Below are 115,343 nucleotides of genomic sequence, written 5' to 3' on the forward strand. Positions count from 1 at the left end.
GATGACGACCTGGGAGGTGCCGTCGGGGTTGAGGGTCGCCTCGACCCGGGGCCAGGGTCCGGTAGGGGTGGTAGGCACTGTTCCTCCTTGACGTCAGAACACGGAGACGTGGATGTGGTCATAGTGACCACCGGTGCAGTCACTAGGGTTGTAGAGTCCACCTGCGCCGTCGTAGGGCTCCCACTTGCCGGTGGAGGCATACCAGATCCGACCGTCCCAGATGACGTAGTGGACCCCGTAGGTGCTGGCGTTGGCCACCATCCAGTTTGCCGCAGCGTTACCTGCCGCGAGTCCGGTAAGGGGGTCAGCAGACCTGTCAGGATTGGCGCTGCACCCGTAGAACGGGATGTCACAGGCCCTACCCTTAGGGTGGTCGGAAGTGGGGTTGTAGGTGTGGGCGTCCCAGCAGTACAAGGCATCGTTAACAATTTGGGAGTAGTTGGTCATGACGTCATTGATGAGAGCGCCCATGCGCGGGGTGACACGAGCAGTCCCGTGCGCGCCGGGTGTCGGGTCTGGCTGGCTCATCATCTCAGGAGCAAAGGCACCTGCGTCCACCGGTGAGGTGTCAACGAGGTCATCAGCGGACTGCTGCGCGTCAGAGGCGGATGCGGAGGCATGAGTCACGGTGTAGGTGGGCATCGCCTCTTTGATCGTGGTGACGTAGTGCTGCGTCTCTGAGTATGGTGGGACGCCATGGTGGTTGAGGACCGCTCCCGGGCCAGCGTTGTAGGCAGCGAGCGCGAGATCGACCAGGTCACCGTCAACACCGTTCGTGAGGGCCTCACGCATACTGGCAGCTAGGGTGCACATGTAGTTGGCCTGGGAGGCGATGGCGTCGTGGCCGTTGAACGGGTCGGCTGTCCCGTCCCCATCGCCGTCAACTCCGTATGTCTCCCAGGTGTCGGGCATGAACTGGGACAGCCCCTGGGCTCCGGCACCACTGGTAGCACTTGGGTCCCAGGACGACTCCTGATCGAGCTGGGCAGCAATAACCTGGGCAGTGATGCCGTCCTGGGGGCACCGGTTACCCGCTTGGACGACATCCGCCGCCCACTCGGAGGGCACCCCGCTGATGGCAACAGCTTGGCCGGCAGCGCCAGCAGTGCCGCCACCGGTGGGAGCAACGTCGCCGAGGAGGACTACGGAAAAGAGGAGACTCAGGATGAGGAGGGGAGCAACAAGGACAAGAACAGCAATGCGGTTGGAACTAGACACAGTCCGACCGCCGTTTCGGCACTCCCGGGAAAGCAGGTCCTCGCTTCTGAGTCACATATGTCACATCTCGTCGGCCGTGCGGCCTTCCTTGTGTGCCGGCCACGGGTTTGCACCGTCGCGCAGCGTCTGCTTGAGTTCGTCGCGCACGATGAACCAGGACTTTGCGATCCTGTAACCGGGGATGGTGCCGTCGGCCAGCCAGCGGTAAACGCCGGCCTTGGTCATGCCGAGGGTCGTGGCCACCTCGGGCACAGACAGCACAGGTGGCAGGTCGGCAAAGAGCCTGTCGAGGCCGTCGTGGATCGTGGGTGACACCTAAGTGATGATACACGCTTGGCGATGCTATACGAAGACGTAGGCAGGTGCATGGCGTTGATTCAATCGGCCATAGCCTCCTGGGTTGACGCTCTTTCATAACGGTGGTTACGATCCGAGCAAGGTCACCGTGAGAAGGGGAGGACGCCCTCATGCCCACTGCCACCACCGCCACCAACCCGTGGCTGGCAGCCGAGGACACCACACCGGAAGAGGCCGCCCCTGAGCCGACGCCGCAGGCAGCACCGGCACTGACCGGTCCCGCAGCCCCTCAGGCAGGGGTTCCGGCCCCGGCCGAGGACCAGCGGCTTCCTGTCGTCACCGTCAGGGACGAGGCAAGCCTGTGGGTCGTGGGCGCGCACGGCGGGTCAGCGGAGTCGACCATCGCCGCACTGTCTGAGTCATGGCGCGCCACAAGCCACAGGTGGCCTGTTCCCGCTGCCGAGGCTCCCGTGCGGGCGGTCCTGACAGCAAGGCTGAGCGTGAGCGGCATCCAGGCAGCACAGGGGGCACTGACCCAGTGGGCCTGCGGCCTCGTGCCCGGTGTCAAGCTGCTGGGGCTCGTCCTGGTCGCCGATGCACCCGGACGGGTTCCCAGGCCCGTGCGGGACCTGGCCCAGGTAGTGGGCGGAGGCGCCCCCAGGACCTGGCAGGTCCCGTGGATCAGGACCTGGAGACTGGGCGAGCCCCCTGACCTCGGAGGCTCTCCGCGTGCGGCTCGCACGCTCGTCAAGGACCTCGTCGCCCTGTGCGACAAGGAGATCACTAACAGAGAGGATCGGGCATGAGCGCCCTTCACATCATCGAGTCCGCAGTCACCGTGGCGACCAACCTCACCTTGGAGGCACTGCCCCAGGCGGTCCCTGACCCTGACCCGGTTCAACCTCCGGGAACGGAGGGGTTCACCACGATGATGGGCTGGGCGCGGTGGGTTGCCCTGGCAGTGTGCATCCTGGGCTTGTTCGCCGCTGGCGCACTCATGGCGATCCAGTCCAGACGCGGCGAGGGCGGCGAGCACGTGGGCAAGATCGGCATGGCCCTGGGCGGGGTCATCGTCATCTCTGCCGGCGCTTCCCTAGTCGGCTTCCTCGTCTCCTAGGAGAGGGTCATGACTACGTCAGACAGCACCGGGGCGCAGGGTCGCAGCCCGTTGACACGGCCGGGCTTTATCGCCGCCACCGCGCTCGTGGTCGTGATCGCCGTGGTGGCCGCCGCCCTCGCGCTGGCCAACACCATGAGCAGCAGGGAGGGCACGGCCGCAGCCGGGGAGTCAGCCTCCACCGAGGCTACCGGCCCAGTGGAGATACCACCCCCCTCGACGGCCGGACCGGACCACGACGGCACCCAGAGCGTGTGCGGCCTTGAGGGGGAGGTCCTTGGCACCGCCGACCTGGTCGAGGCCCCCGACGTCGACAGCTGGGACTACCAGGACACCATGGCCTACCCCGTCTCCGCCGAGTACGGGCCGGGGGCCACCGCCGACGCCGGCTACCGCTACTGCTTCCAGCACTCCCCGAGGGGGCGCTCTACGCAGCCGCCAACGCCGTCGTCCAGGCGACCGAGGCCGACGAGGAGAAGATCGAGTCCTGGCTCACCTACTTCATCGCCGACACCCCTGAGCGCGATGAGTTCATCTCACAGGCACAGGCATCGGCCTCCAGCGACTCCAGCGGGACCAGTGACACCTCTGGGATCCGCCTGCAGGTAGCGGGCTTCAACCTCATGTCCTACGACGGGGCGACCGCCAGGATCGACATGGCCGTGACCGGGAGCTCGGGCGGTCAGACGGTGAACCTGTCCGCGGTCTACGAGCTGGTGTGGGAGGAAGGGGACTGGAAGCTCCTCATCACCGACCCGAGCGAGCCGGTCAGCTTTGCCCAGCTCCCCCACGTAGCCGGATACACCGTCTGGAAAGCCTGACAAATGGCAGACGACGGCTGCTCCGGATGGGACATGATTAATCCTGCGTGCTACCTGGACCAGGGTGTCAAAGCCGTTGTCGGTGACGCGATCGAGAACCTGGCGACTGCTGTGGTGGAGGCCTACGGCAGAGCAGTCGCGTCGCTAGGCACGGTGTGGGTGAATATCGGGACCCCGAACCTGACAGGATCGGGCTCGGAGACCTCCGCGATCGAGGCGGGCACGCACGCGACCGACTCGATCGGGATCACTAGGACAATTGGCTATGTCATGTGGACGAGCCTGGCTGTGGCAGTGATCTCGCTGTTCATCCTTGGCGCCCTCATCGCCTCACGAATACGCACGGGCGAGGGCGTTATGGCGGTCGGGCGCGTGGGCTTGGTGCTGGGTGCGACGGTCCTGGTCTCGGGGTCGAGCGCGCTGGTCAGCGGGCTCATGCCGACCGGGCCGAACGGCGCTGGCGGAGCCACCCTGTTTCTGCAGTCGGCACTGTGGTGGTACACGGGTGCGGCAGCGATGGTCGCGGTGATTATCGGTGGTGCGCGGATGGCCTGGGAACAGAGGGCCGAGCCGGGGCGGGAGACGGTGAGGAGTCTACTCACCCTGGTGGTCGTAGCCGGGGCCGGGGTCACGGTCGTCGGGCTGCTAGTAACGGCGGCGGACTCCTTCGCCGTGTGGCTACTCGAGGGGTCATTGAACTGTGACGTGACCGAGGACGGCACCTGCTTCGGGGAAAATATGCTGACGCTGCTGGCCCTAAGCAGCACCGGGGTGACAGGTGGTTTGGGGTCTCTCCTGACTATTATTCTGGGGCTCATAGCGGTCCTGGCGGCAGCGGTCCAGGTGGTGCTGATGGTGGCGCGTGGCGGGATGCTGGTCATTCTCACGGGCATTCTGCCCCTGTCGGCGTCGTTTACCAATACTGAGATGGGACGGAACTGGTTCAGGAAGTGCGTGGCGTGGCTGGTGGCTTTTATCCTGTACAAGCCGGCGGCGGCCGTGGTGTACGCGGCGGCCTTCCAGCTGGTCGGGACCAACGTGTTCTCCGATGACGGGACCGGTTTCCTCTCGGTCCTGACCGGTCTGATGCTGATGGTGATCGCCCTGTTCGCGATGCCGGCGCTGATGCGGTTTGTCACACCAATGGTGGGTGCCATGGCGGGCGGAGCCGCTGGTGGGGCAGCGGCAGTAGGTGCCCTGGCGGCGCTGCCGACGGGTGCCGCAGCGGTGGGGCGGCTGGCCTCCGGCAGCGGCTCGGCCTCCCAGCCCTCATCGGCTCCCTCGGGTGCCAACGGGGAGTCGGGGGCTCAGGGCGCTGCGGGTCCGTCTGGTGGTGGCCACGGTGGCGGGCAGGCAGCAGGGGCAGGTGCCCAGGACCAGTCACGCTCCTCCGGGGCGTCCCAGTCGGGCCGGTCCGGTGCCCCTGGTGCCGGGACAGGTGCTGGCACAACTCCGGGTACCGGGTCTGCTGCGGCGTCGGCTGGCAGCGGTGCCGGTAGTGGCGCTGCTGCTGGTAGCGGTGGTGCTGCCGCGGCTGGCGGTGCTGCCGGTAGTGGCGCTGCTGCTGGTAGCGGTGGTGCTGCCGCGGCTGGCGGTGCTGCCGGTGGTCCGGTCGGTGTGGCCGCAGGTGCTGCGCTAGAGGCGGGTAAGAAAGCCGGGCAGGCGGCTGCGGGAGCCGTGCGGGCCGTGGGTGAGCAGACCACGGGCCAGGCTACGGGCGAGGAAGGTGGTCCCAGTGGCAGCCGTTGAGACCAGTAGAGGAGCCCGGACCTACGGGAACTGGCGGCGTCCCTCCTCACCGGGGATCCTGGGGCTGGGGTCGGTAGGCACGGGCCTGCTGCTGGCGGGCCTGGTCCTGGTGGTCATCACGGTCATGGTCTCCGACATCCTGCGTGCCTCGGTGGTGGCTGTCCTGCTTGGTGTCGCGCTGCTGGCAGTGCTGACCAGGGACGCCCACGGGCGCAACCTGGTGAGCCGGGTGGGGGCGAGGACCAGCTGGTGGTCGGTCAGGTCGCGGGGGCTGAGCATCTACCGCTCCGGCCCGCTGGGCCGGGCGCTGTGGGGCACCTACCAGCTGCCGGGGATCGCGGCCCCCACGCGCCTGAGTGAGCACACCGACTCCTACGGGCGCCGGTTCGGCCTGCTGTACACCCCGGCTACCGGTTCCTTCTCGGTGGTCATCGGCACCGAGCCCGACGGCGCGGCGCTTGTGGACCAGGAGCAGATTGACGTGTGGGTGGCGGACTGGGGGCACTGGCTGGCCAACCTCAGTGACGAGCCCAGCGTGGAGGCGGCGTCGGTGACCATTGAGACGGCGCCGGACACCGGGACGCGGCTGCGCCGCGAGGTCTCGATGAGCACCGATCCCCAGGCCCCGGCGTTCGCCCGTGCCGTACTTGAGGAGGTCGTGGACCGCTATCCTGCCGGGTCCTCGACGGTGAGGGCCTTCGTGACGGTCACCTTCACCGCCTCGCAGCGCTCCGGGGGGCGGCGCAAGCCTGAGGAGATGGGCCGTGACCTGGCCGCGCGGCTGCCAGGCCTGACCGCCGGGCTGGCGGCCACCGGGGCGGGGGCGGCGCACCCGCTGACGGCCCAGGAGCTGTGCGAGGTGGTGCGTGTGGCCTACGACCCGGCCGCGGCGCTGCTGATCGACGAGGCCCACGCCGCCGGGCAGGTCCCTGACCTGTCGTGGACGGACGTCGGGCCGGCCGCTGCGCAGGCCTCCTGGGACGGGTACCGCCATGACAGCGCGTTCTCCTGCACGTGGTCGATGACCCAGGCCCCGCGCGGCAACGTCCAGTCCGGTGTCCTGGCCAGGCTGCTGGCCCCGCACCGTGACATCGACCGCAAGCGGGTCACGCTGGTGTACCGGCCGATCGACTCCGCGCGTGCTGCGGCGATCGTGGAGGCGGACCTGCGAGCAGCGGAGTTCCGGATGACCTCGACGAGCAAGCCCGCCGCGCGTGACAGCCTGGCGGTGCGCGCGGCGGCCGCGACGGCCAGTGAGGAGGCCTCCGGGGCTGGGCTGACCCAGTTCGGCATGCTGGTCACCGCCACGGTCACCGACCTGGACAGGCAGGCCGACGCACGGGCGGCGATCGACAACCTGTCTGCCACAGTGCGCCTGCGGCTGCGCCCGGTGTACGGGTCGCAGGACTCCGCGTTCGCCGCCGCCCTGCCCCTGGGACTGGTGCTTCCCAAGCACGTGCGGGTCCCCGCCGAGCTGAGGAACAACCTGTGAGCAGGCGACCCCCGCGCGGTCAGCGCCGCAGGCAGGAGCGGGAGCAGGCGGACCAGCAGCGCCAGGTGCGCCCGCAGCGCCCGCCCATGCGCGGGTGGCCGGGACGTGGGAGGGGACCCTCGACCTATGTGCAGGCAGCTGACGAGTGGCGCGGCACCACCGTGCAGGTGTGCGGTCTGTGGCCCTTCGCAATAGGCACCGGTACCCCGATGGTCGGCGTCCCCCTGGGTCGCCACGTCCACACCGGTGCCACGCTGTGCTGCGACCCTGTCTCGTGGTTCCAGCGCGCCAAGCTCATCTCCAACCCCAGCTGCTTCGTGCTGGGAAAGCCGGGCCTGGGCAAGTCCACGATCATCCGCCGCATGGCCACCGGCCTGGCCGGCTACGGCGTCATGCCCCTCGTGCTGGGTGACCTCAAGCCGGACTACGTCGACCTCATCGAGGCGCTCGGTGGCCAGGTCATCACCCTGGGCCGGGGCCGGGGCTACCTCAACATCCTGGACCCGGGCGAGGCCGGTGAGGCCGCAGCCCGGCTGCGCCAGGCAGGTCACACGCGTGAGGCCGCGCAGGTGCTCGCCGACGCCCACGGCCGCCGCCACACGATGGTCTCAGCGCTGCTGACGATCCTGCGGTCGAGCCCACCAAGTGACCGCGAGGAGACGATCATCGACCGGGCGCTGAAGTACCTTGACGTCCACCACGAGGGGGTGCCCGTCCTGGGCGACCTGCTACACGTCATCCAGGACGGCCCGCCAGAGGTGCGCGCCGTCGCCCTGGACCGCGGTGACGACGCCCGCTACAAGGAGATCACGGAGGACCTGGAGGCCTCCCTCATCGGCCTGACCAGCGGCGGCCGTCTCGGAGAGACCTTCGCCCACCCAACCACCAACCCGATGCGCAGGGACGCCGCGGTGGTCTACGACGTCAGCGCTATCGACGACTCCGAGATGGACCTCCAGGCAGCCACGCTGCTGGCCTGCTGGTCGGCCGGCTTCGGAGCCGTCAACGTCGCCAACGCCCTGGCGGACGCGGGCCTGGAGCCGCGTCGCCACTACTTCGTCATCCTCGACGAGCTGTGGCGCGCGCTACGGGCTGGGCGCGGCATGGTGGACCGTGTCGACGCCCTCACCCGCCTCAACCGGCAGCGCGGTGTGGGCATGGCCATGATCTCCCACACGATGAGCGACCTGCTGGCCCTGGCCAGCCAGGAGGACCGGATGAAGGCGCGCGGCTTCGTGGAGCGCTCAGGCATGGTCATCTGCGGAGGGCTGCCCTCGGCCGAGATGCCCCAGCTCACCGCCGCCGTGCCGTTCTCCCAGGCCGAGCAGGAGCTGCTGGTCGGCTGGCAGGACCCACCCGCCTGGGACCCCTCCACAGGCCGCGAGGCAGAGCCGCCGGGCCGGGGAAAGTTCCTGGTCAAGGTCGGGGGGCGCCCAGGTATCCCCGTCAACGTCCAGCTCACAGACACAGAGCTGTCAATCAACGACACCAACAGGCTCTGGCACGAGCAGTCCCGCGTGGGCAGGCTGGAGGACAGCCCATGAGCAGGCCGACCAACCGCCGCCGCGACCCAGGCGGACTCTCCGGGGAGGCGGTCCTGGTCTGGGTCGCAGTCGTGGTCACAGCTCTCGTCACCGGCACCGTCTACGCCGCGATGCACCTGGGCCACCGGCTCGCTGGTACAGGTGTGGAGGTCCCTGCCGACCCCTTCGCCGTCGTCCTCGGCCTGCTCGGCGGAGACCTGATATGGCCCGGCGCCGCTGGCTGGTGGGTGCTCAGCGGAGTCGCTGTCCTTCTTCTCGGCCTCAGCGTGCTGGTCGGCGTGGTGGTGTACCGGCTGCGGCGGCGCCGCTCCCGCGTCGACCGCGCCGCCTCCTGGATGGGGCGCGGCCGCGACATCGAGGACCTCAGCCGCAGGAGCGCTGACACCAAGGCCCGGCGCCTGGGTGTCGAGGGGGCACCCGGGGTGCTCATCGGTCGCACTGTCACCACTGGGCAGCAGCTGTGGGGCTCGTGGGAGGACATGCACATCGACATCTGGGGACCACGCACCGGCAAGACCACCAGCCGGGCGATACCCGCGATCCTGGAGGCGCCGGGAGCCGTCCTGGTCACCTCCAACAAGCGCGACGTCGTTGACGCCACCCGCGACGTGCGGGCAGCCGCTGGCCCGGTCTGGGTGTTCGACCCCCAGGAGATCGCCCTGGAGGAGCCCACCTGGTGGTGGAACCCCCTGACCTACGTCACCGACGAGGTGCGGGCCGCCCGCCTGGCCGAGCACTTCGCCGCAGGCAGCCGTGACCCCGGGGCACGCACCGACGCCTACTTCGACCCGGCCGGCCAGGACCTCCTCGCCGGCCTCCTGCTGGCCGCAGCCCTGGACCACCGGCCGATCACCGAGGTCTACACCTGGCTGACCAGGCCCACCGACGAGACCGCCATCGACATCCTGCGCGACCACGGCTACACCCTCACCGCCGACCAGGTCGCAGGCGTCGTCGCCGCCCCGGACAAGCAGCGTGGCGGCATCTTCGGCACAGCCATGCAGATGGCCTCCTGCCTGACCAACCGCCAGGCGGCCCGCTGGGTCACGCCCCAGGGCCCCGCCGACACACGCAGGCAGCTTAGTGCGCAGGACTTCGTACGCGCCGACGGCGGCACCCTCTACTCCCTGTCCAAGGAAGGCCGCGGCAGCGCCGGACCCCTGGTCACCGCACTGACCGTCGCCGTCGTCGAGGCGGCCGAGGAGCTGGCCGCACGCTCTGCCGGCGGACGCCTGGCCACCCCCCTGCTCGGGGTCCTCGACGAGGCCGCCAACGTCTGCCGCTGGCGCGACCTGCCCAACCTCTACAGCCACTACGGCAGCCGCGGCATCGTCCTCATGACGATCCTGCAGTCCTGGTCCCAGGGAGTCGAGGTGTGGGGCGAGGCCGGGATGCGCAAGCTCTGGTCCGCGTCGAACGTCAAGGTCTACGGCGGCGGCGTGGACGAGGACGCATTCCTGGAGCACCTGTCTAAGGTCATCGGCGACTACGACCGGCTGTCCTCCTCCACCTCCCACGCACGCGGCCACCGCACCGTCTCCCACCAACTCCACCGCCAGCGCATCCTCGACGTATCCGACCTCGCCGCCCTGCCCAAGGGCCGCGCCCTCGTCCTGTCATCAGGCTCACGCCCCACCCTCGTACGCACCCTCCCGTGGATGACCGGCCCCCACGCCACCGCAGTCAAGGCATCCATCACCGCCCACGACCCACAGGCTGAGCGGACGATCAACGAGGCAGCCACACAGCTGGCAGCAGTAGAGGCAACCCTGCAAGCCCATGAGACGGAGGCACACCCATGACCGACTGGGGAACAGCTGAGGCGCAGCCAAGCAGCAACGACCCTGCTGATGCTGTTGACGAGCCTGACGAACAGCTGTGGTTCGGCTCGGTCGACGAGTTCGTACGCGACTACCTGCGCAACGTCTACCGCCGACGCATCGACGGGCGCCACCGGTGCTGGGCCGGAAGATGGTGGCAGCACGAGGAGGCCGTGATCCGCCTGGAAGCACTGTGGCGGGCCTGGGAGCACCTACGCCGCGACGCGGCCACGGGGATGAGCATATGGTGGCGAGACCACGCCGACCACCACATGGCCGTCCTCATGAGCCCCGACGGCCCGTTCGCCACCGCCACAGAAGGCACAGAGAACACCTGCAGGCTAGGCGAGCCCCTCCCCTACGTCCCACCACCAGAGGGCCTGTTCCCCGACGTACGGGAACAGCCGACAGAACCTGCCCCGGGCAGCACCAGCTGAGCACAGGCTCCCACACCGCTGCCACCGCCCCCGGGCTCCCCGGAACGCAAGGGGCACAAGGGGCCAGGGACCCGCTCACCACTGTAGCCCGCTGCGCTGAACCTGGGCGGCGGTCCTGACCTCCTGCGCCCCTCAATACCGCCAGTCTCCTCAGCCCAAGCCGATCCCTCCTCACCCCTCCCTGGTCCGCTGTGACAGAGGGGCCTGCCCGACTTCACCTGCCGATCCCGTGGGGTCCTGAGCTGTAGCCACGCCCAGGTCGGCTGCTGGTCCGCTGCTGCGCAGTGCGACCCGGCTGCCTCACCGCCTCAGTCGCGGCCTGCGGGTACGACGCCCGGACCGCTGACCTCACCGAGCTCCCCGTGCTCGCCGGTGACGGGGCTGCTGCACGCAGCTGGCTGCCCCTGTCGTCGCGTCGTAGGTCATCAGTCAGCCGGGGCGTGGCCACGGCCTGGCGTGCCTCCTCAGCGGTGGTGAAGAAGCGCCGGTAGCGCGATACCTCGGGCACCTGCTCAGCCACGGCGCGCGCCGCCCGGTCGCTCCGGGAGCCCGCTCCGTCCTGGGTGTCGAACACCAGCTCGCGGAACTCGCTGGGCACCCATCGCCCACCCAGCTCGCTGCTGTAGGTCTGCTCCACCCACCGCTGGACGATCCGGTACCTGGACACCTCAGCGGGAACCTCGACGTCAACCACCTGGATGTCGTAACCAGCCCGAGCCAGCTGGGAGGCCAGACGCACGGCCTTGACCTCGTTCGCCATCACGCCATCGACCACGACGTTCTCACCACGCGCGAGAGCAGCCTGCCGCACACGCCGCGCGAGGTAGGAGGACTCCTCGTGCACCAGCGCGGCCAGCTCCATCGGCGCCAGCCGCACCCCACGACCCGCCGCCTCAGGCGGCATCATGGCGGTGATGCTGCCGTCCTCGACAGCCGCACGGACCAGCAGCACCTTGAACTCGTCAGGATCCACAACAGTGAACCGCTGCCCAGCCTCCTCCAGGACCCGGCTGCGGACCACCCCCTTGCCCGCACCAGGCGGCCCAGCCAGCACGACGGCCTGACGCCCCGTGTCACCCCGACCGTGCTCCTGGTAGAACTGCGCCAGCAGCCGCCGGTGCAACTCAAAACGGTCTGCACGCGGCACAAAACCTCCACCAGGCACCTGCCGGAACCACTCCGGGTTGCGGACAGTGGCTCCTGGCGCGTCCGGCGACAGCGGCCCGCCCTCACGAGACAGCTCACGCAGCAGCCCGGCCCGCGCGGCCAGCTCAGCGGGAACCTCAGGCATCACCGTACAGCGCGTCGAGCACCGCCTCACACATGCCCACGTCGATCAGACCATCACTAGCAGCCTGGTAGAGCTCATCAATGGTGCCCTCCGGGACAACCATGAGATCATCACCGGGACTCGTGCGCATGTCCCCGGTCGGCACCCAGGGCCAGGCAACCAGCTGCGCCACCGCCTCCTCACGGTCCAGCTCCCCCGCCGTGTACCGCTGGCACACCTCGTACGGGCTCGCGCTCCGCTGGCCCTCCCTGGGCACCGCAACACGGCGGGCCGCCCTCAGCGCCGAGGACACGCTCGACTGCGACAGACCCAGCTCGGCGGCCACCTGCCGCTGAGACGTCCTCGACACCGCCACGACCAGCTGCCGGTGGTACTCCAGCTCCGCCAGCTCCTTCCTCACCCGCGCCCGCCTGAGCGCCCTCAGCTCCTGCTCTGCGACACCCATCCCAGCCCCCTTCGGCATAGACAAACCTATCGGCCATGCGGAGCGGCCGCCAGGAGCAGCAGCTAACCACACCGCAGTACCATGCGCTACTGCTCCAGTGACACCACTACATCACGCGGCTATGGTGTCATAGTACCGTGATGCCAGTGTCGGGGGGACCAGTCCGGCCGACCACGTCCGCCGCCCCGTGCCCCGCCGGACCCGACAGCACCCGGCCCACCTGCCCGGCACCAGATCGGCGGTGCGCCCGGTCAGCCGCGGCCCGGGCTGGTCGGCACGTCGCACTGGGCCGCCTTTACCAGGGCTCTGGACACCGATAATGCTGCGACATCCAGCACCCTGGCGATGTGTGCGATGCTCTGCCCGTCAGCGCGCATGCGCACCGCCGCCCCGGTGCGCTCGGGTGTCATCACCGACGGCCGGCCACCCGTGCGTCCCTGAGCGCGGGCGTGGGCGAGTCCACGCCTGGTATTCTCACGGATCGTGGCTACACGCAGCTGCGCCAAAACGGCCATGATGCCGACGACGGCCTCGCCCATCAGAGTACTGGTGTCGACGTCGAGGAAGGGCTCGGTCAGGCTGCGCAGGCGCACACCTCGGCGACCCAGATCGCGAATCAGTTCGATGGCCACCTGCTCGGTGCCGGCAATCCGGTCGAGCGCGCGGATCACGAGCGTGTCACCCTCACGTAGGTAGTCCAAGCACGGGTTCCACTGCGGCCGGCCAGCGATCCGGTTAGACTCGCCACGGTCAACGAACACGCGCGCAACGCCCGCAGCGCGCAGCTCCGCCTCTTGGGAATCGGGGGTCTGCTCACGGGTACTTACACGGGCGTATCCAACGATGGAAGATCGGTCTCCCCGAACCGCAGAAGAAGACGCGCGCTCGCCGTCGTTCAGCGCGCAGAACCGCAGACTCACAATTAACTCATGCGGCTAAGTCGACTCCAACGAGCGACGGCCTCAGCGCAGGCAAGGGAGCAGTTGATTGACGTAGGCTCCGGATGCCACCAGGGTCGCTATGAACGCGTACCCGACAACGGTCACCTGCCGATCCCGTGGGGTCCTGACTCACGACCACGCCCGCGGCTGCTGCTGGTCCGCTGCTGCGCAGCGCGACCCGGCTGCCTCACCGCCTCAGTCGCGGCCTGCGGATACGACGCACGAAGTGCGAAGGAACTGATCTGGCTCTCAAGCGAGGGAGTCTGCTGCGACGGCTCGCAGGACAGCAGCCGCGACACGAGGTAATCGGCCAGCGGACGCGAATAGCCGACGACGGCTCGCAGGCGCAGCGCGCGTAACGTGTCCACGTCAACACGCCGCCAGTTGACGGGGTGACCAGCCCGCTCTGCGAGAACAGTCATGTAGAAACTCTGACTGCGCGTGTTCCCATCCCTGTAGGGATGGATGGCTGTCAGGTCCCCCCAGCACTCTGCGAGTCGGGTGGCGAACGTCGCCGCGTCCAGCCCGGTCAGGTAGTCCTCACGGCCGAGCCGGTCAAAGAGTTGTGACAAACTGTCCTGGATGTACTCGGGACGAGCGTAGACGACACCCGTCCCGACGGCCTGCACGTTTACGTCGCGCAGCCGCCCAGCGATACCGGGAACGATCTGCTCGAACATCCGCGTATGGATATAGCGCAGGTACTCGTAGCCAGGCTGAGACGGCACCGGCTCGATGCGCAACTCCGCCATCGCGGCCGAGGCGTAGTCGTTCATCGCGGCGTCGAGCCGCGCCATATCACGTATCCCCTTCGAGTTAACGAGGACACCCCCGCTGCCGGGATACGTATACTTGTCGTCCTCGCTCACCCGCGCGCGTACTTTTCGTCCAACTCGGCATACGCCTCAGCCGGAGTGATGTGCCCGTCAAGGATACGACGGGCACGGTCAAGAGCCTCGGCGTCCGGGAAGTGCCCAGCAAGCTGCTGAGCTTTCTCAATCAGCGCAAGCTCGCCCTCAACGTCAACGGCTGGTCGGACAGCTACGGCGCTGTGGGTCATGTCAAGCCCCCTTCGTCTTAGTCACTTCTTACTATATCAAGGCAACCGAAAACGGTCTAGGGGCAAGTTAGGTTTCGGGCAGGCAGGCGCTGGTCACTCCGACGACGACTACACAGGCACTCATGTGGGCTGGACTAACTGTCCTGATGACCGGAGGACTACCTCGGAGACACTGATACCGAGGTATCATGACACTATAGTTGCATGGACTATGGTCGGGGCTTGGCGTCAGCCTGCCTGCTGCGCGGGGCCGGGGTGAGTGGGGCCCGGGCTGGTCGGCACGTCGCGCTGGGCCGACCTCGGCCAGCGCCTCGCGACACCGGGCAGCCCGAGCAGCGGGGAGGAGAAGCCGCAGTCCCACGGGGACCAAGCCCCCTCCTCCCACGTCTGCCCCACACGTTTTGGGAGTCCTCACCGACTGGGTCCATGTTGCGGCACCCGCCGCTGGCCGACACGCGCCCCACGCGCCCTCGGCACCCGACGGGAAGTCCTCGCTCTGACCGCCTCGGTGGCAGGCCTGGCCTGACTGACGTCAGCACGCATCCTCGTGGCCACGACCTCCCGGTCGATACCCCTGGCCTCCAGATCACGTGCAGTACTGGCACGACGCTCGGCACTGTCATGCCGTGTCCACACGGAGCCGAGCGAGCACAGCCACAATGCCGAACAGCACCCGCCCCCCGCTCCGCCTCCCAGGCCCCAGGACGCTACTCACAAGTACCCACACACGCACAGATGCTCGTCATCGACTCACTCCTGGCCCGTCGTTGCCAGGCCCTCGGTGGCTCTGCCCTGGCACATGCGCGGTGGTGCGTGCCTGCGGTGTGCCTGGCGGGCTGCTCTGGGGTTGTCGCACAGCCTGGGAGGCACTCGTGGGGAACGACAGCCGGGCGCGCTCTGCGACGCGCCAGGCGGCGTCTCGCGCACCCTGCGGGGTCGCCTTGCTGACGATCTGATCGAGCATCTCACGCAGCGGAGCGAAGTCCCGCTGCTCAGACGCGGCTCGGCTGGCCTGGTCATTGGTCGCGCCGTGCACGGTGCGCCAGTCGAGCTGCCACCCGGCGTCGCGGGCGACACGGCTCCAGAACACCCGTTGCGCCCTACCGTTCCCCTCTCGGAACGGGTGCACGTAGTTGAACTGGTCGTAGTGGTACGCCAGGCGGTCGATAAACTGCTCGCGGCTCATGCCGCGCAGCTCGTTGTCGGCCCGCAGCTCCTCCGCGCAATATGCGGCGGCACGACCGATCATCGGCACCGGAAGAAAGAACTGCGCTCCCTCCATATTCTTGCGAATGTCGACAGTGCGCAGCTCTCCCGCCCAGTCGTAGACGTCCTGGAACAGATGGCGGTGGATCGCGCGCAGCTCGTCGAGGTCACCGGTCGGCCTCACTGGGCGATCCATGAGCTGCACCAGGCGGGTGAACACCAGAGCGCCCTCGGCCTTGTCGAGGGCGCTCTGTGTCGTCGCGCCGACCTTGTTGCTCAGCAGACCCGTCTCAGGATCAAGATACGGGTCGACGAGCTCAGCCGAGGCCATAACGCGCGCGAGCGCGGGCCACCAGCTCGTCAGAGTCGATGCGCCCGGCGACATACTCGTCGGCGTCCGCACGCGTCGCAGCATCGACGCGCATACCCTCCATCTCGCCGCTGTGGATCGCCTCGGCCACGCGCAGCCCGCGCTCGGCCGCAGTCGTCGCGGTGCCTGCTGTACCAGTGGCCACGACGGTACCCCTCTCGCTCGACAACAATCGACTCTAGCCGATTTCCCGAAAACGATCTAGGGGCAGTCTTGGGTCGCGAGGGTTTGGGTCCGGCTTGCCAACTTCCGTCTCCCCTCGGCCACCGTCGGCCCGTAAACGGTCGTGGGGAGAGGCTGCAATCTTGCTGCCGCGCCCCCTCCTCCCACGTCTGCCCCACACGTTTTGGGAGTCCTCACCGACTGGGTCCATGTTGCGGCACCCGCCGCTGGCCGACACGCGCCCCACGCGCCCTCGGCACCCGACGGGAAGTCCTCGCTCTGACCGCCTCGGTGGCAGGCCTGGCCTGACTGACGTCAGCACGCATCCTCGTGGCCACGACCTCCCGGTCGATACCCCTGGCCTCCAGGTCACGTGCCGTACTGGCACGGCGCTCGGCACTGTCATAGAGGGTACGCCCGTCCTCACGAGCCCTGTCGGCTGCCACCTCACGCTGCTCGGCCTCGGCCACCGCTCGGGCACGCTCCCCAGGGTCCGGCTCGTGCTCAGCCGCCACGGCTGTCTCCCCAGCCCGCTGGTCCTCCCGGTCCGCCTGAGCCAGGAGCCGCTGCGCCTCCGCACGGTCCCAGGCCGACCTGACTCCTTCCGCCCCAGCATCGGCGTACTCGTACCTGGCGCGGTCCTGCATGAGGCGGGCGCCCAGGCTCCCCGCCTCCCGGGCAGCACCGGCATTGTCAGCCTCAACACCGTAACCGTAGCGGGACCGCAACTCTCCCGGCTCCTGCCCACTGCGCGCACCTGCCCGGCGCAACGCCTCCTCCCGCTCTCGGGCGAGGCGCTCCCCTACCTGGACGGCGGCGCTCACGAGCATCCTCAGCTGGCCCTCCAGAGCCTCCTCAATACCGTCACTCTCTTCAGCCATACCGGCCTCCTTCTCTCTCCTGCCCTTCTACCCGGGCTGACGGACGGTCATACGTCTCCGGCTAGAAAATTATGACTCCCAGGTGTCGAATTCAGCCACAAGGCACCAGATGGAGGTCCATGTCAGTCTGAGCTGTACGACTACGCTCAGCAGCCCGACGCACACGACACATATCCTCCTCGCGATCAATCGCACCGCGAGCCAGACCGGTTAAGTACTCCACGTCCTCACGGTTGTGCCCCAGCCCTCGTGCCAGTCGGCCGCAAGTGACTGCACCACGGCACGGCGCTGGGTCGCGTCGAGCTGCTCGAACAGCTCAGGCCAGCGCTCCTCAACATCGAGTCTCTCCATAACGATCCTCTCGCAATAGGCGGTACGTCTGCTCTGTCCAAGTCATCCTGCTGGCCGAGAGCAACCCAGGATCCCGCCCGCACGCCAGACCGGCCGCCCCGTCAACTCAGTGGCCCTAGGTCCTCGGCTCACAGCAGCCCGGCGGCCAGGTCGAGGGGCGTGCCGAAGCGGTGCGCAGTGACCGATACCGACTGCTCGCGCAGGAAGGGCAGCAGCTCGGTGTGAGGGCAAGCGGTCACATCCCCGGTGTACAGCGCGACGTCCGGGCTGCCGCCGGTGGCGTGGCAGCCCTCCTGCCAGCGCTCCTGGGCGGGCTGCTCCCGCGGTCCCAGCAGCCGCACGCGCACCCCCAGCGCCCCGGAGCCGGCAAGGTCGCCCAACCGCCGGGTCCATGCCCGGGAGTCCTCCTGGACCACCGTGGCACCACGGTCCCGCAGCACCGTCGCCAGCGTCTCGGGCAGCGCCTCGGCCACCGACAGGCTCAGCCCGGCACCAGCCAGGCAGCCCGCCGCCATGACTCGCACCAGGTCCGCCAGCGCCGTGCCTGCCTCAGCCCGCACAAGGACCTCTGCGGGACGGTAGCGCAGCACGTTACGCTCACAAGCCAGGCCGGTGACGTCCACAGCCTGCCCGTAGGCGCTGCGCCACGCCTGGGCGTCGCGGGCCAGAGCCGTGCGCAGGAGCAGCAGGTCCTGGTCGGCGAGCTCGGAGCGCACGCTGCGGTACAGGTCGTCCAGGCCGCCCAGGGGCTCAGCCTCACCGCCCTCGCCGAGGACGTCCGCCTGCTGAGGGGTGTCCTCCACGGCACCGTCTGAGCGCACGACCTCCCCCAGGCCCAGCAGGTAGCTGGGACCACCCGCCTTCGTGGTGGAGCCGATGGCCGAGCGCTTCCACCCGCCAAAGGGCTGGCGCCTCACGATGGCGCCGGTGATCCCCCGGTTGACGTAGAGGTTGCCCGCCTGGACCGTCTCCAGCCACTGGGCCAGCTCCTCGGAGTCCAGGGTCTGCAGGCCCGAGGTGAGGCCGTAGTCAACCGCGTTGACCACCTCGACGGCCTCCTCCAGGGTGTCCACCCGCATGACGCCGAGCACCGGGGCGAAGTACTCCGTGAGGTGGAACTCGCTTCCGGGCCTCACCCCGGCGCGGATGCCCGGGCGCCACAGACCGGAGCCCAGGTGCCTGGGCCGCAGCACCCAGTGCTCCCCCTCTCCCAGAGCCGTCAGTCCCCGCACGGCCTTGGCGTCGTCAGGCACCACCACCGGCCCCACCTGGGAGTCCAGGTGGTCGGGTGCAGCCACCACCAGGGAGGCGGTGGCGTCCACCAGCTGGCGGGCGATCCTCTCCGAGCGCCCGGCTGAGCCGACCAGGACCAGCAGGGAGGCGGCCGAGCACTTCTGGCCCGCGTGGGCGAAGGCCGAGGCGACGGTGTCTCGCACAGCCAGGTCCGGGTCGGCCGAGGGCGTGACGATGATGGCGTTCTTGCCGCTGGTCTCCCCCAGCAGGCGCATGTCCGGCCTCCAGGAGCGGAACATGCGAGCGGTGTCGTAGGAGCCGGTGAGGATGACCCGGTCCACGCCGTCGTGGGTGACCAGGTGCCGGGAGACCTCACCGTCCTCCACCGGAGCCAGCATGAGGACGTCGGTGGGGACCCCGGCGTCGTGGAAGGCGCTGACCAGCTCCGCGGCACAGCGCCTGGCCGGAGGGGCCGGCTTGAGGACGACGGTGCTGCCCGTGGCCAGGGCCGCAGCCACGCCACCGGTGGGGATGGCCAGGGGGAAGTTCCACGGAGAGGCGACCACAGTCACTCTGCTGGGGACAAAGCTGCCTCCACCCAGGTAGCCGGGATCCTCCAGCGCCAGGGCGTTGCGGGCGTAAAGGTTGCAGAAGTCGATCGCCTCGCTGACCTCGGGGTCGGACTGGTCGATCGTCTTGCCGGTCTCGCTGGCGGCGACCTCGATCAGAGCGCCCCGCCGCTGCTCAAGAAGCTGTCCGGCCCGTCGGATGATCTCCGAGCGGATGCTGGCCCCCAGTTCCGCCCAGCCGGGTGCGGCCGCCTGGAGGACCTCCACGACAGCATCCACGTCCTCCTTGATGGCGAACCGGGCGGCGCCGGCCGTCACGGCCTCGACTCCCAGCCGGGAGGTGGGCACAGCCTGGGCGATCTGACGAGCCCACTGCCGGTTGCCGCCCAGGGAGGGGTCAGAGTCTGGGGTGGAGACAAAGGCCTCCTCCTGCACCGGGGCCGGTGCCGGGGCACCAGTGGGCCGCCCCTCCAGGCGGTCCTGGGTCCGCCGGGGCCCGGGCACGGGCGCCTGAGGGTCGAGGTCGGCTAGGGACGCCAGGAAGCGGTCACGCTCCCGGGTGAAGACACGGTTGTCAGAGGCGATGTCGAACACCCCGGACATAAAGTTCTGCGGTGCGGCGTTTTCCTCCAGGCGACGCACCAGGTAGGCGATGGCGACGTCGAACTCCCGGGGAGCGACCACTGGCACGTACAGCAGCAGGTGACCCACGTCGCGCCGTACGACCTCCGCCAGGGTGGTGGCCATCCCCGACAGCATCTCGAACTCGACGGCGTCAGTGCCCTCCAGCCCACGGGCCGCCCGCAGCTCGTAGGCCATGGCGATGTCAAAGATGTTCTGTCCCGCCACGCCCAGGCGCACGGCCCGGGTGCGCTGCGGCGTCATGGCCCAGTGGAGGACACGCTTGTAGCAGGTGTCGGTCTCCTGCTTGGTGGGCCATGTGGTCATCTCCCACCCGTGGATACCGGCGTCCACAGCCTCCATGGCGAGGTTGGCCCCCTTAACCACTCGCACCTTGACCGGGGCGCCTCCCCGGGCCACCCGCGCCGAAGCCCAGTCCTGGAGCCGCTGCATGGCCCCCAGGGAGTCAGGCAGGTAGGCCTGCAGAACGACCCCGGCCTCGTAGCCACGCAGCTCCTCCTGGTCCAGAAGGGCGGTGAACACGGCCAGGGTCAGGTCCAGGTCCTTGTAGTCCTCCATGTCCAGGTTAAGGAAGGTGCCATGGTCACGCGCCAGCCGGTACAGAGGGGTCAGCACCTCCACCCCGTGGGCGACTACCTCGTCAAAGCCCCAGGGGTTGTGCGGACCGGTCACGGCAGACACCTTCACCGAGACGTAGTCCACGTCCGGCCTGGTGACTAGTCTGGAGACCTCCGCCAGGCGCCGGGCAGCCTCCTGGTCACCCAGGACCGCCTCACCCAGGAGGTTGATGTTGAGCCGGTTGCCGTCCCGGCGCAGACGCCGCAGCGCTGGTCCCAGGCTGTGGTCGGTTGCATCGACGACCAGGTCGCCCACGATCTGGCGGAAGGTGCGCCGAGCAGCGGCAGCCACCACGGCCGGCGCGAGCCGTGAGGTCGCCCCGCCCAGACTGGTGGCTGCGGCCAGGGCGGGCGGGAGAAAATCCGTGCGCCCTGCGGCCAGGCGGCGCAGGGCACGCCCCGCCACCTCCAGGTCAGCCGGGCGCACGACGTCGTCGACAAAGCGGGTGGTGAAGGCCAGCCCGTCGGGGTCAGCCAGGATCCGGGAGAGCAGGGCCGCCGCCCGGGGCACGGGAAGCCGGGCCGAGGCCTCCACCCAGCCCCGCGCACGCTCCACGGCACGCAGCCCCAGCTCCCACGTCTCCTGCGGGCAGGGACTGTCCGGGGGCCTCGTCGGGACCGGGTCGGTCAAGGAGGTTGACAAGGAGGTCGAGGAGCCTGGAAGAACAGGGCAGGGCGAGGAGGCATCTGCGGTGCCCAGGGGCTCGGAGGGGGTGGACGTCATCATCCTGGTGGTCTCCTGTTCCAGTACGCACTGGTCTGGTGGCCGGTAGCGGGCAGAGTGCCCACCTCCCAGTGTGCGCTATCAGGAGCCTGCGCGCAGTCACAGCAGCAGAGGAAACAGTCCCCAGTAGGCCAGGAACATCAGCTGGACAAGGGTGCCCCCCAGGGCGGTGAGCAAAACGGCCCCCGCCGGACGGGTCAACCAGCGTCCTCCCCCGTCCCGGCGGACGTGCCCACGCATGAGCCAGGCCCTGCCGACCAGCTTGACCAGGAGCACCACCGTCATCAGCGCCGCCCCCTGCGCCACTACCCACCCCCCGTAGGAGATCCACAGGTTGGAGGTGCGGTTCAGGGCGAGCCGGGCCACGGTCAGGACGTAGGCCAGGTACAGCACCCAGGAGGCCGTCACGGACAGGCCCAACGACACCGCCCACCGCCCGAGAGGTGCCGGCAGGTCCAGGCCGTGCCCGCCTCTCAGCCTCGGGAGCTGGCCAGCCCCCCACAGCACGGCAGACAGGCCGAGCAGCCCCAGGCCCAGGAGGGCAGTCACCAGCATGAGGTCCCCGCTGGCGTACCACCGAGTCCGCTCCGGCACCTGCGCCCAGTAGACCTGCGTGGACGCCGCCCCGGCCACACGGGGCTCAGCACCGCCGGTCTCCGGCAGTCCCGTCACCCATCGGGCCAGGTCCCGCGTCACCCCAGGCACCAGAGGTCCCTCGGTACTGGTACCCAGCTTGAGGCCGTGGTTGGCCCCGGCGTAGTAGCGCACCGTGAGCTGGTCGTTGCCCGCCTCCTGCATCGACTCCCAGACCGTCTTGGGCCCCTGGAGCACAGGCATGGAGGAGTCCTCCGTACCGTAGAGCATGAGGACCGGCACCCTCAGATGCCGCTCGTAGGCGGAGACGTCGAAGTCGGCATACTTGAACCATCCGCCGGGCAGCTCCTGGGAACCCAGGATCCGGGGGATGATGTCCAGCAGGGGGTCGGGGACCCCCACCTCGCGCAGGTAGGAGTCCATGGCGAAGGCAGCCTGCTGGCGTATGGGAACCACCGGCGCCGAGGCCAGCACCAGGAAAGCGATACGGGAGTCCTGGGCAGCCAGCACCACGCCGGGGTAGCCGCCCTCCGACTCGGCGTACAGCCCCACCCTCAGCTCGTCCACCTCCTCCAGGGAGCGCAGGAACTCCACGGAGCCGGCGTAGTCCGCCGCCATGGACACGTAGTCACGCTCGGTAAGGGTGTAGTCCTTCATCGGCTTGTCCGGCACTATGGTGGTTGCCCCGGCCGAGGCCAGCGCCTCGGCCTGCTCGGCAAAGCCCTCGATCGTCTGGGTCCCGGCGCCGTGGAGGAAGACGACGCCCGCAGTGGGGGTGGGTGCCCCCACCGGCTGGCGCAGGAGCGCGGGCACCTCCTGGCCGTCGGCCTGGGGCACGCTCACCTGGATGGTCCTGACCTCGTAGGTGCCTACCGGGACGGTCTCGACCTGGCCGCCGATGCTGGTGTCACGGGTGGTCGGGGCCAACGGCGCGGTGAAGACCGCGGGCGACCAGCGCGGACCCGCCAGGGTCCCCACGAGGCTGAGCCCCAGCACTAGGACGATGCTGCCCCCCATGACGCGGTGGTCGTAGGAGACCGCCAGGACCAGCGCCCCCAGCGCAAGGGTGAGGACGATCTGCCAGATCTCGGTCAGTCCCGCCCCGAGGAGCAGCAGGAGAAGGACCAGGGCGAGGACCCCCAGGAGCAGCCTAGCCAGGCGACGGCGTCCGGCACGGCACACCTCGACAACCAGCCCGACGGCCCTGCGGGGAAAGGCGCGCGCCCAGGCCCACCCGGAGGTGATCTCGGCCTGGGATGGTCTCAGGGGCTCTGGCCGGGAGCGGGTCCGACGCGGCAGGAGGCGGGCATGACGGTGAGGGTGCATAGCAGGACAGGTCCTGCTCAGAACCCGAGCCGGGCCAGGGCCTTCGGGTCGGACTGCCAGTCCCTGGCGGTACGCACGTGCAGGTCAAGGTAGACCTTGCGTCCCAGCAGCTCCTCAATGCCCTTGCGTGCCTTGACCCCGACCTCCTTCAACCGGGCGCCGTTGCGCCCGATGACGATCCCCTTCTGGGAGTCGCGCTCCACCACCAGGCTCACCCGCACCTGGAGGCGGCGACCTGCTCCCTTGAGGTACCCCGGGTCGCGGTCCTCCTGACGCGCCCGCTCAGGGTCGATGACCTCGTCGACGACGACGGCCAGGGAGTGCGGCAGCTCCTCGCGCACCCCCTCCAGCGCGGCCTCACGGACCAGCTCGGCGATCATGGTGGTCTCGGACTCGTCAGTGACCTCGCTGGAGGGGTAGAGGGGCGGGCTGGCAGGCAGGTAGGAGACCAGGACCTCCTCCAGGACGTCAACCTGCTCCCCGCGCCTGGCCGAGACCGGGACGATCTCGGCCCAGTCCCCCAGGGAGTCCACAGCCAGGAGCCGGGCAGCCAGGTCCTGGCGCGAGACGGTGTCCGCCTTGGTAACCGCTGCCACCACGGGAGTGCGCAGCCCGGCCAGCTCCCGGGCGATGAGGCGGTCGCCCGGGCCGGTCCTCTCGTTGGCAGGCAGGCAGAAGACCACGACGTCCACCTCGGCCAGGGTGGTGCGTACCAGGTCGTTGAGGCGCCGACCCAGCAGCGTCCTGGGCCGGTGGAAGCCAGGGGTGTCCACCAGCACCAGCTGGGCGTCGGCACGGTGAACCACGGCTCTCACGTTGTGCCGGGTCGTCTGCGGCTTCCCGGAGGTAATGGCGACCTTAGTGCCGACCATCGCGTTGGTCAGGGTGGACTTGCCCGCGTTGGGACGCCCTACCACGCAGGCGAACCCGGCGCGGAAGCCCTCGGGGACCTGCGGCACTGCGACCTCGACACGCGCACCGTCCGCCCCGGCCCGCCCCGGGCCGGAGTCGTCCAGGGCAGGAAGCAGGACAGGAAAGCCGTCGCCGTCACGCACAGGCACAGCCTGGCCCTCACGCGAGCTGCTGGAGCCGCTGAAGTCAGGGGACTGGGGCATCAGAGTCCTTCCGCTCAGGCTGGTCAGGGACCTCGGGCACCCTGGTGGCAGTCAGGGTCGCCAGCTGGCGACGGCGCCCTGCCACGTCCTGCGCCACCAGACGCAGCCCCTGGACGTCCCCGCTCGCCCCGGGGAGGGGAACACGTCCGACAGCCTTGGTGAGCAGCCCCCCGGCGGTGTCAACGTCGTCGTCGTCGATCTCCAGGCCGAAGAGGCCGCCCAGCTCGTCCAGCCCGAGCCGGGCGGGGATACGGTAGGTACCAGGAGCGACCTCCTGGGGCTCGGGCAGCCGGGGGTCGTGCTCGTCGGTGAGCTCACCGACCACCTCCTCCAGCAGGTCCTCCATGGTGACCAGGCCCGCAGTGCCCCCGTACTCGTCCACTGCCAGGGCCATGTGGAAGTGGCCGGTCTGCATCTCTCGCAGCAGGTCGTCAGCCAGCTTGGTCTCCGGGACGTACTCGGCCTCGCGCACGAACCCGGACACGGCCAGGCCGTCCTGGTCGGGACGCTCCGACAGCCGACGCAGGAGGTCCTTGAGGTAGAGCACGCCGCGCACGTCGTCAGCGTCCTCCCCGATAACAGGCACCCGGGAGAACCCGGAGCGCACGAACAGCCGCATCGCGCTGGCGGCGCTCCTGTCCGACTCGATCGTCACCATGTCGGTGCGAGGCACCATGACCTCGCGCACCAGGGTCTGGCCCAGCTCGACGACGCTGCGCAGCATCTGGCGGTCCTCGTCCTCAATAGTGTCGGCCTCGCCGATCTCGTCGATCATCTCCCGCAGGTCCTCGTTGACGGCCTCCCGGGCCTGGGCGTGGGTCGGCTCGGCACGGCGGCGGGGCCATGGGCTGCCAGCGCGCGCCACGGCGCCCCCAGGGCGGTGACCCAGGCCAGGAGCCCTCCCAGCACCAGGAGGGTTCCCCCCGGGTTGCGCTGGCCCACCGACCGTGGGGAGACGCCCACCAGCACCCCAGGAGCACAATGTTGCCCAGGACGGCCAGGACCAGCACCAGCCACCACTCATCCACCAGGCCGGCGACCGCCAGGGTCACCAGGACTGCGGCGAGCATGTCCACCGCCACGCGTGCAGGCGCCACGGCGGCCAGTACCTGGTCGCGCCGCTGCGCCAGGTCACGCACCCGCACGGCCCCGCCCCGCCCGGCTTCGACCAGGTCCTCAGCGGCAGCACGGGTGAAGCGGGTCAGGGCCGCCTCCCCCGCCGACAGCGCAGCCCCCAGGCCCAGGACAAGGAGAGCGCCCAGGACGAGAAGGAGGACAGGTATCCCGCTCACGCGCCCCGCTCCGCCAGGAAGGTCAGCAGGAGCCTGCGCTGGAGCGCGAACATCTCCTTGCGCTCGTGCGGCTCGGCGTGGTCGTAGCCCAGGAGGTGCAGGATGCCGTGGGTCGTCAGCAGGAGCATCTCCTCCACCGCGGAGTGGCCGGCCTCCAGCGCCTGCTCAGCAGCCACCTGTGGGCACAGCACGATGTCACCCAGGGTCCCCGGGGGCGTGGGTGTCCCAGCCGTCCCCGGCCGCAGCTCGTCCATAGGAAAGCTCATGACGTCAGTGGGACCAGGCAGGTCCAGCCAGCGCTCGTGGAGCTCGGCCATCGGCTCGGGGTCGACGAACAGGATGGCGAGCTCGGCAGCGGGCGAGACGTGCATGGCCTGGAGCACGTGGTCAGCCAGGGCGGCGAACTCGGCCCCGTCAATCGGGACGGAGGTCTCGTTGCTGACCTCTGTCGTCACGTCTGCCTCCCCTCGTCGGCTCCGCTGGCCTCACCAGCCCTGCCAGCCCGACCAACTCTACCGGCTCCGACAGGACGCCCACGGCTGCGGGCACCGCCGGGCGCGGCACGACGACGCGGCGAACGACGCAGCGCAGGACCATGCTCGGTGGGGGCAGCCCCCGCCTGCAGGGCCGCGGCCTGGGCCTCGTAGCTGGCGTAGGCGTCAATGATGCGGCCCACGAGACGGTGGCGGACGACGTCGGCGCTACCCAGGTCGCAGAAGGCGATGCCTTCCACCCCCTCCAGGATGCTACGCACCACGACCAGGCCCGAGGGCCGCCCACCAGGCAGGTCCACCTGGGAGACGTCCCCGGTCACCACCATCGTGGAGCCGAAGCCCAGGCGGGTGAGGAACATCTTCATCTGCTCTGGGGTGGTGTTCTGGGCCTCGTCGAGGATGACGAAGGCGTCGTTGAGGGTACGTCCGCGCATGTAGGCCAGAGGGGCGACCTCGACGGTTCCCGCTGCCATGAGCCGGGGCAGGACCTCGGGCTCCAGCATGTCGTGGAGGGCGTCGTAGAGGGGACGCAGGTAGGGGTCGATCTTGTCGGTCAGGCTCCCGGGCAGGAAGCCCAGGCTCTCCCCCGCCTCCACGGCAGGACGGGTCAGGACGATCCGGGAGACCTGCCTGCGGGCCAGGGCGTCCACAGCCTTGGCCATGGCCAGGTATGTCTTGCCGGTCCCGGCCGGACCGATCCCGAAGGTGATGGTCGAGTCCTCAATAGCGTCGGTGTAGGCCTTCTGCCCCAGGGACCGGGGGGTGATGGTCCGCCCGCGCGCGCTCAGCACGCTGTCGGTGAGAACCTCGGTCGGCCGGGCCGCCTCCTCCAGCAGACCGACGGCACGCTCCACAGAGTCGGCAGTCAGCGGCGTGCCAGCGCGGGCGACGTCAACCAGCTCGGAGACCAGCACGAGGGCCGTGTCGAGGCGGTCCTGGTTCTCCCGGGCAGCGGTGGCGGTGACAGTGGTGCCACGCACGTGGACGTCTACCTCCGGGAACCCCTTCTCCACCGCGCGCAGCACCTCGTCATGGGTGCCCAGGAGGACCACCGGATCCAGGTCAGTGGGCAGGGACATGGTGCGAGTGACGGTGGGCGTGCCAGCAGGGGCGGCCGTGCGTGCCAGGGAGCCGCCACCGCCGACGGTGGCGTCAGCGGCGCCACGACTGGCAGCGGCTGCCCCAGGTGCTGTACCAGGTTCACGGAAGGCGTCGGTCATCGTGCCCCGATCCTACATACTGGGCCCCGGCTCCCACCGAGCGCGGCCCGGCTAGCCTCGGCCCTCATGAGATACACCCACGGCCACGGGGCAGCCGTCCTGGCCAGCCACTCGCAGCGCTCGGCAGCAGACTGTGCCGCCTACCTCCTCCCTCACCTCCAGGCGGGGCAGGACCTGCTGGACGTCGGCTGCGGGCCGGCGACGATCACCGCCGACCTCGCCCAGGCTGTGGCTCCAGGGCGCGTCGTCGGGCTGGACCCCGCGCGCGCGGCCCTGGAGGCGGCACGCGCCACGCTGGCTGCACGCGCGGCGCCCCCAGCAGACGACCCCGGCACCAGCAGCGCCGCAGACGGCGCGGCACCGGCCGTGGAGCTCCTCGCAGGTGACGTGCTCAGCCTGCCCTTCAGCGACGCCTCCTTCGACGTCGTCCACGCTCACCAGGTGCTCCAGCACGTGGCAGACCCGGTCACAGCCCTGCGGGAGATGGCCCGTGTGACCCGCCCCGGCGGGATCATCGCGGCCCGCGACACCGTCTACCCGGCCATGGCCTGGTTCCCCCAGCCCGGCGCCCTGGAGGAGTGGCGGCGCGTGTACACCGCGACGGCGCAGCACAACGGTGGGCACCCGGACGCAGGCGCCCGGCTCCTGTCGTGGTGCCGGGAGGCCGGACTCACCGAGGTCACCTGCTCCGCCTCCACCTGGTGCTACGCCACGCAGCCGCAGCGCCGCTGGTGGGCAGGAACGTGGGCGCAGCGGTGCCTGTCCTCCTTCGGGCCGCAGGCTGTCGGGCTGGGCCTGACCACGCCGGAGGGACTGCAGGAGATGGCTGAGGCCTGGCACGCCTGGGCCGAGGCGGGCGACGGCTGGTTCGTCGTCGTCCACGGCGAGGTGCTGGCACGCCCCGCGTGAGACCAGGACTCGCGTCGCCATCGCCTCCAGGGCCGCTGCGACCTCGCCCGTGCGGCGAAGAGCCACAGACCCAGGCCACAGCCCCTGGGCCTGCCACGAGGACAGTCGCACCGCTCACCCGAGCATGGCCAGCGTCCCGGTGACCAGCAGGCCCAGACCCGCCAGGTAGCGTCGGGAGACGCGCTCGTGAAGGACCACGACGGAGAACACCACCGTGACCAGCACGCTGAGCTTGTCAACCGGTACCACGACACTCGCAGGACCATCCTGGAGCGCGCGGTAGTAGCACAGCCAGGACGCCCAGGTGGCCAGGCCGGAGAGCACGAGGGAGACCAGGCTACGAGCACCGACCTCCCCCAGCGTACGGTGAGAGCCGACGAGGAGGACCATGCCCCGCGCCCCGGCCAGGACCACGACCGTCCTGATGGCTGTGGCCAGCGTGGGGTCCGTGGCGTGGGGTCCGTGGTGCGCACCCCCTGCTTGGCTAGGACCGCGGTCACTGCGGCGAAGAAGGCCGAGCCGCAGGCAAGGAGAAGCCACATGAGGTCAGGCTACCCTCGGTCCACGGGCGGGGCCTGTGCTGGCGGCAGTCGGTGAGAGTCGCCGCACACACGGCACCGTGGAAACGGCTGCTCACCGGGTCCGCCGAGGCACCGTCAGAGCGGCCAGGACCAGTGCCACCAGCCCGAAGCACAGCAGGTAGACAAGGTTGCGGGTGAGGTCCCCAGAGGGGTCAGCCACCGTCCTCAGCTCGTCAACGACGTCAATCCCCCAGCTCATGGGCAGCACACCCCCAACCACCTCCAGGGCGCGGGGGAGCTGGTCACGGGGTACCAGGAGCCCGCACAGGAACAGCTGGGGGATGATGACTACGGGCACGAACTGCACGGCCTGGAACTCGCTGCGGGCAAAAGCGGAGACGATCAGTCCCAGCGCTATCCCGACGAAGGCGTCAAGCAGCCCCACCAGGACCACCCACCCCCAGGCGGCCTCGACCTCCACGTCCAGGCCCCAGGCACCCACAGCGCACAGGACGAGGATCTGCACCACGGCAGTGGCGGAGAAGGCGGTGGCATAGCCGAACAGCAGGTCGGCCCGATAGGTAGGCGTGGTCCACAGCCTCTCCAGGGTGCCGCTGGTGCGCTCGCGCAGCATGGCGACACTGGTGACCAGGAACATCATCGTCATGGGCAGGATCGCCATCATGGACACGGCGACCCGGTTGAACAGGACGTCCCCACCGGCAGAGTCGACATAGACGAAGTACAGCAGGGTCAGCAGCACCGACGGGACTACGGAGATGAGCACCAGGGTGCGGCGGTCGGCACGCAGCTGGGTCAGGATCCGCGCGGTGGCGGCCAGGTAGGTACGTAGGCTCATCGCAGGTCCTCCTTGGCGCCCTCGGCACTGTGGGTGATGACGGCCAGGAAGGCCTCGTCGAGTGTCGTGGCCCCGGTATCCTCCAAGAGCTCGGGCGCGGTGGTGGAGGTCAGGAGGCGCCCCTCACGCATAAGGAGTACCTGGTCGCAGCGGAAGGCCTCGTCCATGACGTGGCTGGAGACCAGCAGAGTGGTCCCCTCCTGAGCCATGGTCCGGAAGCTCTCCCACAGCTCCTCCCGGGTCAGTGGGTCCAAGCCCACGGTCGGCTCGTCCATGACGAGCAGGTCGGGACCAGCCACCAGCGCGCAGGCCAGGCTCACTCGGCCCGCCTCCCCGCCGGAGCAGCTGGACACGGGCCTGTCTGCCAGGGCAGTCAGGCCCACCAGGTCCAGGACCTCCTGGACGTCACGGGCGCGAGCACCCGCGACCCTGGCGAAGTACCTGAGGTTCTGGCGCGCAGTGAGGTCCTTGTAGACGACCAGCCCCTGGGTGACGTAGCCGACGCGCCCGCGCACCGCTGGCGTGCCGGGGCCATGACCCAGCACGCTGACCCGGCCCCGGTAGCGCTGGACGCCCACCAGGGTACGCATGAGCGTGGTCTTGCCACATCCTGAGGGGCCGAGCAGCCCGGTCACGGTGCCGGGCGCGAGGCTGAGCCCCAAGCCGTGGAGGATCTCCTTGCGCCCGCGGGAGACGTGCAGGTCGGCTACCTCCACCGCAGCCGTGTGGCCAAGCGCTGCGCTCGCGTTGACAGCAAGGTCCTGCGGCGCCGCGAGCGCTTCGGTTCTGCTTTTCATCATGTGATGAATATAGGGTGCGACAAACCCTGTGTCAAGGCAGATTACGGTTTGGTTGAGGGCTGCTTCCTCTTAGTCGTTGAGGTCGGCGCCCTCCTGGCTCACCGCCTCCTCGGTCTCATCCTCAGCCAGCCGACCAACGGCGTAGCGATGCACAGTGGGGCCCACCAGGGCGACCAACTCCCCACCTCAAGGGCGGCGAACGGCTCCGCACGTACCACCCAGCGGACCAGCCCCATGCCGATGAGCTGGCTGGCGACGAGCTGGGTACGCAGCTGGGGCCGGTCCGGGGAGACCCGCTCCATCAGGGGGCCGATGGTCCCACCAAAGACAAACTCGGCCACCGGGGCAAGGCTGTCCTGGCTGCCCGTCGCGGCCCGGAAGACGGCGGCGAACCGGTCCGCCCCGACCTCGTCCCACAAGGAGACGAAGGACCTCACCAGGTTGGCACCAATGTCTTGCTCAGGCAGCCGGGCTATCTCGGCCGCCCTGGCGCCCAGGTCCATCTGGACCCCTGCACTCAGCGAGATGACTGCGGCCGAGAACAGGGAGGCACGGTCGGGGAAGTAGTGGTGGACCAGGGCCGGGTCCACACCTGCCTGGCGGGCGATCCCCCGCAGCGACGTCTGGTAGCCGTCGCGGGCGAAGGCTGTTCGCGCGGCGGCCAGGATCGACTCGCGGGTGTCGGGGGACCCGGCCGGGCGCCGCCCTCGCGGACTCACCTGGCCACCTCCGCCGGGAACGCGCCTGCTGGCTCCCACAGGCCCGCGTGCTGGGCCAGGACAGCCAGGCCGACCGGCCCAGCCGAGGCCGTGCGCATGACGTGAGGACCCAGGCGCACCGTCACCGCCCCCGCCTTCTCAAGGGTGGTGACCTCCTCCCCTCGATACCACCCTCAGGGCCGACGATGACGGCCAGCACCGGCCGCTGCGAGGCAGTTAACACAGCCCCAGGCCCCGCAAGGGCAGGCAGCAGGGCCGACAGGGGCGCCCTCGCCTCCTCGTGGAGGAGACCCACCACTCCCCGGCCTCCACGGTCGCACGTACCCACTGGGCCAGCTCGTCGGTGGAACGCACCTCCTCCACCCGGGGCACGACGGCACGGCGGGCCTGCTTGGCCGCCTCCCGGGCGGTGGCCTGCCAGCGTTCCTGCCCCTGGAACGCCTGGCCCCCTGCCACACAGACACACACCGCCTGGCCTGCCAGGGCAGAAGTGTCTCCGCACCGACCTCGGTGGCGGTCTCTACCGCCTGCTCGTCACGCCCCCCTTGGCCAGGGCCTGGACCAGGACGAGGCGCACCGGGGGCGCAGGCTCCACCACCCGCTCCACCACCCGCACCCCAGCCGGTCCCTGGCGCCGCCCCGGCGGAGGTCACCGTGCACACCAGCCGCAACCCTGCCCCGTCAACCAGGTCCACCCGCTCAGGCTCACGCAGGCGTCGCACGCTGACGGCGTGGTGGGCCTCAGGACCGGTCAGGACGATCTCGTCGCCGCTGTCAAGGCTGGAGAGCACCAGGCGAGTCCCAGAGCCGGGCTGAGAACCAGACGGGGAAGGGGCGGCAGATGCCTCCTGCCGGGCAGAGGAGCCAGCGGGCTCAGCCGTGCCAGGAGTGACGACAAAGACGGGCGCGCTCACGCGCCCAGGCTACGACCAGCGCAAGCCGCTTCGCAGTACCGTGTGCCGCACGGTACCGGTGTCGCATAGGTGTAGCGTCGTTGCTCATGACATCTTCTCCCGTACGCACCGGCGTCCCCGACGAGGCCGGTAACGGTACCGGCTCCGTCGGTACCGATACCGCCGCGTTGGTGGAGAGCTTCCGCCACAGGCTGGCCGCCGTGCGCGCCCGTATCGACGCCGCTGCCCACCGGGCTGGCCGCAACCCGGCGCAGGTCCGTCTCCTTCCCGTGTCCAAGACCGTGCCGGAGGAGCGGCTGAGGGCCGCCTACGCGGCGGGCGCCACCCAGATGGGCGAGAACAAGGTCCAGGAGGCGCGGCGCAAGGCGGGCAGCCTGGCTGACCTCGGGATCGCCTGGGTCCTCATCGGCCACGTCCAGACCAACAAGGCCCGCGACGCGGCAGCCCTCGCCGCTGAGCTCCAGTCGCTGGACTCCCTGCGCCTGGCCCAGGCCCTGGACCGCCGCCTCCAGGCTGCCGGGCGCAGCCTGAACGTCTACGTCCAGGTCAACTCCTCCGGCGAGACCTCGAAGTTCGGCCTGGAGCCCGCTGAGGTCCCGGACTTCCTGGCACGGCTCCAGGCCTACCCTGCCCTGAGGGTCCAGGGCCTCATGACCCTGGCGGCCCACACCACGGACCAGGCGCGTGTGCGTGAGTGCTTCCGCCTGGTGCGCCAGCTGCGTGACGATGCAGCACAGGCGGGAACTGTGGGGCCGGGGCTGCTGTCCATGGGCATGAGCGGGGACCTTGAGACGGCCGTCGAGGAGGGCTCGACCTGTGTGCGTGTGGGGCAGGCGATCTTCGGTGCCCGCCCCACTCCGCCGCAGACAGGCACGGGTGGGGTCACCGCCCGGTGAAGCGCTCCTTGAGCTTGCCCATGACGGACTCCTCCCTGGGTGGGGCGACGTCGTCCTCCCCCCGCAGGCTGGCCAGCTCGGCAAGCAGCTGGCGCTGGCGCTCGTCAAGACCGGTCGGGGTCTCCACCACCACCGTCACGTGCAGGTCCCCCCTGCCCTTGCGGCGCAGCCTGCCCACGCCCAGGCCGTCAAGGACGATCTCGTCACCGGGCTGGCTTCCCGCCTTGACAGTGACCTGACGCTCTCCGTCCAGGGTCTGAAGGGGGAACCTCGCCCCCAGGGCTGCCGCTGTCATGGGCACGCGCAGCTCGGTGTAGAGGTCGTCGCCGTCACGCTCCAGGAAGTCGTGGCGCTTCTCGTGGATCTCCAGGTAGAGGTCGCCGTTGGGTCCGCCCGCGGGGCCAGCCTCCCCGCGACCCGACATGCGGATACGGGTCCCTGTGGACACTCCCGCTGGGATCGCCACCTCCAGGTCCTGGTGGGCGTGCTTGCGACCCTCCCCGGAGCAGTCCTTGCAGGGGGTGACGATGACCGTCCCATAACCCTGGCATCCCGGGCAGGGCGAGGAGGTCATGACCTGGCCCAACAGCGTACGCGTCATGCGCTGGATAGTGCCCGTCCCGTTGCACTGGGAGCACGTCACCGGGTCCGTGCCCGGTGCGCAGCAGGAGCCCCCGCAGGTGGTGCATGCCACGTAGGTATCGATGGGGACGGTACGGGTGGCCCCGAAGGCGACGTCGGAGAGCTCGACCTCCACGGCTACCAGGGAGTCCTGACCGCGTCGGGCGCGTGAGGCAGGGCCGCGGGAGCCGGCACCACCCCGAAGAAGGACTGGAAGATCCCTCCCAGGTCACCGAAGTCGGCACCGGCGAACCCGCCCGGACCGAACCCGCCCCGTGCAGCGCCTCCTCGCCACCGAGGTCGTACATCTGACGCTTCTCGGGGTCGGAGAGGACCTCGTAGGCGGTGGAGACCGCCTTGAACTCCTCCTCGTGACCCGGTCCCGCGACGTCAGGGTGGAGCTGACGAGCCTTCCTGCGGTAGGCCTTCTTGATCTCCTCAGCGTCCGCCTCGCGGCTGACGCCCAGGACCTCGTAGTAGTTGCTCACGTCGTGCGCTTCCTTCGTGTCCGTCGTGGGATAGGTCCGTGGTCTTCGTCCCGGCAGGGCTGGCTACCAGCCCTCCTGGTCCTGCTCAGAGCGCTCCTCCCGGGGCGGGGAGAGGAAGCGGGAGAGGTAGTGGGCTACCGCCCGCACCGCAGCCATGGTGGCTGGGTAGTCCATGCGGGTGGGACCGATCACCCCCAGGTGCGCAATCGCGTCGCCCTGCGTCGGTCCGTATCCGGCGGTGACGACCGAGGCCTCGGCCAGGGCGTCGTCGTCGTTCTCCGAGCCGATCGAGACCCTCATCCCGCCCTGCTCACGACGAAGAGAGGACTCAGTGAACAGGCGCAGCAGGACCACCTGCTCCTCGACGGCGTCCAGAAGCGGGCCCAGGGAGGAGAAGTCGGGGACAGCACGGGCCAGGTTTGCGGTCCCGGCTACGGCTAGACGCTCCTCGGCATCCGGCCGTAGCGCCGAGACGAGCTCGTCAGTCACCGCCGTCAGGAGGAGCCGCTCCTCGGCAGAGACCTGCCGGGCCAGGGATGCCAGTACCGGAGCCACCTCGGCCGCCCGGCGTCCCACCAGCGCGGAGTTGAGCCGGGCACGCACCCGTTCCAAGACCGCCGGAGGCACCGGCTGTGACCGGGGCAGATCCGTGTGCTCCTCATGTGCGGGGGGTAGGGTGACGGTGCGCTGCTCCACACGGCCGGTGTCGGTGATGATGACCAGCAGGACGCGGCCGGGGGCCAGCGCCACGAGCTCCAGGTGCTGGAGGGTTGTCAGCCTCAGGCTGGGGTACTCCACCACCGCCAGCTGTCCGGTCAACTGGGCCAGTGCGCGCACGGTGCGAGCCACGACCTCCTCCAGGTCCACCCCGCCCGTCAGGAGCGCGGCGATAGCGGCCCGCTCCGGCGGCGACAGCGGCTTGACACGTGCGACCTGGTCCACGAAGAGGCGGTAGCCCTTCTCCGTCGGCACCCGGCCGGCGGAGGTGTGAGGCTGGAGGATGTAGCCCTCATCCTCCAGGCTGGCCATGTCGTTGCGGATAGTGGCCGGGGAGACCCCCAGGTGATAACGCTCCGTCAGCGCCTTGGACCCGACGGGCTCACGGGTGCGCACGTAGTCGGTGACGATGGCAGACAGGACCTTGAGGCGGCGGTCGTCTGCCATGCGCCCGTCTCCTTCCTGTGGCTACTTCCCGTGGCAACACAGCCCTACGGGCCTACGGCGCGCCGCCGGGCGGCGTGCGCCCTAGGCTCCGCCCGGCCCTGACTGGCTCCGTCTGCCCGGCGTCGGCTCCGCGCTGGATGCGCCGCTGCCTGCGGCACATCTGGCACTCACCGGGTGTGAGTGCCATCCTACGCCGCCCGACGGCGGGTCCGCCGCCTGCAGGCCGTGAGGTTCCCCTACCGTGCCGAGGGTGAACACTCCCGCTCCCTACCGCCAGCCAGTCCCCGGCTCGACTGCGGCGCGGCGCGCCGCCCTGCGTGCACGTGCTCAGGCACGCACCACCCAGGTGCCAGGTGCGGGGACGAGCCGGACGACGGCAGCGGGCCAGGCTCCTCCGGATCCGCCCTCCCCTGCGCCGACCTCATCGGCGCAGGGTCCGCTGCGGCAGCCCTCCTCCACCGACCGTTACGGCAGCGACGTGCTGTCGGCCGACCCGCACCGGGTAGGTCCGGCAGCAGTGCGCCCGCAGTCAGCCCCCCTGCGGGTCTCGCGCGGTCTGGTGGTTGAGGACCGCCAGACCGGCTTCGTGGGAGCCGTGGTCGCGGTGGAGAAGTCGGGCGGCCAGCATCTGGTGGTCCTGGAGGACCGCCACGGAACCCGCCGCGCCTTCCCCCTGGGGCCGGGGTTCTGGGTGGAGGGCCGCCCCGTACTCCTGGAGCCGCCCGCACCTGCCAGGCGCAGGCCCACCGGTCCGCGCAGCGCCTCGGGTCGCAGGCTGACCGCCTCGGGGTCCTACGCCGTAGAGGGGGAGGAGACCGGGGCAGCCAAGGTGGCACGCGCCTCACGGATCTGGGTGGAGGGCCGCCACGACGCCGAGCTGGTGGAGAAGGTCTGGGGGGACGACCTGCGCCACGAGGGGGTCGTGGTCCTCCTGCTGGAGGGCGTGGACAACCTGGCGCGGGTCATGGCTGAGTTCGCCCCCTCTCCCACCAGGCGCGCCGGGGTGCTCGTGGACCACTTGGTGGCCGGGTCCAAGGAGTCGCGCATCGCCCAGGAGGTCGCGGCAATGCCCGGGGGCAACAACATCCTCGTCCTGGGCCACCCCTACGTGGACGTGTGGCAGGCGGTCAGGCCCGAGCGCCTGGGTCTGAGGGCCTGGCCACAGGTGCCGCACGGCACCGACATCAAGCACGGGACGCTGGAGGCCCTAGGGTGGCCGCACGACTCCCAGGCGGACGTGGCCCACGCCTGGAAGCGGATCCTGGGGCGGGTCCACTCTTACAAGGACCTGGAGCCTAGCCTCCTGGGACGCATGGAGGAGCTGATCGACTTCGTCACGGCTCCCGGGACGCGCTGAGTCCGGCAACATACGGGCACGCCCACCTAAGCGCACCCGATGCGCCTACTCCTGCGGGTCAGCCAGATGCAGGCGCCGCGAGCGGGTCAGCAGCCTCACGTCACGGGCCAGGAGGGCCACGACCACCACGACCCCCAGGACCCGCCACCAGGCGCCCGGGGCGAGAAACAGCAGGACCATCGCGGTGATGACCGGAACCAGGTGCTGGAAGGAGCGCAGCATGTAGCCGCCGAAGGAGGGCATGTCCACACCGTCGGCGTCGGCCACGGACTTGACCATGAAGTTGGGGCCGTTACCGATGTAGGTGATCGCCCCGCACAGCACGGCTCCCAGGGAGATCGGCACCAGGTAGGCCTCAGGCACGCCCGCTACCGTCGCGCCGCCGGGATGGGCGACCTGCCCCGCCATCTCGAAGAAGGTCGCGTAGGTAGGGGCGTTGTCTAGCATGGAGGACAGTCCCCCGGTAAACACGAAGAAGGTCACCTCGTTGAGAGGCAGCTGCCCGGCAACCTCGTCCAGGTAGTGCAGGGCCGGGATCATGGTGAGGAAGATGCCGATGAACAGGGCCGCGACCTCGGCAATGGGTGCCCAGGTGAACTGGTTGTCAACAAAGCGGGTCTCACGGTCACCCAGCAGGAAAGAGGCGGCAGCGGCAGACAGCATGAGGATCTCACGCAGCGGAATCCACGACATCAGGGTGGCATGGCCGGACTCAACAGCCTCGACGTCCACCGAGGGCACGAAGGCAACCGCGGCGACGATCACGGCGAAGAACGCAAAGTTGAACGCCCCCTTGAGCCCCAGAGGCTCGATGTCGGTCTCGTCGGCAGCCACGGCAGCGGCAGGCTCGCGCGCGTAGTAGTAGGAGTCCAGAGCGTAGTAGCTGATGAGCAGCATGCCGTTGACGAAGAGGTACTCCGGCAGGAGGCTGAAGGTCCAGGTGAAGGGCACACCACGCAGGAAGCCCAGGAACAAGGGCGGGTCTCCCAACGGGGTGAGCAGCCCGCCACAGTTGGCCACGATAAAGATCGTGTACAGCACGGTGTGGACCCGGTAGCGCCGCTCCCTGTTGGTGGCCAGCAGGGGACGGATCAGCAGCATGGCGGCACCGGTGGTCCCCACGAAGGAGGCGATGAGCCCGCCGACGGCCAGGAAGATGGCGTTGTTGCGCGGCGTGGCCCGGATGTCCCCCTTGAGGAAGATCCCCCCGGAGACCACGAAGAGGGACAGGAGCAAGGCGATGAACTGGGCATACTCCACCACGGAGGCGAAGACGACCTGCCAGCCCCCGGCCACCCACATCCAGGCGGCTACTGGCAGTCCCAGCCCCAGCGCCACGAGCAGCTGGCTAGAGCGTCTCTCCCACCAGTGGGAGGTGGCGGGGACCAGGGGCAGGACGGCGATGCTGGCCAGCATGGCCGCAAAGGGCAGGACAGACCACCACTCCAGGTGCACGGATCACTCCTTCGTCAGCGGCTACCAGCAGGTGCTGACAGCCTCGGAGTCCGCCACGTGGCGCCCGGCTCAGGATCCGGAACGGCACCCAGGCACGTTCCGACACGTGGGCACACGAGGGCAAACGCCTGCGACTGTACTCCTGCCTGGGCGCACCTGTCACGCGGGGTCGAGGCAGCGGGGGCGCTCAGGGCTCCGGGAAGCGCCCCCGGCGCAGGCCAGCACGATCGCCAGCCGCTGCCGACACTACGATCGGCAACCATGAGGCGCACGCGGCAACAGCGCACCGACCTGCTCCTGACCCTGGTGGCGGTGGCCTACCTAGGGCTGTACTCCTGGGAGGTCGTCGCGGATCTGCCACCGAGGATCCCGGAGGCAACCAGCCTCGCGGTGAGCGCGTGCTTCCTCGGTGACTACCTGGTGCGGCTGCGTGCCGCCACCCACCGGTGGCACTGGGTCACTCACCACCTGCTCGACCTGGTGGTCGTGGTACTGCCCGTGCTCCGGCCGCTGCGGCTGCTGCGCCTTGTGATGGTGCTACGGGTGTTCCACGGCACAGTCGGCAGGGCGCTGCGCGGCAAGGTCATCGTCTACGCCGCCAGCGGGGCGGTTCTGCTCGCCTGGGTAGGGTCGCTGGCCGTCCTGGAGGCAGAGCGCTCAGTAGACGGAGCGACGATCACCAGCCTCGGTGACGCCCTGTGGTGGTCCCTGGTCACCATGACCACCGTGGGCTACGGCGACATCGCGCCGGTCACGACCACCGGGCGGCTAGTGGCCATGGTCTTCATGATCACCGGAGTTGCCCTCATCGGTGCAGTGACGGCAACACTGTCGTCCTGGATCGTGGAGCGAGCCACGGACCAGGAGCCGCAGGACCAGGTGCCCGGGGAAGGGTCGGCACCCCCGGTTCCCAGCACCCGTCCCAAGCCTCCTGCCCTCCAGCGCCCTGGGCCGCGCCGCCCCATGGTCCCCACGAACCGAGTCAGCGTGCGACGTCGTGGCCCTGGACCCGCACGTAGGCGTAGGCAGTCATGAGTGTGACAAGCGGGACGGTGACGACCCAGCCGACGACCGTGATGACACCAAGGACCAGCAGGCCGAACCCGGCCAGCGCGAAGGGGACCAGCCGTCCTGCGTTGCCAGCGAGGAGGCTCGTGGAGGCAGTTATGCCCTCAATGCCGTTCACCCCCTTGTCCGTGGTGACGTAGACGGCAAAGTACAGCAGGTAGGCAGCGATGATCCCACCGGCGCCAAGGAGGAAGAAGGTCAGGACCCCGGCCAGGACAACAGCCAGAGAGGTGAGGAGACCTGCGAGGAGTCCTCCGCCCAGGTTCGGGAAGGACACGAGGTCGCTCCAGGTCACCCGCTGCCCAGCGGCTGTCCTGAGCGCGACATTGGCCAGGGCGATGCTGCTGAGCAGACGGAGTACAAAGCTGAGCAGGCTACCCAGAAGACCCAGCCCAAGACCGTAGCTGTAGGTCTCACCGTTGACTGTCGTCTCCGCGTTGAAACCGATACTTGACAGGACCGTCCAGACGAGGATGCCGACGAAGAGCACAAGAGGGTTGGCCATGAGCCTTGACCAGGCCCAGGACAGGCCGTCACCTACCCCCATGGCGGGAATTGTCGGCGCACCGTAGCCGGGCACACCGTAGCCGGACTGGGCATAGCCCGGCTGGCCGTATCCCGGTGCCGCACCAGGCTGGCCTCCCCACTGGCCGTAGCCGGGCTGGGGCTGGGGCGCACCGGGGTACTGGTCGGAGGCACCAGGGTACTGGCTGGGGTACTGAGGGTTTGAAGGTGTTGTCATGGACCTATCATGGCGCACTTCCACGGCGCCCCCTGCCATCTGTGCCGTCGCCCTGTGTCCCCGCCCGAAAAGACCGCGACCAGGCACCTCTCTGTAGCACCTATTCCAGCACCTTGCGTCCGGCTGCCGGCACCGGACCCTGCTGCGACCGGGGCACAGGCTCTACGATGGTGCTGTGGCCGACGCTGGCAGACGAGACGACATCGAACTGCTGCTGCGGGTCTCGCGCATGTACTACGAGGAGCAGCTCACTCAGGCTGAGATCGCCCGCAGGGTGGGATACTCGCGCGCCAGTGTCTCTCGTATGCTGACCCGGGCGAGGGAGACGGGAATCGTGACGATCTCCATCTCGCACCCGCTGGAGAGGATCCTGTCTGTCGAGCGGGGACTGCGCCAGGCGCTGCCCCTTCAGGTTGTCCGGGTCACGCCGACACACGACGACAATATCCTCGACGCCATCGGACGCAGCGCCGCCGAGCTCCTCACCGACACCGTCACGGACGGCCAGGTGGTGGCCGTGGGCAACGGGCGCTCGGTGGCCGCCACGGCGCGGCATCTGCGCCCGGTCCCCCGCACAGGGTGCACGATCGTCCAGCTGCTGGGGTCAGTTCCCGGCGGCCTGCCCGCCTGGGGCCGGGACGCTCCTACAGTGTGCAGCCGTATCGCCCAGAGACTGGGAGCCAAGACCGCGCGAATGGCGGTCCCTCTCATGGTGGACGATCCGGCCCTGCTCCAGCCGCTGATGCGCGAGGAGAAGGTAGCCACCGTCCTGGCCCTGGCTGCGAGGGCCGATGTGGCGCTGGTGGGGGTTGCCGGGATCGAGGCCCACGGGGCAGGAAACATCCTGGCGGAGTACCTCACGGCGGAAGTGAGGGAGGCGATCCGAGCAGGCGGTGCCACCGGTCACATTCTTGACCACCACTTCGACGCCCGCGGGCGGCACGTGCCCACGCCGCTGACGGCGCGCACTCTCGCCCTGCCGCTGCGCGACCTCAGGAAGATCCCCCTGGTCATCGGCGTGGCGGCGGGCAGCGACAAGGTGGAGGCCATCGTCAGCGCGGTACGCGGCGGCATCCTCAACGGCCTGGTCACCGACGACGAGACCGCCTCCTCGATCCTCCAGCACGTCCACGAGATCAGGACCAGGGGCCACGACATCAGGGCCGGGGCGGCTCCCGGCCGAGGTACGCCGACCAGGGGCTAGCGTCCCGCATCGTTTATTTTTGGAGAAGTCAGCCAGGTGAGAGACTGCTAGAGTCCCTAGGAGACGGCAGCACGGTCCTTACCTTCTTCCCCGACTTCCCCGACCGGGGCGAGCTGTACACAGACATCCTGTAAGGAAGATCCAGCACATGACGACCAGCCCTGACGATCACACCGAGCTCCTGTACAACGACGACCCCTATATGACCAGGGCGACAGCAACAGTCACCGAGGTCTCAGGAGAGGATGTCGTCCTGGACCGCACGCTGTTCTACCCCGAGGGCGGCGGACAGGCCGCCGACACCGGCCGCGTCGCAGGCCACCAGGTGGCAGGCCTGCGCCGCGAGCGGGTCCGCCTCGAGCAGGTGGGGACTGGCGCCGCCGTGCCCGTCGCGGCAGTGGTTATGCATACCCTGCCCGGCCACGACCTGGACGTCGGGGACGTGGTCGACCTCGAGCTGGACTGGCAGCGCCGCTACGACAACATGAGGACCCACACCCTGGCCCACCTGCTCTACATCGCTGTCAGCGAGCACCTCCAGAGCCGTGACCTGCCGGTGGTCACCAGGGGCTGCCAGATCGAGGGCGAGGCGGCGCGCTTCGACTTCAGCGCCGACATCGGCGCGCAGTCCCTCCCCGAGATCGAGACCAGGGTGAGGCAGCTACGAGACGCGGCCCTGGACGCCCATATCGAGAGGCAGGACAGCGGGCTACGGCTGTGGCGGGCGGCAGAGTTCTCAATCCCGTGCGGCGGCACCCACGTGACCTCCACCAGCGAGATCGACGGCGACCTCCACGTCAGGCGCCGCCGCAAGGGGCGCGGGCTGACCCGCCTCTACGTCTCCCGCCACGCCTAGAACCCGGACGCGCCCCGCTCACTCCTGCCCGGTACGACCGCTACGAGCCGTCCTCCAGGCGAGGATGCCCTCGAAGATAAGCCTGCCGACCTCGGCCCCGCCGTCCAGGGCACCAACGCTGCGGTCGGCGGAGTAGGCCGCGCGTCCGTGGACGGCACGCATCTGCCGGGTTGCGGCCGAGCCCGCAGCCGCAGCCCGGGCTGCCCTGCCAAGGGCGGCAGTCACCAGATCTGCAGTCATTGGGTCTGCCGTTCGGGGCTGCCCCTCCCCCACCTCCACAGGCACCGTCTCCGCCAGCGCCCAAGGGTGCTCCTCACGCAGCAGAGGCTCTCCCGCCCGCTGCGTGTCCTCCGTGTCCTCCGCCGCCCGCGGCGGCGCCACCGCACCGACAGCCTCCTCCAGCGCCTGCACAGCGGGCAGCAGCGCGTCCAGGAGCGTCTTCTCCCCCGGGGCGCACTCCGCCCGGGCCATGATGGTCTGCGTCCCAGCCCGCAGCGCCCTCGTGGTGGTGGACAGGTCCGCCTCACTCAGTCCCCGCAGGGACCTGGCCATCCCCATGAGGCCGAAGCTGAGGATCGTCCCCAGGGAGGACGGCGCGGCCTCGTTGAGGACCCGCGCCCCTGCCGGAAGGCCTGGCCCAGGTCCGTCGGCGCGCTGCTGCCAAGAAAGCTGGCTACCGCCGCGAACCCGTCGTCCATGGAGACGCCCAGGTCGCCGTCACCGCCCACCTGGTCCAGCCTGACAAGGTAGTCGCGGTTGCTCGTCATGACAGCACTGACGGAGGTGAAGACCTGGGAAAGAGTGTCCGTGGTAAGCACAGCACGACCTCCTACCTGCTAGTACCCGCACTGGTGGCGGTGTAGAAGGGCGAGACCGCTGGCGCCTGAAGCAGACCGCGCAGCTGGTCATCCAGGCGCAGGACCGTCACCGACAGGCCCGCCATCTCCATGGAGGTGGCGTACTCCCCCACGTGGGGCATGACGATGCCGACCCCGCGGGCGCTCAGGAGGGAATGCACGCTGCGATAGACAATGAGCTGCTCCTCCAGCGGTGTAGCCCCCAGACCGTTGACCATGACGCAGACCTCCTCGCCCTCGGACAGGGGCATGTCCGCCTCAATGGTCTCCACCGCGAGCTGAGCCACCTCGTGGGCGCTCATCATGGGCCGGGTCTCGATACCCGCCTCGCCGTGGATGCCCATGCCGACCTCAATGTCGTCCTCGCCGACGCTGAAGGTAGGCTCACCGACCCGGGGCACGACACACGGGGACAGGGCGAACCCGATGGTACGGGTACGGTCCAGCGTGCGCTGTGCCACGGCAGCGACCTCCTCCAGGCCCAGACCCTCCTGCGCGGCTGCTCCCGCGGTCTTGAAGGCCAGGACCAGCCCGGCTACACCGCGCCGCCTGGAGGCCTCCTCAGGGGGCGCGCTGGCGACGTCGTCACGGGCCAGCACCTGGCGGGTCTCGATGTCGTCCAGGTCGACGTCGTCGCAGGCCATCCGGAAGTTGAACAGGTCCCCGTTGTAGTTGCCGTACAGGCACAGCACCCCGCGGCCACGGTCGCAGGCCCGGATCATGTCAGCCATCTTCTGCGCCGAGGGCGAGGCGAAGACCTCCCCGACGGCACAGCCGTCCAGCAGGCCCTGGCCCACGTAGCCCAGGAACAGGGGCAGGTGCCCGCTGCCCCCTGCGGTGACGACGCCAACCTTGTCCTGGCGGGTCGGGTACCGCGAGACCAGGACCCGGTAGTCGCCGTCGAGCAGGCCCACCCGGTCTCCGTAGGCCGCCTCAATGCCCTCCATGGTGTCACGGACAAAGGAGTCGGCGGTATTAAGCAGCTTCTTCATGGCAGTGTCCTTTCCAGTCGGTTCCAGTCGGTGTCCTTTGTGGTGTCGTGCTCACCTGGGCGCCTGGCCCTCAGGCAGGCTGATCTCCTCCGGGTAGGACCAGGCACCGAGCTCGTCGGGGGTCAGGCTGCCCGGCTCCTGCCCACCGGAGGCGACCAGGCTGTGGTGGTAGAGCTGCGCCAGCTCCTCGATGTAGGCGGCCTTGAGGTAGGCCTCGTAGATGCCGCGCGAGTCCACGGCGACGGTCCCGTGCTTCTCCAGCAGCACACAGTCCGCCTCCCGGGCCGCCTGGGCCACGGAAGCAGCCAGCCCAGGGGTGCCGGGGCGCGCGTAGGGGGCTACCGGGACCCGTCCCCGGGACAGCCCGAGGCTGGCCACCTCGTAGACGATGGCCGGAATCGGCCTGCCCAGCACGGCAAAACTCGTGGCGTACACCGAGTGCGTGTGCACCACGGCCACGACCTCGGGGCGAACCCGGTAGACCTCAAGGTGCATGAGGGCCTCGCTGGAGGGACGTAACCCGGACTCGTTCTCCACGACCCGAGCCTGGCCGTCCAAGACGACAACGTCGCGCGGGCTCATCTGGTCCCGGTCCAGCCCCGCCGGCGAGACGGCGACGAGACCGCTCTCCTGGTCACGCACGGAGAAGTTGCCCGACCTGTGCTTGCACAGGCCGTCGTGCTGGGCACGCCTGCCGATCTCGCACAGGTCCTTCTTCAACGGCTCCAGCATGGATGGTGCTCCTTTTCTTTTTATAGTCAGGTAGTAGTCAGGTACGGATGGGTGATGGAAGAGCCGGGGTCCCCAGGCGGGTCCCGGGGGTCCCTGCAGCTCAGGCCTGGACGGTGGGCGCCCCGCCTGCCGCGGCCTCGGCGCGGGCCTGGTCGCGCTCCCGCACGAGACTGCGCGAGTAGAGGACAAAGCACAGCAGCCAGGCCAGGAAGATCCCCAGGGGAGCCAGTTGCCCTCTACCACCTGCATGAGGTGGGACAGGGAGTAGGTAAAGATCGGTGCGTCGATGGAGGAGTTCGAGATGGACTGCCCCGCTGCGAGGTCGACCGCCCTGGTGGTGTTGGCCAGCTCGGTCATGAAGGGGGCGAAGGCTGTCCCGGCCCACAGAAAGACCGGTGCGAAGATCGTGCACTGGATGATCATCCGGATGATGTTGCCGCGACTGGCAAAGAAGGCCCCTACGGCCACGCAGATGTTGATAATCCCGGCGAAGGGAAGAATGCCGTTGCCTGGCAGGAAGAAGGAGTAGAGGAGGGTGACCGGGACCGTCCAGATGACGGCGATCCATATCTCGTTGGACCCGCCCAGGAAGGGCCAGTCCAGCCCCACGTAGAGCCGACGGTCCCTGAACCGCGCCCTCATGAACTCCGATATGGCCTCCGATATGGGCTCCAGCGCCTGCATGAAGTACCTGGAGATCACCGGGAAGAGCGTCAGTGCGGTGGCGGCCTGGACCGCCAGGGTGAGCGTGGCAGCCACGTCGAACCGGGCCAGCACGCCGAAGAGCAGGCCGAGGACAAAACCCAGGACATGGTTCTCGGCGAGGATGCCGATCCTGTTGCGCAGGTCGGCGGCGTTGAAGGAGCGGTCCAGCCCGGGGACCCGGCGCAGCAGGCAGTCCACGAGGTACATGGGAGCCGCGATAAAGACCATCCGGTGGGTAATGGTCACCCCCGGTATCCCGGTCATCGCCTCCACCCGGTGCTGGTGGAAGTCGCCGGCCTTGAGCTCGAACACCGTCTGGACCGCGGCCAGGACAAAGGCGAGCCCGACGTTTCCGGTGATGGAGTAGACCGCGACGGCGGTGAAGATCTTGCCCCACACGTTCCACAGGTCCGCGTTGAAGGTCTCGGTCTGTCTGGCCAGGATCAGCACGACGTTGATGCCCACGACCAGGGGGAACATGAGGAAGGCGTAGGGCCAGGACCAGGAGATGGTGGACATGGTGGTCCACCCGCCGTCAGTGATGGGAAGGTCCACGCCCACCGTGGTGGACATGGCCTGGGCCGCGGGCGTGATGGCATCGGTCATGTAGCCGATCAGCATCGTCATGCCGGAGAAGGCCACGCCCAGGGTGACTCCCGCCGACAGCGCCTCCCTGGCCCGCATACCGACCGCGAGGCCGGCGGCAATCATGATGACGGGGACGAACACGGCTGCTCCCAGAGAGAGCAGAAACTCGACTGATCCCTGAAGAATCTGCATGGTGTCACCTCCTGAGGAGTCCTGGAAGGATTTTGGAAGGACCTGCCCTCAGGTGAGGGCCGGGTCCTGGCTCGCCCGAATCGCGGCCACGAGCCTGGCCATCTCCTCGTCCTGTCCGACCCCGGTCAGGAAGGCGATCCCGTTGATCTCGGGCACGCCTGCGCCCGGAGAACCCCGGACGATAGAGATATAGGCGGCCGCGTCCCTGAGGTGGCGGTCCACGGACTTCAGGTCAACGGCCTGGACGTCGGCCTCGACGCCAACCTCCTTGAGCATCCTGCTGACCTTGCTAGCGACGGTCTGCGACGTGGCGACACCGCTGCCGCAGGCAACAACAACCTTGGTCGTCATGGGAATCTGTACCTCCGTGAGTCTGGCTGGATGTCAGGGCTACGACGAGCCGCCTGCCACGGCCTCTCGCACGGCCCCGAGGTAGTCCTCGGCGGTGCGGGCCGCCAGCATCGTCGTCGTCAGCCCCGGCTGCTGGAGAGCCTGGAGCAGCTGCTGCAGCGTCTCGAGGTGCCCGCCGTTGCCGGTGAGGCCCAGGACGAGCACGAGCCGGACGTCGTGGACGACCTGGTCGCGCCCCATCTCCCGCCAGGGCACCGGCGCGCCCAGGCGCAGTAAGGCGATGAACGGGACCACAACGTGCTCGGGGTCGCAGTGCGGGATAGCGACAGCCTCGGGGGCCAGGGGCAGTGCCGTCGGATAGGCCTCCTCACGAGCCACCAGAGCCGCCCCGAAGGAGGGACGCACGTAGCCCCTGTCCTCCAGTGCCACCGAGACACGGTTGAGGACAGCCTTCTGATCAGGCTCAGACCAGTCCAGGAAGACGAGCTCCCTTCTCAGCAGGTCCCGGTGCACAGCGCCTCCTCGGCTCCGGGCGGAACGCCAGGACCTGCCACGCGGTCCAACCCGCTGACAGCGTCACCGCGATCCACCTTGATCCAGCAACGTGCCTCCAGCTTAGGAGGTCCGGCCGCCCCTGACAATAGGCTCCGCGAACATCTGTTCATCCGACATCCGATAAGACCTCCGCTGGGCAACGGATCCACAGCCGCTTTCCCACTCCGTACCGGGCAAAAGAGGCATCGTCGCCAAGACAGCAGCCGTGGCACGGACACTAACCAGAGACAACATCTGCACCGATGTCAATAGTCTTCTCCCTGTCCCCCTGTCCTTACACCCTCCAGGACGTGCCTGCACCGACCTGGGGACGCCTCTCACCGCCTGCACCCCTACCCCATTCCCCTCAGCACACACCCTGTCCGAGGCCGCAGCCGCCGGACAGGCCGCACAGCTTCTGCAAAGTCCCCACCAGGAACCCTGCAAAGTCCCCACCAGGAACCCTGCAAAGTCCCCACCAGGCTAGGATATGGCTGTGGACACCAGCGCGGTCACCGGAGTCACCTACCTACCACGAGCCGTGGACCCGCTCGTCAGCCGCGCTCTTGGCACGGTCGGAGCGGTCATCCTGGAAGGTCCGCGCGGCTGCGGCAAGACCATGACGGGTCTCCACCACTCCTCTTCCTACATCCTGCTCGACACGCCAGAGGCGCAGGCAGCCTCCCAGATCGACCCACGGATGCTGCTGGTCGGGGACAGCCCTCGGCTCCTCGACGAGTGGCAGACTATTCCCCAGGTATGGAACCTAGCGCGCCGGGAGGTTGACTTCTCCGCCGAGCCCGGCCACTTCATCCTGACCGGCTCCGCAGTCCCCGCAACCGACCCCGCACGCCACACGGGTGCCGCCCGCTTCATCCGCGTCCGGCAGCGAACCATGACCTGGGCGGAGAAGAACGGCGACCTCGACTCCGACGGCGTCTGCCTGCACGACCTCCTTGACGGAGCCGCTCCGCAGGCCTCCTTGGCCACCGTCCCGCTCACCGAGGTGGTCGCCGGGGTCCTTCGCCCTGGTTTTCCCAGGCTCGTCTCCCTGCCACGGGACATCGTGGCGCACAGCCTGGACAGCTACATCAAGGACACCGCCACCACTGACCTCAACCGCCTGTCGAGCCTTCGCTCAGAGCCAGTCGTCATCGAGCAGCTGATCGCTGCCCTGGCCCGGTCCACCGCCACCGAGGTCTCGCAGGCGACCCTGCGCAAGGACATCGCGCGGGTCCTGCCCGCTCCCTCCGAAGGAACCATGGCCAAGCTCCTGGAGCTCCTGGAACGGGTGTTCATGATTGAGCGCGTCCAGCCCTGGGCGACCCCCCTGCGGTCCAGGGCCCGGTTGCGTCGTTCTCCCGCATACCACCTGGCGGACCCCTCCCTGGCTGCTGTGGCCCTGCGTGCTGACGCAGACGACCTGACTGCGGACCTGGAGACCCTGGGCCTCCTGTTTGAGTCCGCCGTCATCCACGACCTGCTTGTCTACACGGAGGCCTTGGGAGGTTCCGTCTCCCGCTACCGCGACTCCAACGGGTACGAGATCGATGCCGTCCTCTCGCTGCCAGACGGTCGCTGGGCCGCGGTCGAGGTGAAGCTTGGAGGCGGGCAGGTGCAGCAGGGCGCTGCCAGCCTCGCAGCTGCCGTCGCCCAGATCGACGCCCCACCACCAGCGTTCCGGGCTGTCATCACCGGAACAGGCTTCACCGCCACCCTGCCCGACGGCACGCTCACCTTCCCGCTGCACCTGCTCCGCCCCTGACCCCGGGCATCGACAAGGAGAAGGAGACCAGGCGGGTCTGGGGCCAGCCACAGCACCCCAGCACCCCGCCAGTGTGTCGGCCCTGCCTCAGGACGCTCAGGGCGGGTCCGGACCCCGCCGCCTTCAGGTACCGCCCTGGACCAGCGCCCGTGTCACCGTGTCGGCCAGGAGGCGCCCCCGCAGGGTGAGGACCGCGCTTCCCTTGGCTGCGGCGGCCTTGTCGAGCAGGCCGTCACCCACCAGGGTGGACACGACCGGGACAAGGCGCTCCGGGTGCTGCGGCTCCAGCGCCCGCAGGTCCAGGCCCTCACGCAGACGCACGGCCAGCATCACCTGCTCCAACCGACGCGCCTGCGCGTCCAGGATCTCGTGCCCGGCCACCGGGAGCCTCCCGTCAGCCAGCTGCCCCGCCCAGGCCACCGGGTGCCTGGTGTTCCACAGGCGCACGTCTCCCAGGTGGGAGTGGGCTCCCGGCCCCGCACCCCACCAGTCCCAGTCACGCCAGTAGGCCTGGTTATGCTGGCAGGCCCGTCCCGGCCGCGCCCAGTTGGAGATCTCATACCACTGGTAGCCAGCGGCGGTCAGGGCCGCGTCAGCCATCTCATACTTGGTGGCCTCGTCGTCGTCGCTGGGCTCGACCAGCTCGCCGCGCCGCACCTGCGCCCACATCCTGGTCCCCTCCTCGATGACCAGGGCGTAGGCGCTGACGTGGTCCGGCTGTATCTCCAGAGCCGCCTCCAGGGAGCGCTGCCAGTCCTCTAGGGACTCCCCCGGAGCCCCGTAGATGAGGTCCAGGGAGGTCTCCAGGCCGCAGCGGCGGGCCCAGTCCACCACCAGAGGCACCCGATGAGGCTGATGGGTGCGCTCCAGGACTGCCAGCACGTGGGGCACCGCCGACTGCATACCAAAGGACACCCTGGTGAACCCTGCCCCGGCCAGTGTCTCCAGGTAGGCCTGGTCCACCGAGTCCGGGTTGGCCTCCGTGGTGACCTCCGCGCCCGGGACCAGCCCGAAGCAGTCACGGACCAGGCCCAGCAGGGCCGCCAGGTCCCCGGCAGGCAGCACCGTGGGCGTACCTCCGCCCAGGAACACCGTCCGGGCGGGCCTGGCAGGCAGCCCCGCCTCCTCCATAGCCGCCCGCGCCGCCTCCAGCTCGACAGCCACGGTACCCACGTAGTCAGCGGCGGAGGCACCCGCTCCCATGCTCAGGTTGGTGTAGGTGTTGAAGTCGCAGTACCCGCACCGCACCCGGCAGTAGGGCACGTGCAGGTAGACGCTGAAGGGGCGCGGCCCGTCCCCCGCCGGTAGTGCCGACCGCACCTGCGGCGGCAGCGTCCTGGGCCCGCTCAGGGGCGCTCCCTGCGGCTGGGAGGGACTCACGACTGCGACCGGCAGCCACTGGCACCCGCCAGGCTGCCCAGCGGGGTGGCGTCACGCAGGTGCCAAGGCTGGGATTCGTGCTGCTGCCACGAGCGCGCCTGGTCCTGGAGGGTCTGGAGCACGCTGGCACCCCTGCCAGGCTCCCAGGGGACCTCGGTACGTGTCACCGTCAGGTCACGCACGGTTCGGCCCGCCTCCAGACCCCGCTTCTCGAAGCGGGTCATGACCCGCCCGGCGTAGCGCGGGGACCACCCGCCCCGGATCCCGGCCGGGGAGCCCGGGTCGAGCCCGTTGCCCAGGCTGCCCTCCTGAGCTGCCTGCACCCCCAGGTCCGCTCGGGCACCCGCGTCGTCGTAGCGGAAGTAGGGCAGGGTGTCGTCAGCACGTATGCCCTGGGGCAGGGCGGAGACCTCCTCCGCTACGTCGCGCATCTGCCAGGCGTAGTCCGCCCAGTCCGTGGCCATGCGCCACACGCCGCCGGGACGCAGCACGCGCGCCACCGAGTCCGCGAAGCTCGTCGTCACCAGGCGGCGCTTGCGGTGTCGGGGCTTGCGCCACGGGTCAGGGAAGAACACCCAGACCTCGCTGGCACAGCCTACCGGAAGCGCCGTGGCCAGGAGCTGGGCGGCGTCGGCGGGAACCACCCTCACGTTGGGCAGCCCCTGGCGGCTAATAGCCGATACCAGGCGGGCCACAGCCGTCTCCCACACCTCCACGGCCAGGTAGTCACACTCCGGACGGGAGGCGGCGTGGGCCAGGAGGGCCTCACCGCTGCCGGGACCGACCTCCACCACCAGGGGGCGCACCTGCCCCACGTGACCGAAGACCTGCTCCGGGTCCAGGCGGAAGTCCGGGCTGACCGTGCGCACGGCGTCAGCCCGGGGGACGGGGACCACGTAGCGGGGCGCCAGGCGCGCCAGCGCCCGGGCCTGACCGGGACGCAGGCGCCCCCCGGCGCGCGAGTAGGAGCGCACCCGGGAGGGGATGGCGTGAGAGCGGGGCGGGTGCTGCTGTCCTGGCACGGAGCTCACCTGCGCTCACCTGTCCCTGCCGGTAGGGGTGTCCGCCCCCAGGGCCGCGACAAAGGCCTCCTGGGGGACGTCCACCCGGCCGATAGCCTTCATGCGCTTCTTGCCCTCCTTCTGCTTCTCCAGCAGCTTGCGCTTGCGGGTGACATCGCCCCCGTAGCACTTGGCCAGCATGTCCTTGCGCAGAGCACGGATGGTCTCTCGGGAGATGACACGGCTGCCCACGGCCGCCTGGACCGGCACCTCGAACTGCTGGCGCGGGATGAGCTCCTTGAGCCGCCTGGTCATCATGACCCCGTAGGAGTAGGCCGCCTCCTTGTGCACGATGGCGCTGAAGGCGTCCACCCGGTCCCCGTTGAGCAGGATGTCCACCTTGACCAGGTCGGCCTGCTGGGAGCCGTCCGGCTCGTAGTCTAGGGAGGCGTAGCCACGGGTGCGCGACTTCAGGGCGTCGAAGAAGTCGAAGACGATCTCCGCCAAGGGCAGCGTGTAGTGCATCTCCACCCGGGTCTCAGAGAGGTAGTCCATCCCCGACATGGCCCCGCGGCGGGCCTGGCACAGCTCCATGACGGTGCCCACGTACTCCGAGGGGGTCAGGATGGTGGCGCGCACCACCGGCTCGCGCACACCCGCGATCCTCCCCTCAGGGAACTCGCTGGGGTTGGTCACCGTGTGAGTGGTGCCGTCCTCTGTGGTCACCTCGTAGACCACAGAGGGGGCGGTGGAGATAATGTCCAGGCCGAACTCCCGCTCCAGGCGCTCGCGGATAATCTCCAGGTGCAGCAGACCCAGGTAGCCGCAGCGAAACCCGAAGCCCAGGGCCACCGAGGTCTCCGGCTCATAGGTCAGGGCGGCGTCGTTAAGCTTGAGCTTGTCCAGGGCCTCGCGCAGCGCCGGGAAGTCGGAGCCGTCCACGGGGAACAGTCCGGAGAAGACCATCGGCCTGGGCTCCTGGTACCCGGCCAGGGGCTCGGTGGCGGGCCGCAGCGCGGAGGTCACCGTGTCGCCGACCTTGGACTGGCGCACGTCCTTGACCCCGGTGATGAGGTAGCCGACCTCACCCGGCCCCAGCCCCTGGGTGGGAACCGGCTCCGGGCTGATGACCCCGATCTCCAGCAGGTCGTGAACGGCACCGGTGGACAGCATCTCGATGCGCTCACGGGGTCGCAGCGCCCCGTCGACGACGCGCACGTAGGTGACCACACCCCGGTAGGTGTCGTAGACGGAGTCAAAGATCATGGCGCGCGCGGGAGCGTCGGGGACCCCGGAGGGCGGGGGGACGGCCTCCACGATGCGGTCGAGCAGCTCGGGCACGCCCTGGCCGGTCTTGCCGGAGACCTGCAGGACGTCGTCGGTGTCGCAGCCGATGAGCGAGGCGATCTCCTCGGCATGGCGCTGCGGCTCGGCAGCAGGCAGGTCGATCTTGTTGAGCACGGGGATGATAGCCAGGTCCCCCTCAATGGCCAGGTAGAGGTTGGCCAGAGTCTGGGCCTGGATGCCCTGGGCGGCGTCCACCAGGAGCACCGCGCCCTCACAGGCGGCCAGGGAGCGGCTGACCTCGTAGGAGAAGTCCACGTGCCCGGGGGTGTCGATCATGTTGAGGGCGTAGGTGGCCGCGGTCCCGTCCGCGCCGGTCACGGCCCAGGGCATGCGCACCGCCTGGGACTTGATGGTGATGCCCCGCTCGCGCTCGATGTCCATGCGGTCCAGGTACTGGGCGCGCATGTCCCGGGGCTGGACCACGCCGGTGGCCTGGAGCATACGGTCGGCCAGGGTGGACTTGCCGTGGTCAATGTGCGCGATGATGCAGAAGCTGCGCAGCCGCTCCTGCGCGGTGGCGGCAGGCTGCACGCCGTCACGCTGGTCGGGCGTGGGGATCGGTGACACAGGGGCCTTCCAGGAGGGCGCCGCGGGGGCGCAAGGTCAGGGTCTGAGCCTAGTGTCCCACGCACCGGGGCTGCCTCCCTCCCGGTGGCGCTGTGAGACCTGACCAGGGGCAGCACAAGCAGCAGAAACGTCACAGGGCGACATGGTGCCTTGTTGTCTTCTGACGTTTCTGCTGCCTGAGCGCGCGTAGGGACACCTCAGGAGCGCAACCAGGGCCGTACCACCTGCTCGAAGCAGTCCAGGGCCGCCGCCACTGTCTTGTCCATGTCCAGGTAGCGGTAGGAACCCAGCCTGCCGCCTAGCACCACGCGGCTACGCTCCTGCTCCCGGGCGGCCAGCTCCTGGTAGCGGACCAGGCGCTGCCGGTCACGGGACGTGCCCACCGGATAGTAGGGCTCGTCCCCGGCCCCGGCGTCGCGAGAGTACTCCCGGGTGATAACCGTGGCGTCGTCGGGGTAGCTGCGCTCGGGGTGGTAGTGGCGGAACTCGTGGACGCGGGTCCAAGGCACGCTGGCGTCCACCTGGTTGATGACAGCAGTGCCCTGGAAGTCCCCCGTGGGCACCACCTCGGTCTCCATGTCGAGGGTCCGCCATGACAGCTCGCCGAAGCAGCTGTCGAAGTATCGGTCCAGGGCACCGGTGTAGACCACCGGCACCCGCCCCACGCAGGCCTCACGGGTGAGCGGCCCCAGACCCGCCAGGAAGTCCTCCCCCAGCCGCACCTCGATACGCGGGGAGTCCAGCATCGCCTCCACCCACGCCGCGTAGCCCCCCAGGGGGATGCCCTCGTAGCGGTCGGAGAAGTAGCGGCTGTCATAGGTCAGGCGCACGGGCAGGCGGGTGATGATGGAGGCGGGCAGCTCGGCAGGGTCGGTCTGCCACTGCTTGGCCGTGTAGTCGCGGATAAAGGCCTCGTAGAGGGGCCGCCCGATGAGGCTGACGGCCTTGTCCTCCAGGCTGGTGGGCTCCTCACCGGCACGGGCAGCCTCGGCGGCCTGCTCGCGCAGGAGCGAGCGGGCCTGGTCCGGCCCCATGGCGGTGCGGAAGAACTGGTTGATGGTGCCCAGGTTGATCGGCATCGGGTACACCTCGCCGCGGTGCTGGGCCCACACCCGGTGCTGGTAGCCGTTGAAGGCGGTGAACCGGTTGACATAGGCCCACACCCGCTCATCAGAGGTGTGGAAGATGTGGGAGCCGTAAGTGTGGACCTCAATACCGGTGGCCGGGTCCGCCTGGGACCAGACGTTGCCGCCGGGGTGGTCACGTGCCTCCAGCACGACGACGTCGATCCCCAGCTCCTCCGCCGCGCGCTGGGCCACCGTGGCTCCGAACAGGCCTGAGCCCACTACGACAAGATCCGCCCGCACACCAGTCTCCCTTCAGCCGACCGACTCCGGTCCGACAGTGGCGCAGCACCGGATAACAGGGCGTTAGACTAGCTTCTCACCCTGCCCCCACGCAGCCCGTCCCGGTGCCGTACAGCCTCGGGCCAGCCGGAGGCCGCGGCAGAGCCGGACCGGCCAGAGCCGTCCGTCGCCATCCTGAGGAAGTGATGACCCATGGTCCACGTGGGCGTCGTCGAGGACGACCCTCTCCACCTGCGCACCCTGACCGGTTACCTGGAGCGCTACGCGGCCCAGAGGCAGGTCCATCTGGAGGTAACCACCTATCCCAGTGCCTCGGCGCTCCTTGAGAGCTACCGCCCCGTCTACGACATCCTCCTGCTGGACATCCGGATGGAGGGCGCGCAGAGCGGGGACGTGGACGGGATGAGCGCTGCCCGCACGGTGCGCGCCACCGACCCGGCGGTCGTCATCATCTTTGTCACCTCCGCCCATCAGTACGCGGTCGCAGGCTACGAGGTGGGTGCGCTGGGCTACCTGCTCAAGCCCCTGACCTACACCGCGCTGGCCCAGGAGATGGGGCGCGCCCTGGCGGCTCTGGGTCGCCAGGGCGTGGGCCCCGTGCTCCTGCCGGAGGGCAGCGGGGTGAGGCGGGTGTCCGCCCGTGACATCGTCTACCTGGAGTCAGTGCGCCACCGGGTGAGGATCCACCTCCTGGACCAGGAGGTCACCGTGGCGTCCAGCCTCAAGGCGATGGAGGAGGTTCTGCGCGGCCACAGCTTCTACCGTTCCAACTCCTGCTACCTGGTCAACCTGGACCACGTGGTCGGCGTACATGACCAGGACTGCCTCATGAGCACCGGCGAGGTGCTGCGCGTGTCCCGGCCCCGCAGGCGGGGCCTCATGTCAGCCCTGGCCGACCACGTCGGCGGCCTGCCCGTATCCGGGAGGCCTCCCGGCGAGGCTGCCAGGACGTCCAGGGCCTCGACGTGACCCCGGTCAACCTGCCCATCCAGGAGGCCCTGCCTGACATTCCCCGCCTGTGGACCGCCCTGGCGGAGTGGGGCGCCTGTCTCCTCTACGTCCTGGTCGCCCGAGGACAGCAGGATCGACCTGCGCGCGCCGTCGTCGTGGTAGCCGTCATAGTAGCGGCCCTGCCCACCCTGTGCGCCTATCACCTCGGAGCGGGCTCGCTGCCGACCACCCTGTGGCTGCCGGGCATGGTCGGTGCTGTCGCCCTCATGTGGCTGGTGCTCCACCTAGCCCTGGGCGGCCCCGTACGACGCTGCGCCTACCTGGTGGTGCGCGCCTTTGTCCTGGCCGAGCTGGTGGCCTCCCTCCAGTGGCAGCTGTCGCTGTTCCTCTCAGAGTCGTTCCTCCCGCAGCGGCTCCTCCCGGAGATCCCGCAGGCAGACCCGGCAGCCCTGACCTTGCTGCTGGTCCTCGACACTCTCCTGCTGGCCCTCGTCTACCCCCTGGAGCGAGGTCGCGGCCACGGCAGGGTGGTACCCACCTCCCGCTTCCTCGTGCTGTCCGCGGCGATCGCGGCCATCACCTTTGCCATGAGCAACCTCAGCTTCATGACGACCTCCACCCCCTTCTCCGCCCGCCTGGGAGCCGAGATCTTCTACGTCCGCACCCTGGTGGACCTGTGCGGCTTCGTCGTCCTCTACGCCCAGCTGGAGCAGGACCGGGAGGCGCAGGCAGCCCGCGAGGTGGTAGCCGTGCGCGCCCTGCTGCACAGCCAGCACGACCAGTACCTGGCCTCCAAGCGCGTGACCGACGTCGTCAACCGCCGCTATCACGACCTGCGCAACCTGGTCACCGCCATCCGGGCCGAGACAGACCCCGGGCTGCGTCGCGACCAGCTCGACGAGCTGGAGGACTCGGTGCGCCCCTACGGTGCCCACTACCGCACCGGCAACCCGGTGCTTGACGTCATTCTCACGGACAAGGGCCAGGCCTGCGTGGAGCACGGCATCACCCTGACAGCCATGGCTGACGGGGCCGCTGTGGGGTTCATCTCCACCGTAGACCTGGCCACGATCGTGGGCAACGCGCTGGACAACGCTGTGGAGGCCTGTGCCCAGGTGGGTGACGCCGACCGGCGTCTGGTCCGCCTTGACCTGCGCGCTCACCACGGCCTGGTCCTGCTGGAGGTGGAGAACACCTTCGCCACCCCGCCGGTCTTCTCCGCAGACGGCTCAGAACTGGTCACCTCCAAGGAGGACGCGACAGCCCACGGCTTCGGGGTCACGTCCATCCGCCACGCCGCAGCCGGCTACGGCGGCGAGGTGACGGTGGGCGTGACGCAGGAGGACACCTTTGTGCTGCGCGTGCTCCTGCCCGTACCGAGCTCCGCCCGCCGCCGCTGACTGCCACTGACATAGCGTGGCAGCCGAACCGTTCTGGCAGTGAGGCAAGTAGTGAGGCAAGTGGGGTAACCGTGACAGCCCACAGCACCGGCACCGCCCGAGCAGCCTAGTTGAGGGCCAGGATCCTTCTGGCCACCTGGTAGCCGGCGACGGGAACCCGGCTCCCGGCACGGCCGGGCAGGTTCATGAGGCGTCCCATGAGGCTGCGCCGCACGCGGACGCTGATGTCGGGGCGCCGGGCGTCCAAGCGCTGCCACAGCCCCTCCCGGATCGCCAGGTTCTCCGGCGTCCCCGAGCGCAGCGCCATGGTGGTGATGACGACACAGCTCATGGTGTAGATGTGGACCAGGTAGCGCATCAGCTCTGGCGGAACCTCGTGGGCGCGAGGCATCGACTCCAGCATGAGGGCGTTGACCCGGTCGTGCTGGTCCAGGCGGCGGATGATGACCTCGTCCGCCACCGACTGCCCCTGGCGCCCCACCGTGTACAGGTAGAGGTCGAGGTCCAGGTAGGTCAGGGAGCGCACGCTGGCCAGGGGCTGAAAAGAGTACAGGGTGTCCACGTAGAAGCAGTGCTCCGGCAGGCGCGTTCCGGAGTCGCGCAGCACCTGGGTGCGGTAGGTCAGGGAGTGCATCATAAGGTACTGGTCGGGGCGGAAGCGCCCCACGTCGCTCCAGGTGCCCACACGCCCCTGAGGAAGGATCCCCCGATAGCGCACCGAGTGCCGCCGCAGGCGGCTGCCCTCACGCACGTAGGTGAAGTTGGTGACGACCAGGTCCGGCTTCTGGCCTGCCTGCCGCCACCGCCGCAGGTGGGACAGCAGGCGCAGCAGGCTGGCCCGGTCCAGGGCGTCGTCGGAGTCCACCACCTTGACCCAGGTCCCGCGGGCGCGGGCCAGGCCGGTGTTGACCGCTCCCCCGTGCCCCTTGTTCTGCTGGTGGACCACGACCAGGCGCGGCTCCCGCCTGGCGTAGTCGTCAAGCAGCGCCGGTGTGGAGTCAGTAGAGCCGTCATCGACGACGACGACCTCCACCTCCGCGTGCCCCACCAGGGTATTCAGGCACCGCGTCACGTAGTCCTGGGCGTTGTAGGCAGGGACAACCAGGGTCAGTAACGGTGCCGACGGGGGAAGGGGTGCCATGTACGTGTCCTCAGTCGGTTCGTCTCTCAGCGTCCTGTGGGGTGTCTTGCGGGGCCGTCAGAACCCGTGTGACGTCCTGCCGGCCGGTGCCGAGCCCCTAGGACCTCTGGGAGTCTACAGGCGCGCGCAGACCGTGTCTTCCCGGATCCTCTCAGGGATCGCCAAGCGCATCCTCACGGCTTGGCCATCTCCTGCACGCTGTCCTGCCCGGCCGCCTGGCCGGTGTGGTGAGCACTGCCCTGGCCGACCCCCTTCCCGGTCTCCTTGTCAGCCTCCTCGCCAGTCGCCTGACCAGTGCCTAGGTCGCCTCCGTCCGGCTCGGGCTCGCGCCGGAAAATGACCTTGAAGATGGGGAAGAACACCCAGAAGGAGATCGCGGCGTTGATGACCATCGTGATGACATCGGCTACCGCCTCACCGCTACTGGCACCCAGCACGCTCTGGCACCAGGAGTAGATCGGGCCCTTGTAGACCACCTGGGCGGCTGCGGCGAAGACCGTGATGATGATGTAGGCGATCGTGTACCACAGTGCCGCCTTCCACACCGAGGAGTTGGACCTGAAGGTGATGCTGCGCTGGGCGAAGAAGTTGATGACCTGGGCAATAAGCAGGGTGATCTCCACCGCCAGGAAGTAGGCCAGCCCCCCGCCGGAGCCATCGGCCTGGATGGCGCCGGCAGCGTAGTCGAACAGGTAGACCGTCTGCCCCCCCGAGGAGCCCACGGGCAGGAAGTGGAAGGGGGTACCCTCCAGGGAGGTGAAGCGGAACACCCAGCGGAACACCGGCATGAGGACCAGCTGGAGCACGGTGATGCCGTTGGACACGACGAAGAAGACGATGAACTGGGCAAGGGTCTCGTGCCTCTCCTCGAAGCGGGACCACGCCTGCCTGATACCGGGCACGGGCTCTCCTTAGGTTGTCGGTGTGGTGGTCTGCCTGCTGCCTACTACCGCCTGGTGGTGCCCGGGCGGCAAGGACAGCTCAGCGTCGGGACAGCTTAGCGCCCCGACAGCTCACGCCGGGTGGCCCGGTCCGCGCGCCAGTTGCGCAGGTACCCCATGGTGGTGCGCCGTACCCCCCGTAGGAGGTGTCCGTTGACAATGTCGACGACGCCCTCCACCATCGCCTGGTCGACCCTGCCCGAGGTCATCTTGGCCATGGCCCTCAACGGCATGTTGAGGAGGAAGAGAATGTTGAGGTCGGGCCTGCCTGCGGCCTCCACCCTGGCCCTCCTGCGGTTAAGGACCCTCACGACGGAACGCGCCAGGAGGCTGCGGGCCTGGGCCATTGAGGACAGCGGGTCGTTGACTCCCAGCTCCCCGCCTGCTCGGGCCACAGGCAAGGGCCGTCCCAGGAGGGCACGCAGCTGGGCGTCCGTGGCCTGGGTAACCTCGCCGGTGAGGTAGGCACCCAGCTCCTGCGTGGCTGGCTGCGGGTGGGTCCCCTCCACCTCCACCTGCGCCTGGAGGGGAAGGTCCTCGACGTTGCGGCCTACCCGCACGGTCCAGGTCCCTGCCTCCACGCACCAGGCCTGCTCCCCCACGTCGTAGTGGCGGAAGGTGTAACGGTCGAAAGGAACGTACACCCTGCGCGACTGCCCGGCCCGCAGCCGGACCTTGGCGAAGCCCTTGAGCTGGATGCTCGGCCCCCACAGGCCGCCGGGCGGGCGCACGTAGAGCTGGGCCACCTCCGCGCCGTCAACCTGGGAGGTGTTGGTCAGGGTGAACCGTGCCCCCTGCTCGTCGACCTCAAGGTCGGAGTAGTCACAGGTGGAGTAGGACAGGCCGAAGCCGAAGGGGTGGGCCACCGGGGTGCCGGTGGTGGTGAAGTAGCGGTAGCCGACGTAGGGTCCCTCCCGGTACACCGCGTGCTCCCCGGTGGCGGGGAACCAGGCTGCGACGGGATGGTCCTCGTAGCGCACCGGGTACGTCTCGGCCAGACGGCCAGAGGGGTTGACCGCCCCGGTGAGCACCCGCAGCGTCGCCGACGCCCCAGCCTGGCCCGACAGGTAGGTGTGGACGACAGCGCGGGCGTGGACCTCCCACTGCGTCTCCACCGCAGACCCGGCCGACACGACGACGACGGTGCGCGGGTTGGCCCGGGCGACCTCGGCCAGCATGCGGGTCTGGGCCTCGGGCAGGCGCATGTGGCTGCGGTCCAGGCCCTCGGACTCGCAGAGCTCGTCCAGGCCGAGGCACACCACGGCAACCTCGGCGCTAGCGGCCAGGGAGACTGCCTCACGGCACAGGTCCGGGTCCAGCCTGCCGTCACGGTGGTAGCCCTGGGCGTAGCCGACGAGCTCCAGCTCGGTCTCCCCGACAGCCTCCAGAAGAGTCTCCAGGCGCGTGGGGCTGATCTGGGAGGAGCCAGCGCCCTGGTAGCGCGGCGTGCGGGCCATGTCACCGATAAGGGCCACCCGGGTCCCCGGCTTCAGGGGGAGCATGGCGTCCTCGTTGCGCAGCAGCACGATGGACTCCTCGGCCACACGCCGAGCCAAGTCGTGGTGCGCCCGGTCCTCCAGGACCGGGCGGTCCCCGTGGGAGGGTGCCGTCTGCGCCACGGCCAGGACCTCGGCGGCGCGGGCATCGACCTGCTCGCGGGAGAGCTGCCCAGACTCCACCGCGGCGACGACCTCACGCGCCGAGTGCAGTCCGGGTGCGGGCATCTCCAGGGAACTGCCGGCAGCCGCCGCAGCGGGTGCAGAGTTGGAGCCTCCCCAGTCGGAGACAACCATGCCGTCAAACCCCCACTCCTGCCGCAGGATCTCGGTGAGCAGGTGGTGGCTCTCGTTGGCGTAGACGCCGTTGACCTTGTTGTAGGCACTCATGAGGGCGCGCGGCGCCGCCTCACGCACGACGATCTCGAAAGCGGTGAGGTAGAGCTCGCGCATGGTGCGCTCGTCAACCACGGAGTCCGAGGCCATGCGGCGCAGCTCCTGGCTGTTGACGGCAAAGTGCTTGGGGGTGGCGGCCACCCCCTGGGACTGGATGCCGCGCACCAGCCCAGCAGCCATGCGGCCCGACAGCAGCGGGTCCTCGGAGTAGTACTCAAAGTTGCGCCCGCACAGGGGTGAGCGCTTGATGTTGAGCCCCGGGCCTAAGAGGACATCGACTCCCAGCGCACGTGCCTCCTGGCCCAGGGCCGCCCCCATCTCCTCGGCCAGGTCGGGGTCCCAGCTGTTGGCCACGGTGGCGGCAGTAGGGAAGCAGGTGGCGGGCTCGGAGGCGGCGATTCCCAGGTGGTCGCCGCTGCCGAGCTGGCGGCGCACCCCGTGGGGGCCGTCGGACAGCACGAAGGAGCGCACGCCCCTGGAGGGCAGTGCCCGGGAGTCCCACTCGGAGGCGCCCGAGAGCAGGGCGGCGGCCTCCAGCAGGGTGAGGTCGCGGGGGTCGGGGGTCACAAGGCGTCCTTTCTCAGGTCTTTCCAGTGGCAGAAGTTCCAGTGACAGAAGAAGGGTGGGAGCAGGACGGGGCAGCGCCAGCGGCCGGGACGCCGCGGGCCGGGCAGGTGGGCGGGCACGGACACACCCGCCCACCTCCTGCTGCCTGGCGGCAGCCGCCCCTACTCAGGGGAGCCCGGCAACCCCGAGGACTCTGAGGGCTGCGCGGGAGCACCGTCGGCCGCCTGGGCCGCCGCCTGCCTCCTGCGGGCCAGGAAGCGCCTCACGGCCAGGGCCTCCAGGCTCAGGAGAACCACACCCAGCACCCCGAGCACGGCCCAGGTCGTGTACTCCCAGGGAGCACGCTGCGCCTCGGGCTGGCCGTCCTCGTAGACCCACGAGCTGGCCACGGTGTAGAGGATGTTGTGCGAGGCGGTGCGCATCGCCTGGACGCCTGCGGCCGAGGTGTCCTGGACGAAGTTCACCCCGATGTCTGTGGTGGCCAGCATCATGTCGCCGCCATTGCGCACCAGCTGGTCGGCGTTCTGGTAGCCGTAGCCCGCGAAGTAGTCGGTGAGCGTCATGCCCCGGAAGCCCCACTCATCGCGCAGGACAGCCTGCTGAAGGGCGGGCGAGGCGCCCGCGTAGGTGGTCCCGATGTAGTTGAACGCGGTCATGACCGCCCCGGCCCCGCCCTCCTTGACGCCGATCTCGAAGGAGCGCAGGTAGATCTCACGCAGCGCCTGCTCCTGGGACCAGGTGACGAGCATGTTGGTGCGGTTAGTCTCCTGGTCGTTGAAGGCGAAGTGCTTGATGAAGGCGTAGACGCCCAGTTCCTTGGCTCCCTGGATCTCCTGGGCCACCTGGTTGCCTGCCAGGACCGGGTCCTCGGAGAAGTACTCGAAGTTGCGCCCGGCGTAGGCGTAGCGGTGGGTGTTGGTGGCCGGGGCGTACCAGCCTGCCACGTCCATGTCGTGAGCCATGGTGCCGATAGCGGTGCCGAAGTCGTGGGCGATCTCCTTGTTCCAGGTCGCCGCCACGGACACGGCGGCTGCCAGGCCAATGGAGCCCACTCCGGTGAAGTTGTTGTTGAGGGAGGCGGGACCGTCCACGTCGGAGACGCGGACCTTACCTACCGAGTCGACAGCCACCGACCCGTAGCCGCCGTGGGCGATGAGGTCGTTCATCTCCGCCACGCTCAGCTGGTCGAGCAGCTGCTCCCACTGCGGGTCGTCGTAGTCCAGGCCGTGCATGTCACCCAGGACGAGCCCGTTGTCCGCCCCTGTGGTCGGCATCTCGGCGTCGGCGTCGTCCTCCTGGGAGGCGTCGTAGGTGTCGTTGGCGACGAAGGACTCCTGGTGGGCCTGTGACATCTCCAGCGAGGAGGGGGCGGCGGTGGCCTCCTCGTAGTTGGCGAAGGAGTCGGCGCGAGACAGGTAGGTGACGTCACCTGCGGCGTCGTCGAACTGGTTGGTGGCCGCCACGACGTCCCCGTCGTGAGTGGTCTCGCCGGTGTAGGTGATGGTGCTGGGGACCGTCACCTCGGCGGAGTCGATGACCGTGTGGGAGTCGCTGCGGATGGACACGGTGTAGTCGCCGGCCTCCAGTACGTAGGCCTTGGCGTCCTGGGAGTCGTAGGAGGCCATGTCGTCGTCGTCAAAGCTGATGGACACCGTCTCGGAGGCGCCGGGCTCCAGCAGGCCGGTCTTGGCATAGTCGGCCAGGTCGACAGCCGACTTCTCGATGCCGCCGTCGGTGTAGGGGGCGGTGTAGTAGGCCTCCACGACGTCCTTGCCCGCCACGTCACCGGTGTTGGTGACCGTGACGTCGAAGGAGACGGTCCCGTCGGCGTAGGTCACCTCCCCCATCTCCTGGCGGAAGGTCGTGTAGGACAGCCCGTAGCCGAAGGGGTAGACGACCTCCTTGTCGTAGTCGATGACCCCCTCGGCCGCAGCGGTCTCGTACCAGCGGTAGCCGACGTAGATCCCCTCCACGTAGCTGACGAACCCCGGGTAGGTCGTGGTGTCGGTGAACGGGGAGGTCTGACCGTAGCCCTCCATGTTGGTGTAGGTGAAGTCCCCGAAGTTGTTGGCTGCGGGTGAGGACTTGATGTCGGTCACGAAGGTGTCAGGGGTCCGGGCGGAGGGGTTGACCTCTCCGTCCAGGATGCGCCCCAGGGCGTTGAAGCCCACCTGGCCGCCGGGGACAGCCCAGATGATGGCGTCGATGTCGGGGTCGGCCTCCAGGTCGCCCAGCTCCATGGCGTTGGCCGAGTTGATGACCACGACGGTGGTCTGCGAGCTGGTCTTAGCCAGCTCGATGAGGTCGCGCTCGGGGGCGGTCAGCTCCAGGTAGCCCTGCCCGTCGGCGAAGTCGGGGGTGTCCTCGGCGTTGTCGGTGTAGCTGAAGGCGGGGTTGTCGGCAACCTCGGCGTTGACGTCCTGGGGCAGGTCAAAGCCCTCGCCCCCGGAGCGGGCGATGGTGACCACGGAGGTGTCGGAGAACTCTTCAAGGCCGGTGACGACGTCTGAGGTGTAGGCCTGCGAGGTGGGCTCCGGCAGGGTCCAGTCCGCCTCGAACATGCCCACCTCGGGGCGCTCGGCGCGGTAGTCGGTGTACAGGGAGGTCAGCTCCTCGTTCGTGGTGAAGCCCGCGTTGTGCAGGCCGTCCAGGAGCGTGGTCGTGGGGTTGTCCGGGCTGAGCGAGCCCGAGCCGGTCCCGCCGTAGATCGGGTTGGTCGAGGCCCAGCCGAGCACGTTGAGCGCGGAGCCCTCCTCCAGCGGCAGGGCGCCGTCGGTGTTCTTCAGCAGGACCATGCCCTCATCGGAGATGGTGTTCCCCAACTCCTCAACGGTGGCCCTGGTCTCCTCGCTGAGCGTACCCGCCCCGGAGGACAGGTCCAGGATGGTGCGCAGGCCGCCATACATCATGGAGGTGACGGCCACCGCCACGGCGAGCGCGGCGGCAACCCACGTGGTGGAGCGCACTAGCTTGCGCAAGGGACTGTCCCTGCGTCTCACGGCAACCGTGACGACCACGGCGAGCAGGAGCACGACGCCGATGGCGATAAGCTGTGGTCGCAGGCTTGCCACGACGTTCCAGACGTCGTTCCAGTTGATCGACAGCATGGCAGAGTACCTCTCTGTACCTCTTTGTACCTCTGTGTCTGTGGCTGCTGTGCCTCTCCCTGCGCACGGTGGGAGCACGGGGTGGGGCGGGCCGCCTGCCGCTGGCGGGACGGGCATGCTGGCAGTGCTGCCCGGTGCTGCCGTCGTCGGTCACCGTCAGGGAGGCCTGGGGGCAGTCAAGCCGGTTTCCCTGCGGCAGGGCCAGCCCGCAGGACCAACCTGTCGATTCCGGGACCTGTTCTGTACCCCGCCCCGCTCACGGCACCGGGCCCGCCCCGCTCACGGCACCGGGCCCGCCCCGCTCACGGCACCGGGCCCGCCCCGCTCACGGCACCAAATCGTCATAGGACAACACGGTGCCGTGTTGTCCTATGACGATTACGTTGCCCTGTCCCGCCTAAGTTAGGCTGACCTATGTGATGGACCGGATCCACGAGCTGCCCTACCCAGGGATTTTCCTGTTCTTCTGGTGCCTGGCCATGATGCGGTCCCACACCGTGTACTGGGTCGGGCGGGGCGTCACGGCGGGCACGGCGCGCTCCCGCTGGGCCAGGGTGCTGGAGTCCCCGGTGTACGTGCGCGCCCAGGCCTGGTCTGCGCGGTGGGGCGTGCTCGCCGTCCCCCTGTCCTTCCTCACGGTGGGGCTCCAGAGCGCCATCCAGCTGTCCGCGGGCGTGACCCGTATGCCGCTGCACCGCTACGCCCTGGCCACGGCAGTAGGGGCACTGGCCTGGGCGGGGGTCTACACCACGATCGGCATGGCGGTCCTGGCCGCCTGGTACACCAGCCCTGCAGGGCGCGTGGTGGCGGTGGCAGCCGTGTGCGCTCTGGCCGCCGTCATCATGGGTCGCTACCGGCGTGCCCGTCAGAGCACCGTTCCAGCAACCCCTACTGCCAACAGTGCCGCCACGGAGCAGCACAACCACTCGCCCGCCGCGCCTGCCTGAGACAGCCCCTCCTGCACCTGCCGCTATGTCACGCATCCTTCGCGGGGTACAGCGGCAGGTCACCCGTCAGGGAGGTGACCTGCCTCCTGGGTCCTCGCAGCCCCAGCGCCGCCAGCTCCAGGTCACGTGTGAGGGCAGAACCGAGCCTGGAGACATACTCTTCATAAGTCCTGCACCCCTGCGCCAGGCGGGTGAAGGGAAAGACATCAACGCCGGAGCCCTGCGCCTCGGCACGGCCCCACAGCGAGGCGAGCAGCCCGCTGTCACCGGCAAGAACGGGCAGCGGCGTCAGGACGACGCCCGGCAGCTCAGAGTCTGCCGTCCTCACCGATGGCCCCATGATCTGAGGGCAGGCGCTGGCGACCATCGCGGAGACGATGGAGGCGGCGTTGACAGCCAGGCCCATCGGAAGGTGGCGGTCAACCACGATCACCGTCTTCTGCTGCTCAGTGCTCATGGGTACGCTCCTTTCAGTCAGGGAGGTCAGCTCGCAGCCGTGGGACCCGGCTCGCGCCCGCGCTTCTGCCCGTCCCACCCGGAGCCTGGGCGAGCCGGGCAGGCAAGACCCCAGGCAGGACAAGCGGGCAGGACAGCGGCTTCACGGACCTGCGCGCAGACCCGCTGAATGATCATAACGCCCGCCGCCCGTGGTCCTGTGGCAGTCGGAGCACACCGACCTCGACCAGCCCGGCGACGCACCACACCCCTCTGCCCTCTCCAATCCCGGGGACGCACGGTTCCAGGCTCTCCGCCAGGAGGAGGAAGAGCGCCACAGACCACCTCCCACAGCAGGACAGGCCCCGGCCTCAGGTAGGAGCAGCCGACCCCTGCCTCATCTACATTTCTTATCGAAGAAAACGCTGGTTCAACGCCGAGCACGGTACACGGTACTCAGCAGGTCAGCAGTCTCTGCCGCTGGCTGCTGCGCCAAGTTTCTGCATGACTTTCGGAGGGGTTCAATGAAGACTCTGAGGAGACCGCGAGAGCGTGTGCCTGCACCTCGCCCTGTTGTCGACAGCGTGCTGTCGAGGGCGTTGGGAGCGCCTCTGGGCACTGCTGAGCGGGTGTCGGCCGTGTGCCAGATACTGTCCAGCGCCGAGTACCTTGTCCGACGGGCCGACCGGGAGACGGGCGGGCTCAACGACTGGAATCTCGCCAGGGACCAGGTGCCTTCAAAGCTGAGGCTGACCCGCAGGATGCGTGATCTTGTTGCTACTGAGGCGGTGACCTCGGGCCTGCACGTGGCGCAGGTCGGCGCGGGGCTGGTGCTGCTGTCGCCTGTGAGGCACCAGGGGGTGCGTGCCGGGGCCGACTTGCTCCTTGCAGGGTCCCAGCTGCTGCTGTACCCCAGGCACCTGTACGGGACGGACGGGTCGGACCAGGTCTCCTTCCTGGTCGCGGCCGCAGCAGGGCTCGGGCGGGCTGGCGGCACGGTTGGCACCAGGCGCGCCGCGATCGAGTTCATCGGGGCCCAGACCATCCTGTCCTACAGCGCGGCGGGTATCGCCAAGCTGCCGGGAGCCCTGTGGAGGAGCGGGGACGCCCTGGTCAGCATCATGCGCACCCAGACCTATGGTGACGAGGGCTTCTACCGTCTGCTGACGCGGTTCCCGCGCTCGGCGCGGGCACTGTGCCGGGGTGTCGTGGCCTTTGAGGCCCTCTTCCCGCTGCTGGCTGTGGGCAGAGGCCGGTGCATGGACTGGGGCCTGGCTGTCATGGCGGCCTTCCACGCGGCCAATGCCCGGTTCATGGGGCTGTCGAGGTTCTCCTGGGCGTTCGTGTCTACCTACCCCGCAGTGCGCAGCCTGGTGCGCTGGGAGGAGGTGTCCGCATGAGCGTGATGCGTGACACGGCCGCTGTGACGACAGCGGCACTGGGGATCGGTCTGGCGCACCAGGCGTACGCGACTGCCCGCTCGCTGAGGCGTCACTCTGGCTACGAGCACCACGTGGTTTGGTGCCGCAGTGGCAACGAGCTGTCCTGCTACCGGGGCGCGCCTGCCGGAGGCAGTGGCGTCACAATGTTGTTCGCAAGCGGGCTCATGAACACCTCAACCTCGTGGCTGCTGCTGGCCTCGCACCTGTCTGGCGTGACAGCTGTCCTCTACGACCGCGCAGGCTACGGGCGCTCGCTGCGGCGCTCAGAGGCCCCCTACCACCTCCAGGAGTCTGTTGCCGACGCAGCCGACGTGGTGAAGGAGGTGTGCTTCGGGACCGGTCCGGTCTGGCTGGCCGGGCACTCGATGGGCGGCTACCTGGTTCACCGGCTGGCTGGCCAGCTCGACAACATTGCCGGGGTCATCCTCATCGACCCTATGCACCCTCGCGAGATGGTGGTGAGCCAGCCGCAGAGAGAGGGGGCCAAGGGCACTGACCTCACCCTGCGCACCGCCCCGCTTCCCGTCGCGCTGGGCGCGGGCCTGCTGATGGACAAGGGCGGTGTCCTGAGCTCGGCGGCTGGCAGTCCCTTCCTGGGGCGCCTGCGCGCAGAAATATCGGCAGCCTCTACCTGGTACGCCGCAGCCCGGGAGTGGCGCTACCTCTACCCCCATCTGCTGGACGGCGGGGCGCCCCTGGAGCAGGTAGCCACCCCGGTCTATGTGATCGCTGCGGAGGCGACCGTTGCGAGCTCCCCAGAGCAGGGCGGCCTCTACGACGAGTACGTGGCCTCAGGCTCGGCGGGTGGCAGACGCCTGGAGTTGGAGGAGTGCGACCACCTGAGCATTATCAACGCTCCACAGGCCGCCCAGCGTCTGGCTCAGCAGATTGCCTCACTGGTCCAGGAACGCCCCGAGCCCCGGGAGGTCACCTCATGAAAGCCTTGCTGCGCCGCTTGCTACCGGCGGTGTTCGCCGTGTGGCTGGTGGTCACGGCCCTGTCCCAGCACCCTGACCGCAGCTTTGACCGGGTACGTCAGGTGGACCGCACCGGCACGGGGCTGCTCATCCCCAACTGGCGCTTCTTCGCCCCTAACCCTGCGGTCCACGACCAGCACTTCCTGTACCGCCTCGCGAACGAGGACCGATCGGACCACACGCCGTGGATGGCGGTCTACGAGGCTGAGCCCAGACGGTGGTGGCACGCGTTCTGGTTCCCGGCCCGGCGTATGGAGAAGAGCATCTTCGACGCCGCCTCCACCATCCTGAACAACCAGGCCGCCTCTGTCCCTACGGAGAAGGAGGCGGTGGAGTCGGCCAAGAGGCTGGTCACCAGCTTTGTGCGCGCCAGGGTCACACCACGCGAAGGATACCCCTACTTCCAGGTGCTCCTGGTGCGGTACTCAGGGTACGACCACTCGGAGAATCCGCTGTACGACATGGTGTTCGACTACGAGCCGGTGGAGGCCTCATGATTGGCACACCCCAGTATGACCAGGTCATGGCGGATCTCTATGACCCGTTCATCAGCCGGGCCAGTGACCCGACAGAGCTTGTGTCCAGGTGCGCTCCCTACGTTCGCGGACGCAAGACCCTGGAAATCGGTATAGGGACCGGGCGAGTAGCGCTGCCGCTGGCTGAGGTGGCGGCCTCCTACACCGGTATCGACAACTCTGAGCCAATGCTGGAGCACCTGCTGGCCAAGCGGCTGCCGGAGAGCCTATCGGCCCGGCTGGCTGACGTCAGGCTGTCGCTCCCCTTCTATTCTGGGGAGTTTGAGGTGGCGGTCTCTGCGATGGGCTCACTCTCCTACGTGGACAGCCTTGAGGAGTACGCGGACTGCCTGCGGCACGTCAGAGAGGTGCTGGCCCCCCGAGGAACCCTGATCGCAGAGAACTACTCGCTGTCCACCTACCGCGCCCTCTTCGAGGCCGGACCATCGCGCTTCCCCATGCCAGACGGCCAGGGGTGGTGCGAGTTCCGGGCATCGTGGGACGGGGACCTCATGGAGACCGAAGCCAGGGTTCATCACCCGGACGGCACAGAGTCTCTTTTCCGTGAGGTGGTGCTGGTACTGGGTGAAGGACGGTTTGAGTGGCTGGCGCGACAGGCAGGCTTTGAGCCCGTACAGGCGATGTACGCCGCACACGGCACACCCTTCGACTGGTTCGTGCTGGAAAGGGGAGAGTCATGAGAAGGAAGCGCTGCTATCAACGCGAGGAGCCCCGGATCGAACGGGGGTGTGTCACCCAGCATTTTCGGGCGCTTCGGCAGCCCCTAGAAGGTGTGAGGGCTGAGCACCTCAGCCGCGTGCTAGGAGGTGCGAATGTCTAGGTGGTACGCCTTCTGGCTGACAACAATGTTCGTAGGCTCTGTCACCTACCTGACTATGTTCGATCACATGGATAATCCGGGTCGAATAACGTCGTCCGTATCTTTGGCCATCACGGCAGGGACCGTGGTAGCACTGTTCTTCGTCTCGTCGTCCGACACCTAGACCTCCAGGAGAAAGGTTCTCACTGGAGAGATTGTCCTCTCAGGACAGAAAGGAGGGAGCATATGCCGATACTGCTTGACAAGGTCAACTCAGACCCCGCGTTGAAGGAAATGCTTCAGCTGCGGGCCAGCAGGTCCGAAGCACCGGTACTCGCTACACCCGCCGCCCTTGCGTGGGCGGCCGGAGCAGCCCTCGGCGGGGGATCTGTGGGTGGGGCCGCGTACGCCGCCTATCGGGCCGTGGCAAACTGACAGAGCAAGGGAGGACTCATGAACGAGCTGCTTGACAAGGTCAACTCCGACACCGTGGTCGTGGTGGACCGCGCACAGGTTCCCGTACTCGCCACCCCTGCTGCTTTCGTGGCAGGACTGGGTGCGGGTGCCAAGGCTGCAGGCGCCCTGGTGGCCGCAGCCGCCGGCGGTGCGGCCGTTGGCGCGGCGACCCGCTAGTCCACCCCGTGGTGTGTAGCGCCGACAGGTACTCGGCACTGCATGGCAGCATGCAGGTAGGCGCCTGGAGCACTGACACCACAGAGTGCTCCAGGCGCCCGCCTTGCCACTTTCCTCGTTGGACGAGCTTGCGGCTCCACCTTACCCAGGACAACGATGACGACGAAAACTACGTCTGGGCCGCCGCAGAAGGCGAAGAAGACTAAGACAACCGTGTCAGAGAAGGATTCAGTCAGCAGGCAGACGCAGCGCCTGGCGCATGGTGAGGCGCCCCTGGGTCTGCATGAGCGAGCGGCGGTAGACAGCCGTCGCCAGCATGACCAGCAGCGGGGTGAACACAGCGAGCGTGATCACCAGAGAGAGGACCGGCTCCCACCAAGCGGCACCGCCTGCCAGCATCCTTGTGGGCATCGCGGCCACGTTGGCCAGCGGGATAAAAGAGAGCACCGTCGCGGCCGGACCTGTGGTGAGGAACCCGACCGGGAGCACCGCCATGAGCAGCAACGTGACCGGTGTAGCCGTCTGGGCAAGGTCCTCACTACGGGTGGACATCGACCCCGCCACCGCCCACAGGGCGTTGGTCCCCACCAGACCGGCCGCAAGCAGCACCACGAACCAGACCAGCACCGTACTGACCCGTGACAGGTCCACCCCGGAGCCTCGCAGCCAGAAGCCCACCAGAGCAGCACAGGCGTAGGCGGTCACCTGGACCACGGAGACCACCCAGCTGCCCACCAGCTTGCCGTAGAGCAGAGAGCGCACCGGGACCAGGGAGGCAATAATCTCCACCACCCGGTTCTGCTTCTCCTCCAGCACCACCTGCGCCAGCTGGGCACCAAACATCACGGCCAGCAGGTAGAACAGCCCGGTGAGGACCCAGCCGGTAAGCCGGACGGTCCCCGGCGAGGGCTCTCCCGGCGCAAGGACCACCTCGCGGACCTGCGTCCCCTCCAGCAGCGCCTCCATGGGCACCCCCTGGGCGCTGGCATTGTCCTCCAGCCGGAGCTGTGCCCACGCCTCTGCCACCAGGCTGGCCTGCGGCGACGACGGGTCGCTGCGAACCATGAGTGTGACCTCGCTGCCACCGCCCTCAGTCACCACGGCCAGCTCGGCCTCGCCGGAGAGCACGTCCTGACGCGCCGCCGCCTCGTCAGCCACCTCGCGGGCCTCCAGGCGGGGCGCGTCCTCCGTGGCCTCAGCCAACTGCTGGGCACGCTGGACCAGGCGCGCGCCCGCCTCGTCGGTGACGGCCACACGCGTGGGGCCAGCGCCGGACCCGCTCATCAGGCTCGCAATAAATCCGCTCACGGAGATGGTGATCATCAGCCCCAGGGCCGTCGTCACCACGGTGACAAGGAACGTCCTGCTACGCAACTGGACGGAGATCTCCCGCCCGGCCACCACCAGCCAGGCCCCGCGCACAGCAGCCCCCGCAGGCTGCTCGTGCGAGCCAGACTGGTTCGTTGTCCTCGGCTGCTCAGACGTCTCAGCCGTCCTTGGTGCCGCTGGCATCGCTGACCACCTCCCTGAAGATCTCTGCCAGACTGGGCTGCCACGGGCGCAGCTCGTGGACGCCACCACGGCTGAGGGCCGCCCTCAGCAGGTCCGTCGTGGTCCACGAGCCCAGGCGCACCACGGCCTGCCTGCCCTCAATGTCGCGGATCTCGATACCGGGCTCGTCGCGCAGCCACCCGGCGTCGCCCTCAAGCCTGATGAGGACAACCGGGTCCTGCTCGCCCCGCAGCTGCCCGGGGGTCCCCTCAGCAACAACCCGCCCCTGGTCAACGACGACAACCCGGTCACACAGGCGCTCCACCAGATCCAGCTGGTGGGAGGAGAACAGGACGGGGACCCCACGGTCGGCGTCCCTGCGAAGCATCTGCGCCATCTGGTCAACGGCCTGCGGGTCCAGCCCTGAGAACGGCTCGTCAAGCACGAGCGCCACAGGTCGGCTCATGGAGGCTGCCGCCACCTGGACCCGCTGCTGGTTGCCCAGGGAGAGGGACTCCAGAGGGGACCTGGCGTACTCCTCGATACCGAGCTCCTCCAGCAGCCGTGCGGCGGTCTGGCGGGCCTGGGACCGGCTGCTGCCCGCAAGCCTGCCCAGGTAGACCAGCTGGTCGGCCACCGCCTGCTTGGGGTAGAGGCCGCGCTCCTCGGGCAGGTAGCCCAGGCGGCGGCGCACGGCGGCGTCCACGGGGCGGGAGTCCCACAGGACCTCCCCTCCGTGCGGGGCCAGGACGCCCATAATCATGCGCATCGTCGTGGTCTTGCCCGACCCGTTGGCCCCCACGAAGCCGACGACCTCGCCACGGCGCACCGTGAGGCTCATGTCCTCCACCGCCGTCACGGCCCCGAAGCGCCGCACCAGGTGCCGAACCTCCAGCATCGCCACCTCCTTGCTGTCTGCCTGTCACTGCCTGTCAGTGTCTTCTTGCCGACCACCAGGCTAGGAGCAACCAGCCAGCGCCTGACCCTGCCAGGAGCCGGAACCTCCCCCTGCCGAGGAAGGAGAGCCCACAGCCCACCACCCCTCCCCACGAAGGAGCAGACCAGTCCCACAGGGCAGGACGTAGGCGCGGAGCCAGGACGCACAGACAGCCGAAGACAGCCCACCTGCGCCCCTCAGCCTGCCACCTCCTGGCACTCACAACGGGCTCCTCTGACCTCGATCACCGGCTTTTCTCCCCCGCCTCCGTACTCCTGGCAACCCGGTTCGCCACAAGTACCTGAGTAGCGGCAACCACCAGCACAATGAACATCCCCATGACAATGACCACAATAAAAATCACGTCCGGGCCACCACTGAGAGCAAAAAAAACGGTCATAACCGCCTCCACCGCAAAGATGCCCCCCTGCACCACATAGCCCCACCACACCGCCTGGTTCGACCGGGCATAGGTTTCCTCATCCACCATCGTGCCCCGGGTCCGAACCCCGTACAAGTGACTTCGAGCGAGCGTGCCAGCACGGGCGCGCACCCCCAAAGCGGTCAGGACGACCGCGCTGACGCAGAAGGTCAAAGCCAGAAGCCAAAACATGACGACACCATCCTCTCAAGTGCGGCTGTGAGACATACGACGGTACGACCAGATACATGGTAAGAACACAGGTCATCGAGCAAAGAAAACTCCACAATCCAAAAGTTAACGCAAAAACAAGGTGCAGAACAAAACCTAACACCATTAGCCTGATTTTGACCTGTGGAGAGAATACTGCGGCCAGCGCCAAAGATGCCTCCACAAGAAGTACGATATAAGTAATTGCAACAGCTCCGATCCAAGTGTCGGACACGACAAGCAAAACGGTTCGAATAATTTCGGGCGGCCTGAATGTGGGATCACTGAGCCAGTACCATATATCAGTCCCATCCAACCATTCTGGAACCATAAGTTTTCCGACAACGGCATGACCGTATATCACGACACCTTGCGCAGAAAACAGCATTATAGCGGCCCACCAACTCGCTTTAACTAAACCACAGACAGAATGATAGTTGCTATGGTCTTTCCATTGATGCATCCTAGTGTCGCCGAAATGAAAGATTACAAATATTCCAGTCATAGCTAATGCCACTTGATCTCCGCCGTCAATTACAGGTGACGACTGAGCGAAACTCCAAGTCACCCAGAAGTGAAGTAGAGTGGTAAGCCATGGTATTATACCGATCATCACAACGATAAGAATAACATAAGAAATAATGTATGAAATATCGTTCACATGAGGTTTGAATATACAGTATAGTCCTGCATAATTGACTACGCTATTTGAGCATATCACTCCCTCGGGATAACTAGTCGACCTATGGAACAACTGATCAGGAGGAGAGGCGAGCAAAGTTAGCAATGTCCCCAAAGCCAGGACAGACCTGGCTAATCCAGCAGGATAGATATGCGGGCTACACTTGTACACCAAATAACGATACTTATCAAACGTAGTCAGCCCGCCCACGGAAATGGTGTCTCGTTTCAATGTGCGCGTTTCGGCAGTTGACTTGCCCATTATATCACCGCTCGCCACCACTGCTTGCAGTCAGTTCTCGCATATCGTATTTACGAACAAAACGCGGCCCGGCATACCATTAAGATGTTTACGATACATCCACGGCACCGGAGGGGCCTCGACTATTGCTACACTCCCACATATCTGATTCTCCTTGCCAACCATCATTGTGGTGGTAGACGCACCCTCCAGACATGACTCAAACTTAGACACATTCTCACAACCGACCCAATCGTCATCGGCAGAAAGGCCAATAATTTCCTGTATATCGAATTCAGTTAAACGAGATTCTCTATTTAAACCGAATACATATCGAGGTTGAACGGCCGGACCTCGAGCCGCAGAATGCCACACACCTTCTCGCTCATCGAATTTATATGGAACTATAAAGTCGTCCCGTGGCGACTTAGTGAAGAAAGCCCAGCCTTGCATTGTAAATGTTCGAACAATTCTGGAGACAGTTTTCACCTCTGAACCTCCAGTCTCCCTTACGGGAAGCCACGACATAGCCTGCAACGTGATAACGGCGACTGCAATACCCAGCGACAACAAGGCTGCACACGTCGGCTTAACGTAGGAATTAACTACATTAGTGTCATCATTCATTTACTGCACACCTTCCAGGCCGTCGATTATATCAACAATTAAGGCCTCGCGAGTCGCGGCAGACATACTGTTCCTAGCTGGCCCCCACGTCCATTTTCCAAGATAAACAGCACCTCCCGCAACCACTGCCGCAAGAGCCGTTACTGCAACTGTATTATGTGCAGCTGCAACGAAATATGCCACACAAACAACAGCCGCTCCACACCATCTTTGTTGGGAGGTGTCCATAACGGGACGAGGAAGTCTTTGCTCAGCATATTCGATACCAATTTCTCCTATATTTTGGAGCCCCTTCTCAACTTCAATAGGATTTCGGCTACGAACCAAGGAAAGAGCAGAGTCGATCTCGGATGGGTACTCGTTAAGGAAATCGTCTACTGTCGTCTCGACCAGTTCCTCATACGTACCCCCTTCAAGATCTCCGGTCAGTTCTACTTCAATCCCTACACTTTCAGCAACAGGGCCGACTCCATACATCAGCCCCTGAAGCACTTCTCGGTCAGAATACATAATATGCGATTCAGCGGACGCCGTCAACTGTCGACTAACCCCGCACAAACACACTATTGCAACCATGGAAGCGGAAACTACTTTTAGCGCTCGTTCTATGCGCATAACTCTCTCTCCTCTATACTGCTTACTGAATGCTGGCTAGTTTCTTAGCGCGTAGCGCGCCGCGAGTGACACAGGCACAACTGCATTGCCTATGTGTGCTGAGAGCGTACAACTATAGTACCTCTGACCACCTTCCTTCTTGATGTAAGAAGGGTGCTGTTTTGTCAGTATTTCCATACTTCCTACATATTAGTTGTTTGGTTGCCAACTAATCCCACGAAGCCGACGACCTCGCCACGGCGCACCGTGAGGCTCATGTCCTCCACCGCCGTCACGGCCCCGAAGCGCCGCACCAGGTGCCGAACCTCCAGCATCGCCACCTCCTTGCTGTCTGCCTGTCACTGCCTGTCAGTGTCTTCTTGCCGACCACCAGGCTAGGAGCAACCAGCCAGCGCCTGACCCTGCCAGGAGCCGGAACCTCCCCTGCCGAGGAAGGAGAGCCCACAGCCCACCACCCCTCCCCACGAAGGAGCAGACCCAGCCGCACACCTGACAGGTCTCGTGCCCACGTGAGACAGCTGCCTCGACCCGCGCAGCCTCCCGGCTGCACCCGGCAGACTGCCGCCGCGAGCCAGGATCAGGACGGAGAACCACCCTCACCGGGCCGCACGAGTCCGAGCTCGTAGGCCAGCACCACCAGCTGGACGCGGTCACGCGCGTGCAGCTTGGCCAGGCAGGCCGACAGGTAGCTCTTGACCGTCGTGACACCCACGATCAGCTCCTCGGCGATCTCCTGGTTGGTGCGTCCCTGGGCCACCAGGCGCAGCACCTCCCGCTCCCGCCCGGTCAGGGAGTCGAGATCGGCAGACGGCGCCGTGCCCCGCTCCTGGTGCGGCAGGCGGGCCAGCACCCGCCTGGTCACCTCCGGCGCCAGCTGGCCGTGGCCCCGGTGGACCTGGCGGATGGCCTCGGCGATCTCAACCGGGTCGGCGTTCTTGAGCAGGTAGCCCGCAGCCCCGGCCGACAACCCGGAAAACAGGGCCTCGTCGTCGTCAAAGGCGGTAAGGATGACGACCTGGGCGAGTCCGGCCTCGGTCACCTGCTCGGTGGCCTTGATACCGTCCACGCCAGGCATCTGCACGTCCATGAGGACGACGTCAGGACTCAACGCACGGGCCTGGCGCACTGCGGCCGCGCCGTCAGCGGCCTCCCCCACCACCACGATGTCGGGCTCGGCCTGGAGCATGAGCGCGAAGCCTCGGCGCATGACGGTGTGGTCATCGACCAGGAGCACCCGGATCTGGCTCATCCCGGCTCCTCCACAGGGCGGAAGGGCAGTCTCACCCGCACACCGTACCCGCCAGCCAGGCGAGGGCCGACCTCAGCCGTGCCGCCGTGGGCAGCCACGCGCTCGGAGACACCGAGCAGGCCGCGCCGATCACCGGAGGCGGTCTCACGTCTGCGCCCCCGCTCCACCACCTCGACCTCGGCGGCGTGCCCCGTGCCCTGGTGCAGCACCCGCAGCACCAGGGAGGCCTCGTCCGCAGTGGAGGAGGCCAGCACGCTGGACAGGGCCTCCTGCGCCACCCGGTACAGCGACAGGCCCACCGCCGCTGGGACCCTGCCGGTCATCCCGGGACAGCACTCCACCTGCGAGTAGCGCACTCTCAGGCCACGGCGGCCCAGCTCCTCAACCAGTCCCGGGAGGCTGTCCAGACCCGGAGGCAGGCCGCCCCCGTCATCCTGGCGCAACGAGCCCACGACCAGGCGCAGGGCACGCACCGCCTCTCGCGACATCGCCTCCATGTCCCGCAGCCCCTGGGCCACTTCCGGGGGAGGGCTGGTGAGGTTGCGCCGCAGCGCCGCAGCCGACACACCAACGGCTGCCACGTCACGTGACGCGACCTCGTGCAGGTCGCGGGCGATCCACAGCCGCTCGTCGGCCACCGCGTCGGCCCGACGCTCCTCAGCCTGGGCGTCAATGAGAGCGGCCTGCTCCTCCACCAGCATCCGCTCCTGGACCAGCTGCCACGCGATGGTGCCCGCCAGCACCGGCAGCCCGCACCACAGCACGTTAAGCAGCAGGTTGTCGAGGAGCAGGGCCAGGCCGGGGGGCAGCAGGTGGAGCGTCGGCTGCGACCACAGGCCGCTGGCCACCGCGCCCCTCACCGTGAGCACCGCACCCAGAAGGAGGAGGCCTGCCACCAGGGCGGCCAGCACGGTCCTCGCCCGGCGACGCGGCCAGGCCCAGGCTGCGGTACTGAACAGCACCAGGGCGAGGACCGCCTTGTTGCCCAACAGGTTGAGCACGTCGGGCTCAGTCAGGTTGACGACCAGGAACAGGAGGAACACGCAGGCGGCCACACTCAGGGGAAACCGCCGCCGCCACACGCACAGCAGGGCCAGCCCGCCCGCGAAGCCGTAGGCCGCCACAACCGTGCCGCCGCGCTCAAGCACACCGAGGCTGCGCACGGCCTCGGTCTCCACCCCGCACAGCAGGAGGGCGAGGAGGGCGACCGCAAGGTCGCGCCGCCACCAGTCGTGGGGCAGTGCCCTCGGGCGGTCCCTGCGGGTCGGGACGGCGTCGGTGACCGGACTGGCGGGGCCACCCAGGCCCGCACGCCCTGCCCGGTCCGCACCGCGAGTGTGACCGTCATGGGCACCCCGGCTGCCCGGGCCATCCGCCCGGGTCACCGCCTCTCCCCCAGGTCCTTGAGGGCAGCCCGCGCGGCCAGGTATCCGCACATGCCGTGCGCACCAGCACCCGGCGGGGTGGCGGCCGAGCACAGGTAGGCCCCGGGGACGCCGGTGGCGTACGGGTTGGCGGCGAGTCGCGGCCGCGCCACCAACTGGCGCGCCGTGCTGGCACCCGCGATGATGTCCCCGCCGACGTAGTTGGCGTTGGCCGCCTGGAGATCGAGGGCCGAGCGGGAGGTGGAGGCCAGGACACGCTCGCGGAAACCCGGGGCGTAGCGCTCGATCTCGTCAGTGACCAGCCGTGTGACGTCACCGGGCCAGCCCGCCGGGACGTGGGCGTAGGCGTAGAGGGGGTACACGCCCCCACGGGCCCGGCCCGGGTCAGCCAGGTACTGCTGGCCCACCAGGATGAAGGGGTGCCGCGGCATCCGCCCGCGCCAGACCTCCTGCTCGGCGGCAGCGACCTGGGCCAGGGTCCCCCCAAGGTGGACCGTACCCGCCTGCCGGGAGGGCAGGTGTCGCCAGGGCACCCCCTCGGCCACGGCCATGTCCACCTTGGCCACCCCCGGCCCGTGCCGGTAGGCCCGGTAGGCCCGCGCCACGTGTCCCGGCAGGGCATCGGCAAGGATCTGGGCAGCCGCAGCGGGCGAGGTGTCCAGCATGAGCAGGCTGCCCGGCTCCACCTCCCTGCGTGACCTGATACGCCGTCCGGTCTCGATCTCGACCCCGCGCGCCGCGCCCGGCGCAGCACCGCGTCCCTGATCGCGCCAGAGCCGCCCTGGGCCACCGGCCACCCGCAGCCGTGGGCCGCCGCCAGCAGCGCCAGAGCGATGGCCGAGGAGAAGGGCGCCCCAAGGGGCGCAGCGCGTGCGCAGCGGCACCAGCGAACAGGGCACGGGCCGCCTCGCCCCTCCACGCCCGCGCCAGCATCGCCGCGGGCGTAGCAGCAGGGGCGCCGTACCGGGCCAGGACCAACGGGTGAGTCGGCATGTGGGCCACGGGCTGGAGGATCTCCGCCGACAGCGCGTCAAAGTGCTCGGCCAGCGGGCCGAGCAGCCCGGCCCAGACCGCCCCGTCCCCGCCCAGGCCCGCCGCCGTGTCCGCGACGCTGCGGTGAAGGACGGCCCCGCGCCCGTCAGGCAGTGGGTGGGCCAGCTCGTAAGGGGCCCAGCGCCACCGCAGTCCCTCCCCCTCCAGGCCAAAGCGGCTCATAAACGGTGAGACCGGGCCAAAGGGGTGGAACGCCGAGCACGTGTCATGCACCAGCCCCGGCAGCGTCAGCTCCTCCGAGTCGACACCGCCACCAATCCTGTCACCCGCCTCGACCACGCGCACAGCCAGGCCAGCCTCGGCCAGCGTCACGGCGGCAGCCAGCCCGTTGGGACCACTGCCCACGACAACTGCCTGCCTCATAGGCTCCTCGCTACGCACCAGCTCAGCAGCCCGCAGGCTACATGTCCACGCGACGCTACCCGTGACCTAGAAACCATGTCAACACTCTTGTCACGAGGCCACACGCACCCTCCGGTGGCGCTGCGCTTGTGCGCACGGCACCGCCCGTCATAAGGTTCGGCCATGACCGCGCCCTGCACCAGCCAGTGGTGGTGGCTCCCCAGGAGGCGAGCCACCCGCAGCCGCTGACGCCCTACAGTCGGCACCGCACCGCAAGAGCTCGCCACCAGGCGAGGTCCTGCGCGTCAGCGGGCGGGTCCTGCTGGTGGCACGAACAGGAAGGCCCTCATGACGCTTCCCCCACCCACCGTGCTAACACGGGCCACCAGCTACCACCGCGACGCAGGCCTGCTGCTGGAGCACCTGGCTGCGGCGGGCCTGGTCCCCATCACTGCGGGCACCGACAGCACACCGCGCCCCTGCGACACCGTGCTGCTGGAGACGGCCGACGTCACCACCAAGGCCTCCCGCACCACCGTCATGGTCCTGGAGGCCTCCGCCCGGCTGACCTGCACCGGCCCTACCGTCACTGTCGAGGCCCTCCCCCGCGCCGGAGCCGACGGCCGTGCCGCTGTGGAGCGGGTGCGCACCGCCCTGGGCCGCTACGTCCTCAGCGAGCCCGCACCAGGCCCGCACCGCAGCCCGCTCCAGATCCTGACCCACAGCGCGCGCAGCAGCCCACGCAGGCTAGCCCTCGGCCCGGAGGCGCCCTGGCCAGCATCCGGGCCGCCGAGCAGGTCACCCTGACCTTCCCGGACCCGCCCGAGGACGGCAGCCTGGAGGAGCGCGAACGGCTCACCGCCACCTCCACCGTCGAGCCCCTGCGGGTCCTGGCCGCCACCAAGGTGGACCACCCCCACCTGCCCCTGGAGGCGGGCGTGCTCGCCTTCGACTACCTGGCCACCGTCGAGACCCTGCCCGAGGTGGCCACGGGCGCCAACACCTGCCCCGACTACCTCTTCTACGACGCCCGTATCATCCTGGTTATCGACCACCCCACACGCACGGCCACCCTGGTGGGGGCCTCCGTGGACGCCTGTGACCTGGAGCAGCGCCTAGACGAGCTGGCCGCTGCCATCGACACCGCTACCGACGCCGCTACCGACACCGCCACCGGCCAGGCTGCTGCCCGGCCCCGGGGGCTCCCCGGACACGCCGCTGACTCCAGGGACTCTCAGGACGCGAACGACTCCGAGGACCCGGCCCCGCAGCCGCAGGGGCCTCCGGCAGCCCCTCCGCGGGACCCGGCCCCCCGGGCAGCGGTACCAGCCACTACCCTGACCGCCCGTCCCACTGTCTCCGACAACGACTTCGAGGCCCTGGTGGACCAGATGCAGGGCCACATCGCCGCCGGGGACGTCTACCAGGTGGTGCCCTCACGCGGCTTCACCATGCCGTGCCCAAGCGCCCTGGCCGCCTACCACCGGCTGCGCGACTCCAACCCGAGCCCCTACATGTTCTACCTGGGCACCCCTGACTTCGAGCTGCTGGGAGCCTCCCCGGAGTCCGCCCTGCTGCACTCGGCCAGGACCGGGCGGGTCGCCATCCGCCCCATCGCCGGCACCCGCCCGCGCGGCCTGGCCCCAGACGGCAGCATCGACCACGAGCGCGACACGCGCCTGGAGCTGGAGCTGCGCACCGACGCCAAGGAGGTCGCCGAGCACGTCATGCTGGTGGACCTGGCCCGTAACGACGTCGCCAGGGTGAGCGTGGCCGGGACCCGCCAGGTTGACGACCTCATGCGCGTGGACCGCTACTCCCGCGTCATGCACCTGGTCTCGGAGGTGAGCGGGCAGCTCGACGCTGACCTGGACGCCCTGGACGCCCTGCGCGCCTCCATGACCATGGGCACTCTCACCGGCGCCCCCAAGCTGCGCGCCGCCGAGCTCATCCGCACCGCCGAGGGGGTGCGACGCGGCAGCTACGGCGGCTCGGTCGGCTACCTGCGCGGCGACGGGGAGCTCGACACCTGCATCGTCATCCGCTCCGCCTTCGTGCGTGAGGGGACGGCTCTGGTGCAGGCCGGGGCGGGAGTGGTGGCCGACTCCGTGCCGGCCGCCGAGGCCGCTGAGACCCTCCACAAGGCCCGGGCGGTCCTGGAGGCCGTTGCCGCCGCCCAGGGTGCCCGGCTCGTCATCGGCTCCAGCAGCCCTGAGGCCACGGCACGGGAAGACACGGACCGGGAAGAGAGGCCCTGAGATGCGCGTCGTCCTGCTCGACAACCGCGACTCCTTCGTCTACAACCTCGTCGACCAGTTCGCCTCCCTGGGGGCCGACATCGAGGTCTACCGCAGCACGAGCCCCGCCTCCACCGTCCTGGACGCGCTCCAACCGCGGCCGGGCAGAAGCAGCAGTGGCAGCAGCAGTGGCAGCAGCACTGAGCGCCCGGTGCTGTGCCTGTCACCCGGACCCGGCCACCCGCGCACCTCGGGCTGCCTCATGGAGCTGGTCGGCGCCGCCCTGGAGCGCGCCGTCCCCGTGCTGGGCATCTGCCTGGGCTTCCAGGCGATCGTCGAGGCCTGCGGGGGCCAGGTGGACCGGGTCGGGGCCGTGCACGGCCGCTCGGTGCGCGTGGACGTGACCGGGCCGGGGCGCTGTGACCCCGCCTTCCAGGTCCTGGCGGGCGGACCGCTTGACGTCGCCCGCTACCACTCCCTGGGCACCCGTGCGCTGCCCGCCGTCCTGGTGCCGCTGGCCGTCACAGCGGAGGCGGACCCGGTCGGCCCCGGCGTCGTCATGGCTGCGCGCCACCGCCAGCGTCCCGCTATCGGTCTCCAGTTCCACCCGGAGTCCGTCCTCACCCCGCAGGGGCCCGCGCTCCTGCGGTCACTGATCACGAGCCTGTCCGGCACGCAAGCCACCTGAGCCATCCCGCAGCCCCGGCTCCCACATGACAGCGCTACTCCGCCCACACACCAGTCAATGACCAGAAATCACGAGGAACCCATGACCCCTGCACCAGCTGACACCCCCGCAGACACCAGCACAGGGGGCACCACGGAGAAGACAGCAGACAAGGCTGCAAGAAGCACGGCGGGGAGCAGCGCCGCGACCAGCCCGGCGGTCGCCCCGGCGAGCGCTCCCGCTGCCTCCACGGTCGCCGGTGCCGAGGACGCCCATCGCTTGCTACGTGAGGTGATTCAGGGCAGGCGCCTGACCCAGGAGGAGACCGGCGTCGTCTTCGCCGCGCTGGGCGCTGGGGACCTGTCCGAGGCCGAGACCGCCGCCCTGCTGGCCGCCCTGCACGCCCGGGGCGAGACCGCCGACGAGGTCGCCGGGGCCGCCAGCGCCTTCCGCCAGGCCGCCCGGCCCTTCCCCCAGGTCACCTTCCCGCTCGTCGATGTCGTGGGCACCGGGGGTGACGGGGCAGGGACCCTCAACATCTCCACCGCAGCGGGGATCGTGGCTGCCTCTATGGGGGTCTCGGTAGCCAAGCACGGCAACCGGGCCGTGTCCTCGCGCACCGGCGCGGCCGACGTCGTGGCCGCCCTGGGCCTGCCCGTGGACCTCTCCCCCCAGGAGGCGGTGGGGGTCCTGGCCCGTGACCACTTCACCTTCCTGTTCGCCCAGGCCTACCACCCGGCCATGCGCCATGTCGCGCCTGTCCGCCAGGCCCTGGCCACACCGACGATCTTCAACGTGCTGGGCCCCCTGCTCAACCCTGCCCACCTGACCTACCAGCTCATGGGGGTGGCTGACCCGGGCATCCTCGACATGATCGCCGAGACCATGGTCCGTCTGGGTCGCAAGCGCGCGCTGGTGGTCCACGGCGCGGGCACCGACGAGATCGCCGTCCACGGCCCCACCCTGGTGCGTGAGGCCACCCCGCGCGGCGTCACGTCCTACACGGTCACCCCGGAGGACCTGGGAGTGCCCACCTACGCCCTCCACGACGTGCTGGGCGGCGACCCGCAGCACAACGCCGACCTGCTGCGCGAGGTCTTCGTCGGCAACGGCCAGGAGGCGCACCGCGACGCGATCGCCGTCAACGCCGGGGCGCTGCTCTACCTGGCAGGTCCGGCCGACAACCTGGCCGACGGCACCCGCATGGCCCTGGACCAGCTGGCCAGCGGCCGGGTGGCCAGCCACCTGGAGTCCATGACCAGGGCCTCGGAGACGGCCTGGGCCACGGCCGCCGGGAACTCAGCTGCACCCCCGGCAGGTGCCGCTGACCAGGGCGGGGAGGGTGAGACCCGATGACCAGCCCCTCCCCCGGCCCCGCGACACCGCGCCCTGAAGCAGCGCCCGCCGCAGCAGATCCCACCACGGCTAGGCCCGGCACGACCGGGCGCACCGGACCCGCCCGCCCGCAGCGGCGTCCCGTGGACCAGCGTCTCATGGCCACCGGCACCGTCCTGGACTCCATCGTCTCAGCCCGGCGCGCCCGGCTTCCCGAGCTGCGGGCGCAGTTCGGGCACCTGCGCGCCCAAGACCTGGAGCCCTCGGCACGGTCCCTGGCCCAGGCGCTGCGCACCCGCTCAGGTCCCAGCCCCAGCCCGCGCCCGGCCCTTGTCATGGAGTGCAAGGCAGCATCCCCCTCACGAGGCACCATCCGCTCCAGCTACGACCCTGCCGCCCTGGCCACCCAGTACGCCCCTTATGCCTCGGCCGTCTCGGTGCTCACCGAGCCGGACCGGTTCAACGGCTCCTTCCAAGACCTGGCCGCCGTACGAGCGGTGGTGGACGTGCCGGTGCTGTGCAAGGACTTTGTCGTTGACGAGGTCCAGGTGCTGGCTGCCCGCCACCTGGGGGCCGACGCCGTCCTCCTCATGCTCTCCGTGGTGCCTGACGACGTCTACCGCGAGCTGGCCGGGCTGGCCCACGAACTGGGCATGGAGGTACTCACAGAGGTCTCCACGCCCCAGGAGATGCACCGGGCCGCAGCCCTGGGTGCTCGTGTCATTGGTATCAACAACCGAGACCTGCACACACTGGCCACCGACCTGGCCCGTACCGAGGAGATGGCGCCGCTGGCACCAGCCGGCACCGTGCTGGTAGGCGAGTCAGGCGTGTCCACCCCTGGGGACGTGCGCCGCCTGGCCGGGCAGGTTGACGCCCTCCTGGTGGGCTCCTCCCTGTCAGGCGCCCCGGACCCCGCCGCTGCGGCCGCCACCCTGGCCGCTGCGGTGCCCGTGGGCCAGCGCCCCGGCACGGGCAGCGTAGACAGCCCAGGCAGTAGCTCAGGAGCGCCCCAGAAAGGTACCGGGGAGACCACGGGGAGCAACCGGACCCACCCGAGGCTGGGGGCCTACTTCGGCCCCTACGGAGGCCAGTACGTGCCCGAGCTGCTGGTGCCCGCCCTGGACCAGCTCGAGGACGCCTTTATCGAGGCCCGCTCCGACCCCTCCTTCGCCGCCGAGCTGGGCGAGCTGATGAGCCGCTACCTGGGTCGGCCCACCCCCCTGACCCCCTGCGCAGCCTGCCGGTGAAGGGCCGCGCCCGTATCCTGCTCAAGCGCGAGGACCTCCTCCACGGAGGCGCCCACAAGGGCAACCAGGTGCTGGGCCAGGCGCTCCTGGCCCGCAGGATGGGCAAGACGCGCGTCATCGCGGAGACCGGCGCGGGTCAGCACGGGACCGCCACCGCCATGGTCTGCGCCCTGCTGGGCCTGGAGTGCACGATCTACATGGGGGCCACCGACGTAGTACGCCAGGCCCCCAACGTGGAACGCATGGAACTCATGGGGGCCACCGTCGTCCCCGTGAACTCCGGGGCAGGGACCCTCAAGGACGCTGTCAACGAGGCCCTGCGTGACTGGACTGCCTCCTTCCGTACCACCCACTACCTGCTGGGCACGGCCGCCGGCCCCCACCCCTTCCCCACCATCGTGCGCGAGTACCACCGAGTCATCTCCACCGAGGCTCGTGCCCAGGTGCTGGCGATGACGGGGCGCCTGCCTGAGGAGGTCATCGCCTGCGTGGGCGGGGGCTCCAACGCCATCGGCATGTTCGCCGACTTCCTTGACGACGAGCAGGTGAGGCTGACCGGTGTGGAGCCCGCCGGGGAGGGCCTGGACACCGCACGCCACGGAGCACCCATCAGCACGGGGCGGGTCGGTATCCTCCACGGCTCCCGCAGCTACCTCATGCGCACCGCTGACGGCCAGGTGGAGGAGTCCTTCTCCGTCTCCGCAGGCCTGGACTACCCCGGGGTGGGACCCCAGCACGCCTGGCTGGCCGACACTGGGCGGGCCCGCTACGTGGGCGTGGACGACGAGGAGGCCATCGAGGCCTTCCGCCTGCTGTCCCGGCACGAGGGGATCATCCCTGCCGTGGAGTCGGCCCACGCCCTGGCCCATGCCCTGAAGGTGGCGCGCAGCACACCGGAGGGGGCCGAGCCGCCGGTCCTGCTGGTGTGCCTGTCGGGGCGGGGGGACAAGGACCTGGACCAGGTGCGCACGCGCCTGGGCGGCTCGTTCTCCACCGACGGGGCGGTGGCCAGGGCCGCCCGTATGGTGGAGGCGGGCAGGCGCAGCGAGTACGCACCCCTGGCCAGCCTGGCCAAGGAGTCCTGAGATGAGCCGCTACACCGACATGTTCCGAGCACTGAAAGCCCGCGAGGAGGGCGCCTTCGTGCCCTTCGTCATGGTGGGCGACCCTGACCTGGACGTCTGCGAGGCGGTGATCGAGGCACTCGTAGCGGGCGGCGCCGACGCCCTGGAGCTGGGAGTGCCCTTCTCCGACCCGGTGGCAGACGGGCCGACCATCCAGCGCGCCCACGTCCGGGCACTGGAGTCTGGTGCCGGGTTCCACGACTGCCTAAAGGTAGTGGCACGCGTGCGCGCCCGCCACCATCAGGTCCCCATAGGCATGCTCGTCTACGGCAACGTCCCCTTCGCTCTGGGACTGGAGCGCTTCTACGCTGACTGTGCGGGGGCGGGCATCGACTCCGTGCTGCTGCCTGACGTTCCGGTGCGCGAGTCGCTCCCCTTCAGCGCCGCCGCCCGGGCTGCCGGAGTGGACCCGGTCTACATCGCCCCGCCCTCCGCCGCCGACCATACCCTGGATGCGGTGGCCGCCGCCTCGCGCGGTTACATCTACGCGGTCTCCCGGGTGGGAGTCACCGGTACGGAGCACGCCTCCTCCACCGTCGGGCTGGCCCAAGCGGTAGAACGGCTGCGCTCCGCCAGTGCGGCACCGGTCATGCTGGGCTTTGGCATCTCCCGTCCCGACCAGGTTACCGAGGCGCTGGCTGCCGGGGCCGACGGTGCTATCAGCGGCTCGGCGACAGTGAGAATCGTGGAGTCCCACGCCGCCAGCCTGCGGGAGGCACCCAGAGGCTCCACCGCCTACGAGGCGGAGCTGGAGGCGCTGAGCAGCGAGCTGGTCGAGTTCTGCTCAGCCATGAAGGCGGCCACCCACCGCAGTCGGCAGTCCGCCCTCCAGCAGCAGCGGCAGGGGTGAGGCTGGTGCCGTCACTTCTTACAAGGGTCCTGGGGCTGCTGGGACCGGTCGTGACCGCAGCGGCCGACTCCCTGGCGGCTGATAAGACTGGTAGCAGGACCGGCAGAAGTGACAGGCGCGCTGCCTCCGCCTGCCCCTCCACAGCGGCCCCACCTGCCTCCGACTGCCTCAGTAGGGCCACGGTGTGGGACGTGGCCCGCAACGGCCTGCCGTCCTTCGCCTACACGCCCAGCCCTGACGGCCGGGCCGACCCCGGTGAGGTCGTGTGGGCCTGGGTGCCCTACGAGGAGGACCCCTCTCAGGGCAAGGACCGGCCGGTCCTGGTGCTGGCCCGCAGCGACGCGCGCCTAGTGGTCGCCCAGATGACGAGCAGGGACCACGACGCCGACGCCGCCCAGGAGGCCCGGTGGGGCCGGTACTGGTATGACGTGGGCACCGGCGCCTGGGACGGAAAGGGCCGCCCCAGCGAGGTCCGCCTGGACCGGCTGCTGTCGGTGGACCCCGCTGCGGTGCGCCGCGAGGGCGCCACGATGGAGCAGGCAGTCTTTGACGGAGTCGTCACGGCTCTCAAGCAGCACTGGTCCTAAGCCGCTCCTGAGGTGCGTGTCGGCAACGGTGGGAAGCGTCTGCCGGGCAGAGCCTGGCAGACGAGACGTCGGTCAGCCGCTTTCCCGTCAGCCGCAGGTGCCCGCTGACATCCGCTACGAGGCTGCGGTCAGCCGCTTTCCCGTCATAGGAGCCACAGGGCTGAGGTCCTGGGACAGGAGGGGAGCGCCTGGTCCCTCCCCGACCCCCTTCTTCCTGGTCTTCTCTGTTCCTCACTCTCTCGCCCTGGTCCTCTCTATTTCCTGTTTGTTCCTCTCCGTTTCCTCCCCACCGACCATGTTCCTGGTGTAGGCTACGTTGCGCAATGGTCACGTGACGTCCAGCACCCATCCGATACCCTGACCCAACACCCTTGAAAGACCCGTCAATGACGACAACTCCTGCTCCGCAAAGAACCAGCCCCCTCGTGATCCGCAGCGCTGTCGTGGCAGCGCTGGGCGGTCTTCTCTTCGGATTCGACACCGCAGTCATCTCGGGGACCACGGAGAACCTCCGCGACATCTACGGCCTTAGCGACTTCTGGCTCGGCTTCACTGTCGCCACCGCCCTGATCGGCACCATCATCGGTGCCATGTCGGCAGGTCGGCCCGCCGACGTATGGGGCCGCAAGAGGGTCCTGCTGTCAATCGGCATCCTCTACACGGTCTCAGCCCTGGGCTCGGCCCTGGTCTCCAACTGGCTCCTGTTCATGTTCTTCCGTCTCATCGGGGGGATCGGCGTCGGTGGCGCCTCCGTGGTGGCACCGATCTACACCGCGGAGATCTCCCCGGCGCGCATGCGCGGGCGGCTCGTAGGCCTGGTGCAGTTCAACGTGGTGCTGGGCATCCTCCTGGCCTACATGACAAACTACGTGTTCTCCCAAGCCTTCGACTACGAGGTCGCCTGGCGCTGGATGCTGGGCATCGAGGCTGCCCCGGCGGTCATCTTCTTCCTCCTGGCTCTGGGCATCCCGGAGAGCCCCCGGTGGCTCTACGGCCGCGGCAGCACCGGTGAGGCGCGCGCCATCCTCGACCGCCTGACCCAGTCACCGGAGGAGGCCGAGTACGAGATCACCGAGATCGCCCGCCGCCTGGAGGAGGACGCCTCCCTGGGCCAGGCACCGTTCTTCGTGCGCAGGAATACCAAGGTCATCCTCCTGGCCATCGCGATCGCCACCTTCAACCAGCTCTCTGGCATCAACGCGATCATGTACTACGCCCCGGACATCTTCCGCATGGCCGGGGCCGGTAACGACGCGGCCTTCCTGTCCTCTATCGCGATCGGGACCATGAACCTCGTGGCCACCATGACCGCGCTGACTGTCATCGACCGCTTTGGCCGCCGCAGACTCATGCTGGTCGGCTCTATCGGCTACCTCCTGTCTCTGGGCGCGATCTCCTCGGTGTTCTTCCTGTCCGGGGAGGACCTGGGCGGCAGCACCTCCACGTTCGTCCTGATGAGCCTGCTGGTGTTCATCGCCTCGCACGCCTTCGGCCAGGGCTCGGTCATCTGGGTGTTCATCTCCGAGATCTTTCCCAGCCGCATCCGCGCCCGCGGCCAGGCCCTGGGTTCCTTCACCCACTGGTTCTTCGCTGCCGTGGTCTCCTGGGGCTTCCCCACCATCATGGGCGGTCTGGGCGGAGGCTGGGCCTTCGGAATCTTCTTTGTGTGCATGATCGGCCAGCTCGCCTGGGTGCTGCTGACAATGCCAGAGACCAAGGGTGTGCCTCTGGAGGAGATGGAGAAGCGCCTCGGCCTGGACCAGGACTGAACCCCACGCACGTGCCTGCGCCACGGCTCCCGCCGTGGCGCAGGCACGTGCGTCATGGACGCTAGCAGACAGGCACTTCCACACCCCGACGAGGTCGCCTCGCAGACCAGCGAGACTGGAAGGGCTACTCGGCCAAGGGGTACTTCTCTGTGCGTGTCGGGCTGGTTGGTCGTGGCAGTCTGTGTTTGCGTGTCCACGGCGGCCACAAACGCCTCGGCAGAGCACGTAGGTCCCCGGGGAAACCGCGTGAGTGCAAGGCTCTGCTCTCTTGCCCGGGCCAGGTCAGATCCGTTTGTGGCCGCCGTGGACACTCCGTTCTCGAACGTGACATCCGCACGACACAACTGCAGCCGCACCAGCGTCTCCAACCCCACGCGTGAACGAGAACTGGCTAGAGATACACGTACTTGCCACGGGCAGTCGGCTGGTGAGACAGGCCCGTTGCCACCGTGGCACGGGCTGAAGTGGCGGTTATGAGGATGAGCAGGCCGCCGTGGTGACGGTACTGGTATAGGTGGCATGCTTGATGTCCTGCGGGTAGCCGTGGGCAGAAGCCCCAACTAGGAACTCAGCCGCCACCAGAGTTAGGCAACCGCTGAGGCCACCCGCAGGGCCGGCCTGACACGTACCGGAGCACTGCCTCGGCTCGTCTTGCCAAGGCGCTGGCGGACCTGGCCGTGCAGTACGGTCCCCGAGACAGCCATGCCTTCTACCGGCTCCTCCCCGGCAAACAGCGTCATCGTCCACCTGTCGCGCTTCTCCGAGTCCGGGGCACGCAGGTTCTGCACCACCAGCGCGCCCCACAGCTGGCGCACCATGAGTGCCCTCGTGTCGAAGCCATCCACCAAGAACCGGCCACCAGCACCGCCCTGGAGACTCTCGTAACTGTTGTTGCCCCGGCCCACCTCGTCCCGACTGCTGCCCAGGTCGTCGCCACGTCCTCGCACCTCGTCATAGCTGCCCATAGCCAGCCCCGCGTCAGAGACAGCCGTTACGTACAGGGTCCACGGGGAGGCTGGGTCAGTCACGTCGGCACCCTCGGGAAGACGCTCATCAACAAAGTCAGGCCTGGTGATCTCCTCCTGGCTCTCGCGTGCTCCCGCCCCCAGCGCCCCACGGACGTCAAGGAGATCGGGACGGGGGACCAGGAGCGGGCCCCAGACCACCGACTGTGAGAAGTTACAGTCGCGGAACTGCTGCTCCAGGTGCCTACACACCTTGTCAGCCTCTGCCCACGCAGCCGGCTCGAAGGCGTCGTGTAAGAACTCCCTGGTAGGCAGGGGGACACCGTTGTCCAGCAAGAGATGTGCCATTGAGGGCTGCTTCACCCATCCGCTGGCCGCCAGGTAGTCTGCACCGTGCACGCTGCCTCCTGTCATCTCGCGGCTGTCCTGGGCCGCAGGTCCCCCTCATCCACCCTGTCAAGCGCGCCGCCCGGGACGGGCCGTCGCAACGGCCACTCTCCCATGCAGCACACCCTCAATCCTCCAGGCGCACCGACCCGGCGCGACACACCTCACGCCGCGCTGAGCACCTCCACCCTGGGGACCTGCTGCCAGCAGGTGCTAAAGTCGCCCACTGGACCTCTGGCCTGGTCGGCTGCGGGGTCCGGCACACGGGTCAGCCAGGTGCCCCCACCACCTCCTGCCAGTCCCGTGGCGCGAACCCTCTCTCCGGCCACTGACCACACCAGACACGAGAAAGCTTCACCGTGGCGAACATCAAGTCCCAGATCAAGCGCATCAAGACCAACGAGAAGGCTCGTCTGCGCAACCAGTCTGTCAAGTCCGAGCTCAAGACCTACGTGCGCCGTGTCCGCGAGGCCGTCGAGGCCGGCGACAAGGAGGCGGCTCTCACCCACCTCCACGCAGCCTCCCGCAAGCTGGACAAGGCTGCCGCCAAGGGTGTCATTCACAAGAACCAAGCGGCCAACCGCAAGTCCAAGCTGGCCAAGCGCGTCGCCTCTCTGTGAGGCCGGTCCTACCGTGCAACCACCGAGGGCGTCTCCCCGCCAGGGAGGCGCCCTCATCTTGTGCCTGCTCCCCCGCGCGTACCAGCAATGACTTGCCATCGACCAGTTTTACCTGCCAGTCATCTACCAACAAGGAGTGCCCATGCGTACCGGCTTCGACCGTGACACCTACCGGCGGATGCAGTCCGCCCACATCGCGCAGCGCCGGGCACAGTTTTCGGGCAAGCTCTACCTGGAGTTCGGGGGCAAGCTGATCGACGACATGCACGCCTCCCGCGTGCTGCCCGGCTTCACCCCGGACAACAAGGTGGTCATGCTCGCCGAGCTCAGCGACGAGGTCGAGGTCGTCGTCGCCGTCAGCGCCAGGGACTTGGCCCGCAGCAAGGTCCGTGCCGACCTGGGGATCTCCTACGAGGACGACCTGCTGCGCCATGTCGACGCCTTCAGGAGCTACGGGCTGTACGTAGGCAGCGTCGTCATCACCCAGTGGACCGACGACAACCGCCAGGCCCAGGACTTCAGGCGCAAGCTGGAGAGCCTGGGCATCAAGGTCTACCGTCACTTCCCCATTCCCGGTTACCCGGGTGACGTGGCCCGTATCGTCTCCGAGGAGGGTTACGGACGTAACGAGTACATCGAGACCAGCCGCGACCTGGTCGTCGTCACCGCTCCCGGACCGGGCTCGGGCAAGATGGCCACCTGCCTGTCCCAGCTCTACCACGACCACCGGCGCGGCATCGCCTCCGGCTACGCCAAGTTCGAGACCTTCCCCATCTGGAACCTGCCCCTGGACCACCCGGTCAACATCGCCTACGAGGCAGCTACGGCGGACCTTGACGACGTCAACATGATCGACCCCTTCCACCTGGCAGCCCACGGCACCCAGGCCGTCAACTACAACCGCGACGTAGAGGTCTTCCCCGTACTTACCCGCCTGTTCGAGGAGATCCTCGGCTCTTCCCCCTACGCCTCCCCCACTGACATGGGCGTCAACATGGCCGGGTACTGCATCAGCGACGACGAGGCCTGCCGCGAGGCAGCTGTGCAGGAGGTCATCCGCCGCTACTACAAGGCGCTGGTGGCCGAGAGGCGTGACGCCGTAGAGTCCCTTCAGTCCGACCGGATCTCTCTTCTCATGGCCAAGGTCGGTGCGAGCAAGGAGGACCGGCCGGTGGTCCGGCCCGCCCTGCAGGTGGCGGAGTCCACCGGCGCTCCCGCCGCTGCCATCGCGCTACCGGACGGGCGAGTTGTCACCGGCAAGACGTCGGCGCTGCTGGGAGCCTGCTCGGCCATGCTGCTCAATGCGCTCAAGGTCCTGGCCGGGATCGACGACGTCGACCTGCTGGCCCCGGCCTCGATCGAGCCGATCCAGACACTGAAGACTAGGCACCTGGGCTCCCACAACCCCCGCCTGCACACCGACGAGGTCCTCATCGCCCTGGCCGTGTCTGCCAACGGGGACAGCAACGCCCGTAGCGCCCTGGAGCAGCTGGGCAACCTGCGTGGCTGCGACGTGCACACCTCCACCATCCTGGGTCCTGTGGACGAAGGGATACTGCGCGCCCTGGGGGTCCAGGTCACCAACGAGCCGGTCTATGCCACCAAGGCCCTGTACAGGAAGCGCTAGGTACCATCCAGGTACTCCGGCGGCCCGTCCCGGACGCACGCACCCGGATGCTCCCGTCCCTGGCCAGCCTGCTGGCTCGTCCTCATGGCTTCACCGCCGCGCAGTCGTGCCCCGGCTGCGGGCACGACACACGGTGAGCACGGCGCGCTCGACGGCGTAGACAGCGTCCCGGCTGCCCCCCTTGACCTCGGCGTCAGCCTTGGCGACCGCCACGATAGCCGTGGCCAGGGCGTCATCAGACCAGCCGGAGAGCTCGCGCCGCGCCCGGTCTACCTGCCAGGGCGCCATACCCAGGTCGGCCGGGGTCATGCGTCGGCCTCCGGAAGCGGCCACACGTGCCAGCTGGCGGACCTTGGTTGCCAGCGCCGCCACGACCACCACCGGGTCTGTTCCAGTGGCCACGGCGTGACGCAGCGCGGTGATGGCGGCCGAGGTGCTGCCTGCTGCTGCGGCGTCCGCCACGGTGAAGCCGGTGGCCTCGATACGTCCGGCGTAGTAGGTGCTCACGTGCTCGGCGCTGATCGTCCCCTGGGTGTCGGCGAGGAGCTGGTCAACGGCCGAGCACAGCTCACGCAGGTCGCTTCCCAGGGCGTCCACGAGGGCCCCGACAGCCTCCGGCTCGATACGTCGGCCCGCTCGTGCCACGTCGGCGCTCACCAGCGCTGACTTGTCCCGGGGAGACTTCACCGGTGGGCAGGAGACCACGGGGTAGCCAGAGGCCCCGACGGCCTCCAGGAGCCTCCTGCCGCGCTGCCCGCCGTTGTGCCGCAGGACGACGCTGACCTCCGGGTCGGCGGACGCTGCAGCCGAGTCTACGTAGGCCAGCAGATCGGTCAGCAGGGCGTCAGTCATCTGCTCCAGGGCCGGGACCAGGACCAGCCGGGGCTCACCGAACAGGGAGGGGGACACTAGCGTGTCCAGCTGGTGGGCCTCGTAGGTGGCGGCCTCGACCCGGATGACCTCCGTGGTCGGGTCCTTCGCCCGGGCCTGCGCCAGAAGACGTGCCACCGCACGGTCAGCCAGGACCCCCTCTCCCGCCTTGACAAGGACCACCGCAGCCAGCTCGACCTGGTCCCACGTGGGTCCTTCCGGTGTGCTGCGCCTGCTACGGGAGCGTGGGGCTCGGGTGGCTGCCATGGCGCTAGCCTGCCACGAGACAGGAGACGAGACACAAGAGTGAGGCCGTCTCCCGCCCTGCGTCGCAGCCCTCGGCTGGCCGCTCCCAGCACCACCGTCTCCAGCCCGGCCAGGGCCAGCGCCCCGACGACACCTCCGGGGCAGGCCAGCGCGGAGCCGGGAAGGTCGGCAGTCCTGCGGGCCAGCACCACCAGCCACGCGCAGGACGCGAGGGCCGGCCAGGCAATCACGGAGGCCGCCGCGGGCCACAGCGGTGCGACCAGGGCAGCAGTGATGCCGCACACCGTGGCCACAGGGACCACCGGGGCCGCTAGGACGTTGGCAGGGACCGACCACAGCCCTACCTGCGGCTGGAGAAGTACCAGGAGGGGGGCGCAGGCAGCCTGCGCCACCGCAGGCAGAGCCAGACCAGCCGCCAGCCACCGGGGCAGGTAGCGGGACAGGCAGGCCGCCGCAGGCCGTGCTCCCAGCAGGATCCCAGCGGTTGCCGCCACGGATAGGGCGAACCCGTAGTCACGTGCCTGGAAGGGGTCGGCCAGGAGCAGAAGGAGGACTCCGGCGCACAGGGCGGGCACCGAGGCTGAGCGCCTGCCCGCAGCCACCCCGGCAAGCATGACACCACCCATGGCCGCTGAGCGCAGGACGGACCCGGAAGGACGGACCAGGAGCACGAGGCCGCCCAGTACCACGGCCCCCGCCACCGCGCGCCACCGTCGCGGCAGGACGCCCAGTGCGCCCAGGCCCAGCCCCAGGACGATGGCCACGTGCTGCCCGGACACGGCAGTCAGGTGGGTCATAGAGACCGTGCGCATGTCCAGGCGTACCTGCGTGGGCAGGGCGTGGTCGTCCCCCAGGGCGATGCCGGGCACCAGGGCCTGGGCACCCTGGGGCCACCGGAGCACCGTTCCTGACTGGCCCACCTGGCCCTGCTGGTCGGCCGGTGCAGTCTGGTGCGGCCCGGGCGCGCGGGAGGCCTGGTCCGACTGGTCTTCTCCCAGGGCCACGGCTGCTGCCAGGCCCTGCCGCAGCGACGTCACGATCGCCAGGGTCCCGCTGGGAGGAGCCAGGACCTGGACCTGGGCGCCGGAGCCGATGACGGCTGCCCGGGAGCTGCCCGCCTCGGCCGGCTGGAGCCGGGTCCTCACCCGGATCTGCGTTCCCATGTCCAGCTCCAGCCACTGGGCGTCCGCCAGCACCGTGGCTGTGAGCCTGGAGGGCTCTCCCTCCACGGTGTGCACCCTCAGGCTGGTCACCACCGTGGTGGACCCGGCCCGGGCCAGGACCCGTGGCTGCTCGCTCACCGTTGCGGTCAGCGTCACTGCACCAGTGGCCTGCGGCGGCGACACCGAGGTTCCCGAGGCCAGGACGAGCGGGTCCCCCGCACGCGACCACAGCTGGGCGGCACTGACCGTGAGGACCGCCGAGACAGCCAGGGCGCACAGCAGCAGGCTGGCGCTCACAGACCCGGCTGCCCGGGGATCCTCCGGGGCACCGGGGCGCGAGTCCGCCCGGTGGCGTGGCGGCCGGAACCGGCGCACCGGCACGGTCAGCAGCATCGCAGCCCCGAGGCTCGCACCAGCCGCTACCAGGACATGGCGCCACCCGTGGGCACCGCCGACTCCGACGGCCCAGTATGCTGCGGCCCAGCACAGGCCGGCTGGTGCCGCCAGCCTGAGGTCGAGAGGCTCGGGGGCCTTGTCCACCAGGGCGTGGTCACGTTCCCAGGGCCTGCGCTCCCGGTCCGGGCTGGCAGCTCCTGAGTCGGCTGCCCCGGAGCGGACGCTGCCACCGACCAGGCCCCCACGCTGCCGAGGTCGCTGCCTCATACCACGGCCATCTCCCTGAGGGCCTCCAGCTTGGCCTGTCCTATACCAGAGACCTCGGTGAGCTCATCCACGGAGCCGAAGGGACCGTTGGCTTCCCGGTGCTCCACGATCCGCTGAGCCAGCGCCGGCCCGATACCCGGCAGCTCCTCCAGCTCCAGGGCGCTGGCGGTGTTGATGTTGACCAGGCCGGTCACCTCCTGCCCCGGCCCGTCCTGAGACGCCCCGGAGGCTGACTGTCCCGGCTGCTGCTCCCCTGCCTGTCCCGCTTCAGCCTCCTGACCGGTCAGGACCTCGCCCTCACGGGGGACACGCACCTGCTCTCCGTCGCTGAGGACACGAGCCAGGTTGAGCTGGTCGGCATCCGCCTCCTGGGTCACCCCACCAGCCGCCTCGATCGCGTCGGCGACGCGCGCTCCCTGGTCCAGGACCACGACTCCGGGAGAGGCGACGGCACCGGTCACGTGGACGACCACCTGGCCAACATCCTGGGAGGAGTCCGCCTGCCCTGGCTGGCCGGCGGCCCCGCTGCCGGTGGTGGCACGGGGGTCGGTCGGCGGCTCCCCCTGGACCTGGGTGGCCGGAGCCGTGGCAGGAGCCTGGGGCAAGGACTCCCCGGACCCCGAGGCCTCGGCGCCTCCCGGAGCGCCCTCCTCCGCTGCGGGAGCGCCCAGGGCCGTGCGCACCGCCAGGACCGCAGCCAGGACCATGAGCAGCGTCCCCGCCACGACAGCGGCGCGGGGAGCAAGTGCTACCCGCCGCGGACGGGTGGGAGGCTCGTCGGGGTCCGGAGAGCAGGCCAGGCGCACCAGCCTGTCCACAGACCAGTTCCCGGACCTGCCCAGAGCCTGTCTTCTGCCGCTCATGGTGGTGACGCTAGACGGGAGGCGGCTGTCGGTACCCGGGCAGCCAGGACATAGTGTGGACACGGCCGGTCCCGTACGTGCTGTGGTGACTGGGCGGCACCTGCTCACAAGGCGCCCGTTGACAAGCTCGCGCTCACGAGGCACCCGCACGGGCACCCGTCAAGCAGGATCAGGTGCGCACCCGGACCAGGAGCCGGGGTGCCACCGCGATCCCCGTGGCACCAGGACCCAGGTGGACCTCCAACGCCTTGTCAACCGGGAGAGTGAGGACCTGTGCGACCCGCGCCCCCGAGCGCGCCATAGCGGCGTCCACCTCCTCCCTGAGGCCAGGCAGGTCAGGACCGGGGGCCTGGAGGGCCAGGAGCACCGGATCCGCAGGACGTCGGGGCCCGCGCAGCGCGGTGCCTCCGGCTGCCCGCACGGCCTGGGCCACCATGTGCCTCCTGGCACGCGCACCGCCACGCACCGTCTCCACTGCCCGTATGCCCTCGGGCTGGACAGACAGGACCGGGCGAACTCCTAGGACACCCCCCAGCCGAGCCGTCGTGAGGTCAATACGTCCTGACCGCGCCAGGTGCCGCAGGTCGTCGACAACGAAGAACTGGTAGGAGCGAGCCAGGCTCTCCCGGGCCAGGGCGGCACCGCGACGAGCGTCCTGGGCCTGGGAGGCGGCCAGGACCGCCAGGGCCAGCGCCCCGGAGCAGCTGGCGGAGTCCAGCACCCGGACCAGGCCCGGCCTGTCGTCGTTGAGTCGGGACGCGGCCAGCCGGGCGTTGTCCACCGTGCCGGACAGGACCCCGGAGACATGAACAGCCAGGACCTCGTCGGCCCGCTGCGCCGCCTCACGGTAGGCCTGCTCCAGCTCCTCGACGCTGGGGCGCGACGTAGCTGGCTCCCTGCCACCGGCGGAGGATGCGTCGCCGCTGCCACCACCGGTGTGGTGGAGGGGCACGACGACGATACCGTGGCGGGCGCAGGACTCTGCTGGCAGGCAGGCGGCAGAGTCGGTGACCACGGCGAGCGTCATGGACCCAGCCTAACGGGACCTAGCGGGAGCCCGCCCCGTGTAGCCGTGGAAATCACCCCCGGCTCGCCGGGAGCAGAACGACGTCGAGGTACTCGAAGTACCGGGCCTGCCCCGCACCAGCCCGGAAGGCCCCGCAGCGCAAGGATGCGCAGCGTCTGGCCAGACAGGCCTGGTACCCGGATCAGCCACCCGGCCAGCCCCAGGGGCACAGGGGCTCACCCGGGCACGGTCCCGGGACTCAGTCGGGCACGATGCTGACCAGCCTCGGCGCCCGCACGATGACCCGGCGCACGCCCCGGCCGTCCAGGCTACGCCGCACGCCGGGAGCGGCCAGTGCCGCCCTCTCCAGGTCCTCCTCCGAGATGTCCGGGTCCACCTGGAGGCGGTCGCGCACCTTGCCCCGGACCTGGACCACGCAGGTCACCCGCTCAGCGCGCAGCAGGGACTCGTCAGTGACCTCAGGGAAGGACTCACGGGCAAGGGAGCCCTCGTGCCCCAGCCTGCTCCACAGCTCCTCGGCGATGTGCGGAGCCACCGGGGCCGTCATGAGGACCAGCGGCTCGACCGCCTCACGCGGCACGGGGTCCAGACCGGTGAGATGGTTGTTGAGCACGATGAGCTTGGCGATCGCCGTGTTGAGACGCATCCCCTCGTAGTCCTCGCGCACACCCACTACCGTGCGCGCCACCAGGCGGCGGGTCTCCTCCTGGGCAGGCTGGTCGCCCACGACGGTGTCACCGGTGGCCTCGTCCACCACGTTGCGCCACAGGCGCTGCAGGAAGCGCTGCGCCCCCACCACCGCCCGGGTCTCCCAGGGCCGGTCCACGTCCAGCGGCCCCATGGACATCTCGTAGACGCGAAAGGTGTCCGCGCCGTAGGCCTCGTACATCTCGTCAGGGGTGACGATGTTCTTCAGGGACTTACCCATCTTGCCGTACTCACGGCTGACCTGCTGACCCTGCCAGGTGTAGGCCACCGAGCCGTCAGGGCCCTCGGTCTCCTCGACCTCCTCGGCAGGCACGTACTGGCCCCGGGAGTCGGTATAGGCGTAGGCCTGGATGTAGCCCTGGTTGAACAGCCGGTGGTAGGGCTCGGAGGAGGAGACCACGCCCAGGTCGAAGAGCACCTTGTGCCAGAAGCGGGAGTACAGCAGGTGCAGCACGGCGTGCTCCACCCCGCCCACGTACAGGTCGGTACCCCCCGAGGTGTTGCCGTCCTGGGGCCTGGGTCCCATCCAGTAGGCCTCGTTGGCAGGGTCGATGAGCGCCTCGTCGTTGTCCGGGTCGGCGTAGCGCATCTCGTACCAGCACGAGCCCGCCCACTGGGGCATCGTGTTGGTCTCACGGTAGTAGGTCCGGGTGCCCTCCCCCAGGTCCAGCTCGACCTCCACCCACTCGGTGGCCCTGCTCAGAGGCGGCTCGGGCTCGCTGGCGGCGTCATCGGGATCAAAGGAGCGCGGCGAGTAGTCGGTGACCTCAGGCAGCTCCACGGGCAGCATCGACTCGGGCAGGGCGTGGACACGCCCCTCCTGGTCCCACACCACAGGGAAGGGCTCGCCCCAGTAGCGCTGCCGGGAGAACAGCCAGTCACGCAGACGGTAGGTGACTGCGGCCCGGCCCGCCCCCCTGGACTCCAGCCACGCCGTGATGGCCGTCTTGGCCTCCTCCACTCCCATCCCGTTGAGGCTGATCTCCTCGTTGGCGGAGTTGACGAGCTTACCGTCACCGGTCCACGCCCCCTCCTCCAGGGACGTGCCCTCCGGCAGCGCCACGGTCGCCACGACGTCCAGGTCGTAGGCCCGGGCAAACTCCCAGTCACGCTGGTCGCCCGAGGGCACCGCCATGATGGCCCCGGTCCCGTAGCCCATGAGGACGTAGTCGGCTACAAACACCGGCACCTGTGCCCCGTTGACAGGGTTGACCCCGAACAGCCCGGTGAAGACCCCGGTCTTGGCTCGGCCCTCGTCGCTGCGCTCGGCCTCAGTGGCTGCCGCCGCCTGGGCGCGGTAGGCGGCCACGGCCTGGGCCGGGGTGGCATAGCCGCCGGTCCAGGCCTCCTTAGTGCCCTCAGGCCAAGCAGCGGGCACGGCTAGGGCGGCTGCGTCCTGCGCCACCTCCTCCGCAGAGCGCACGGAGGCGGAGGAACCCGCCCCGCCCAGCAGCGGGTGCTCAGGGGCCACCACCATGAAGGTGGCGCCGAAGAGTGTGTCAGGCCGCGTGGTGTAGACCACGAGCTCGGCACCAGGACCGGCCGCAGGCACACCGAAGACGACCTGCGCACCTTCGGAGCGCCCGATCCAGTTGCGCTGCATGAGCCTGACCTTCTCCGGCCAGTCCACCGTGTCCAGGTCCTCGGCCAGGCGGTCGGCGTAGGCGGTGATCCGCATCATCCACTGGCGGAGGTTGCGCTGGAACACCGGGTAGTTGCCACGCTCGGAGCGGCCCTCGGCCGTGACCTCCTCGTTGGCCAGCACGGTTCCCAGGCCCGGGCACCAGTTGACCGGGGCAGAGGTGACGTAGGCCAGCCGGAAGGAGTCGATGACGTCGCTGCGCTCCCCCGGGTCCAGGTCAGACCAGTCCCGCCCGTCAGGCACTGCAACCTGGCCGCTGGCCAGCTTCTCCACCAGCTCGGAGACCGGCCGGGCGGCACCCCGGCCGCGGCCGTCACGGCGTTGTGCCTCAGGGTCGAACCAGGAGTTGAAGACCTGCAGGAAGATCCACTGGGTCCAGCGCACGTAGTCCACGTCGATGGTAGCCAGGGACCGGCGCGGGTCGTGGGACAGCCCCAGGCGGCGCAGCTGGCGGCGCATGGTGGCGATGTTGGTCTCGGTAGAGGTCCGCGGGTGCTGTCCGGTGGCCACGGCATACTGCTCCGCAGGCAGGCCGAAGGCGTCGTAGCCCATCGTGTACAGCACGTTCCTGCCGGTCATGCGGCTGAAGCGGGCGACGACGTCGGTGGCGATGTAGCCCAGAGGGTGCCCCACGTGCAGCCCCTTGCCCGAGGGGTAGGGGAACATGTCCAGCAGGAAGAGCTTCTCCTGCTGCGCCCTGGGCCCTGCCAGCGTCCCCACCGGGTTGTCGGCGTAGAAGGTCCCCTCCTCCTCCCAGCGGTCCTGCCAGGAGGTCTCGATGGCGCCGGCCAGCTCGGCCGTGTAGCGGTAGGGGGTGGCCTCGGCGTCGTCCGGCTGCTGGCTGGCGGGCTGGGTGCGGGAACGGGCCTGGGTCATCGTGGCGCTGCTCTCATTCTATGGTCTAGTGCGGTCGCGGCTCCGGGCGCGCGCCCGGCCGCCGGACCACAGGCTGCCCTCGCTGAGCACCCGGGAGGCGGCACGGCACCCGCCCCAGGACGGGGAGGTCGGGCACGCCAGGCAGCCACAGCCTAGCGCCTGCCGGCTCTGGCAGACCTGCCAGCCCTGTCCCACGTGTCCCGCCCTTACCCGCCGACGTGGGCACACGTCACCCTGCCGAGCCCCGACAAGCCCTGCCGAGACCTCCGAGACCTCCACCCGCGCAGCAGCCTGACCGGCATCCTGCGTCTCAGGTAGCCTGGCCCACCGACAACCACCGGACGGCCCTCCTGGCTGGACAAGCAGGCCCTCCCACCTGGAGGGCCGAGCCCCTGGGGCGGCCTCCCCCTGACGAGAGGCACACATGACTCCAGCACCGTCCCCCTACCGCGCCCGGACGGCCTCCCGCCGCCCTCGTGGGCGCGCGCTGCTCGCCCGCGCCCACCACGCCCTGGAGTCGGAAGTCGTCTCCGGGCTCCTCATGGTGGCCGCCGCCGCAGTAGCCCTGGTCTGGGCCAACTCTCCGTGGCGGGGTGCCTATGAGTCGCTGTCCCAGACCGTGGTGGGACCTCACGCGCTGCACCTGGACCTGTCCCTGGCGCACTGGGCCTCGGACGGGATCCTGGTGGTGTTCTTCTTCGCCGTCGGGCTGGAGCTCAAGCAGGAGCTCGTCGTCGGCTCGCTGCGCGACCTCAGGGAGGCGACCCTGCCGATGCTGGCTGCCGTCTTCGGGATGGTCGGCCCGGCCCTGGTCTACGTCGCCGTCCAGCTGGCCTCCTCAGGGGGCAGCCTTAGCGGCTGGGCGGTGCCCACGGCCACGGACATCGCCTTCGCCGTAGCGGTCCTGTCCATCTTCGGGCGCGGCATGCCCCCTGCAGCGCGTACCTTCCTGCTGACCCTGGCCGTGGTCGACGACCTGCTGGCGATCATCGTCATCGCCTTCTTCTACTCCCAGGGGCTTAACCCCCTGGCGCTGCTGGGCGCGCTGGCCGTGACAGGGGTGTTCGCCCTCCTGGTACGCCGAGGGACCACCCACTGGTACCTGCTCATCCCGCTGGGCCTGGCCGCCTGGTGGCTCATGCACGCTAGCGGCGTCCACGCCACCATCGCCGGCGTCCTGCTGGGGATGACGGTGCCTGCCCGCCCCACGCGCGCCGAGCCCACCGGTATGACGGCCCGCTTCACCCACCTGGTGCACCCCTGGAGCGCGGGGCTGGCGCTGCCGGTCTTCGCCTTGTTCGCCGCCGGGGTCAACATCGTAGACGGAGGCGGCCTGGTCGAGGCACTGGCTGACCCCGCTGCCATCGGCGTCTACCTGGGCCTTCCCGTGGGCAAGGTCCTGGGGATCTGGGGGCGGTGGTCCTGCTGACCCGCTTCACCAGCCTGCGGCTGGGCCACGGGGTCGACAATCCCGACGTCCTCGCCCTGGCGGCGATCGCAGGCATCGGCTTCACCGTGTCCCTGCTGATCGCGGGCCTGGCCTTCGGGAGGGACCCACCACCGACCACGCCCGGGCTGCCGTGCTCCTGGGCACCGCTATCTCGGCCGTGCTGGGAGCCGTCCTGCTGCGGCACCGGGTACGCCAGCCACGTCGTGGCACTCCCTCCACCCGCGGCCACGTCATGCGCCCCCACCACTGAGCCACTGACCCGCTCGCGTCATCGCGCGGCACCTCACCACCAGGCTGTCCGCCCCGGCCGTGGGCGGGCGGTAGCGGGGTGCTCCCACCCGCACGAGCGGCCCCTGCTAACCCCGCACAGGCCTGTCTGAGCCTACCGGGCTGGTGAACGCCTACCGGGATGGTGAACCCAGGTGGGAGGGGACGAACTCGCCCCACCCGTCCTCACGCAGCCCCGCCCGCAGCCGCTCCATGGCCGCGTCCAGCTCCTCCCCGGGGACGTCGTGCCTGGCGGATGAGAAGGACAGGTCAGCCTCCGAGCGGATCGGCAGGACGTGGAGGTGAAGGTGGTCCACCCCGTAGCCGGCGACCACGAGCCCGGCCCGGGAGGCCTGGAAGACCCGCGTCTGGGTGGCCCCCACGCGCCTGGCTACCACGGCCAGGTGGGCCACCAGGTCCTCGGGTGCCTCTGTGAAGGAGTCGACCTGGTGACGCGGCACCACCAGGACGTGTCCGTCGGTGTGGGGCTCGATGGTGGCGAAGGCGACGCACAGCTCGTCGGCCCACACGAAGCGCCCAGGGACCTCCCCGTTGATGATCCTGGTGAAGAGGGTCGGCCCAGCACCGCCCGCCTCCCGGGTGGCACCGCCACCGGGGGCCGTAGGGGCGTCAGGAGCGGCGGACGCATAGGGGCTCGTCCCAGAAGTCGTCTCAGAGGTTGTCATGACTCTATTGTCCCCTGGCCTGTCGCCCCTTCCCTCAGCGGCACAGCCACAGGGACCCCTCAGGCACGACGGCGTCCGGCAGCCCCGCACCTCGACCGCCGCACACACGCACCACGCAGGCCCGCCGCCGTCTCCCCCCGGCCTCGCCAGGCGCCATGGTGCCCCGGTCCACCAGCCGCACTCGCGTGTCCAGCCGGATGCCGGCACGCGCCAGGTGGCGCAGGGTCTGGGAGTCGTCCCTGATACGGCCCACTATCCCCCTGGCCCCCACCCTCAGGGCCTCCAGGGGCACGAGCTCAGGGACCACCACCTGGCCGTCAGCGGTGGGGATCGGGTCACCGTGAGGGTCCCGGATGGGCCGCCCCAGCACCACGTCCAGCCGTTCCAGGAGCCTGTCGGAGACCGCGTGCTCCAGCTCCTCCGCCTCGGCGTGGACCTCGTCCCACTCAAAGCCGAGCCGGGTCACCAGGTAGGTCTCCAGGATGCGGTGGCGCCGCACCATCGCCATCGCCCGCAGGCGCCCCTCAGGGGTGAGCGTGACGGCCTTGTACGGCTCGTGGGCCAGCAGCCCCTCCTCCACCAGCCGTGACACGTTCTCGGAGGCCGTCGAGGGCGCCACACCCATGCGACGGGCCAGGCCGGTGACGGAGGCGCCCTGCCCACCCCACTCGCCAGCCGCCCACACCGCCTTGAGGTAGTCCTGGGTCACGGTCGAGGACCCGGCCGCGTCCCCGCCTCTGCTGCCTCCCGAGACGCCTGCGCTCATCCCAGCAGCGCCCTCCACTGGTCCCACAGACCCACGAGCACGACCAGGAGGACCACCAGGTACATTCCTGCCGCCACCCACCACCGTGCCCTCAGCACGGCGAGGGCACCCCGGTCCCCCAGCCCCAGGTGCCCCCGGCCGCAGCCCACCCCAGGTAGCCGCGGCCACGGGGATCGTCACCGCCCACACCAGCATGCAGAAGGGGCACAGCTTTGCGAAGGTCACCACGGACACGGCAAGGAACCAGGCGACGAAGGCGACTCCTCCCAGGCACCCCAGGCTCAGCGCCCACCACATCCACCGGGGCAGGCTCAGGCCGGCCAGCACAACCGCCCCCACGGTCAGGAGGGCGGCGAAGGCCATGGCTCCGACGAAGGAGTTGGGCACCCCCAGAAGGTTCCCCTGCCAGACGTCGAGGGTCTCCCCGCAGGAGATCAGCGGGTTGACGTCACAGGTCAGGTTCGCCATCGGGTTACGCAGACGCGTCAGGTGGGCGTCGATGAGCCTCCAGCAAGCCAGCAGCCCCAGCAGGGAGCAGACCACCAGGAGCCAGCCGTAGGAGCGGGGTGCCCCGCTGGGAGCACGCCAGCCGCCCGGAGCCTGGCCGTTACCGCCAGGGTGGGCACCTGCCTGCTGGACACGCGCCAGGAGGTCGTCGGCACCGGGCCCGTCACCGCTACCAGAGGGGTCATAGTCCTCAGGAGCGTTGAGGTAGAGCTCCAGCTCCTCCTCGCTCATGGCGTCGATCTCGGCATCCGTGGGCACCCGCACCATGCGGTCCCTCCCTCGTCTCTCGTTGTCTCTCACCCTTTTCTCCCTGCCTCTGTCAGGGCTATTGTGCCTCACCGCTGGTCGGCGCCCGCTGTGCTCGTCGTCGCTGCCCCGGGCTGCGGGATCGGCTCGCCCGGCGGGACCGCCTGCCACGCCCCTACCGTGACCGAGGCGTCAGGGTGGAGGACCACCGCGCGCCAGGCGACCAGGCTGCCGTCCTCAGCAAAGGACAGCACGTGCAGGTAGGCGTCCTGCGTGACCGCGCCCAGGGAGGTGCCGCCCTTGCCTGCACCAGACACGAGGGCGGACACCTCGCCACCACTTCCCTGGCTGGTCGTCATACCCCGCTCAGCGTGGACGTGGCCCGCCAGGAGCAGCGGCGCGCACCCCTGGGAGACCAGGGGACCGAAGGTGGCTGGCTGGTGGATGAGCACGACGTCGCTGCCTGAGCCGGTACAGCTGGTGGCGGCCAGCCGGGCGCCTACCTCTTCGGCGGTCTCGCCGCTGCGGGTGGTGGTCCCCGTGGCGGTGGTGCGCTCGGGATCGTCCTGCCCCAGCACTCGTAGGCCGCCGACCTCCTGGATAGTGCCGTCGGTCACCGTCCACCCCTGCGAGCGCAGCCTGGCGGCGGTGGACTCCGAGTCGTGGTTGCCGATGGTCGCGACCTTGTCCACCGTGGAGGGGACCGCCTGGCTCAGGGCGTCCACGCACAGCTGCTCCGGGTCCGAGCCGGTCATGGTGAGGTCGCCGTCGTCCATGTGGACGTCAGCCCCGGAGACCTCGTCCAGGACACCGGTGAAAGCGATGACGTCGAGGTTGCAGTGGAGGTCGGTGGACAGCACCGCGGTAACGGCTCCTCGCTGGGGGACGGCCCGGGCGCCGGTGACCGGGGCGGTGGTGGAGGCAGCCTCTGGTGAGGCGCCCGGGGTAGGCACCTGCGTACCTGTGGGGGTGGCAGAGACCCCGGGACTCTCACCGGGAGTCTCGGTGCCGGCAGAGGCAGTCCCGGCGTCTGCAGCAGCGCTGGCCTCAGCCTCTGCAGCCTCTGCGGCCCGCTGCCTGACCTGCGCGACATCGACCTGGCCGTCTGCGGCCGTGACCTCCACGGTGCCGCCAGTCTCCTGGGAGACCGCCCAGGCGGTGCGTAGGCTCGCCTCTGCCTGGGAGTAGAAGGCCTCGTTGGTCTCCAGGAAGTCGGTGACGCGGGGACCGTAGGCAGTCACCACGTCTGCGACGCGCCCCGAGAGGGTGGCCCCGGCCACCGGCGTCCCCTCCAGGGCCGCGAGCCTGGCCCCGTGGACAGGTGCGGAGCGCAGGGCGGGTACCAGCAGGACGGTGACGGCGGCCAGGAGTGCGGCCGTGGCCGCGACGACGGGGGGACGACGCAGGAGGGCGCCCCATGCAACGTCGGTGCGGCCGTACCCCTGACCGCCCACGCTCCCGGCGAGGAGGCTCCGCGTGGCACCGCCACGGCTCCTGGTGAGGGTCATGTGGGCGGCGGCAACCAGGCACAGCAGGACCCCCTCGACGACTCCAGCGCGGCGCAGGCCGTCGTGGAGCAGCGCGTGCAGGCCCCGCTGGACCGTCAGCTCAGGGTGGGTGACCAGCCCGACGTAGGAGGCCGCGTCCGAGGACAGGCTCTCCCCCAGCGCGGAGGGATCGACGACGTCGGCCTGCGTGGCCCCGGAGGGAATCTCGCCCAGAACCACCTCCACTCCCAGGGGACCGGCAGGCGAGTCGATGGAGGCTGCCCCCAGCGGCCCCAGGTCAAGGGTGACGGTGGAGTCCAGCGTGGTGGACCAGGTGGCCTCGTGAGGTCCGACCGGGGCCGAGGCCCTGGCCGTGGCCAGCCCCACAGCCAGCGACACAGCACCCGTGACAACCAGCAGCGCGGTCATGCGCAGCACCGGGCGCAGCCTGGGTCCCCACCCGGGAACAGCGCCCCGGCTGCCTCTTCCCTCGCGGCGCGGGTAACGGGCCGTCCCGGGAGTGCGGCGAGCGGGCGAGCCGGTGCCCGACCCCCTGAGGGCCGAGCGTCTCAGCGGCTGGGTCCTCGCCCCCATCCGGCCAGAGCGAGGACCGCTGGAAGCGGAAACGGCCCGGCCCGGGTACCGCTCCCTAGGCTCAGCCACGGCCGCCAGCTCCCACCGCCGGGGCCTGGTGACCCGGGGCGGACGGCACGGACGGCGGCAGGGGCGATACCGCTGTCGGCGCCACCGTCGATGCCGGGGCCGACACGGTCCTAGCAGCGCACGCGGCTGCGTCGGAGTCAGCCAAGGCGCTGCCCAGCTCTCTGGCCAGCTCTGTCACGAGCCCGGCAGTCTCCTCCCAGCCGGTGACAGCGCGGCAGGCGACGCCCAGGGCCTTGACCGGGTAGTCGTTGCCGCCAGGGTCCAGGCGGTCACCCACGAACAGCATCTCCGCCAGGGGGATACCGGTGGCCCGTGCCAGCCGGGTCATCCCGTAGGCCTTGTCAACCCCTTTCTGGGTGATGTCCACGCTCGTCGATCCTCCGGAGCGGACCTCGAGCCCGGGCAGGCGCTGGGCCACCGCGTCACGCAGGGCGCTCTTCTTCTCACCGCTGGGGTCCCAGGCCTCCTTCGCCTTCAGCGGGGCATCCTGCCCCAGGGCGGAGAAGGTGACCTGGCTGCCGCGGTCCTCCAGGACAGGCCCCCAGGTCCGATCCTCCCACAGCCCCAGTCTGCGGGCCTCCTCCTCCACCACCGCCAGCACCTCCCGGGTCTGGGAGGCAGTCAGGTCGTTGGCGTAGACCAGCCTCCAGTCACCTCTCCCGTCGCTGTCCCCCTCGCCCTGCGGGTCGTAGGTGTAGTAGCGGGTTCCGCAGGTCGGCATGAGGTGGAGCCGGGACAGCTGGGCCGGGCTGGCGCCCAGTCCGGTCAGGACCTGGTCATGAAACTGGGCTACCTGGCCCCCGGAGATGACGCAGACGGGAACGACGTCCAGCAGACCACGCAGCGCGGCAGCCATAGGCTCGGGCAGGGGCGACTTTGACGGGGCGAGGGTACCGTCAAGGTCGAAGGCCACCAGCCCGGGTCCCGGCACAGTGCCTGTCGCACCAGGGCACGTGCCGACTGCGGCTGCGTGGTCAGCGTGTCCGGGGGCGGGGGTACGTGCGTCGCTCATGGGCGCATTGTGTCGCACCTGAGTGCACAACGGTCAGGAGCATGCAGCCGGGTCCGGCACGTGAGACACGGTCGCGACCCGGGGCTCAGGACTGCGAACCGGAGGTGTTGGCAGCGCTGTCAGTATCACCGCCAGTGCCGCTGTCGGCACGAGCGTCAGCACCACCGCCACGCAGGTGCTCGTGCGCGGCGGCCGAGGCGGCTGCGCGCGCGTCACGCTCCTCGCGGCGGCCCCGGGAGACCAGGGAGGTCACCGACACCGCCAGCCCTCCCCAGATGATGACGACAGACGTGAGCATGAGGGCGATAGCCGATCCTGTCATCTCTCACTTCACCCCCTCAAGGGTGTCCAGGGCGAGGGGCTCGAAGTCGTCCACGGGCGTGCGCCACGGCAGGAGGGTGGTCACCGCCGTGGCCACCGCCACCAGGAACAGCACGCCCCAGCCGAAGATCGCGGTAAAGGCCAGGGAGTAGTCGTCGTAGCCGTCGGTGAGGAAGGACCACGCCGTCTGGACGAACATGTAGCCCAGGAGCACGGGGACCACGACGGCGACCAGGAGGCGCCACCAGGAGCCGATCAGCCGGGTCTCGGAGACCAGGTTGAGGTGGCGCTGCAGCATCCCGAGCCGCCTGAGCACCAGGCCGGTGCCCGCGCACATGATGATGGCCGAGGCCACCACCCCGATGTTGTTGATGTAGGCGTCCACCACGTCCAGGTCGTACAGCCCGAGGAGGTCCCGAACAGGACGAAGGACAGCAACGCGGCCGGGACCCCCACGACCAGGGTGGCCCGGGGCGTGGTCAGGGCGAACTTCTCCGCCACGGAGGAGGCCACCACCTGGATGATGGAGATGAAGGACGTCAGCCCGGCCATGGAGAAGGAGGCGAAGAACAGGGTGCCGAACAGCGCACCTCCAGGCATCTCCGAGATGACGGTCGGGAAGGTGACGAAGGACAACATGACCCCCTGGATGCCCTCCAGATCGGAGACGGCCACCCCCTCGCGGAAGGCCATGAAGCCCAGGGTGGCAAAGACGCCGATGCCGGCGAGGATCTCGAATGAGGAGTTGGCGAAGGCGGCCACCATCCCCGTGCCTACCAGATTGGAACGGCGCCGCAGATAGGAGGAGTAGGTCAGCATGATGCCGAATCCCACCGACAGAGAGAAGAAGATCTGCCCAAAGGCCGCCATCCACACAGTGTGGTCGCCCAGCGCGGACCACTGGGGGGTGAACAGGGCGTTGAGCCCGCTGGTCGCCCCGGGCAGCACCAGGGCGCGCCCCACCAGGAGGACGAACATGGTCACCAGCAGCGGCAGGAAGACCCTGTTGGCCCTCTCCACCCCGCTGGACACGCCGCGGGCGATAGTGGTGATCCCGAAGACCCACACGAGGAGGAGGGGGACGACCACCCCGGCCACAGGCGTGGCGGAGTAGGCCGGGGTCCCCGAGGAGGAGATCTCCCCAGGCCGATGTAGTCGAAGAAGAAGCCCTGCGCGTCGTCTCCCCAGGCCGTGGTCACCGCGAAGACGGTGTAGCGCAGGGACCAGGCCACGATGACGGCGTAGTAGGACATGATGACGAAGCAGATGAGGACCTGGAACCAGCCCAGCCACTCGAAGCGGCGAGAGAGACGGCGGAAGGTCGTAGCCGCACTGCCCCGGAACCGGTGGCCCAGGGCGTAGTCCAGGAACAGGACGGGGATGCCTACGCACAGCAGGGCCACCATGTAGGGGACGATAAAGGCCCCTCCGCCGTTGCTGTAGGCGACCCCAGGGAAGCGCCAGATGTTTCCCAGGCCGATGGCCGACCCGACAGCCGCCATGAGGAATCCGACCTGGCCGCTCCACTGCTCGCGACCCGGTGCCTGCTGTGGTGTCTGCGCGGACTGCTCGGCGCCGCTGGAGGAGGTCATAGGCGTCCTTCCGTGGTGTCCCTAGGTACGGTGCCCTGGCAGGCAGACCGATAGCCCCTGCCGTGGGCCCGAGCAACTTAGTGGTGGGTACCCGCTCTGTCCTCTCGCGTCCAGAATGTGGACCGCCGCGTGGCCCGCCGCAGGGCAGACTACCGCACGGCTACCCACCTGGCAGCCCCCGGCTACTAGCCTGGTCGTCCAGGCTCCCTGTGCTTCCTGTCCCGTCCCAGCGCGGGAGACGCAGGTGGACAGAGGCGGCTTGCAGAAAATCATCCACAGGAAGGTCCCCCATGGCCACACCGCACATTGGCGCCCAGCCCGGCGACTTCGCCCCTGCGTCCTCATGCCCGGGGACCCCAGGCGGGCCCAGCGCATCGCCGAGCGCCTCATGCCCGACGCCCACCTGGTCACAGACGTGCGGGCATGCTCGGCTTCACCGGCACCGTTGCCGGCCGCCCCTCAGTGTCATGGGCTCGGGCATGGGGCAGCCCTCGCTGACCATCTACGCCACTGAGCTGTTCCGCGACTTCGGCGTCGAGCGGATCATCCGTGTGGGCACGGCGGGGGGCGTGGCACCCTCGGTGCAGGTCGGGGACCTGGTCGTGGCTACCGGTGCACACACGGACTCCGCCATGAACCAGGCCCGGATCCCGGGGGTGAGCTTCAGCGCCGTCGCCGACTTCCACCTGGCCCGGGCCGCCTGCGAGGCGGCGGAGAGAGAAGGGGCGAGGCCGCACGTGGGCACCGTCATCTCCCGGGACCACTTCTACCTCACGCCCGAGGGCCAGACGCAGCGTCTGGCCGACTACGGCGTCCTGGCGGTGGAGATGGAGGCGGCTGCCCTGTACGGGGTGGCCGCCGAGTTCGGCAGGCAGGCCCTGGCCGTCCTGACCGTCTCCGACCACCTCCTGGACCACTCCCAGGACATGAGCGCGGCTGAGCGCGAGACCCGTTTCGACGGCGCGCTGCGGCTGGCCGTGGCCGCCGCGCACAGCTGAGGAGGAGCCTGGGAAGGAGACCAGGAACGCCTTACCTGCTCGGAATAACGCAAGATGGCGGCACGCAACCGGTGGCGCGCCCGTGAGCGCGCCACCTGCGGGCACGTCGTGTCCTGAGACCGGGATATGCGCGCCGTTGCAACGAAATCTGGGGCCTCACCCTGTGGAGGCATCACCCTCTGCTGCCGGTGCGCAGGGAACGGATTTACGTTAGAAGCGTCCACCTCACGGCACCACACGGAAGGAAGCCCGCCATGACCGCCGTCGCCCAGATCACCTCCTGTTCCACCACCTCCTGCGCCTTCAACAACGGCGGCTGCACCGCCTTTGCCATCACCGTCGGCGGAGACACGGGGGCACCGTCCTGCGGCACGTTCCTCAGCCTGGACGCCCGGGGCGGCCTGGGTGTGGCTGACGCCCACGTCGGCGCCTGCCAGCGCCTGGAGTGCGTCCACAACACCGACCTCATGTGCACCGCCGAGGCCGTCCAGGTCGGGGGCGACACCGCCGCCTGCCTGTCCTACCAGGCCCGCTGAGGGCAGGTTCGCACCGCCCCGACCATCCGGGCGACCCGTGGCCGAGGTGTGGGGGCCAGCCGTACTGGCTGGCCCCTTCTGCTTGCTACGCGGCCTGCTATAAATCGGCTACTATAAATTCCGGTCTTCCGCGCAGACTGGTACGCGCACGGGGAGCACGAGCAGCAGCTGCTGCCTCCATGACATGGCGCCGTTTTTGCGTCTCAACAGTTCAAAGGACCGATATGACCTCGCTGAGACACCACGGCTTCCAGGGCGCGCGTACCTGGTACGCCTTCGGTATCGCAGGAACTCTCATCGGCTCAGGGACAACGGCCGCCCAGCCCTACCTGGTGGGCCGGGTGACGGACTCATTTCTTGACAGCGGGGGCTTTCCCACAGCACTCCTGGGTGCCCTGGCTGCCGCCTTTGCTGTTGACGCCCTGGCTTCGACGAGCAGCCGCCTCCTCTTCGGGCTGGCCTCGGAGCGCTTCGTGCTCAACCTGCGCAACCACCTGGCGCGCCGCGTCCTGGAGGCTCCCTACTCACAGTCGTCGTCCTACGACCGGGGTGACCTCAACAACCGCCTGGTCGAGGACATTCCCAGTGCCCAGCAGCCCTACTTCTCCACCTACCCGGACATCGTCGGCTCCGCCCTGGTGGTGATCTTCTGCTTGTCGGGGATGCTGGTGACCAGCTGGCCCCTCACCCTGGGACTGCTGGCCCTGCTGGTCGTCTTTGGCCTGCTCCTGCTTGTTGTCCTGCGCAGGCTCAACCAGGTGGCCGCCAGGTCGCGCGTGGCTGAGGCCCGCTACTCCTCGTTCCTGTACGAGGTGCTCTACAACCTTATGCCGCTCAAGGCCCTCACTGCCGAACGCTGGGCGGCCGGAGAGCTGGGGGCGCGTGCCGGTGACGCCCGCTATCTGGGTAACAGGCTCGTCGGGTACTCCTCCCTCATCCTGCCGGTGGTCAACATCGGTACCCAGCTCGGCCTAGTAGGCGTCCTGCTGGCCGGCGGGTACATGGTCACACGGGGCGATCTGGAGACCAGCGCCCTGGTGGCCTACTTCCTCTACCTGGTCTACATGGTCTCCCCGCTCGTCTCCCTGGGTATCGCCCTGGGGGACCTGCGTGAGGCAGACGCCTCCTGGGAGAGGCTGCGCACCCTGGAGTCCACGCTGCCCCCGGAGCCCTCCCCCACTTCTCCATCGCCCCACGCGCTCTCCCCTACCCGGCTGGCAACGCGGGAGGTGACCTACACCTACCCCAGCGGTGAGACAGTCCGTCTTGGTGACCTCGCGCTGACAGGCCCGGGCACCTACTGCCTGGTCGGTGACAACGGTTCTGGCAAGTCCACTCTGCTCAGCCTGCTCAGCGCCCTGCGCCTGCCGACCTCGGGAGCAGTCACGTGGAATGACGTCGCGGTCTCACCGCAGACCGCTCTGCAGGTACGTCAGGAGGTCCTCCTCCTGACGCAGGAGCGTGACGCCCTGAGTGTCACCGTGCGTGACAATATCTGCCTGGGACAGGCCTTCTCCGACGCAGAGATCCTCGCTCTGGCCGAGCGCCTCGACGCCCAGGACTTCTTCAGATCCCTTCCCGACGGCCTGGACTCCGTCATCGGGGCCGAGGGCGTGGGGCTGTCCGGCGGGCAGAAGCAGCTGCTCTTCGTCATGCACGTGCTTCTGCTGCGCCCACCTGTCGCCCTCCTCGACGAGTTCTCAGCGAATCTTGACGCGCGGACAAAGACCTTGGTCAGTGAGGAGATCGCCCGCCTTGCCGACTCCTCGCTGGTACTCCTCATCACCCACGACGAGACTCTTCTTGAGCGATTCCCCAGCCACGTCGAGCTGGAGCGGCTAGCAGCCGCACACCCGAGTACAGCAGAAACAGAATAAACAGAATAAGGTCGGGGCCCGGCTGTCGACGCAGGGCACAGCGGGCCCGCACCACTGTGGTAGCAGTGGCAGCAACTGGCCGACAAGCAACCCGGCGCTCCGCTTCCTGTCCGTGCCCAGGTCAGATGGCGCTGAGGAGCCAGCCGCAGCCCGCCGCGGCAAGCGCCGCGACAGCGGGAAGATACTTGCGGGGGTGGCGCAGCACCTCACGCTGCGACTTCCAGTCCGTGAACGGCCAGTACATCTCCATGGCAGCAGCGGTCCCAGCGGCCGCCACGGCAGCCACCAGGGCTGCGGCCAGGTTGGCGGGAGTGCGGGGCGACCAGCCTGGAGCGAGCGTCACAGCGGTGGCGCAGGCTGCGTAGAAGACGGCGAGCTGGGCGCCGAACCGCCAGTAGGACAGCCAGGTCCGGGGGCAGACCCTGACCGTGAGCCAGGTGCTGGGGTGCCTGGAGAAGTACGAGCTCAGCGGAGTGTTGATGACCACGAGCAGGCAACCGGGCAGCCAGGGCGAGCCGTGACGCTGGAGGGCCAGGTTGAGCAGTGTCCCGGTCCCGAGGAGTACGAGCGAGTTGACCTGGGTCATGGCAGAGCGCAGGAGCTCGCCCAGGACCAGGGAGGACCTCGCGAGGCGGCCTGCCCTGGGCTGCCGGGGCCTGTCAGTGCCGACCTCCGGGCCGGTGACGAGGCACAGCCCAGCCGCGACCAGTGCCGTGGCGGCCCCGTAGGCAGGACCCGCACGGACCACCACGACCATGACTGCCACCAGCGTGGCACCGGCCCCGACCCGGTGCCAGGAGGACGTCGCGCTCCAGAGCAGGATGACGAGGGGCGCAGCCCCCAGGCCCAGGCAGGCCGTCACGACGACGGTGGTGTACGAGGCACCCAGGCCTGTCAGCATGAAGGCGGCCGCAGGAGCAGTCACCTCGATGAGCATGACGAGTGTGCCCACCAGGTAGACGGCGCGGGCCAGGTCCCTGGAACGCACCGGCAGCAGCGCCATGGTGGTCCAGCGTGTGCTGAGGACCCACGTCCAGGCGATGGAGGACACCGTCCCGGCGGTCGCCAGAAGGACACCCGTGGTAACAAGGCGTCCCTCCCCCCGAGGTCCCAGCTGGTTCCCCGCCCAGGCCGAGACCACTGTGAGGACCAGCCCGGACACCAGGGTGCGCCGCCCCAGAAACTGGCCGACGACTGCCTCGACGGCGACGACGCCAGGTAGCGCGCGGGGCGAGGTGCCAAGCAGCGGACGGGGCGAGGTGCTAGGCGATGAGTGAGGCGACGTCACGGGAGTCAGCAGGGGTGGGAACGGGGGCGGACAGCGAGCCGGAGGACAGGACGAGCAGACGGGAGGTGCACCGCGTGAACGACTCCGCGATATGGGAGCTGAGCAGCACGGCCTGCCCGTGCTCCTTCGCGGCAAGTATGCGCTGGTAGAGGTACTCCGTGGCGGAGAAGTCCAGGAAGTCGACCGGCTCGTCCAGGAGGAGGATGTCTACCTGGGCGTGAAAGGCTGCGATGAGGCTGGCCTTCTTGCGCGATCCGCTGGACAGGCTCGCAAAGGGCGCGCCCCGGTAGCGGCCGAAGTCGAAGCCCTCGACCAGCTCGTCAAGCAACCGCGCCCGTCTGCGCGCCCCGTAGGCCCTGCCGAGGAAGCGGACAAACGTGTCCAGGGACCAGGTCGGGAACGAGGAGTCCTCGGCCAGGGCGAGGTAGCGCTGACGCTTGAACGCGGCCGTGGCCGGTGTCACCGGCCTGCCCCGGTAGCGCAGCGCCCCCACCGAGCAGCCCCGGTGCGCGTGGCACAGCGCCTTGAGCATCGTCGTCTTGCCAGCACCATTGACACCGATGAGCCCCACAGCCTCACCAGGGCTGATACCAAACGAGGCGTCCCGCACCACCGGGTTCTTCCGGTCATACCAGGCACTGAGGTGCTCGACCTCCAACATGTGGCTCACTCGGACTCCCCTTAAGCGGGACGTATAACTGACGTCCGCCTACTTCTGACGCCGACCCTGGATGATCTGAAATACAGCAACTCCGCCAAAGAGAACACCCCCAGCCATAGAGGCAACCCCGTCACGGTATCCTGAATTATAAAACTCCTTATCGAGAGCGCCACAAGGGCTGCACCAAGAACCAGCCACACGATGAGACGCACGGGTGTGGCCTGCTTAATCCTGGGCACGATGCTCACCTTCCAGTTCAACGCCAGGGGCAGGACCGCGGACAAAGCAGGCTGCGGAAAGGTTGCATACCGCACGCCCTTTCCAGTCAGGAACAACTGCTGGCTCAAGCGGCATGCCGATACCTTAACCCACCTCTCAGATCGGCACCTGCACGAATGATCTGACTGGGGTGCGGTTCAGGGCACCTCCCCAAGAAGGCTAGGAGGATCCTGTTTCGCCGTCAAGTCACCGACGAACTTAATCTGGGTGG

Annotated in this window: 94 protein-coding genes and 11 pseudogenes (1 of these 105 cut by a window edge); 36 read left to right on the forward strand and 69 right to left on the reverse strand. The window is 69.0% G+C overall.

What is annotated here, in order from left to right; genetic code table 11:
• The 3 genes in view from D5R93_RS07580 to D5R93_RS07590 are tightly spaced (at most 60 nt apart) and all read right to left on the reverse strand, a layout consistent with a single transcriptional unit that may run on beyond the window.
• On the reverse strand, positions 1 to 78 hold the 5' end (the start) of the coding sequence (locus tag D5R93_RS07580; protein ID WP_120204597.1) for a MinD/ParA family ATP-binding protein. It extends 1,368 nt beyond the left edge of the window; the window shows 78 of its 1,446 coding nt (coding positions 1–78); it begins with the start codon at positions 76 to 78; its stop codon lies off the left edge, out of view.
• 15 nt (positions 79 to 93) lie between these two features.
• The gene (locus D5R93_RS07585; protein WP_162933880.1) at positions 94 to 1,218 is read right to left on the reverse strand and encodes a lytic transglycosylase domain-containing protein; all 1,125 of its coding nucleotides are present in this window, start codon (positions 1,216 to 1,218) and stop codon (positions 94 to 96) included.
• 60 nt (positions 1,219 to 1,278) lie between these two features.
• Positions 1,279 to 1,533: a helix-turn-helix domain-containing protein gene (locus tag D5R93_RS07590; RefSeq protein WP_120204600.1), complete on the reverse strand. Its 255-nt coding sequence runs from the start codon at positions 1,531 to 1,533 to the stop codon at positions 1,279 to 1,281.
• Between the two features lie 152 nt (positions 1,534 to 1,685).
• On the opposite strand from D5R93_RS07590, the gene D5R93_RS07595 reads away from it, so the two are divergent.
• The 8 genes and pseudogenes from D5R93_RS07595 to D5R93_RS07635 all read left to right on the forward strand — a co-directional run bounded on the left by D5R93_RS07595 (position 1,686) and on the right by D5R93_RS07635 (position 10,495).
• Positions 1,686 to 2,321, forward strand: a complete 636-nt coding sequence (locus tag D5R93_RS07595; RefSeq protein WP_120204602.1) for a DUF6668 family protein — start codon at positions 1,686 to 1,688, stop codon at positions 2,319 to 2,321.
• Positions 2,318 to 2,632 carry a hypothetical protein gene (locus tag D5R93_RS07600; RefSeq protein WP_243106658.1) on the forward strand — a complete coding sequence of 105 codons (315 nt, stop codon included), beginning with the start codon at positions 2,318 to 2,320 and terminating at the stop codon, positions 2,630 to 2,632. Before D5R93_RS07595 ends, D5R93_RS07600 begins: the two co-directional genes overlap by 4 nt.
• A 135-nt stretch (positions 2,633 to 2,767) precedes the next feature.
• Positions 2,768 to 3,453: pseudogene (locus D5R93_RS13270) on the forward strand (DUF8175 domain-containg protein).
• 3 nt (positions 3,454 to 3,456) lie between these two features.
• Positions 3,457 to 5,202, forward strand: a complete 1,746-nt coding sequence (locus D5R93_RS07615; protein WP_205570017.1) for a hypothetical protein — start codon at positions 3,457 to 3,459, stop codon at positions 5,200 to 5,202.
• On the forward strand, positions 5,189 to 6,694 hold the full coding sequence (locus tag D5R93_RS07620; RefSeq protein ID WP_205570018.1) for an SCO6880 family protein: 1,506 nt from the start codon (positions 5,189 to 5,191) through the stop codon (positions 6,692 to 6,694). The genes D5R93_RS07615 and D5R93_RS07620 overlap by 14 nt, the downstream gene beginning before the upstream one ends.
• Positions 6,691 to 8,238, forward strand: a complete 1,548-nt coding sequence (locus D5R93_RS07625; RefSeq protein WP_120204607.1) for an ATP-binding protein — start codon at positions 6,691 to 6,693, stop codon at positions 8,236 to 8,238. The genes D5R93_RS07620 and D5R93_RS07625 overlap by 4 nt, the downstream gene beginning before the upstream one ends.
• Positions 8,235 to 10,040 (forward strand): type IV secretory system conjugative DNA transfer family protein, encoded by a 1,806-nt coding sequence (locus tag D5R93_RS07630; protein ID WP_119835208.1) that lies wholly within the window; start codon positions 8,235 to 8,237, stop codon positions 10,038 to 10,040. Before D5R93_RS07625 ends, D5R93_RS07630 begins: the two co-directional genes overlap by 4 nt.
• Complete coding sequence (locus D5R93_RS07635) at positions 10,037 to 10,495, forward strand: DUF4913 domain-containing protein (protein WP_119835209.1); 459 nt, start codon at positions 10,037 to 10,039, stop codon at positions 10,493 to 10,495. The genes D5R93_RS07630 and D5R93_RS07635 overlap by 4 nt, the downstream gene beginning before the upstream one ends.
• Before the next feature lie 214 nt (positions 10,496 to 10,709).
• On the opposite strand, the gene D5R93_RS07640 is transcribed toward D5R93_RS07635, so the two are convergent.
• The 15 genes and pseudogenes from D5R93_RS07640 to D5R93_RS07715 form a co-directional block, all read right to left on the reverse strand.
• On the reverse strand, positions 10,710 to 11,786 hold the full coding sequence (locus D5R93_RS07640; protein WP_120204609.1) for a zeta toxin family protein: 1,077 nt from the start codon (positions 11,784 to 11,786) through the stop codon (positions 10,710 to 10,712).
• A complete protein-coding gene (locus tag D5R93_RS07645) occupies positions 11,779 to 12,231 on the reverse strand; it encodes a hypothetical protein (RefSeq protein WP_162933882.1) in 453 nt (150 codons plus the stop codon). Before D5R93_RS07645 ends, D5R93_RS07640 begins: the two co-directional genes overlap by 8 nt.
• A 251-nt stretch (positions 12,232 to 12,482) precedes the next feature.
• A complete protein-coding gene (locus D5R93_RS07650; protein WP_243106659.1) occupies positions 12,483 to 13,151 on the reverse strand; it encodes a recombinase family protein in 669 nt (222 codons plus the stop codon).
• A gap of 122 nt (positions 13,152 to 13,273) precedes the next feature.
• On the reverse strand, positions 13,274 to 14,041 hold the full coding sequence (locus tag D5R93_RS07655; protein ID WP_119835212.1) for a Fic/DOC family protein: 768 nt from the start codon (positions 14,039 to 14,041) through the stop codon (positions 13,274 to 13,276).
• Positions 14,038 to 14,232 (reverse strand): hypothetical protein, encoded by a 195-nt coding sequence (locus D5R93_RS07660; protein ID WP_119835213.1) that lies wholly within the window; start codon positions 14,230 to 14,232, stop codon positions 14,038 to 14,040. Before D5R93_RS07660 ends, D5R93_RS07655 begins: the two co-directional genes overlap by 4 nt.
• A 742-nt stretch (positions 14,233 to 14,974) precedes the next feature.
• Positions 14,975 to 15,769 (reverse strand): Fic/DOC family protein, encoded by a 795-nt coding sequence (locus D5R93_RS07670; RefSeq protein ID WP_119835960.1) that lies wholly within the window; start codon positions 15,767 to 15,769, stop codon positions 14,975 to 14,977.
• Positions 15,756 to 15,977 carry an antitoxin VbhA family protein gene (locus tag D5R93_RS13660; protein WP_207666568.1) on the reverse strand — a complete coding sequence of 74 codons (222 nt, stop codon included), beginning with the start codon at positions 15,975 to 15,977 and terminating at the stop codon, positions 15,756 to 15,758. The genes D5R93_RS07670 and D5R93_RS13660 overlap by 14 nt, the downstream gene beginning before the upstream one ends.
• Positions 15,978 to 16,164: 187 nt before the next feature.
• Entirely contained in the window at positions 16,165 to 16,851 is a 687-nt protein-coding gene (locus D5R93_RS07680; RefSeq protein WP_120204615.1) for a hypothetical protein, read from the reverse strand.
• Positions 16,852 to 17,061: 210 nt separating this feature from the next.
• Positions 17,062 to 17,202 carry a hypothetical protein gene (locus D5R93_RS13550; protein WP_205570148.1) on the reverse strand — a complete coding sequence of 47 codons (141 nt, stop codon included), beginning with the start codon at positions 17,200 to 17,202 and terminating at the stop codon, positions 17,062 to 17,064.
• A gap of 128 nt (positions 17,203 to 17,330) precedes the next feature.
• Positions 17,331 to 20,990 carry a proline dehydrogenase family protein gene (locus D5R93_RS07690; protein WP_243106660.1) on the reverse strand — a complete coding sequence of 1,220 codons (3,660 nt, stop codon included), beginning with the start codon at positions 20,988 to 20,990 and terminating at the stop codon, positions 17,331 to 17,333.
• A gap of 96 nt (positions 20,991 to 21,086) precedes the next feature.
• Positions 21,087 to 22,907, reverse strand: a complete 1,821-nt coding sequence (locus D5R93_RS07695; protein ID WP_120204617.1) for an alpha/beta hydrolase family protein — start codon at positions 22,905 to 22,907, stop codon at positions 21,087 to 21,089.
• Between the two features lie 17 nt (positions 22,908 to 22,924).
• Positions 22,925 to 24,022, reverse strand: a complete 1,098-nt coding sequence (era, locus tag D5R93_RS07700) for a GTPase Era (protein ID WP_119835964.1) — start codon at positions 24,020 to 24,022, stop codon at positions 22,925 to 22,927.
• Positions 24,006 to 25,314: pseudogene (locus D5R93_RS07705) on the reverse strand (hemolysin family protein). The gene era and the pseudogene D5R93_RS07705 overlap by 17 nt, the downstream one beginning before the upstream one ends.
• Positions 25,311 to 25,769 (reverse strand): rRNA maturation RNase YbeY, encoded by a 459-nt coding sequence (ybeY, locus tag D5R93_RS07710; RefSeq protein ID WP_119835966.1) that lies wholly within the window; start codon positions 25,767 to 25,769, stop codon positions 25,311 to 25,313. The pseudogene D5R93_RS07705 and the gene ybeY overlap by 4 nt, the downstream one beginning before the upstream one ends.
• The gene (locus D5R93_RS07715; RefSeq protein ID WP_119835967.1) at positions 25,766 to 27,028 is read right to left on the reverse strand and encodes a PhoH family protein; all 1,263 of its coding nucleotides are present in this window, start codon (positions 27,026 to 27,028) and stop codon (positions 25,766 to 25,768) included. The genes ybeY and D5R93_RS07715 overlap by 4 nt, the downstream gene beginning before the upstream one ends.
• 66 nt (positions 27,029 to 27,094) lie before the next feature.
• Between D5R93_RS07715 and D5R93_RS07720 the strand changes: the two genes are divergently transcribed.
• Complete coding sequence (locus D5R93_RS07720; protein ID WP_120204619.1) at positions 27,095 to 27,937, forward strand: methyltransferase domain-containing protein; 843 nt, start codon at positions 27,095 to 27,097, stop codon at positions 27,935 to 27,937.
• Positions 27,938 to 28,051: 114 nt separating this feature from the next.
• Here D5R93_RS07720 and D5R93_RS07725 read toward each other — a convergent pair whose 3' ends face one another.
• The 7 genes and pseudogenes from D5R93_RS07725 to D5R93_RS14785 form a co-directional block, all read right to left on the reverse strand.
• Complete coding sequence (locus tag D5R93_RS07725) at positions 28,052 to 28,477, reverse strand: EamA family transporter (protein WP_243106661.1); 426 nt, start codon at positions 28,475 to 28,477, stop codon at positions 28,052 to 28,054.
• 93 nt (positions 28,478 to 28,570) lie between these two features.
• Entirely contained in the window at positions 28,571 to 29,317 is a 747-nt protein-coding gene (locus tag D5R93_RS07730) for an ABC transporter permease (RefSeq protein ID WP_120204621.1), read from the reverse strand.
• Positions 29,314 to 30,117, reverse strand: a complete 804-nt coding sequence (locus D5R93_RS07735; RefSeq protein WP_205570019.1) for an ABC transporter ATP-binding protein — start codon at positions 30,115 to 30,117, stop codon at positions 29,314 to 29,316. The genes D5R93_RS07730 and D5R93_RS07735 overlap by 4 nt, the downstream gene beginning before the upstream one ends.
• Before the next feature lie 98 nt (positions 30,118 to 30,215).
• Positions 30,216 to 30,836 carry a TetR/AcrR family transcriptional regulator gene (locus tag D5R93_RS07740; protein ID WP_243106662.1) on the reverse strand — a complete coding sequence of 207 codons (621 nt, stop codon included), beginning with the start codon at positions 30,834 to 30,836 and terminating at the stop codon, positions 30,216 to 30,218.
• Entirely contained in the window at positions 30,833 to 30,961 is a 129-nt protein-coding gene (locus D5R93_RS14530) for a hypothetical protein (RefSeq protein ID WP_279221326.1), read from the reverse strand. The genes D5R93_RS07740 and D5R93_RS14530 overlap by 4 nt, the downstream gene beginning before the upstream one ends.
• Before the next feature lie 91 nt (positions 30,962 to 31,052).
• Entirely contained in the window at positions 31,053 to 31,292 is a 240-nt protein-coding gene (locus tag D5R93_RS14075) for a 16S rRNA (uracil(1498)-N(3))-methyltransferase (RefSeq protein ID WP_243106663.1), read from the reverse strand.
• Between the two features lie 194 nt (positions 31,293 to 31,486).
• Positions 31,487 to 31,750: pseudogene (locus tag D5R93_RS14785) on the reverse strand (RNA methyltransferase PUA domain-containing protein); the annotation flags it as partial.
• Positions 31,751 to 31,836: 86 nt separating this feature from the next.
• On the opposite strand from D5R93_RS14785, the gene D5R93_RS07750 reads away from it, so the two are divergent.
• On the forward strand, positions 31,837 to 32,646 hold the full coding sequence (locus D5R93_RS07750; protein ID WP_120204622.1) for a YggS family pyridoxal phosphate-dependent enzyme: 810 nt from the start codon (positions 31,837 to 31,839) through the stop codon (positions 32,644 to 32,646).
• Here D5R93_RS07750 and dnaJ read toward each other — a convergent pair.
• Positions 32,633 to 33,755: pseudogene (gene dnaJ, locus D5R93_RS07755) on the reverse strand (molecular chaperone DnaJ). The gene D5R93_RS07750 and the pseudogene dnaJ overlap by 14 nt on opposite strands.
• Before the next feature lie 63 nt (positions 33,756 to 33,818).
• Complete coding sequence (hrcA, locus tag D5R93_RS07760; protein WP_119835974.1) at positions 33,819 to 34,919, reverse strand: heat-inducible transcriptional repressor HrcA; 1,101 nt, start codon at positions 34,917 to 34,919, stop codon at positions 33,819 to 33,821.
• 250 nt (positions 34,920 to 35,169) lie between these two features.
• Here hrcA and D5R93_RS07765 point away from each other — a divergent pair, with 250 nt between their 5' ends.
• Positions 35,170 to 36,276 carry a DUF3097 domain-containing protein gene (locus D5R93_RS07765; RefSeq protein ID WP_423243295.1) on the forward strand — a complete coding sequence of 369 codons (1,107 nt, stop codon included), beginning with the start codon at positions 35,170 to 35,172 and terminating at the stop codon, positions 36,274 to 36,276.
• 45 nt (positions 36,277 to 36,321) lie between these two features.
• On the opposite strand, the gene D5R93_RS07770 is transcribed toward D5R93_RS07765, so the two are convergent.
• Complete coding sequence (locus tag D5R93_RS07770) at positions 36,322 to 37,731, reverse strand: sodium:proton antiporter (protein WP_119835975.1); 1,410 nt, start codon at positions 37,729 to 37,731, stop codon at positions 36,322 to 36,324.
• Positions 37,732 to 37,992: 261 nt separating this feature from the next.
• Between D5R93_RS07770 and D5R93_RS07775 the strand changes: the two genes are divergently transcribed.
• Complete coding sequence (locus D5R93_RS07775; RefSeq protein WP_120204624.1) at positions 37,993 to 38,766, forward strand: potassium channel family protein; 774 nt, start codon at positions 37,993 to 37,995, stop codon at positions 38,764 to 38,766.
• Here D5R93_RS07775 and D5R93_RS07780 read toward each other — a convergent pair.
• On the reverse strand, positions 38,714 to 39,541 hold the full coding sequence (locus tag D5R93_RS07780) for a hypothetical protein (protein ID WP_243106664.1): 828 nt from the start codon (positions 39,539 to 39,541) through the stop codon (positions 38,714 to 38,716). The genes D5R93_RS07775 and D5R93_RS07780 overlap by 53 nt on opposite strands.
• Positions 39,542 to 39,716: 175 nt before the next feature.
• On the opposite strand from D5R93_RS07780, the gene D5R93_RS07785 reads away from it, so the two are divergent.
• Positions 39,717 to 40,745, forward strand: a complete 1,029-nt coding sequence (locus D5R93_RS07785) for a sugar-binding transcriptional regulator (RefSeq protein ID WP_119835977.1) — start codon at positions 39,717 to 39,719, stop codon at positions 40,743 to 40,745.
• 148 nt (positions 40,746 to 40,893) lie between these two features.
• The gene (locus D5R93_RS07790) at positions 40,894 to 41,601 is read left to right on the forward strand and encodes an alanine--tRNA ligase-related protein (protein ID WP_120204626.1); all 708 of its coding nucleotides are present in this window, start codon (positions 40,894 to 40,896) and stop codon (positions 41,599 to 41,601) included.
• Positions 41,602 to 41,619: 18 nt separating this feature from the next.
• On the opposite strand, the gene D5R93_RS13555 is transcribed toward D5R93_RS07790, so the two are convergent.
• The 6 genes from D5R93_RS13555 to D5R93_RS07825 are packed head-to-tail and all read right to left on the reverse strand — an operon-like array spanning position 41,620 to position 46,531.
• Entirely contained in the window at positions 41,620 to 42,186 is a 567-nt protein-coding gene (locus D5R93_RS13555) for a DAK2 domain-containing protein (protein ID WP_341466861.1), read from the reverse strand.
• On the reverse strand, positions 42,129 to 42,419 hold the full coding sequence (locus D5R93_RS07800) for a dihydroxyacetone kinase family protein (RefSeq protein ID WP_120204630.1): 291 nt from the start codon (positions 42,417 to 42,419) through the stop codon (positions 42,129 to 42,131). Before D5R93_RS07800 ends, D5R93_RS13555 begins: the two co-directional genes overlap by 58 nt.
• A gap of 11 nt (positions 42,420 to 42,430) precedes the next feature.
• Entirely contained in the window at positions 42,431 to 43,450 is a 1,020-nt protein-coding gene (locus D5R93_RS07805) for a dihydroxyacetone kinase subunit DhaK (protein WP_120204632.1), read from the reverse strand.
• A 51-nt stretch (positions 43,451 to 43,501) separates the two neighbouring features.
• On the reverse strand, positions 43,502 to 45,667 hold the full coding sequence (locus D5R93_RS13560) for a PTS transporter subunit IIC (protein WP_205570021.1): 2,166 nt from the start codon (positions 45,665 to 45,667) through the stop codon (positions 43,502 to 43,504).
• Positions 45,668 to 45,715: 48 nt separating this feature from the next.
• On the reverse strand, positions 45,716 to 46,018 hold the full coding sequence (locus D5R93_RS07820) for a PTS sugar transporter subunit IIB (protein ID WP_119835983.1): 303 nt from the start codon (positions 46,016 to 46,018) through the stop codon (positions 45,716 to 45,718).
• Between the two features lie 39 nt (positions 46,019 to 46,057).
• The gene (locus tag D5R93_RS07825) at positions 46,058 to 46,531 is read right to left on the reverse strand and encodes a PTS sugar transporter subunit IIA (protein WP_119835984.1); all 474 of its coding nucleotides are present in this window, start codon (positions 46,529 to 46,531) and stop codon (positions 46,058 to 46,060) included.
• Between the two features lie 511 nt (positions 46,532 to 47,042).
• On the opposite strand from D5R93_RS07825, the gene D5R93_RS07835 reads away from it, so the two are divergent.
• Positions 47,043 to 48,317 (forward strand): ATP-binding protein, encoded by a 1,275-nt coding sequence (locus D5R93_RS07835; RefSeq protein WP_162933884.1) that lies wholly within the window; start codon positions 47,043 to 47,045, stop codon positions 48,315 to 48,317.
• A gap of 123 nt (positions 48,318 to 48,440) precedes the next feature.
• On the opposite strand, the gene hemW is transcribed toward D5R93_RS07835, so the two are convergent.
• From hemW to glf, 4 genes are all read right to left on the reverse strand, one after another.
• Positions 48,441 to 49,697, reverse strand: a complete 1,257-nt coding sequence (gene hemW, locus D5R93_RS07840) for a radical SAM family heme chaperone HemW (protein WP_119835985.1) — start codon at positions 49,695 to 49,697, stop codon at positions 48,441 to 48,443.
• On the reverse strand, positions 49,694 to 50,728 hold the full coding sequence (gene trmB, locus D5R93_RS07845) for a tRNA (guanosine(46)-N7)-methyltransferase TrmB (RefSeq protein WP_423243296.1): 1,035 nt from the start codon (positions 50,726 to 50,728) through the stop codon (positions 49,694 to 49,696). Before trmB ends, hemW begins: the two co-directional genes overlap by 4 nt.
• Before the next feature lie 6 nt (positions 50,729 to 50,734).
• Complete coding sequence (gene lepA, locus D5R93_RS07850) at positions 50,735 to 52,612, reverse strand: translation elongation factor 4 (protein WP_119835986.1); 1,878 nt, start codon at positions 52,610 to 52,612, stop codon at positions 50,735 to 50,737.
• A gap of 197 nt (positions 52,613 to 52,809) precedes the next feature.
• Positions 52,810 to 53,979: a UDP-galactopyranose mutase gene (gene glf, locus D5R93_RS07855; RefSeq protein WP_119835987.1), complete on the reverse strand. Its 1,170-nt coding sequence runs from the start codon at positions 53,977 to 53,979 to the stop codon at positions 52,810 to 52,812.
• A gap of 192 nt (positions 53,980 to 54,171) precedes the next feature.
• Between glf and D5R93_RS07860 the strand changes: the two genes are divergently transcribed.
• Positions 54,172 to 54,948, forward strand: a complete 777-nt coding sequence (locus D5R93_RS07860) for a LytR/AlgR family response regulator transcription factor (RefSeq protein WP_119835988.1) — start codon at positions 54,172 to 54,174, stop codon at positions 54,946 to 54,948.
• Complete coding sequence (locus tag D5R93_RS07865) at positions 54,945 to 56,330, forward strand: ATP-binding protein (protein WP_120204638.1); 1,386 nt, start codon at positions 54,945 to 54,947, stop codon at positions 56,328 to 56,330. The genes D5R93_RS07860 and D5R93_RS07865 overlap by 4 nt, the downstream gene beginning before the upstream one ends.
• 106 nt (positions 56,331 to 56,436) lie before the next feature.
• Here the strand turns inward: D5R93_RS07865 and D5R93_RS07870 are convergent, their stop codons facing one another.
• From D5R93_RS07870 to D5R93_RS07885, 4 genes are all read right to left on the reverse strand, one after another.
• On the reverse strand, positions 56,437 to 57,471 hold the full coding sequence (locus D5R93_RS07870) for a glycosyltransferase family 2 protein (RefSeq protein ID WP_120204640.1): 1,035 nt from the start codon (positions 57,469 to 57,471) through the stop codon (positions 56,437 to 56,439).
• A 173-nt stretch (positions 57,472 to 57,644) separates the two neighbouring features.
• On the reverse strand, positions 57,645 to 58,373 hold the full coding sequence (locus D5R93_RS07875) for a GtrA domain-containing protein (RefSeq protein ID WP_243106665.1): 729 nt from the start codon (positions 58,371 to 58,373) through the stop codon (positions 57,645 to 57,647).
• Positions 58,374 to 58,468: 95 nt separating this feature from the next.
• Positions 58,469 to 60,871 carry a glycoside hydrolase family 3 C-terminal domain-containing protein gene (locus D5R93_RS07880; protein WP_120204642.1) on the reverse strand — a complete coding sequence of 801 codons (2,403 nt, stop codon included), beginning with the start codon at positions 60,869 to 60,871 and terminating at the stop codon, positions 58,469 to 58,471.
• Positions 60,872 to 61,032: 161 nt separating this feature from the next.
• Positions 61,033 to 63,978, reverse strand: coding sequence for a glycoside hydrolase family 3 protein (locus D5R93_RS07885; RefSeq protein WP_120204644.1), 2,946 nt, complete (start codon positions 63,976 to 63,978; stop codon positions 61,033 to 61,035).
• A 416-nt stretch (positions 63,979 to 64,394) separates the two neighbouring features.
• Here D5R93_RS07885 and D5R93_RS07890 point away from each other — a divergent pair, with 416 nt between their 5' ends.
• Positions 64,395 to 64,925 carry a DedA family protein gene (locus D5R93_RS07890; protein WP_120204645.1) on the forward strand — a complete coding sequence of 177 codons (531 nt, stop codon included), beginning with the start codon at positions 64,395 to 64,397 and terminating at the stop codon, positions 64,923 to 64,925.
• A 28-nt stretch (positions 64,926 to 64,953) separates the two neighbouring features.
• Here the strand turns inward: D5R93_RS07890 and D5R93_RS07895 are convergent, their stop codons facing one another.
• A complete protein-coding gene (locus tag D5R93_RS07895; protein ID WP_120204647.1) occupies positions 64,954 to 65,382 on the reverse strand; it encodes a DUF2000 domain-containing protein in 429 nt (142 codons plus the stop codon).
• Positions 65,383 to 65,914: 532 nt separating this feature from the next.
• Between D5R93_RS07895 and D5R93_RS07900 the strand changes: the two genes are divergently transcribed.
• The 5 genes from D5R93_RS07900 to D5R93_RS13285 all read left to right on the forward strand — a co-directional run bounded on the left by D5R93_RS07900 (position 65,915) and on the right by D5R93_RS13285 (position 69,747).
• Positions 65,915 to 66,760: a hypothetical protein gene (locus D5R93_RS07900; protein WP_120204649.1), complete on the forward strand. Its 846-nt coding sequence runs from the start codon at positions 65,915 to 65,917 to the stop codon at positions 66,758 to 66,760.
• On the forward strand, positions 66,757 to 67,740 hold the full coding sequence (locus tag D5R93_RS07905; protein ID WP_120204651.1) for an alpha/beta hydrolase: 984 nt from the start codon (positions 66,757 to 66,759) through the stop codon (positions 67,738 to 67,740). The genes D5R93_RS07900 and D5R93_RS07905 overlap by 4 nt, the downstream gene beginning before the upstream one ends.
• Positions 67,737 to 68,276 (forward strand): hypothetical protein, encoded by a 540-nt coding sequence (locus D5R93_RS07910; protein ID WP_147392849.1) that lies wholly within the window; start codon positions 67,737 to 67,739, stop codon positions 68,274 to 68,276. The genes D5R93_RS07905 and D5R93_RS07910 overlap by 4 nt, the downstream gene beginning before the upstream one ends.
• Positions 68,273 to 68,995, forward strand: coding sequence for a class I SAM-dependent DNA methyltransferase (locus tag D5R93_RS07915; RefSeq protein WP_120204652.1), 723 nt, complete (start codon positions 68,273 to 68,275; stop codon positions 68,993 to 68,995). The genes D5R93_RS07910 and D5R93_RS07915 overlap by 4 nt, the downstream gene beginning before the upstream one ends.
• A gap of 572 nt (positions 68,996 to 69,567) precedes the next feature.
• Positions 69,568 to 69,747: a hypothetical protein gene (locus D5R93_RS13285; protein ID WP_162933885.1), complete on the forward strand. Its 180-nt coding sequence runs from the start codon at positions 69,568 to 69,570 to the stop codon at positions 69,745 to 69,747.
• A gap of 228 nt (positions 69,748 to 69,975) precedes the next feature.
• Here the strand turns inward: D5R93_RS13285 and D5R93_RS07930 are convergent, their stop codons facing one another.
• The 10 genes and pseudogenes from D5R93_RS07930 to D5R93_RS15020 form a co-directional block, all read right to left on the reverse strand.
• The gene (locus D5R93_RS07930) at positions 69,976 to 71,259 is read right to left on the reverse strand and encodes an ABC transporter permease (protein WP_120204654.1); all 1,284 of its coding nucleotides are present in this window, start codon (positions 71,257 to 71,259) and stop codon (positions 69,976 to 69,978) included.
• A complete protein-coding gene (locus D5R93_RS07935) occupies positions 71,234 to 72,136 on the reverse strand; it encodes an ABC transporter ATP-binding protein (RefSeq protein WP_120204656.1) in 903 nt (300 codons plus the stop codon). The genes D5R93_RS07930 and D5R93_RS07935 overlap by 26 nt, the downstream gene beginning before the upstream one ends.
• A gap of 283 nt (positions 72,137 to 72,419) precedes the next feature.
• On the reverse strand, positions 72,420 to 72,788 hold the full coding sequence (locus D5R93_RS07940; protein ID WP_120204658.1) for an SdpI family protein: 369 nt from the start codon (positions 72,786 to 72,788) through the stop codon (positions 72,420 to 72,422).
• 991 nt (positions 72,789 to 73,779) lie between these two features.
• The gene (locus D5R93_RS15015) at positions 73,780 to 74,355 is read right to left on the reverse strand and encodes an SdpA family antimicrobial peptide system protein (protein ID WP_120204660.1); all 576 of its coding nucleotides are present in this window, start codon (positions 74,353 to 74,355) and stop codon (positions 73,780 to 73,782) included.
• Complete coding sequence (locus D5R93_RS13290) at positions 74,356 to 74,970, reverse strand: sporulation delaying protein family toxin (protein ID WP_479722551.1); 615 nt, start codon at positions 74,968 to 74,970, stop codon at positions 74,356 to 74,358.
• 182 nt (positions 74,971 to 75,152) lie between these two features.
• A complete protein-coding gene (locus D5R93_RS14535) occupies positions 75,153 to 75,284 on the reverse strand; it encodes a hypothetical protein (RefSeq protein WP_279221327.1) in 132 nt (43 codons plus the stop codon).
• A gap of 263 nt (positions 75,285 to 75,547) precedes the next feature.
• The gene (locus D5R93_RS07950) at positions 75,548 to 76,219 is read right to left on the reverse strand and encodes a response regulator (protein WP_120204662.1); all 672 of its coding nucleotides are present in this window, start codon (positions 76,217 to 76,219) and stop codon (positions 75,548 to 75,550) included.
• Positions 76,216 to 77,604: a sensor histidine kinase gene (locus tag D5R93_RS07955; RefSeq protein ID WP_120204664.1), complete on the reverse strand. Its 1,389-nt coding sequence runs from the start codon at positions 77,602 to 77,604 to the stop codon at positions 76,216 to 76,218. Before D5R93_RS07955 ends, D5R93_RS07950 begins: the two co-directional genes overlap by 4 nt.
• Entirely contained in the window at positions 77,601 to 78,269 is a 669-nt protein-coding gene (locus D5R93_RS13565; protein WP_243106666.1) for a phytoene desaturase family protein, read from the reverse strand. Before D5R93_RS13565 ends, D5R93_RS07955 begins: the two co-directional genes overlap by 4 nt.
• 571 nt (positions 78,270 to 78,840) lie before the next feature.
• A pseudogene (locus tag D5R93_RS15020) lies at positions 78,841 to 79,020 on the reverse strand (FAD-dependent oxidoreductase); the annotation flags it as partial.
• A 327-nt stretch (positions 79,021 to 79,347) separates the two neighbouring features.
• Between D5R93_RS15020 and D5R93_RS07965 the strand changes: the two are divergent.
• The 7 genes and pseudogenes from D5R93_RS07965 to D5R93_RS08000 all read left to right on the forward strand — a co-directional run bounded on the left by D5R93_RS07965 (position 79,348) and on the right by D5R93_RS08000 (position 88,818).
• Positions 79,348 to 81,257 (forward strand): annotated as a pseudogene (locus tag D5R93_RS07965) (anthranilate synthase component 1).
• Between the two features lies 1 nt (position 81,258).
• On the forward strand, positions 81,259 to 81,924 hold the full coding sequence (locus tag D5R93_RS07970) for an anthranilate synthase component II (RefSeq protein WP_120204666.1): 666 nt from the start codon (positions 81,259 to 81,261) through the stop codon (positions 81,922 to 81,924).
• 81 nt (positions 81,925 to 82,005) lie between these two features.
• On the forward strand, positions 82,006 to 83,259 hold the full coding sequence (trpD, locus tag D5R93_RS07975; RefSeq protein WP_120204668.1) for an anthranilate phosphoribosyltransferase: 1,254 nt from the start codon (positions 82,006 to 82,008) through the stop codon (positions 83,257 to 83,259).
• A pseudogene (gene trpB, locus D5R93_RS13570) lies at positions 83,256 to 85,573 on the forward strand (tryptophan synthase subunit beta). Before trpD ends, trpB begins: the two are co-directional and overlap by 4 nt.
• A gap of 1 nt (position 85,574) precedes the next feature.
• Positions 85,575 to 86,462, forward strand: a complete 888-nt coding sequence (trpA, locus tag D5R93_RS07985; RefSeq protein WP_120204670.1) for a tryptophan synthase subunit alpha — start codon at positions 85,575 to 85,577, stop codon at positions 86,460 to 86,462.
• 5 nt (positions 86,463 to 86,467) lie between these two features.
• Positions 86,468 to 87,049, forward strand: a complete 582-nt coding sequence (locus D5R93_RS07990; protein ID WP_120205949.1) for a type II toxin-antitoxin system PemK/MazF family toxin — start codon at positions 86,468 to 86,470, stop codon at positions 87,047 to 87,049.
• A 386-nt stretch (positions 87,050 to 87,435) separates the two neighbouring features.
• Positions 87,436 to 88,818 (forward strand): sugar porter family MFS transporter, encoded by a 1,383-nt coding sequence (locus D5R93_RS08000; RefSeq protein WP_120204672.1) that lies wholly within the window; start codon positions 87,436 to 87,438, stop codon positions 88,816 to 88,818.
• Positions 88,819 to 89,402: 584 nt separating this feature from the next.
• Here the strand turns inward: D5R93_RS08000 and D5R93_RS08005 are convergent.
• A complete protein-coding gene (locus D5R93_RS08005) occupies positions 89,403 to 90,131 on the reverse strand; it encodes a hypothetical protein (RefSeq protein WP_162933887.1) in 729 nt (242 codons plus the stop codon).
• Between the two features lie 398 nt (positions 90,132 to 90,529).
• On the opposite strand from D5R93_RS08005, the gene rpsT reads away from it, so the two are divergent.
• Both rpsT and D5R93_RS08015 read left to right on the forward strand, forming a co-directional pair.
• Entirely contained in the window at positions 90,530 to 90,790 is a 261-nt protein-coding gene (gene rpsT, locus D5R93_RS08010) for a 30S ribosomal protein S20 (protein ID WP_120204675.1), read from the forward strand.
• A gap of 142 nt (positions 90,791 to 90,932) precedes the next feature.
• Positions 90,933 to 92,417, forward strand: a complete 1,485-nt coding sequence (locus tag D5R93_RS08015) for a DUF1846 domain-containing protein (RefSeq protein ID WP_119836014.1) — start codon at positions 90,933 to 90,935, stop codon at positions 92,415 to 92,417.
• A gap of 90 nt (positions 92,418 to 92,507) precedes the next feature.
• On the opposite strand, the gene holA is transcribed toward D5R93_RS08015, so the two are convergent.
• The 5 genes from holA to D5R93_RS08040 all read right to left on the reverse strand — a co-directional run bounded on the left by holA (position 92,508) and on the right by D5R93_RS08040 (position 100,496).
• Positions 92,508 to 93,425: a DNA polymerase III subunit delta gene (gene holA, locus D5R93_RS08020; RefSeq protein ID WP_119836179.1), complete on the reverse strand. Its 918-nt coding sequence runs from the start codon at positions 93,423 to 93,425 to the stop codon at positions 92,508 to 92,510.
• Positions 93,326 to 95,380, reverse strand: a complete 2,055-nt coding sequence (locus tag D5R93_RS08025) for a ComEC/Rec2 family competence protein (protein ID WP_120204677.1) — start codon at positions 95,378 to 95,380, stop codon at positions 93,326 to 93,328. Before D5R93_RS08025 ends, holA begins: the two co-directional genes overlap by 100 nt.
• On the reverse strand, positions 95,377 to 96,243 hold the full coding sequence (locus D5R93_RS08030) for a helix-hairpin-helix domain-containing protein (protein ID WP_243106667.1): 867 nt from the start codon (positions 96,241 to 96,243) through the stop codon (positions 95,377 to 95,379). The genes D5R93_RS08025 and D5R93_RS08030 overlap by 4 nt, the downstream gene beginning before the upstream one ends.
• Before the next feature lie 169 nt (positions 96,244 to 96,412).
• The gene (locus D5R93_RS08035; RefSeq protein WP_119836016.1) at positions 96,413 to 97,270 is read right to left on the reverse strand and encodes a DegV family protein; all 858 of its coding nucleotides are present in this window, start codon (positions 97,268 to 97,270) and stop codon (positions 96,413 to 96,415) included.
• Positions 97,271 to 97,508: 238 nt separating this feature from the next.
• Positions 97,509 to 100,496, reverse strand: coding sequence for a leucine--tRNA ligase (locus D5R93_RS08040; RefSeq protein ID WP_120204679.1), 2,988 nt, complete (start codon positions 100,494 to 100,496; stop codon positions 97,509 to 97,511).
• Between the two features lie 541 nt (positions 100,497 to 101,037).
• On the opposite strand from D5R93_RS08040, the pseudogene nhaA reads away from it, so the two are divergent.
• Positions 101,038 to 102,326, forward strand: a pseudogene (nhaA, locus tag D5R93_RS08045) (Na+/H+ antiporter NhaA).
• Between the two features lie 21 nt (positions 102,327 to 102,347).
• Here nhaA and D5R93_RS08050 read toward each other — a convergent pair.
• The 7 genes and pseudogenes from D5R93_RS08050 to D5R93_RS08080 form a co-directional block, all read right to left on the reverse strand.
• A complete protein-coding gene (locus D5R93_RS08050; protein WP_119836019.1) occupies positions 102,348 to 102,899 on the reverse strand; it encodes an HIT family protein in 552 nt (183 codons plus the stop codon).
• 34 nt (positions 102,900 to 102,933) lie between these two features.
• On the reverse strand, positions 102,934 to 103,665 hold the full coding sequence (locus tag D5R93_RS08055) for a metal-dependent transcriptional regulator (protein ID WP_119836020.1): 732 nt from the start codon (positions 103,663 to 103,665) through the stop codon (positions 102,934 to 102,936).
• A 210-nt stretch (positions 103,666 to 103,875) separates the two neighbouring features.
• Positions 103,876 to 104,439, reverse strand: a pseudogene (locus D5R93_RS08060) (vitamin K epoxide reductase family protein); the annotation flags it as partial.
• 68 nt (positions 104,440 to 104,507) lie between these two features.
• Entirely contained in the window at positions 104,508 to 106,334 is a 1,827-nt protein-coding gene (locus tag D5R93_RS08065; protein WP_120204681.1) for a metallophosphoesterase family protein, read from the reverse strand.
• 226 nt (positions 106,335 to 106,560) lie between these two features.
• The gene (locus D5R93_RS08070) at positions 106,561 to 107,580 is read right to left on the reverse strand and encodes an HAD hydrolase family protein (RefSeq protein WP_120204683.1); all 1,020 of its coding nucleotides are present in this window, start codon (positions 107,578 to 107,580) and stop codon (positions 106,561 to 106,563) included.
• A 172-nt stretch (positions 107,581 to 107,752) separates the two neighbouring features.
• A pseudogene (locus tag D5R93_RS14080) lies at positions 107,753 to 107,902 on the reverse strand (methionine/alanine import family NSS transporter small subunit); the annotation flags it as partial.
• 3 nt (positions 107,903 to 107,905) lie between these two features.
• Positions 107,906 to 109,493: pseudogene (locus D5R93_RS08080) on the reverse strand (sodium-dependent transporter).
• Between the two features lie 290 nt (positions 109,494 to 109,783).
• Here D5R93_RS08080 and D5R93_RS08085 point away from each other — a divergent pair.
• The 3 genes from D5R93_RS08085 to D5R93_RS08095 all read left to right on the forward strand — a co-directional run bounded on the left by D5R93_RS08085 (position 109,784) and on the right by D5R93_RS08095 (position 112,904).
• Positions 109,784 to 110,491 carry a purine-nucleoside phosphorylase gene (locus tag D5R93_RS08085; RefSeq protein ID WP_279221328.1) on the forward strand — a complete coding sequence of 236 codons (708 nt, stop codon included), beginning with the start codon at positions 109,784 to 109,786 and terminating at the stop codon, positions 110,489 to 110,491.
• Between the two features lie 254 nt (positions 110,492 to 110,745).
• On the forward strand, positions 110,746 to 111,027 hold the full coding sequence (locus D5R93_RS08090) for a DUF1540 domain-containing protein (protein WP_119836027.1): 282 nt from the start codon (positions 110,746 to 110,748) through the stop codon (positions 111,025 to 111,027).
• Positions 111,028 to 111,251: 224 nt separating this feature from the next.
• The gene (locus D5R93_RS08095) at positions 111,252 to 112,904 is read left to right on the forward strand and encodes an ABC transporter transmembrane domain-containing protein (RefSeq protein WP_162933889.1); all 1,653 of its coding nucleotides are present in this window, start codon (positions 111,252 to 111,254) and stop codon (positions 112,902 to 112,904) included.
• A 121-nt stretch (positions 112,905 to 113,025) separates the two neighbouring features.
• Here the strand turns inward: D5R93_RS08095 and D5R93_RS08100 are convergent, their stop codons facing one another.
• A complete protein-coding gene (locus D5R93_RS08100) occupies positions 113,026 to 114,192 on the reverse strand; it encodes a hypothetical protein (RefSeq protein WP_120204688.1) in 1,167 nt (388 codons plus the stop codon).
• Complete coding sequence (locus D5R93_RS08105; protein ID WP_119836034.1) at positions 114,167 to 114,853, reverse strand: ABC transporter ATP-binding protein; 687 nt, start codon at positions 114,851 to 114,853, stop codon at positions 114,167 to 114,169. The genes D5R93_RS08100 and D5R93_RS08105 overlap by 26 nt, the downstream gene beginning before the upstream one ends.
• Positions 114,854 to 115,343 lie beyond the last annotated feature (490 nt).

The sequence above is a fragment of the Actinomyces lilanjuaniae genome, assembly GCF_003606385.1.
Taxonomy (GTDB): Bacteria; Actinomycetota; Actinomycetes; order Actinomycetales; family Actinomycetaceae; genus Actinomyces; species Actinomyces lilanjuaniae.

Excerpts from the sequence above, each read along its gene's own strand:
- D5R93_RS07595 (WP_120204602.1), top strand. The coding sequence starts at position 1,686 with ATGCCCACTGCCACCACCGCCACCAACCCGTGGCTGGCAGCCGAGGAC.
- D5R93_RS07600 (WP_243106658.1), top strand. The coding sequence starts at position 2,318 with ATGAGCGCCCTTCACATCATCGAGTCCGCAGTCACCGTGGCGACCAAC.
- D5R93_RS07615 (WP_205570017.1), top strand. The coding sequence starts at position 3,457 with ATGGCAGACGACGGCTGCTCCGGATGGGACATGATTAATCCTGCGTGC.
- D5R93_RS07630 (WP_119835208.1), top strand. The coding sequence starts at position 8,235 with ATGAGCAGGCCGACCAACCGCCGCCGCGACCCAGGCGGACTCTCCGGG.
- D5R93_RS07635 (WP_119835209.1), top strand. The coding sequence starts at position 10,037 with ATGACCGACTGGGGAACAGCTGAGGCGCAGCCAAGCAGCAACGACCCT.
- D5R93_RS07640 (WP_120204609.1), bottom strand. The coding sequence starts at position 11,786 with ATGCCTGAGGTTCCCGCTGAGCTGGCCGCGCGGGCCGGGCTGCTGCGT.
- D5R93_RS07645 (WP_162933882.1), bottom strand. The coding sequence starts at position 12,231 with ATGGGTGTCGCAGAGCAGGAGCTGAGGGCGCTCAGGCGGGCGCGGGTG.
- D5R93_RS07660 (WP_119835213.1), bottom strand. The coding sequence starts at position 14,232 with ATGACCCACAGCGCCGTAGCTGTCCGACCAGCCGTTGACGTTGAGGGC.
- D5R93_RS07670 (WP_119835960.1), bottom strand. The coding sequence starts at position 15,769 with ATGGCCTCGGCTGAGCTCGTCGACCCGTATCTTGATCCTGAGACGGGT.
- D5R93_RS07680 (WP_120204615.1), bottom strand. The coding sequence starts at position 16,851 with ATGGCTGAAGAGAGTGACGGTATTGAGGAGGCTCTGGAGGGCCAGCTG.
- D5R93_RS13550 (WP_205570148.1), bottom strand. The coding sequence starts at position 17,202 with ATGGAGAGACTCGATGTTGAGGAGCGCTGGCCTGAGCTGTTCGAGCAG.
- D5R93_RS07690 (WP_243106660.1), bottom strand. The coding sequence starts at position 20,990 with ATGATGACGTCCACCCCCTCCGAGCCCCTGGGCACCGCAGATGCCTCC.
- D5R93_RS07695 (WP_120204617.1), bottom strand. The coding sequence starts at position 22,907 with ATGCACCCTCACCGTCATGCCCGCCTCCTGCCGCGTCGGACCCGCTCC.
- era (WP_119835964.1), bottom strand. The coding sequence starts at position 24,022 with ATGCCCCAGTCCCCTGACTTCAGCGGCTCCAGCAGCTCGCGTGAGGGC.
- D5R93_RS07715 (WP_119835967.1), bottom strand. The coding sequence starts at position 27,028 with ATGACCGACGCCTTCCGTGAACCTGGTACAGCACCTGGGGCAGCCGCT.
- D5R93_RS07720 (WP_120204619.1), top strand. The coding sequence starts at position 27,095 with ATGAGATACACCCACGGCCACGGGGCAGCCGTCCTGGCCAGCCACTCG.
- D5R93_RS07730 (WP_120204621.1), bottom strand. The coding sequence starts at position 29,317 with ATGAGCCTACGTACCTACCTGGCCGCCACCGCGCGGATCCTGACCCAG.
- D5R93_RS07735 (WP_205570019.1), bottom strand. The coding sequence starts at position 30,117 with ATGATGAAAAGCAGAACCGAAGCGCTCGCGGCGCCGCAGGACCTTGCT.
- D5R93_RS07750 (WP_120204622.1), top strand. The coding sequence starts at position 31,837 with ATGACATCTTCTCCCGTACGCACCGGCGTCCCCGACGAGGCCGGTAAC.
- hrcA (WP_119835974.1), bottom strand. The coding sequence starts at position 34,919 with ATGGCAGACGACCGCCGCCTCAAGGTCCTGTCTGCCATCGTCACCGAC.
- D5R93_RS07775 (WP_120204624.1), top strand. The coding sequence starts at position 37,993 with ATGAGGCGCACGCGGCAACAGCGCACCGACCTGCTCCTGACCCTGGTG.
- D5R93_RS07780 (WP_243106664.1), bottom strand. The coding sequence starts at position 39,541 with ATGACAACACCTTCAAACCCTCAGTACCCCAGCCAGTACCCTGGTGCC.
- D5R93_RS07790 (WP_120204626.1), top strand. The coding sequence starts at position 40,894 with ATGACGACCAGCCCTGACGATCACACCGAGCTCCTGTACAACGACGAC.
- D5R93_RS07805 (WP_120204632.1), bottom strand. The coding sequence starts at position 43,450 with ATGAAGAAGCTGCTTAATACCGCCGACTCCTTTGTCCGTGACACCATG.
- D5R93_RS13560 (WP_205570021.1), bottom strand. The coding sequence starts at position 45,667 with ATGCAGATTCTTCAGGGATCAGTCGAGTTTCTGCTCTCTCTGGGAGCA.
- D5R93_RS07820 (WP_119835983.1), bottom strand. The coding sequence starts at position 46,018 with ATGACGACCAAGGTTGTTGTTGCCTGCGGCAGCGGTGTCGCCACGTCG.
- D5R93_RS07835 (WP_162933884.1), top strand. The coding sequence starts at position 47,043 with ATGGCTGTGGACACCAGCGCGGTCACCGGAGTCACCTACCTACCACGA.
- D5R93_RS07860 (WP_119835988.1), top strand. The coding sequence starts at position 54,172 with ATGGTCCACGTGGGCGTCGTCGAGGACGACCCTCTCCACCTGCGCACC.
- D5R93_RS07870 (WP_120204640.1), bottom strand. The coding sequence starts at position 57,471 with ATGGCACCCCTTCCCCCGTCGGCACCGTTACTGACCCTGGTTGTCCCT.
- D5R93_RS07885 (WP_120204644.1), bottom strand. The coding sequence starts at position 63,978 with ATGCTGTCGATCAACTGGAACGACGTCTGGAACGTCGTGGCAAGCCTG.
- D5R93_RS07895 (WP_120204647.1), bottom strand. The coding sequence starts at position 65,382 with ATGAGCACTGAGCAGCAGAAGACGGTGATCGTGGTTGACCGCCACCTT.
- D5R93_RS07905 (WP_120204651.1), top strand. The coding sequence starts at position 66,757 with ATGAGCGTGATGCGTGACACGGCCGCTGTGACGACAGCGGCACTGGGG.
- D5R93_RS07910 (WP_147392849.1), top strand. The coding sequence starts at position 67,737 with ATGAAAGCCTTGCTGCGCCGCTTGCTACCGGCGGTGTTCGCCGTGTGG.
- D5R93_RS07915 (WP_120204652.1), top strand. The coding sequence starts at position 68,273 with ATGATTGGCACACCCCAGTATGACCAGGTCATGGCGGATCTCTATGAC.
- D5R93_RS13285 (WP_162933885.1), top strand. The coding sequence starts at position 69,568 with ATGAACGAGCTGCTTGACAAGGTCAACTCCGACACCGTGGTCGTGGTG.
- D5R93_RS07930 (WP_120204654.1), bottom strand. The coding sequence starts at position 71,259 with ATGCCAGCGGCACCAAGGACGGCTGAGACGTCTGAGCAGCCGAGGACA.
- D5R93_RS07935 (WP_120204656.1), bottom strand. The coding sequence starts at position 72,136 with ATGCTGGAGGTTCGGCACCTGGTGCGGCGCTTCGGGGCCGTGACGGCG.
- D5R93_RS07940 (WP_120204658.1), bottom strand. The coding sequence starts at position 72,788 with ATGTTTTGGCTTCTGGCTTTGACCTTCTGCGTCAGCGCGGTCGTCCTG.
- D5R93_RS15015 (WP_120204660.1), bottom strand. The coding sequence starts at position 74,355 with ATGAATGATGACACTAATGTAGTTAATTCCTACGTTAAGCCGACGTGT.
- D5R93_RS13290 (WP_479722551.1), bottom strand. The coding sequence starts at position 74,970 with ATGCGCATAGAACGAGCGCTAAAAGTAGTTTCCGCTTCCATGGTTGCA.
- D5R93_RS14535 (WP_279221327.1), bottom strand. The coding sequence starts at position 75,284 with ATGCTGGAGGTTCGGCACCTGGTGCGGCGCTTCGGGGCCGTGACGGCG.
- D5R93_RS07950 (WP_120204662.1), bottom strand. The coding sequence starts at position 76,219 with ATGAGCCAGATCCGGGTGCTCCTGGTCGATGACCACACCGTCATGCGC.
- D5R93_RS13565 (WP_243106666.1), bottom strand. The coding sequence starts at position 78,269 with ATGCTGGACACCTCGCCCGCTGCGGCTGCCCAGATCCTTGCCGATGCC.
- D5R93_RS07970 (WP_120204666.1), top strand. The coding sequence starts at position 81,259 with ATGCGCGTCGTCCTGCTCGACAACCGCGACTCCTTCGTCTACAACCTC.
- trpD (WP_120204668.1), top strand. The coding sequence starts at position 82,006 with ATGACCCCTGCACCAGCTGACACCCCCGCAGACACCAGCACAGGGGGC.
- trpA (WP_120204670.1), top strand. The coding sequence starts at position 85,575 with ATGAGCCGCTACACCGACATGTTCCGAGCACTGAAAGCCCGCGAGGAG.
- D5R93_RS08000 (WP_120204672.1), top strand. The coding sequence starts at position 87,436 with ATGACGACAACTCCTGCTCCGCAAAGAACCAGCCCCCTCGTGATCCGC.
- D5R93_RS08005 (WP_162933887.1), bottom strand. The coding sequence starts at position 90,131 with ATGGCACATCTCTTGCTGGACAACGGTGTCCCCCTGCCTACCAGGGAG.
- D5R93_RS08015 (WP_119836014.1), top strand. The coding sequence starts at position 90,933 with ATGCGTACCGGCTTCGACCGTGACACCTACCGGCGGATGCAGTCCGCC.
- D5R93_RS08025 (WP_120204677.1), bottom strand. The coding sequence starts at position 95,380 with ATGAGGCAGCGACCTCGGCAGCGTGGGGGCCTGGTCGGTGGCAGCGTC.
- D5R93_RS08030 (WP_243106667.1), bottom strand. The coding sequence starts at position 96,243 with ATGAGCGGCAGAAGACAGGCTCTGGGCAGGTCCGGGAACTGGTCTGTG.
- D5R93_RS08035 (WP_119836016.1), bottom strand. The coding sequence starts at position 97,270 with ATGACGCTCGCCGTGGTCACCGACTCTGCCGCCTGCCTGCCAGCAGAG.
- D5R93_RS08040 (WP_120204679.1), bottom strand. The coding sequence starts at position 100,496 with ATGACCCAGGCCCGTTCCCGCACCCAGCCCGCCAGCCAGCAGCCGGAC.
- D5R93_RS08050 (WP_119836019.1), bottom strand. The coding sequence starts at position 102,899 with ATGACAACCTCTGAGACGACTTCTGGGACGAGCCCCTATGCGTCCGCC.
- D5R93_RS08055 (WP_119836020.1), bottom strand. The coding sequence starts at position 103,665 with ATGAGCGCAGGCGTCTCGGGAGGCAGCAGAGGCGGGGACGCGGCCGGG.
- D5R93_RS08065 (WP_120204681.1), bottom strand. The coding sequence starts at position 106,334 with ATGACCGCGCTGCTGGTTGTCACGGGTGCTGTGTCGCTGGCTGTGGGG.
- D5R93_RS08070 (WP_120204683.1), bottom strand. The coding sequence starts at position 107,580 with ATGAGCGACGCACGTACCCCCGCCCCCGGACACGCTGACCACGCAGCC.
- D5R93_RS08085 (WP_279221328.1), top strand. The coding sequence starts at position 109,784 with ATGGCCACACCGCACATTGGCGCCCAGCCCGGCGACTTCGCCCCTGCG.
- D5R93_RS08090 (WP_119836027.1), top strand. The coding sequence starts at position 110,746 with ATGACCGCCGTCGCCCAGATCACCTCCTGTTCCACCACCTCCTGCGCC.
- D5R93_RS08095 (WP_162933889.1), top strand. The coding sequence starts at position 111,252 with ATGACCTCGCTGAGACACCACGGCTTCCAGGGCGCGCGTACCTGGTAC.
- D5R93_RS08105 (WP_119836034.1), bottom strand. The coding sequence starts at position 114,853 with ATGTTGGAGGTCGAGCACCTCAGTGCCTGGTATGACCGGAAGAACCCG.